The organism is Streptosporangium sp. H13245, assembly GCF_055690525.1.
In genome coordinates, this window is record NZ_JBSZKT010000003.1 from 173,015 (window position 1) to 287,658 (window position 114,644).

A 114,644-nucleotide genomic window follows, 5' to 3' on the forward strand; every position below is an offset into this window, starting at 1 on the left:
GAGCCGCCCGGCACGGCCGAACGGGTCGCCGTCGAGCGGCGACGCCCCGGTCAGCGACCGCTCGGCCGCGTGGGCCCGCACCGGCCGGTCGGCGGCGTTGGCGAGCCCGACGCGGGCCTCGGTGATCACCCCGTCGAGCACGGTCAGGGCCGCTACCACCGCGACCTGCGCGAAGCTGGCGTGCGTACGGCGGTGCTCGGCGAAGGCGACCCCGGTGCCGTCCCCGAGCAGGGGGAACCGTACGGCGGTGATCATCTCCTGTGGCAGGCGCGCGGTCCGGTGGGGACCGAGGAAGTAGTCCCCGGCCCCGACCACACGCGTACCGCCGGGTCCCCGCAGCTCGATGCCCGCGTCCAGGGCGACGGCGACGGCGCCCCACTCGGCGGCGGGGTGCGCCCAGGCCAGGCTGCCCGCCACGGTGCCGAGGGCGCGGATCGGCGGGTGCGCGATGTTGACGGCGACGAGCGGGAGCAACCTGCCGAGCGGTCCCGGCGCGGCCCGGGGCGACTCGAAGGCGTCGTGCCTGACCAGCGCCCCGGCTCGCAGGGCGCCGCCGTCCACCCACAGCCGGTCGAGGCCGCGGACGCCGTTGATGTCCACCACCAGGTCGGGGCGGGCGCGCCGATAGTGCATCTCCAGGATCAGGCTCTGGCCTCCGGCGAGTATCGCCGCCCGCTCCCCGGCACCGGCGAGGGCGGCCACCGCCTCGTCCACGGTGCCCGGCGCGAGGTAGTCGAACGCGGCGGGCTTCACCGATCCTCCGCCGCCGCCGAACCGGCCCCCGGACCAGAGCCCGAAGTCCCCGCCTCCAAGGCACCCCCCGAACCAGAGTCCGAAGTCCCCGCCTCCGAGACACCCCCCGAACCAAAGCCCAAGGTTCCCGCCTCCGAGACACCCCCCGGACCAGAGTCCGAAGTCCCCGTCTCCGGAACGTCCCCCGAGGTCGGGCCCGAGGCGCGGGCGGCCCGCCACACCACGTCCGGGGTGAGCGGCATCCGCAGCAGGTCCGGGTCGGTGACCCCCAGCGCGTCGGCCACCGCGTTCACAATGGCCGGAGGGGTGCCGATGCACCCCGACTCCCCGGCGCCCTTGGCGCCCAGCGCCGTCCACGGCGTCGGCGTGGTGGTCTCCCTCACCTCCACCGGTGGCATCTCCGTGAACGTCGGCAGCAGGTAGTCCAGCAGCCCGTACGGCAGCACCGGCACCCCGGCCTCGTCGTAGGGCACCCCCTCGTACAGCGCCTGGCCGATCCCCTGCGCGATCGACCCCCTGGCCTGCCCGGCGACCACCGCGGGATTGAGCATCACCCCGCAGTCGTCCACCGCGACCAGCCGCAGTATCCGTACGGTGCCCAGGTCCGGGTCGACCTCGACGACGGCGGCGTGGGTGCCGAACGGGAACGCCATGTCCGTCTCGAACCGGTCGTCCACGCGGAGCGGCCCGGTGGCCGCGACCAGCCCGCCGAGGTCCAGGGTGCGGGACCCGTCCCGGCGGAGGCTCAGCACGCCTTTCGACCAGACGACCTCGCCGACCGGCAGCCGCCACAGCCGCGCGGCGCGTTCCCTGGCCCGGTCGATCAGCGTGACGGCCGCGCGCCGCAGGACCGGACCGCCCACCTGCGCCGAGCGGCTGGCATACGAGCCCACGCCGTCGGCCAGCTCGTCGGTGTCCCCCTCCGCGAACCGGACCCGCGACTCGTCCAGGCCGAGGGTGGTGGCCACCAGCGAGGCGAAGGTCGTCTCGTGGCTCTGCCCGGTGGAGGCGGTGCCGCAGCGGGCGGTCACCGTGCCGTCCGGGCACACCTCGACGCTGCCGAACTCGTGGAGGGAGCCCTTCTCGCCCCCGGAGCGTTCCACGTAGCAGGACAGCCCGATGCCGAGGGGCGCGGCGGCCGGATCCGCCCGGCGCCGGGCCCGCTCGGCTCGCCACCCGTCGTACTCCAGGGTCTTCAGCGCCAGGTCGAGCGCCGCCGCGTAGTTCCCGCTGTCGTAGCGCCGCCCGGTGGGGGTCTCGTACGGGAAGCGTTCCGGCGGGATGAGGTTGCGGCGGCGCAGCTCCGCCGGGTCCATGCCCAGCCGCCCGGCCAGCACGTCCATCGACCTCTCCAGCGCGAACGTCGCCTCCGGCCGCCCGGCGCCACGGTAGGGGTAGGTCGGCATCGTGGTGGTCAGCACCGAGCGGAGGGTGGCGTGCACCAGGGGCGTGGTGTAGACGCCGGTGGCCATCCGGACGGTCTGCATCGGCAGCCCCGCCCCGATGTGCGGGTAGGCCCCCACGTCGGCGTCGATCCTCAGCTCGTACGCGAGCAGGTGTCCCTCGGCGTCGGCGGCGAGCCGGACCCGCTGGTCCTGTCCCCGGCCCCGGGTCGCGGCCAGCAGCGACTCGGCGCGGTCCTCGATCCACCGGATCGGCAGGCCCGTCGTCAGGGCGAGGAAGGCGACGGTGACGTACTCCGGGAAGGTCGCGCTCTTCGACCCGAACGCGCCGCCGCTGTCGGGGGTCACCACCCGGATCGCTCTCACCGGCCGGTCCAGCGCCTCGGCCAGTTCGCGGCGAAGCCGGTGCGGCGCCTGGTGGGAGCACCACACGGTCAGCCGGTCCCCCTCGGGGACGGCGAGGAACGCCCGGCACTCCATGGGCGAGGGCAGCAGCAGTTGCTGGCGGTAGCGCGCCTCGACGACCACCGTCGCGTCGCGCCAGACGGCCTCGTCGATCGGGGTCCCCGCCGACTCCTCCAGCGCCACGTTCCGCAGCCCGTCGAACAGGGAGACCGGGCCGTCCAGCGCCTCGGCGGCCGACACCATCGGCGGGAGCGGGTCTATCCGGGCGACGACCTCGGCGGCACCGTCCTCGGCGCGGTAGCGGTCGTCCCCGACGACGACGGCGACCGCCTCACCGGCGTAGCGGACCCGGTCGGCGACCAGGGACGGCCACTCGTGCCCGGCCACCGCGTCCCGCGCCGACAGCCCCGCCAGCACCGTGAAGGGAACCGGCGGCAGGCCCGGCAGGTCGGCGGCCGACCAGGCGCCCCGTACCCCGGGAACCCGGCGGGCGGGAGCGCAGTCCACCTCGCGCAGGCGGCCGTGCGCGACGGGGCTCCGGACGAACGCGGCGTCCAGGCAGCCCGGTACCACGATGTCGGCGACGTACCGGCCGTGCCCGGTGAGCAGCCGCGCGTCCTCCCGCCTCGCCCAGACCTGCGCCACGACGTCCCCCGAACCCTGGATTCAGCCTTCCCCTCTCCCTTCCCCGCTACTACGCATAGCACTCATATAGTCATAAATCGGATATTTCGTGATTTCGAGGCAGGCTGCCCACGCGACGGGACACCACCACCCGGAAGATCGGCGACAACGAACGCGCGCCGACCGGGCGGGAGACGGGTGGACGGGTGGAGCCCGGCATGGCCTCGGAGATCATCCTCCGGCAGTGAGGATGAGTCCCGGTATGGCCCCGGGGACCACCTCCTGGTCGTGGAAACGACTCCCGGCATGGCCTCGGAGGTCACTCCTGGTGGTGAAGGCGAGCCCCGGAGGTCACTCCCTGGCGGTGAAGACGATCTCCACTCGCCGGTTCTTCGCCCGGTTCTCCTCCAGTGGACGCCCCTCGACGACGTTGGGCACCCGGGGCCGCCTCTCGCCGAAGCCCTCGACCTGGAAGGTCACGCCCGCCAGCGCCCCCTGGAGGGCCTGCCGTACGGCCTGCGCCCGTCTGAGCGACAGCGCGGCGTTGTAGGCGTCGGCGCCCTGGTCGTCGGTGTGCCCTTCGATCCTGACCGTCCCGCCCGCGGAGTCCGCCCGGACCTTCGCGGCGACCCCTGCCAGCCGCTGCCGCGCCCGTGGCGTCAGCACGGCCTTGTCGAGCGCGAACAGCACGTCGCTGGTGAGCGCCACGGTGACCTGCTCGCCCTGCCGCGACTCGCTCTCGGCACCGTCGAGCGACTCCACCTCGGCGACGATGTCCTCGACGGGAGCGATGACGTCCTCCACCCGGGCCGTGACGTCGCCGCCCGGATCGGCCCACGCGGCCGTCGCGGGGCCCGCGACCAGCGCGAGCCCGAGTGTCAGGATCGCGAGGCGCTCAGGAGACCGGGACATCGCTGAACACACCCAGCACCCTGAGATCCACGTTGATCTTCGTGACGTCCGGCGGCGGGGCGGCGAACGTGGCGTGCAGGGACAGCACCTCACCGGGCTTGGTGAACACGTCGTACTTGGAACACAGGCACTCGGCGTCGGGATGCTTCCCGGTGCGCGCGACGACGTACCGCTTGCCGTTGACCGGGTCGATCAGGCTGACCCCGGCCACGGTCAGGCCGAGACCGCCCGGAGTGTCGCCCATGTCGCTGCTCATCTGCCAATTCTCGTCACTGTTGTTGGTGATCGTCCAGGTCAGCGTGGCCAGCCGGTCCTGGCGTCTGAGGCCGTTGATCTCCACGGTCAGGTCGGCGCCACTCGCCTTGACCTCCCTGCGGGCGATCACCCGCTCCCGCTCGGCGGGCACGTTCTCCGTGGACTCCGTGGGGTCCGCGGCCTCCGTCGCCCTCACGGTGGACACGGGGTCGGTCTCCTTCGCGGCGGCCTCGGGCTTCGCGGAATCCGCGGCCTCCAGCGTCACCCGCTCCTCCCCGCCGCCGCCCTGCTGCCCGGGAAGCATCCCGCAGCCGCTCAGCGTGGCCGCCAGCACCAGCGCGACCGCCCCCGGCGTGATCCCTCTTCGCATCGCTTCCCCCTTCACCCGTTATGGATCCTTCACCCGTCGTGGATCCTTCGCCCGTCGTGGACCGCGTTGGGCCCGACCGTAGGCGGGCCACCTTCAGAACCCGCATAGCGCGCTATACGCGCAGGCCACGGCGCCGCGACGCCTCATGGGCGAGTTCCTCGGCCTCGGCGAGACCGTGCCGGTCGCCGAGAACGTCAAACTCTCCCACAGCATCCGATAGAGCATCAACAGCCCCATCCACCTCATCAAGATCTAAAAGGGCTGCCGCCAGGGTCAGCAGCGCCCGCCCGGCACCCCGGCGGTCCGCGTACTCGCGGAACGTCCCCAGCGCCTCCTCGACGGCCCCGCGGGCGGTGTCCGGACGGCCCTCCGCCAGGGCCACCCTGGCCAGCAGCACCAGTCCCGCGGCCTCGGGGAGCCGGTCCCCCAGGCGCCTGACCAGGCCGAGACCGCGTTCGGCCCGCTCACGCGCCTCGGAGGGGCGCCGCAGTTCCAGGTAGAGCCCGGCGAGGTCGAGCGAGACGGCCGCCTCGCCGCGCGGATCGCCCAGCTCGCGGTAGGCCGCGAGGCTCCCGTGCAGCAGGTCCTCGGCCTGCCGCGACCCGCCGAGGGCACGCAGCGCGTCGGCCCTGCCGCGCCGGTCCCCCGCCGCCGAGAACGCGGCCAGGCAGGCCACGAAGCAGGCCTCCGCCTCCGGCCGCCGTCCCTGGGCGAGGCGCACCAGCCCGAGCCGGTGCCGGGTACGGGCCACCTCGTGCGCCTCGGTGAGCGGAAGCGCCCGCCCGAGGGCGTCGGCGGCCTCCTCCAGGCGGCCTTCCGTACGGCACAGGTCGGCCAGGGAGCGCAGCAGCAGCGCCTCACCGTGGCGGTGGCCCGCGCGCCGCGCGGCCCGCAGGCCGGACTCCACGACCGCGCGCCAGTCCTCGCGGTGCGCGCCCAGCTCGAAGAAGGGGGTCAGGTAGAAGGCCAGCAGCCAGGTCGCCTCGTCCAGACCGGCCCGCCGGAGGTCGGCGACGGTCGCGACCAGGAACCCCCGCTCGGCGGCCAGCCAGCGGGCCGAGTTCCTGAGCCGCGCGGTGTCCAGGTCCGCGACCTGCTCCGCCGTACGGGCCAGGGTCTGGCCGGAACCCGGCTCGGCGGGCAGGAGCAGCGCCCTGGCCCGCCGGGCGCGGTCGAGGATCTCCCCGGTGGCCGCGGCGAGGACCCGGGCGGGCGGCCCCTCCTCGGCGGCCAGGCGCTCGGCGGCGTAGAGCCTGGTCAGGTCGTGCCAGTCGTACCTCTCCTGGCCGCTCGCGTCGAGCCCGCGCGCCCGCAGCAGGCCCGCCTCGGCCAGCGCCTCCAGCAGCCGGTCGGCGGGCTCGCCGAGAACGGCGGTGGCCGCCCACGGGGCGACGTGGGGCGCGGACAGCGCGCCGAGACGGCGCAGCAGCAGGCGTTCGCGATCCGAGAGCGCGCGGTAGCCGAGCGCCAGGCTGCCGCGTACGGCCAGGTCTCCCGCGCTGAGCTCGTCGAGGCGGCCGCGCTCGTCCTCAAGGCGTCCCGCCAGGTGCTCCAGCGTCCAGCTCGGCCGCCGCGCGAGCCTGGACCCGGCGATCCTGAGCGCGAGCGGCAGCCCGCCGCACAGCACCGCGATCCGCGCGGCGGCCCTCGGCTCGGCCCGCACCCGCGACTCCCCCGCCACCCGCGCCAGCATCTCCACGGACTCGTCCGTGTCGAACACGCCCAGCTCGAAGGCGCGTGCCGCCTCCAGGCCCGACAGCGGCGAGCGGCTGGTCACCAGCGTCAGGCAGCCGGGCCCCGCGGGCAGCAGCGGGCGTACCTGGGCCTCGTCGGCCGCGTCGTCCAGCACCACCAGCAGCCGGCGCCCGCTCACCATGCTGCGGTAGAGACGCGTCCGCTCGGCCAGGTCGGCGGGCACCGCCCCCTCCGGGCAGCCGAGCGAGCGCAGCAGGTCCTCCAGCACCGCGCCCGGCGTCCTGGTACCGAGCGAGGCGTGCAGCCGCCCGCCGGGGAGGTCGAGCCCGCCCGCCGCGTGGACCGCCACCGCGGACTTGCCCGTCCCCGCCGGACCGTGCAGCACCAGGTGGACGGGCGCGGCCCCGGCGGCGGGCACGGAGCCGCGGATCCAGTCCAGTACGCCCTCGCGCCCGGTGAAGTCGGCGACGTCGGGCGGCGTCTCGTTCGGCACGGCCCGCGCGGGAGCCGTCTCGTCCGGCCCGACGGCCCGCGCGGGGGCGCCCCCCGCCAGCACCCGCTCGTGCGCCTCCCGCAGCTCGGGGCCGGGCTCAAGGCCGAGCTCGCCGACGAGCAGCCGCCGCGCCTCCCGGTAGGCGTCCAGCGCCTCCGACCTGCGCCCCGCCTGGCCGAGCGCCAGTACGAGCTGCGCCCACGCCCGCTCCCGCAGGGGGTGCGAGGCCACGAGCGCGCGCAGCTCCCCCGTCACCTCCGCGCCACGGCCGAGCGCCACGTCCAGCTCGACGCGCTCCTCAAGCGCGGTCAGCCGCAGCTCCTCCAGCGGCACGGCGTACGCCCGCCGCAGTTCGGCCGAGTCGACACCGTCCAGCGCGGGTCCCCGCCACAGCGCCAGGGCGGCGCGCAGCTCGTCGGCCGCCTCTGCGGTCCTGCCCGCGTCCCTGGCCCGGCGGCCCGCGGTCACCAGGCGCTCGAACCGGTGCGCGTCCACCCGGTCGGGATCGACGTCGAGAAGGTAGCCGCCGGGCACGGTACGGATCCCGTCGACCACCTTGCGCAGCGCGCTCACGTACACCCGCAGCACCGGTTCCGCCGAGGCGGGCGGCTCGTCGCCCCACACCTCGGCGATCAGCCGGTCGACGGTCAGCGTCCGTCCCGGCCTCAGCAGCAGGGCGGTCAGGAGCGCGCGATGCTTGGCGGGGCCTGGCGTCAGGTCACGCTCGCCGTCGACGACCCGCAGCGTCCCCAGCACACCGAACCGCACGGTCATCCCTCCGCCGGATGGGCCTCGAACGAGCGGAACCCGACCCGGACGGGCGTGGCCGCGTCCGGCGCCGCGTGGACGCCGACGGCCCCCGGGCCGTAGGGGTTGTCGGCGTCGGTGACCTCCCCCACCGGTTCCTCGTTGAGCCACATGCCGAGGACGACCCGCTCGCCCCGCTGCGCGCACCGGGCGACGACGCGGTTGTCGGCCGACTTCATCATCCGTACGGGCTCTCGCAGGAGGACGCCCCGCCCGTCGCGCCGCTTGGTGATCGAGGCCTCGCCCGAGGCGGTGACCGTGAACTCGTAGCGGTCGCCGGTGCCCGCGTCGCCACGGCACCACACGCCGAACTCCCCTGACCCCTTCTCCAGCCGCATCCTGGCGCTGACCACGACACCTCCGGCCGACCCCTCGGAGAAGGGCGCCGACTTCCACAGCCGCCATCCGGGATTGGCGGTCAGCAGGTAGGTCTCACCGTCCAGCTCGGTCCTGCCGCCGTTGGACGCGCCGACGGCCCAGGACTCGGCGAAGCCCGCTCGGTAGGACGACGCGGGCGCGCCGAGACCGCTGTAGAGGACCCACCCGCCCCCCAGGACCGCCGCGAGCACGACGAGCACGACGGCGCCCGCGATCCACGGCCTCCGCCGTTTGTTCGCGACCACCCCACCGGACGCGGGCACGACGGGCTTCCCGGACACGACCGGTCCACCGAGCACGGCGGGATCCACGGACGCGACGGGTCCCCCGGACACGACCGGTCCACCGAGCAGAGCGGGCCCGCCGGACATGACCGGTCCACCGGGCACAGCCCGTCCACCGGACATGGCCGCTCCACCGGACATGGCCCGTCCACCGGGCACAGCCGGTCCGCCGGACATGGCCGCTCCACCGGACGCGGCGGGCCCCCAGGTCGCAGCGGGGCCGTCGGACACGACCGGTTTCCCGGGCATGGCCGATCCTTCGAACACGGCCCGTTCCCCGGCCGCTCCCCCGGGCACCGTGGACTCCCCGGACACGGCCGCTCCGCCGAGCGGGACCGGTCCACCGACCGCGACGGGCCTCCCGGCCTCGGCGGGTCCTTCGAACGCGACCCGTTCCCCGGGCGCACCCCGTTCCCCGGACGTTCCCGGCCCTCCGTCACCGCCCGCCCAGGCGCGCTCGACGACCTGACTGGCCGTCGCCGGGGTCGGACGGCCGCCGACCAGCTCGTCCAGCAACCGCTGGGCGCTCGGCCGCCGCGCGGGATCCTTGGCCATGGCGCCCTCGACGACGGCGCGCACGCTCTCGTCGAGGCCCTCCAGGTTCGGCCCGTCGTTGACGATCCGGTAGAGAACCTCGGACGGCGAGCCGCCGCCGAACGGCAACCGCCCCGTGCCCGCGAACGCGATCACCCCGCCCCACGCGTAGACGTCGGCCGCGGGCGTCAGCGGCTCGCCGCGCACCTGCTCGGGGGCCATGAACGCGGGCGTGCCCAGGATCGCCTGGCTGGCCAGGCTCTGGGTGTCGACGAGCTGCGCGATGCCGAAGTCGATCACGCGTGGGCCGAGGGGCGACAGCAGCACGTTCGACGGTTTCAGGTCGCGGTGGATCACCCCCGCCCCGTGGATCGCGTGGAGCGCGGTGGCGATCCCGACCGCGAGCGCCTCCAGGTTGGCGCCGGTCAGCGGCCCCTGCTCGCGGACGGCCTGCGCCAGGTCGGGTCCCCTGACGTACTCGGTGACGAGGTAGGCGACGCCGTTCTCGACCCCGGCGTCCAGGACGGGGGCGGTGCAGAACCTGGCCACCCTGCGCGCCGCGGCCACCTCGCGGTCGAAGCGCCGCCGGAAGGCCGGGTCGCGGGCCAGCTGCGGATGGATCACCTTCACCGCGGCCAGGCCCCCCGTCGGGGTCGCGGCGAGGTGCACCACGCCCATGCCACCCCGGCCCAGCTCACGTCTGAGCGCGTAGCCGCCGATCATGTTCACCGGAGTCACCCTATGCCGTCAAACCCCCGCACACCGGCATCTTGTACACCAAAAAGCTCAGTCCCGGGCCGCTTCCGCCCGGCGACACGGGAGCGTCCGGCGAGACGCGGAGACGACGTCAGTGGGTGGCGGCGATGATCTCCTGGGTGGTCAGCAGCTGTACGCCGATGCGGGAGACCTCCCGCAGCCCCTGCTCGCTGCCCTGTGACAGGGCGTCGGTGGCCAGCGCGATCCGGTAGTCGCGTTCGCTGGCCTCGACGACGCTGGCTCGCGGGCAGTTGGGGAAGTTGCAACCGGCGAAGACGATCGTGTCGACGCCGAGCCGGTCGAGCAGTTCCTTGAGCGGGGTGCGGTAGAACGCTCCCCAGCGCGGCTTGAAGACGGCGTACTCCAGCGAACCGAGCTCCTGCGGTTTCCCCGCCAGCAACAGCGCGCTGTCCAGCTCCGGTGCCTGCTCGGGCGCCAGCCCGGGGGCCAGCAGGCTGCCGGGCGAGCCGGGGGCCACGATGCGCGCCCCGTCGGCGAGCAGGGTGCGCCGGACCAGGTCGGCGTCGGCGCCGCCCGGCTCGTACAGGCGCACGACGTGCACGATCGGCAGCCGGGCGGCGCGGAAGGCCCCGGTCAGGCGCCGCAGCGCGGGAAGGATCTCCGTGGTTCCGGCCACGCCGTGCGGGCTCTCCGACAGGAAGTCGCGCTGCACGTCGATGGTGACCAGCGCCGAGCTGTGCCAGCGCGGCACCAGATGCCGGTCGGTGCTCAATCGTTCTCCAGGGGGTGGCGTGCCGGGGTAGGGGGCAGGTGACACATGATGTCGATCGGGAGAGTGGTTGTCATGCGGTTGAGCGCGCGTAACAAGATTCCGGCGAGGGTCACCTCCGTGACCCACGGTGAGGCGACGGCGAACGTGGAACTGGACGCCGGTGGGGTACGGCTGGTGGCCTCGATCACCACCGAGGCCGCGCGGGAGCTGGACCTGTCGCCGGGCAGTGAGGTGATCGCGGTGATCAAGGCCTCCGACCTGATCCTGGCGGTACCGGACTGAAAAACCCGGGGACTGGAAGGCCGTCCGGCCCGGTGTTCAGCTGCGGTCGACGAGGGCGTCGACGTCGCCGACGTGCAGGTGGACGACGCCGCTGACGTACCGGCCGCCCTTGACGTCTCCGGGGACGACCAGCCGGGGCCCCTGGGAGTCCAGGGCGGCGCCGTCCTGGCTCACGGCAAGCAGCACCTTCTCACCGGAGAAGGCCGGGTCGAGCTCCGCGAAGGAGACGATCGCGCGGTAGCCGTCGGATCCGGTGGCGGCGACGAAGAAGCGCAACTGGTCGTTCTTGGTCCCGGCGTCAAGGCGGGGCCCGGTCAGGGCGAGCACGTCACCCAGCAGGGGCCCGGTGAAGGTGTGCCTCTCGGTGCCGCGCGAGCTCTGGTAGCGCACCCGTACCGTGTGCTGGGGCAGGGAGCGCAGCCGTGCCGGGGTGAACGAGCGCGGGTGGGCGACGTCCCCGCGGACCTTCACCGCGGGGGCGGCGCTCGGGGACCGGTGTGCCGTGGCGGCGCCGGTGTGGGTGTCGGCGGCCGCGGTGCCGGTCGCACCGGCGGTGAGCGGCACCGTCGTGGCCAGCAGCAGGGCGGCGACGAGACTCCGGTGCCGGTGCGTACGCGTGGACATGAACGCTCTCCCGTCTCTCAGGTGCGATGCGTAACGAGTAGATCATGCCGTGATTGCCAGGGAACCCGGCTCTTGATGCCGGAATATGCGACGGTATCGTGATGGTTCGTGACGACGTTTCGGATCAGCGAGGCCGCCGCGCTGCTGGGGGTGAGCCCCGACACCGCCCGCCGATGGGTGGACGCCGGACGGCTCCCGGCCCGGCGCGACGAGCACGGTCACCGGACGGTGGCCGGAGCGGACCTGGCGGCGTTCGCGCGCACCCAGGTCGCGGCCGAGCACGGCTTCGGATACTCCTCGGCGCGCAACCGCTTCCGCGGGATCGTGACCGCGGTGATCAAGGACGCGGTGATGGCCCAGGTGGAGATCGCCGCGGGGCCGTACCGGGTGGTGTCGCTGATGAGCCGCCAGGCAACCGATGAGCTGGGCCTGGAGGTGGGGGTGGTGGCGATCGCCGTGATCAAGTCCACCAGCGTCGTCGTGGAGATCGCCGATCCCGCTCGCGCAGCGAGCCAGTAAGGAGCCCCGTGTTGTTCAGGCGTATTTCCCGGTGGGCCGTCGCGCTCCCCCTCGCCCTCACCCTGGCCGGCCTGTCAGGCTGCGGCTCCAGCACCCCGGCCACCCCGGCGGCCTCCGCGCCCCCGGCCTCACCGGCGGCCTCGGACGCCGCCACGACGCTGACGGTGCTCGCCGCCGCGTCGCTGACCGGCACGTTCACCGAGCTGGGCAAGACCTTCGAGGCCGCGCACCCGGGCACGACGGTACGGTTCAGCTTCGGCTCCAGCGCCACCCTGGCCCAGCAGATCGTCCAGGGCGCCCCGGCCGACGTCTTCGCCGCCGCCAGCCCCGCCACCATGAAGACCGTCACCGACGCCTCCCTGGCCACGGCCCCGACCACGTTCGTGCGCAACACCCTGCAGATCGCCGTCCCTGCCGACAACCCCGCCAAGGTCGACGACCTCAAGGATCTGACCGACCCGAAGGTCAAGGTCGCCCTGTGCGCCGAGCAGGTGCCCTGCGGCGCCGCCGCGGTCAAGGCACTGGACGCCGCCGGGCTCAAGGTCACCCCCGTCACCCTGGAGCAGGACGTCAAGGCCACGCTGACCAAGGTCGAACTCGGCGAGGTCGACGCCGCCCTCGTCTACAAGACCGACGTCATCGCCTCCGCGGGCAAGGTCCAGGGCATCGACTTCCCCGAGGCGGAGAAGGCCATCAACGACTACCCCATCGCGGTCCTGTCCGGCGCCCCCGCCCCCGAGGCGGCCAAGCAGTTCGTCGACCTCGTGCTGTCACAGCAGGGCAAGGACGTGCTGACCAAGGCCGGCTTCCAGGCCCCCTGAGACGGCGATGACATCCGTCGTGCCGACGGGCCCGGGAGGCGCACAGCGCCCCCCGGGCCCGTCCCGCTGCCCGACCGGCGGCGTGGTCGGCCGTACGGTCAGTCGTGCGACCGGCAGCGTGGTTGGCCGTACGGTCAGCCGGGTGGCCAGCGGTGCGACCGGCGACGTGGTCAGCCGTGCGACCGGCGGTGTGAGCGACCGTACGGTCGGCGGCTCGGTCGGCGGTGCGACGGGCGGCCCGCCATGACCGCGAGTCCGCCGCGCAACGCCATCTGCCTGGGCGGTCCCTGCCACGGCATGCTCACCCACATCGACCAGGACATCGGCACCCTCACCGTGCCCGTCCCGCGCCGCTCGCCGGAAGAGCCCGAGACCGTCGCCCGCTACCGCATCACCCGCGAACGGGTGCACCACCCCTGCCGCGCCGAGCCGTTCATCGCCCTGCACTGGGCCGACCCCGCCGAGCCGCCCGGCCCGCCCTGCCCGTGCGGATGCTCCCGCTAGGCTCACCGGAGCGCGGGACCCCACAGGCGCGCGTCCGCGCAGATCCGGATCTCGACGACCTCGCTGATGTGCCGCCCCCCGCACCGGTCCCCGGGCACCACCAGGTGCGGCCCGCGCGCGTCGAGGTCGTCGTCGTCCATCCGGACGCCCACCAGCACCGGGACATCCCCGAACTCCGGGTCGATCTCCCCCCACGACAGCACCGCGTGGTGGCCGTCGCGCCCCAGCACCGACACCAGGAACCGCAGCCGGTCCTTGCGCTCGGAGGCGTCGAAGACCGGTCCGGCCGCGCGGGCCACGTCCAGGAGCAGGGGGCCGGTGAACCGGTGGTGCCGCGTCCCCGACGTGCGGCAGGCGAAGCCCACCTCCACCGTCCGCTGCGGCAGGGCCCGCAGGTCGGCCATGCTCAGCAGCCCCGGAACGGACAGGTCGCCCGACAGTCGCAGCCACCCACCGGCGAAGACACGATCGGGGACGTCGATCGACGTGGGCCGCATCAGCCCTCCCTCACCCGCGATCAGGCACCCGTGATCAGGTCATGGGCATGGATCTTTACCGCAGCATTCCCGTCCCATGTCTCGATCACACGCATATGCGAGGTTCAGGCAACACAACTGTGGCAGATACGAGAGCCGTCCAAGCCTTTCTCCCGCATCCGCGCCCGTACGAGGTCAGCGAACCGGATGCCCCGCCCCCCGCAGCGCCTCCTTGACATCACCGATCTTGAGCTGCCCGAAGTGGAACACCGACGCCGCCAGCACCGCGTCCGCCCCCGCCTCGACCGCGGGAGGGAAGTCCTCGACGGAACCGGCCCCGCCGCTGGCGATGACCGGAACCGACACCGCGGCCCGTACGGCCCGGATCATCTCCAGGTCGTAGCCGTCGCGGGTGCCGTCACCGTCCATGGAGTTGAGCAGGATCTCACCGACCCCGAGCTCCTCGCCCCGCCGGGCCCACTCCACCGCGTCGATGCCGGTACCCCGGCGACCGCCGTGCGTGGTCACCTCGAAACCGGACGGCGTCGGCGGGCCGTCGACGACCCGGCGGGCGTCCACCGACAGCACGATGCACTGCGCCCCGTAGCGCCGGGACGCCTCGGTCAGCAGCTCGGGCCGGGCGATCGCCGCCGTGTTCAGGCCCACCTTGTCGGCACCGGCCCGCAGCAGCCTGTCGACGTCCTCGACCGAGCGCACTCCCCCGCCCACGGTCAGCGGGATGAACACCTGCTCGGCCGTCCGGCTGACCACGTCGTACATCGTCGACCGGTCGGAGCTGGAGGCCGTGATGTCCAGGAACGTCAGCTCGTCGGCCCCCTCCGCGTCGTAGCGGCGGGCCAGCTCGACCGGGTCGCCCGCGTCACGGAGGTTCTCGAAGTTGACGCCCTTGACCACCCGCCCGGCGTCCACGTCCAGGCAGGGAATCACTCGTACCGCGACGGTCATCTGCGGCCCCCTCACGAGCTCACGGCGGCGAGGGCGTCTTCGAGGGTGAAGGCCTGCGCGTACAGCGCCTTGCCCACGATGGCCCCCTCGACGCCGATCGGGACCAGCGAGGCCAGGGCGCGCAGGTCGTCCAGGGACGACACGCCGCCGCTGGCGACCACCGGCTTGTCGGTACGGGAGCAGACCTCACGGAGCAGGTCGAGGTTGGGGCCGCGCAGCGTGCCGTCCTTGGTGACGTCGGTGACGACGTAGCGGGGACAGCCGTCGCCCTCCAGCCGGGCGAGCACCTCCCACAGGTCGCCGCCCTCCTGGGTCCAGCCACGGGCGGCCAGGGTCGTCCCCCGCACGTCCAGCCCGATCGCGATCCGGTCACCGTACTCAGCGATGATCTTGGAGCACCAGGCGGGGTTCTCCAGCGCCGCGGTGCCGATGTTCACCCGGCGGCAGCCGGTGGCCAGCGCGATCTCCAGGGAGGCGTCGTCGCGGATGCCGCCGGACATCTCCACCTTGACGTCGAGCGCGCCGACCACGGTGGCGAGCAGCTCGCGGTTGCTGCCCCGGCCGAAGGCCGCGTCGAGGTCGACCAGATGGATCCACTCGGCACCGGCCTCCTGCCAGGCGAGCGCCGCGGACAGGGGATCGCCGTACGACGTCTCGGTGCCGGCCGCGCCCTGGACCAGGCGGACCGCCTGACCGTCGGCGACGTCCACGGCGGGGAGCAGCTCAAGCGACATCTGTTCAGGACCTCCGGTCGAAGACAAGCGTGATGAAAAGCGGTACGAACAGCAGAGAGATGACAAGCGCCCCGAACCGCGCCGCCCACGAGGACCACAGCAGCCAGACGATCACCTGGACGATCAGGAACAGCACCACCGCGACACCGTTCTGCGCCCGGCGGCGGCGGGCCATGATGCCGCCCTGGGACACGATGCGCACGGGCCTGCCGGGCAGCAGCGCGACCATCCTGCCGACCCGCTCGCGCCGCCGCGCCAGCCGCGCCTCCCGCTCGGCGCGCAGCGCCGCCTGGCGGGCCTGCTCGGCCTCCCGCTCGGCCCTGCGCCTGGCCCGCTCCTTGCTCATCGAGGACTCACCGGGCACTCCCCGCGAATGCCGAAGGTCGCGAGATCACGTGACGGTCCCGAGCCAGTTCGTGAGCAGCTGCGCACCGGCGTCGCCCGACTTCTCCGGGTGGAACTGGGTGGCCGCCAGCGGGCCGTTCTCCACCGCCGCGACGAACGGCACACCGTGCTCGGCCCAGGTCACCAGCGGATCGGCGAACCCCGGCCCCGCCTGGAGCTCCCAGGAGCGCACACCGTACGAGTGCACGAAGTAGAAGCGCGTGGCGGCGTCGAGCCCGGCGAACAGCGCGGTCTCCGCGGGCGCCTTGACCGTGTTCCAGCCCATGTGGGGCAGGACCGGGGCCTCCAGGCGCTCCACCGTGCCCGGCCACTCCCCGCAGCCCTCGGTCGTGACGCCGTGCTCGACGCCCGTCTCGAAGAGGATCTGCATGCCGACGCAGATGCCGAGGACCGGCCGCCCCGCCGACAGGCGCCGCCCGATGATCCGCTCACCGCGCACGGCGCGCAGCCCCGCCATGCACGCGGCGAACGCCCCCACCCCCGGCACGACGAGGCCGTCGGCCTCCATCGCCGTCTCGTAGTCGGCCGTCACCGTGACGTCCGCGCCGACCCTGGCCAGCGCGCGCTCCGCGGAACGCAGGTTGCCCGAGCCGTAGTCGAGAACGGCCACCTTCTTCACCACCAGATCACCGCCACCGTGGTCGCCAGGGCAGCGAGGGCGGCGAGCAGCACCGCACCCATCTTCAGACCCTGTTTGAGGAACGAGACGATCCCGCCGACGAGGAAGAGGGCCACGAAGGCCATCGCGACGGCCGACCAGTTGTCACTCACCGGACGCCCTCCCCGCGCGGGAGACGGTCACAGCACGCCCTTCGTGCTGGGCACCCCGGTGGCGCGCGGGTCACGCTCGGAGGCCGCCCGCAGCGCCCTGGCCAGGGCCTTGAACTGCGCCTCCACGATGTGGTGGGCGTTGCGGCCGTACGGGACGCGCACGTGCAGGCAGATCGCGGCCTGGGCGACGAACGACTCCAGGATGTGCCTGGTCATCGTCGTGTCGTAGTCGGGCCCGATCATGGGGGCCATGCCCTCGGGCTCGCTGTGCACCAGGTAGGGGCGGCCCGACAGGTCGACCGTGACCTCCGCGAGCGACTCGTCCAGCGGGCAGGACGCGTTACCGAACCTCCGCAGGCCCGACTTGTCGCCCAAAGCCTCGCGGAACGCCGCGCCCAGCGCGAGCGAGGTGTCCTCGATCGTGTGGTGGGCGTCGATGTGCAGGTCACCCTCGGTCTTCACGGTCAGGTCGAACAGCCCGTGCTTGCCGAGCTGGTTCAGCATGTGGTCGAAGAACCCGACACCGGTGGCCACCTCGACGTTCCCGGTGCCGTCGAGGTCGACCTCGACCAGCACCGAGGTCTCCTTGGTGACGCGCTCGACGCGACCGCGACGCGGCACGTCCGCGATGCCGGTGCCGCCAGTGATGCTGCTCACAGGATCTCCTCCAGGGCGGCGCGGAACGCCGCCATCTCCTCGGACGTACCAATCGAAACTCTCAGCCACCCGGGCGGGCCCACCTCGCGGATCAGCACCCCGCGATCCAGCAGGCCCCGCCACACCGCGTGCCTGTCCTCGAAGAGCCCGAACAGCACGAAGTTGGCGTCCGAGTCGGCGACCGTCAGCCCCCGGCCGCGCAGCCACCCCACCGTGGCGTCCCGCTCGGCCCGCAGCGCGTCGACGGCACCGAGCAGCTCGGCGCCGTGGGCGAGCGCGACCCGCGCCGCCGTCTGGGTGAGCGTGGACAGGTGGTACGGCAGCCGGACCAGCAGCAACGCCTCGACCACCGCCGGGTGCGCGGCGAGGTAACCGAGCCGGGTCCCGGCCATGGCGAACGCCTTGGACATCGTCCGCGTGACGATCAGCCGGGGATTGTCCGGCAGCAGGGTCAGCGCCGACGGGGTGCCGGTGCGGGCGAACTCGAAGTAGGCCTCGTCCACCACCACCATGCCCGGCGCCGCCTCGACGATCGCGGCGATCACCTCCGGGGCCAGGGCGGTGCCGGTCGGGTTGTTGGGCGACGTCAGGAAGACGACGTCGGGCCGGTGCTCCTCGATCGCGGCGACGGCCTTGCCCGGGTCGATCCCGAAGTCGTCCTCACGCGCCCCGGAGATCCACTCGGTCGAGACGCCGGTGGTGATGATCGGATGCATCGAGTACGAGGGCTCGAAGCCCATCGCGACCCGGCCGTGCCCGCCGAAGGCCTGCAGGATCTGCTGGAGCACCTCGTTGGAGCCGTTGGCCGCCCAGACCTGCTCCACGGCCAGGCCGTGCCCCAGGTACGCGGCCAGCTCCCCGCGCAGGGCGAGCGCGTCGCGGTCGGGGTAGCGGTTCAGCTCGGCCGCGTGGGCGCGTACGGCCTCGGCCAGGTCGGCGACGAGCGACGCGGAGGGCCCGTAGGGGTTCTCGTTGGTGTTGAGCCTGACCGGGACGTCGATCTGGGGAGCACCGTACGGCGTGCGCCCCCGGAGGTCGTCACGGATCGGCAGATCTTCAAGCCTCACGCCGGGATCCCCCCGTCGAATCGAGCACGGACATCCCCGGTGAGCACGGGCGGGAAGGCCCTCATGATCGCCGCGCGCCCGGTGAGCACGGGCCGGGAGGTCCTCACGAGGGCACCTCCCAGTCGAAACGGGCGCGAATCGCCGCGCCGTGTGCCGGGAGGTCCTCGGTGTCGGCCAGCACGCACACGTGGGCGGCGGCACCGGCGAGGGCCTCTCGGCTGTAGTCGACGACGTGGATGCCGCGCAGGAACGTCTGCACCGACAGCCCCGAGGAGTGGCAGGCACAGCCGCCGGTGGGCAGCACGTGGTTGGAACCGGCCATGTAGTCGCCGAGCGAGACCGGCGCGTAGGAGCCGACGAAGATCGCTCCGGCGTTGCGCACCCGGGCGGCCAGCGCGTGCGCCCCGGCGGCGTGGATCTCCAGGTGCTCCGCGGCGTACGCGTCGACGACCCGCAGCCCGGACTCCATGTCGTCGACCAGCAGGACGCCCGACTGGCGCCCCGACAGGGCCTCGGTGATCCGCTCCGCGTGCTTGGTCGCGGCGACCTGGCGGGGCAGCTCCCGCTCGACGGCCTCCGCCAGCTCCACCGAGTCGGTGACGAGCACGGCGGCGGCGATCGTGTCGTGCTCGGCCTGGCTGATCAGGTCGGCGGCGACGTGCACCGGGTCGGCCGTGGAGTCGGCGAGGATCGCGATCTCGGTGGGACCGGCCTCGGAGTCGATGCCGATGCGCCCCTTGAGCAGGCGCTTGGCGGCGGCCACCCAGATGTTGCCGGGGCCGGTGACCATGGCGACCGGCGGGCACTCCTCGGTGCCGTACGCGAACATCGCCACCGCCTGGGCGCCGCCGACCGCGTAGACCTCGTCCACGCCGAGCAGCGCGCACGCCGCCAGGATGGCCGGGTGCGGCAGCCCGCCGAACTCGCGCTGCGCGGGCGAGGAGACCGCCAGGGAGGCCACCCCCGCCTCCTGGGCGGGAACGACGTTCATGACCACGCTGGAGGGATAGACGGCCCGGCCACCGGGGACGTACAGCCCCACGCGGTCGACGGGCACCCAGCGCTCGGTGACGGTGCCGCCGGGCACGACCTGGGTGGTGACGTCGGCGCGGCGCTGGTCGCGGTGGACGAGGCGGGCGCGGCGGATCGACTCCTCCAGCGCCGCCCTGACCTTCGGGTCGAGCCGCTCCAGCGCCCCGGTGATCGCCTCGGCGGGAACGCGGGTGGACCCCAGCTCGACACCGTCGAACCTGGCGGTCAGCTCGCGCACGGCGGCGACCCCGCGATGACGCACGTCCTCGCAGATGGGCCGCACCTTCTCCAGGGCGGCTTCGACGTCGAGGTCGGCGCGGGGCAGCACGTCGCGAAGGTCCTCGGGCAGGGACCCTCGCAGGTCGGTACGCGAAATCACCCGTTCAGTCTACGGAGGTCCGCCACCCGATATCGTCCCGTCCACTATCCGGACGGCTCCTTTACTATGTAGATTTTAATCAGCCGCTACGCTTCCCCCGTGAGCAAGAGCAAGAACAAGGGCGGCCAGGGAACCCCCGCGACGGTGGCCCTGACGCAGGCCAAGGTCGATTTCACCCTGCACCCCTACGAGCACGACGCGAACGCGAACGCCTACGGCGAGGAGGCCGCCGACGCCCTCGGGGTGCCGTACGGGCGGATCTTCAAAACGCTCGTGGCCGAGGTGGAGAGCGGGCTGGCCGTCGCGGTGGTGCCGGTGGCGGGCAAACTCGACCTGAAGGCGTTCGCGGCGGCGCTGGGGAGCAAGCGGGCGGCGATGGCCGACGCGGCCAAGGTCGAGCGGGTCACCGGCTACGTGGTCGGCGGCATCAGCCCCCTCGGGCAGCGCAAGCGCCTGCCGACCGTGGTCGACGCCTCCGCGCTCGGCTTCGCGACGGTCTACTTCTCCGCCGGGCGGCGCGGGCTGCAGATCGAGACCGACCCGTCGGAGCTGGTACGCCTCACCCAGGCCGTCACCGCCCCCATCGGCAAGGCCGACTGAGACCCCTACCGGGTGTCGTGGTCCTGTCGAAGATTGCCGACGCGGCGCGCGGCGGCGTTCGGCCAGACTCGACAGGAAAGACACCAGGGGATACCAGGGGACATCGGGGGCAAGATGCACTACCTGACCGCTACCGAGATGATCGAGCTGCTGCGGACCAGGCAGGTCAGCGCGGTGGAGCTGCTCGACGCGCACCTGCGGCGGATCGAGGAGGTCAACCCGGAGGTCAACGCGATCGTCACGCTGGTGGCCGAGCGTGCCAGGCGGGAGGCCGAGGAGGCCGACCGGGACCTGGCCCGGGGCCGGTGGCGGGGGCCGCTGCACGGGCTGCCGGTCGCGCACAAGGACCTGGCCGACACCGCGGGGATCCGCACCACGTACGGCTCGCCGATCTTCACCGACCACGTCCCCTTCGCCGACGCGCCGATCGTGCGGCGGATGCGCGAGGCCGGGGCGATCACGGTCGGCAAGACCAACACCCCGGAGTTCGGCACCGGCTCGCACACCGTGAACGAGATCTTCGGCGCCACCCGCAACCCCTACGACCTGTCGAGGTCGGCCGGGGGCAGCAGCGGCGGGGCCGCGGCGGCGCTGGCGACCGGCATGGTGGCGCTGGCCGACGGCTCCGACATGGGCGGCTCGCTGCGCAACCCCGCCTCCTTCTGCAACGTGGCCGGGCTGCGGCCCACCCCGGGGCGGATCCCCTCGCCGTCGCCCGTCGCGGCCTGGTTCACCCTCGGCGTCCCGGGGCCGATGGCCCGTACCGCCGAGGACCTGGCGCTGCTGATGAGCGCGGTGGCGGGGTTCGACGCCGCCTCCCCTCTGTCGATCACCGAGAGCGGCTCCGTCTTCGCCGGGCCGCTGGACCTCGACCTGACCGGGGTGCGCGTCGCCTGGAGCCCCGACCTGGGCGGGCTGCCGGTCGACGCGGAGACGGCCGTGGTCACCGCGGACGCCCCCGCCGCGCTCGCGAAGCTGGGCGCGCGGGTGGAACGGGTGGATCTGGACCTGTCCGCCGCCGAGGACGCCTTCCGGATCTACCGGGCGTGGTACTACGCGCTGTCCTTCGGCGACCTGCCGCAGGAGAGCCTGGGGGCGAACGTGCGCTGGAACGTCGAGCGGGGCCGCGAGGTGACGGGCGCCGACCTGGCCCGCGCGGAGCGGCTGCGCAGCGGCCTCTACCGGCGGATGAGCGCCTTCTTCGACACCTACGACTTCCTGGTCGCGCCGGTCAGCCAGGTGCCGCCGTTCCCGGTGGACGACCCGTACGTCTCGGAGATCAATGGGGAGGCGCTGCCCGACTATCTGGCGTGGATGCGCTCGGCGTACTGGGTGAGCGTGCTGCACGCCCCGGCGGCGTCGGTACCGTGCGGGTTCACCCCCGGCGGGCTGCCGGTGGGCGTGCAGATCGTCGGGCGCCCCTTCGCCGACCTGGCGGTGCTGCGGCTGGCCCACGCGTTCGAGCGCGCCACCGGCCACGGCTCGCGCAGACCGCCCCTCTGACCGCGCCCACCCCGGCCCACCCCGGCCCGTGCCCCGGTCACGACACCGCACGTCACCGAAAACGACGGCCCCCGGCCCGCGTTCACGACACCGCACGCCGCCGGGGTCGCGCGGATCAAGACCGCGCCGCGCTACCGGTCGCCGGTCCGGTCGCTGATGTCGTACGACGACAGCGGCCCGTAGGGATCGTTCCCGCCGAAAGGGTGGCGCAGCGGCGAGTCGCGGTAGCCCGCGATGCCCTCCAGGGCGAAGAAGAGACCGGCGGCCAGGGTCGGCCACGCGAACAGCACCCCCCTGGCGGTCAGCGCCAGCGGCCCCGCGGTCAGCGACGCGGACGTCCCCGACGCGGTGACGCTCACGGCGCCGAGGTTCACCGCCTCCCCCACCAGCAGCGCCAGGTACGCGCCGAGCAGGCCGCCCCCGGCCAGGCCCACCACCACCGGCAGCGGGCGGCCCCCGCGCGACACGCTGTAGCCGACGGCCCCGCAGGCGAGCCCGAGCGCGCCGGTGATCACGGCGAACCAGCCGTCGGCGGCGATCAGCGCCTGCGTGGAGGGATCGGCCAGCAGCGGCCCCCGGCCCGTCACGACGTACGGGGGACGCGGCGCGGCCAGCGACCACAGGATCCCGGCGATCACCCCGATCAGCGCGAGCACCAGCACGGTGATCACAAAATCACGTACGCCGCGCACCATGATTCCCTCACCCTCTGTGCAGATGTGCCCGATGTTACATACCCTGCGGCCCGGCGCCACCCGAGGCTTCGACCGAATCCCGTTACTCTGGCGGTGTGAACGAAGAGGTATGGCTGATCGAACCCTCCGGGCCGCTCCGCGGTGACGTCGAGGTCCGCGGCTCCAAGAACGGCGTCTCCAAGCACATGGTCGCCGCGATGCTGGGCACCGGTGAGAGCACGATCCAGAACGCCCCGGACGTGGGCGAGGTGGGGATCACCGCGCAGATGCTGAGGGCGCTCGGCATCGACGTGGAGATCAGCGCCGGGGAGATCTCCGTCGCCCCTGGCAAGCAGATCAACCCGCACGTCCCCGCGGCGTTCACCGGCCTCAACCGGATCCCGATCCTGATGCTGGGCCCGCTCCTGCACCTGGCGGGCGAGGCGTTCGTGCCGCTGGTCGGCGGCGACCCGATCGGCCGCAGGCCCGTCGACTTCCACGTCGAGGCGCTGCGCGCGATGGGCGCCGAGGTCGAGGTGAGCGACACGGGCGTGTACGCCAAGGCCAAGAGGCTGCGCGGCACCCGGATCGAGCTGCCCTACCCCAGCGTCGGGGCCACCGAGACGATCCTGATGTCCGCGGTGCTGGCCGAGGGCAAGACCGTGCTGAAGGGCGCGGCGATGGAGCCCGAGGTGGTGGAGCTCGCCCTCTTCCTGCAGCGCATGGGCGCGCGCATCGAGCTGAGCCCCGACCGGCGCATCGTGATCGAGGGCGTGGATCGCCTGCACGGCGCCTCCACCTGGCTCAACGGCGACCGCATCGAGGCGTTCTCCTACCTAGCGGCCGGCCTGATCACGGGCGGGCAGGTGCGGGTGCACGGCTGCCCGCAGGACCGGCTGGTGACCGCGATCACCACCCTGGCCAGGATGGGCGCCGAGGTCGACATCACCGACGACTACCTGTCGGCGTCCGCGCCGCACGGGCTGCGGGCCGCGGCGGTGCAGACCGACACCCACCCGGGGTTCATGACCGACTGGCAGACGCCCCTGATGGTGCTGTTCACGCAGGCCCAGGGCATGTCGGTGCTGCACGAGACGGTGTTCGAGAACCGCCTGGTCTACGTGCCCGCGCTGCAGAAGATGGGCTGCGAGATCGAGGTCTTCGACGTCTGCCTCGGCGGCCCCGCCTGCCGCTACCACGACACCAACGCCAAGCACTCGGCGGTCGTGCGCGGCGTGTCCAGGCTGAGCGGCGCCGACGTGACGCTGCCCGACATCCGGGCCGGGTTCTCGGCCGTGCTCGCCGCCGCCGCGGCCGAGGGCACCTCCACCCTGCGCGGGGTGCACCACATCGAACGGGGCTACCACCGGCCGTTCGAGCAGTTCGCCTCGCTCGGGCTGAAGATCAGTCGAGAAAAGGTGCAGGACGGATAAGAATTGGCAATCGGGTGTTTGTAGGTGATCATCCGGTCGCACGTTACTATGCGTGACATCGCGCCCAGAGGTGAGACGTGGTCCCGGCGCGTGCCTGGGCCGGCTGGTGGCCTGCGGGGTGTTCGGCGGGCTGCTGGCCGCCATGGCCGCGCTGCCGCTGGTCGGCACGGCCGGGCTCACCGTCAACAACGTCACGAGGACCCTCACCGACCTGCCCCCGAGCCCCCGGGAGAACCCGCTCCCCCAGCGCACCGTGCTGCTGGACAAGAACGGCAAGCGGTTCGCCCAGTTCTACACGGAGAACCGGACGGTCGTGACGCTCGCCCAGGTCGCCCCCGTCATGCGCGCCGCGATCGTGGCGATCGAGGACTCGCGCTTCTACGAGCACGCGGGCCTGGACATCAAGGGCACCCTGCGCGCCCTGGTCACCAACACCAAGGCGGGCGGGGTACGGCAGGGCGGGTCCTCGCTCACCCAGCAGCTCGTGAAGAACATCCTGGTCGAGAACTCCGAGAGCGACACCGAGCGCGCCCAGGCCCGCGCGCCCAGCATCCAGCGCAAGATCACCGAGCTGCGGTACGCGCTGGCGATGGAGAGGAAGTACACCAAGGCCGAGATCCTGGAGCGCTATCTCAACATCGCCTACTTCGGCGCGGGCGCCTTCGGGGTGGAGGCCGCCGCCCAGCGTTTCTTCTCGGTCCCGGCCTCCCGGCTCACCCTGCCCCAGGCCGCCGCGCTGGCCGGCGCGGTCCGCGCGCCGTACGCCACCGACCCGTCGCTGGACGCCGGGCGCAGGGAGCGGTTGCGCGAGCGCAGGGACATCGTCCTGGACCGGATGGCCCAGCTGTCGTACGTCACCCCGGTGCGGGCCGAGGCCGCCAAAAGGCGCCCGCTGGCCATCCGCCTCAAGCCCGAGCCGGGCGGCTGCGACGGGAGCGTCTACCCCTACTTCTGTCTCTACGTGCACCGGGAGCTGCTGACCAACACGGCCTTCGGCCACACCCGCGCCGAGCGGGAGCGCCGCCTGGCCAGGGGCGGTCTCGTGCTGCGTACCACTTTGGCGCCGAAGGCGCAGCGGGCCGCGGAACGCGCCATCGCCGCGCGGGTCGGCAGGAAGGACACCGAGGTCGCCGCCGAGGCGATGGTCCAGCCGGGCACCGGGCGGATCCGGGCCATGGCGGCGAGCAAGAAGTACGGCAGCAACACCGGTAGCGCCGCCAACGCCAAGAACGGCCCCAACACCACCTACAACCTGCCCGCCGACATCGCGCACGGCGGCGGCCAGGGCCTCCAGGCCGGTTCGACGTTCAAGGCGTTCACCCTGGCGACCGCGCTGGCCCAGGGCTGGCGGTTCGACCAGGGCTTCATGACGCCCGGCAGCTTCGTCCCCGACAGCGGTTTCGTCGACTGCAAGGGCCGCAAGGTCAACGACCCCGGCGCGGAGATCTTCAACGCGAGCGGCGAGGGCAAGGGCGGCCCGCAGAGCCTGTCCACCGGCACCTGGAAGTCGGTGAACATCTTCTACATGATGCTGGAGCAGCGGGTGGGCCTGTGCCCGGTCGTCACGACCGCAAGGTCCCTGGGCATCGCCCGCGCCGACGGCGCCCCGCTGCGGGAGGTGCCGACCTTCACCCTCGGCGTGAACGAGATGGACCCGGTGACCGTGGCGTCCGCGTTCGCCGCGTTCGGGGCGCGGGGCCGCTACTGCCGTCCGATGTCCATCGTCGAGATCGTCGAGCGGGACGGCAGGCGATTCAAGGTCCCGCCCAGCTGCTCGCGGGCGATCGAGCGCGACGTGGCCGACGCGGTCAACCACCTCCTGGCCGGGGTGTTCACCAAGGGGACCATGACCGGCCAGAGCATCGACCGTCCGGCCGCGGGCAAGACGGGCACCAACAACGGCTACACGTCGGCCTGGTTCGCCGGTTACACCCCCGACCTGGCCGCGGCGGTCAGCGTGGGCGACATCCGGGGCTCCTACCGCTATCCGCTGACCGATGTCGAGATCGGCGGCGAGTACTTCGGCTCCGTCCAGGGCGCCTCCCTGCCGGGGCCGATCTGGGTCGCGTCGATGTCGGCGGCCCTCGACGGCACGCGCGAGACCCGCTTCCACCGCCCCGACATGAGCCGTTTCGGCGGCGGGTTCACCCCCGGCCTGGAGGAGGCCCTGGCCAGGGAACGCGAGGAGGAGGGCATCGAGGACACCGAGGGCGCCGAGGGCACTGACGCCGAGGGCCGTCGCGGCGCCCGGGAGGACCGCGGACGCCGCTTCCGCGAGGAGTACCGGCAGCGGGACGGGCGCGGGTACCGGGAGGAGCGGCGCTACCGCGAGAACGGCGCGCACCGCCGCTACCGCGCCCCCCAGTGGCGGAACCGCCCCCGCTACCGCTGACCACCCACCCGGTGACCGGGTGACCGGTGGGTCAGCGCTTGACCAGCACCTGCTGGGTCGGGAGGAGCACCGGAGGCCGGGAGCTCTTCGCCGTCGCCGCGGACGGGCCGCACAGCGCCTGCATGAAGTAGCCTCCCATCGCGTAGTCGATCGCGTGCGGCTGCGGGTAGCCGTTCGCGTCGAGCTGCTGGTACTTCATGAGGTTGAACCCCAGGGAGAGCTGGCGGCGGCCGTCCTCGGCGGACAGGGAGATCGTGCCCATGCCGAACACGGCGCCGTCGTGGCCCCAGAACCGGCCGCAGGGCAGGTCCTGGGCGTAGATGCCGAGACCGTAGTTCATCACGACGTTGCCCTCGCCGTCGGTGACCGGCACCGTCGTCCGCATCTGGGCGAGCTGCGCAGGGGCGAGGAGCCCGCCGCCCAGCAGCTGCCGGTAGAACCGGTTGAGGTCCTCCATGGTCGAGACGACGGCGCCCGCCGTACCCGCCCACGACATGTCGTAGACGCTGTAGTCGCGCGGCGGGTCGATGTAGCCGTACAGCGCCTCGTACGCCTTGGAGTGCTGCCCGGGGATGACCGGCGTGCGCGGGAAGGACGTGTCGCGCAGCCCGGCCCGGCCGATCACGTGGCGGGTGATGTACGCCTCCGCGCCGGTGCCGGTCACCTTCTCCAGGAGCATCCCGGCGATCACGTAGTTGGTGTTGGAGTACGAGAACAGCTGCCCCGGTTCGCCGGTGCGCGGCGCCTCCAGCCCGAACCTCACCAGCTCCGACGGGCTGATCCTGCGGAACCGGTTGTCGTCGAGGCTCTGCGGGGAAGCCTGGACGAGGGAGGGGAAGGCGCCCGCGACGTAGTCGCCGATGCCGCTGGTGTGGTTGAGCAGCATCCTGACCGTGGTCCTCTGGCCGAGGTCGCCGGGCAGGAGGCCGGGGAGATAGCGGGCGACGGGCGCGTCCAGCTCGACGCGGCCACGCTCGACCTGCTGCAGGATCGCCACGGCCGTGAAGGTCTTGGTGATGCTGCCCACCCGGTGGACCATCCCCGAGTTGACGGGCCGCCGGGTCCGCACGTCGGCGACCCCCGCCGCGCCGAGCCATCTCGACCCGCCGTCCCGTACGGCGGAGTAGGTGCCGTACATGCCGGCCTCGTGGATCGCGGCGAGGCCGCGCCGGAGCGCCTCCCGGTCGAGCCCCGCCCCCTGCCCGGCTCCCTGCTCGGCCCCCTTCCCGGGCTCCTGTCCGGACGACGCCGCGGGCCCGGGGACCGGCTCGGCGGACGCGGGGGGCGCGACGGCCCAGGTCACGAGAATCGCGCTCAACCCGAGGCCGGCTATCGCCCGTCCACGGTGGGGAAGTCGCGCGAGAGTCATCGGCTGTCAGCTCCTCAGATCCGGAATGTTACGACACGACGATCATCGCAATTCCGGTCCGCCCCTCCCTCCTCTCCCGGGACGACCTGCTTCTCGTCCGCCAGGACGAAACCCGGGGGCGCACACCGATGCAAAATGTCATACGGGGCACCCCGGCTACCGGAGGCCCCGCTGCCCGGCCGCGCCTCTCACCCTCTGGGCCTGCGGTACCGGCCCGGAGCCTGGCCGTACTCGCGTTTGAAGGCCCTGGCGAAGGCGAACTCCGAGGTATAGCCGGTTCGTTCGGCGACGCCGCGCAGGGGCGCGTCGCCCTCGCGCAGGAGCCTGGCCGCGATCGTCATACGCCACCAGGTGAGATAGGCCAGGGGCGGGCGGCCCGCGAGGGCGGCGAACCGCTTGGCGAAGGTGGCCCGGGACATTCCGGCCAGGGTGGCGAGTTCCCCGACGGTCCAGGGCCGTTCGGGGTGGGTGTGGATGGCACGCAGCGCCGACATCATGGCGGGGTCGTTGAAGATCGCGGCCCATCCGGTGGGGGTGCGGCCCGCCTGCTCGTCGAGCCAGGCCCGCAGGACGAACAGCAGCAGCATGTCGACGAGCGAGGTCAGGATCGCGCTGGTCCCGGCCTGCGGGGTGGCCAGTTCGCGGCCGAGGAGCTCGACGGTGGCCCGAAGGGAGGTGTGCCGGCCCACCTCGGCCGGCAACCGGATGATCTCGGGCAGTTCGTCGAGCAGGGGATGGGTCCGGTCGCGGTCGAAGTAGTAGGCGGCGCACAGCAGCGTGGAGGTCGGGCCGGTGCCGTCGATGCGCACCTGGTCGAGCGGGTCGTCGGGGCGCGGCCGGAACTCCACCACCGGGCTGTCGGGATGGTCGGCCAGGGCGTAGCCGGTCACGCGCGGGAGGAAGACCACGTCCCCGACGTTCAGTGCCCGCGGCGTGCCGTCGGCCGGGATCAGCCAGCAGGAGCCCCGCAGGACCACGTGGCAGCCCGCCCCGTCCCCCGGTGGGAAGCGCACTCCCCAGGGGGCGCGGGCGCGGGTGCGCGCCGTGTGGGGCCGGCCGCCGCGCATCGCGGTGAGCACGTCACTGAGCATGTCCACAGAAGCACCCTAACGACATCTTCCTCAGACGTTCAGGCATAAATCACAGAGGATCGGCCATGGTTCGTCGCGGTGGCCGATCCTACGGTTGTCTTCCGGGGCGGCCGGCCGCCGTCCGTGACCGTCGCGAATCCCTGGAGACTCTTTTGTCGTCGTATGTCGTGGTGGGGGCCGGCCCCACCGGAAGTGCCGTGGCGCGCCTGCTGGCCGAATCGGGGGAACGGGTGCGCGTGCTGTCGCGGCGCGGCGCGGCGCCGGACCACCCGCGCATCGAACGGGTGGCGGCCGACGCCGGGACCGTCGAGACCCTGGTGGAGGCGGCGAAGGGCGCGACCGCGCTGTTCAACTGCGCGGCGCCGCCCTACGACCGCTGGCCCGCCGAGTGGCCGCCCCTGGCCGGGGCGTTGCTGTCGGCCGCGGAACGAACCGGCGCGGACTACATCATGCTGGGCAACACCTACGGCTACGGGGCTGTCGACGGCCCCATCACCGAAACCCTGCCGATGGCCGCCGACACCGTGAAGGGCCGGGTCCGCGCCCGGATGTGGACCGACGCGCTGGCCGCCCACCGGGCGGGCCGGGTCCGCGTCACCGAGGTGCGCGCCGGTGAGTACCTCGGCGCGGGTGCCGCCTCGCTCTACACCATGCTGGTCGTTCCCCCGGTGCTGGCCGGGCGGCCGGTGTCCTATCCCGGTGATCTCGACGTGCCGCACAGCTGGAGCCACATCGGGGACGTGGCGCGCACGCTGGTCGCCGCGAGCCGGTACGACGGCGCGTTCGGCCGCGCCTGGCACGTGCCGTCCACCTCCGGCCTGCCGGTCCGGCCGCTGACCGCGCGGCTCGCCGAGATCGCCGGTACGGCGGCACCGGCGCTGGGCGTCATGTCCCAGGAGGAGCTGCGACAGCTGGGCCGGACCGACCCGATCATGGCGGAGATCCCCGAGATGCGTTACCTCTACCAGCGGCCGCACGTCCTGGACTCCACCCGGACCGAACGCGAACTCGGCCTCAAGCCCACCCCGATCGACGACGTCCTGGCCGAGACCGTCGAGTCGGCCACCACGACGCGAAGGAGCACCCGATGACCGCCTTCCGGACCGGTGAGGTGACCAGGACGCTGGTCGAGGAGATCCCCGTGCTGTGGGTCGCGCCCGAGCCACGGCGTCCCCGCGCTCCGCTCGCACTGTGGCTGCCGCACCTGACCTCGACCAAGGAGGAGTACCTGCCTGTCCTGCGGCAGCTGGCCGAGGCGGGGTTCGTCGCCGTCGGCTTCGACCCCTGGCGGCACGGCGAGCGCGGCACCGAATCCCCGGAACAGATCTCCGAGCGCGTCATGGGGGACTTCCGCCGCCACATGTGGCCGCTGCTGGGCCACACGACGCTGGACTGCCTGCGCGTCGTCGACTGGGCGACGACCACCCTGGGGGCCGGGCCCGAGGTGGTCGCGGGCGGCGTGTCCATGGGCGGCGACAGCGCCGTGGCCCTGGCGGGCGTCGACCGGCGCGTCAGCCGGGTCGCGGCCGTCGTCGCCACCCCCGACTGGACGCGCCCCGGCATGCACGACCTGATGGACCCCACCCGGCTCCTCCCGCAGGGGAAGGCCGACCACTACGCCCAGTGGTTCTACGACCGGCTCGACCCGCTCACCCACCTCGACGCCTACGCCCACGGCCCGGCCATCACCTTCGAGTGCGGGGCCGACGACACCCACGTGCCGCCGGACGGGGCCGTCCGCTTCCGCGACGCCCTGAGCCGCGCCCACCCCCGGGCGGGGGAACGCGTGCGGGTCAACCCGCGTCCCGGCCTGGGACACATCGACGGAGCCCAGAACGCGAAGCTGATCCGCGACTGTCTCACCTGGCTGCAGCGGGCACCCGAGAGACCACTCGACCCCCACTGACCCAGCGCGTCCGGGTGAGCACGAGGAGGACGCGGCTGGCGGTGACGCGTCCGGCCGCCCCGTCCCGGGTGATCTCACATCCGGCGGGCCCGCTGAGAACATCCGACGGGCGCGCCGAGAAGAGCCCGGCCTCTCAGGCCCCGAGGCAGGCGGGGCCGAGGAGCTGCTTCAGGTCACCCATCAGGGCCGGGGACGGCGACACCCGCAGGCGGTCGTCGAGGCGCACGATGGTGGTCTTCGGACCGTTGTGAACCTGCAGGTGCACCTCGGTGGTGCCGGGGTGCGCGGTCAGCACCTCCTTGAGGCGGCCGACCACCGGCGGGGTGCAGCGGGCCAGGGCGAGGCTCACGGCCAGGGGGCCACCGGCCTCCCGGGTCAGGTCGGGGGCCGTCACCTCCATCGCGATGATCTTCCCGACGTCCTCGCGCTTGTCCAGGCGGCCCTTGACGAACACGATGGCGTCCTCGGCGAGCACCGTCGCGCAGAGCTGGTACGCCGAAGGGAAGATCATCACCTCGATGGCGCCCTCCAGGTCCTCCAGCTGGGTGAGCACCCAGGTGTCGCCCTTCTTGGTGACCTTGCGCTGCAGGCCGCTCAGGATGCCGCCGACGGTGACGACCTGGCCGTCGGGGCGGTGCTCGTCCTGCAGCGCGGCGACGGTGCAGTCCGCGCCGGAGGCGAGGATGTGCTCCACGCCGAAGAGCGGGTGGTCGGAGACGTACAGGCCGAGCATCTCCCGCTCGAACTGCAGCAGGGTGTTCTTGTCCCACTCGCCCAGCGGGATCTGCACGTCGAAGGTCTGGTCCTCGGCGCCCTCGATGGCGCCGAACAGGGAGTCCTGGCCCTGGGCCTCGTTCTTCTTGATCCCGATGATGCTGTCGACGGCCTGCTCGTGGACCATCACCAGGCCCTTGCGCACGTGCCCGAAGGAGTCGAAGGCACCGGCCTTGACCAGCGACTCGATGACCCGCTTGTTGCAGACCACCATGGGGACCTTGCGCAGGAAGTCCTTGAAGTCGGCGAAGCGGCTCTTCTCCCTGCGCGCGGCGATGATCCCATCGACGACGTTGCCGCCGACGTTGCGGATCGCCGACAGGCCGAAGCGGACGTCGGTGCCGCGCGGGGTGAAGTCGAAGTCGGAGTCGTTGACGTCCGGCGGCAGCACCTTGATGCCCATGCGGCGGCACTCGTTGAGGTAGAGGGCCGACTTGTCCTTGTCGTCCTTGACCGAGGTGAGCAGCCCGGCCATGTACTCGGCCGGGTAGTTGGCCTTGAGGTAGGCGGTCCAGTAGGAGACCAGGCCGTACGCGGCGCTGTGCGCCTTGTTGAAGGCGTAGTCGGAGAAGGGCAGCAGGATGTCCCAGAGCGTCTTGACCGCCGCGGCCGAGTAGCCGTTGTCCTTCATGCCCTGCTCGAACGACTCGAACTGCTTGTCCAGCTCCGACTTCTTCTTCTTGCCCATCGCGCGGCGCAGCAGGTCGGCCTTGCCGAGCGAGAACCCGGCGACCTTCTGCGCGATGGCCATGACCTGCTCCTGGTAGACGATCAGGCCGTACGTCGTGCCGAGGATCTCCTGGAGCGACTCCTCGAACTCCGGGTGGATCGGGACGATCTCCTGCTGGCCGTTCTTGCGCAGCGCGTAGTTGGTGTGGGAGTTGGCGCCCATCGGGCCGGGCCGGTACAGCGCGCCGACGGCGGAGATGTCCTCGAAGTTGTCGGGCTTCATCAGCCGCAGCAGCGACCGCATGCCGCCGCCGTCCAGCTGGAACACCCCCAGGGTGTCGCCCCGGCCGAGCAGCTCGTACGTCTTGCGGTCGTCCAGCGGCAGCTTGAGCAGGTCGATGGCCTCGCCGGTGTTGGCCTCGATCATCTTCAGGCAGTCGTCGATGATCGTGAGGTTGCGCAGGCCCAGGAAGTCCATCTTCAGCAGGCCGAGCGTCTCGCAGGTCGGGTAGTCGAACTGCGTGATGATCACACCGTCGGAGTCGCGGCGCATGATCGGGATGTAGTCGGTCAGCACCTCCGCCGACATGATGACCCCGGCCGCGTGCACGCCGGTCTGCCGGATCAGGCCCTCCAGGCCCCTGCCCAGGTCCATCGCCGACTTGACGTCGACGTCCTCCTCGTACAGCCTGCGCAGCTCACCGGCCTCGTTGTAGCGCGGGTGGTCCTTGTCGAAGATGCCCGACAGCGGGATGTCCTTGCCCATCACCGCGGGCGGGAACGCCTTGGAGACCTTGTCGCCCAGCGCGTACGGATGCCCCAGGACGCGAGCCGCGTCCTTGATGGCCGCTTTCGCCTTGATGGTGCCGAAGGTGGCGATCATGGCGACCTTGTCGGCGCCGTACTTCTCGGTCACGTAGCGGATCACGTCACCGCGCCTGCGCTCGTCGAAGTCGATGTCGACGTCGGGCATGGAGACGCGGTCGGGGTTGAGGAACCGCTCGAAGATCAGCCCGTGCGGCAGCGGGTCGAGGTCGGTGATGCCCAGCGCGTACGCGGCCAGCGAGCCCGCGGCCGAGCCTCGCCCGGGGCCGACGCGGATGCCGTTGTTCTTGGCCCACATGATGAAGTCGGCGACCACGAGGAAGTAGGAGGGGAACCCCATCTGCAGGATGACGCTCATCTCGAACTCGATCTGCGCGCGGTGCTCCTCGTCGACGCCCTCGGGGAAGCGCCGCTCCATGCCCGACCAGATCTCCTTGCGGAACCAGCTCTCCTCGGTCTCCCCGTCGGGCAGCGGGTAGGTGGGCATCAGGTTCTTGAAGCCGAACATGCCGCTCGGGTCGACCTTCTCGGCGACCAGCAGGGTGTTGCGGCAGCCCTCGGCCCACAGGTCGGAGGAGTCGACGGCGCGCATCTCGTCGGCGTTCTTGATGTAGTAGCCGCTGCCGTCGAAGCGGAAGCGGTCGGGGTCGGACAGCTGCTTGCCGGTCTGGATGCACAGCAGCGCGTCGTGCGAGGTCGCGTCCGACTCGTAGGTGTAGTGGGAGTCGTTGGTGACCAGCGGCGGGATGTTCAGCTCTTTGGAGATGCGGGTCAGGCCGTCGCGGACCCGGCGCTCGATGTCAAGCCCGTGGTCCATGACCTCCAGGTAGTAATTTTCCTTGCCGAACAGCTCCTGGAACCTGGCCGCCGCCGCGACCGCCTCGTCGTACTGGCCCAGGCGCAGCCGGGTCTGCACCTCGCCCGACGGGCAGCCGGTGGTGGCCATCAGGCCCTCGGAGTGCTCGGCGAGGATCTCGGCGTCCATCCGGGCCCACTTGCGGACGAAGCCCTCGGTGTACGCGCGCGAGGAGAGCTTCATCAGGTTGCCCAGGCCGGTGGCGTTCTTCGCCCAGATGGTCATGTGGGTGTAGTAGCCACCCGCGGAGACGTCGTCGCGCTTCTGGTGCGGCTCGCCCCACAGCACCGGCTTCTTCTGGTGCCGGGAGGCCGGGGCGACGTAGGCCTCGATACCGATGATCGGCTTGATCCCGGCCCCGGTCGCCTGCTTGTAGAAGTCGTAGGCGCCGTGCATGTTGCCGTGGTCGGTGATCGCGATGGCGGGCATGCCCAGGTCACCGACCTGTTTGAACATCTGCTTCAAACGGGCGGCCCCATCCAGCATGGAGTATTCCGTGTGAACGTGCAGATGCACAAACGAGTCTGACATGCGGCCCCGTCCTCCCCTAGTCGCACCGTCGGCGGGGAAAGCGTATCCAAATCTGGGTTTCGAAAGTGACTCATGCGCTTCGGGTCGCCTCCCCTTCGGGCTCCCCTCACTCTGTCCCCCTCAGTCCCGGCCTCGGTCCCGGTGCGCGGACCGGCGTTCCTCGGCGAGGTGGAGACCCGCCTCGATGACGGCGTTCATGATGGGGGCGAGCCTGGCCTCGCCCAGGGCGGGGGCGCGGCGGGCCATCTCGGCGACCAGGCGGCGCTCGCGGTCGGCGTCGCGACCGGCGAAGCCCCCGACGGGCTTGAGGCGCTGGATGGTCCCGGCCAGCTCGGCGCGGCGCTCCAGCAGGACGGCGAGAGCGGCGTCGACACGGTCGATGGCCTCGCGGGCGGCGGGCACCGAGTCGGGGGTCTCCCTGCGGGTGAGGGCACCGACGATCCGTACGGCCTCGCGCGCGGCCAGCGCGTCCCGCTCGCCGGAGGAGAGGTCCAGGAGCAGGCCGTCGGCACCGGCGGCGACCGCCGCGGCGGCCAGCGCGGGGTCGGCGCCGAGACCGGCCAGGACCGGGCGGCCCGACCTCTCGCGCGCCGCGCGCATCAGGGCCAGGTCGGGGGTGGTCGCGCCCAGGGAGCCCAGGGGGGTACGGCCGCCGCTCTCGCAGAGCACGACCCCGTCGTTGCCCTCCGCCTCGCAGTGACCGGCGACCTCCAGCCACTCCTCCAGCGTCGCGGAGGGGTCGCGCTGGACGAGCACCGGCAGGCCGAGCCTGGCGGCGGCGCGTACCAGCCCGGAGTCACGCATCCAGGCCGCGCCGACCACCGTGCCGTCGGCCCCCTCGGCGATCAGCGGCAGGTCCTCCACGGAGAGCGGCTCCACCAGGACCGGTCCCGCCCCCTGGGCGCGGGCCGCCGCCACGGAGTCGGCCGCGGAGACCCCTTCGCGGTGGTCTCGCAGGCTGATCCAGTGGGCGTCCGCGCCGGGCCCGCCGATCACCACGGCCGGACCGGCACCCACCGTGAGCGCGCCCAGCCGCACCGCCGCGCGTTCCGCGTGTACCGTGCACCGTGCGGTGGACGACATGAGGCTCCCCAGGTTCGGCCGGCACGCGTCCCGCGAGCCGGCGGCCGTTCGGAAAGGGACTTCGTGCAGAGAGATTCGTGAAGAGAGGTTCATGCGGAGGTACGTGGAAAGAGGTTCGTGAAGAGAAAAAGGCAGAGACTCCGTGTCTCCGCCTCGTGCCCGGCTCCGGCTGGTCGCTAGTTCACACTGTCACGACCGGCTCTCCCGAGCCGGCTCAATGAACGCGAAATGACAGGTCACAGGGTCAATCTTAAGTCATCTTCCCGACATCCGCCACGTACTGGACAGCGCGTCTCAGGATATGGACCCCCCTGCGGCGTGTGAGTCGATCACTTTACCGGGCTATGAGAGTATTCGGGGGTTCAGAAGGAGGTAAGCCGGTTGATGGCCGAAGCACAGCCCGAGGGGCGACGTATCGCCTCCCGCTACCACCTGCTCGAAGCCATCGGCCGGGGTGGCATGGGCATCGTGTGGCGGGCCCACGACGAGCTCCTCGACCGTGAGGTCGCGATCAAGGAGGTCCGCTACGCCGACATGCTCGGCGAGGACAACCAGGAAGACTTCAACCGCCGCACCAAGCGCGAGGCGCGTGCCGCCGGGCGCCTGACGCACCCGAACGTGGTGGTCGTCCACGACGTCGTCGAGGAGGACGGGCGTCCCTGGATCGTCATGCAGCTGGTGGAGTCGCGCTCCCTCGGCAAGGTGCTGCGCCAGGACGGGCCGCTGCCGCCTCGGCGGGTCGCGGAGATCGGCCTCAAGCTGCTGGAGGCGCTGCGCGCCGCCCACGCCCAGGGAGTGCTGCACCGCGACGTCAAGCCGGAGAACGTGCTGCTGGCCGACGACGGCCGGGTGGTGCTGACCGACTTCGGCATCGCGACGCTCGAAGCCGAGACCGCGCTGACCATGACCGGCATCGCGGGCACGCCCGCGTTCATCCCGCCGGAGCGCATCAAGGGCGGCAGCGCGCAGCGTGAGTCCGACCTGTGGTCGCTCGGCGCGACCCTGTACGCCGCCGTCGAGGGCAAGCCCCCGCACGACCGGGGCGGGGCGCTGCCGACCATGCACGCCATCCTGAACGACGAGCCCGAGCCCCCGGTCCACGCCGGGCCGCTCGCCCCCGTCCTCGAAGGGCTGCTCCGCAAGGATCCGGCGCTGCGTATGCCCTACAAGGAGGCTGAGCGGCTGCTGCGCAGGGTGGCCGAGGGCGGGAGCGCCCGGCCCGCCAGGACCGCCGTCATGCCCGCCGTGAGCCCGGGGGGCGAGACCGATCCCGGGATTCGCTTCCAGCCCGGCGCCGTCCCCGAGACGGGCGCGAAACTGGACTCCGTACCCTCGGACTCCCGCTCCCAGGACTCCAGGGACGCCCAGGATGCACGGGACTCCGGGAGCGAGGAGCCGGGGAAGGCCGCCGCCGTACGGCCGAAGCCCGCCCCCGCGGCGGCAGGTTCCGCGGAGAAGGTGGAGGCCGCACCGGAGAAGGCCGCGGCGAAGGACGGCCAGGCTCCCGACGCCGGAGCGGGTCCGCGGGCTCCCGAGGCCGGAGCGAGCTCGAAGGCGGGCCGTCCCGCCACCGACGCTCCCCCCGCGTCCTCCGCCGCCGAGGCCGCGCCACCGATCCTGCCCAGGTTCGCCCCGAAACCGAAGCCCGCCGCCGGGAAGAAGCCCGAGCCCAGGCCCGCCGCCGAGGCCGCGGCGCCCCCGGTCCCGTCCAGGGCCGAGGTCTCTGCGCCCCCGGTCCTGCCCCGGTTCGCTCCCAAGCCGAAACCCGCTCCCGAGCCCGCCCCGAAGCCCGGCCCCGCCCCGAAGCCCGAGCCCACCTCGAACGAGCCCGCCGCCGAGGCCGTGGCGCCGGTCCTGCCCAGGTTCGCCCCGAAACCGAGACCCGCCGCCGACGCGCAGCCCGAGCCCGCCGCCGCCGACGCGACGGTCCGCGCGACGAAGCCGGGCACGGCGCCCTCCGCGTCCGCGGGCCCCGCCACCGGGAAGAGGCCCGCCGCACCCGCGACGAGCCGCGAGGACGCCCCACCGGCCGTGAAACCGGGAGCGAAACCGGAGACGGGGCCGGGATCCGAGCGTCAGAGGCCCGCCTCCCGCCCCAACCCCTTCCCACCCGTGGGACGCGAGCCGGAGCCCGCCAGGGAACGGGAGCCCGCCTCCGCGTCCAGGGCCGAGCCCGCTCCCCCGGCCCCCGCCTACGGAGGCCACGAGGCCGACACCCTCGCCCCCCAGAGGTCGGGCACCTCCCCGGTGAGGCGGGGACTGCTGGTGCTCCTGCCCGCGCTGCTGATCGTCGGCGGGATCGCCGGCTGGCTCGGCCTGCGCAGTGGCGACGACACCGAGACCCCGCAGGCCAGGCCGGGCGAACCGGGCGCGTCCAGCGCGTCGAACGCCCCGAGCGGCGCCGCCGAGACGACCTCGGAGGGCTCGCCGGGCCCGGAGACGTCACCGTCCTCCCCCGCGTCCCCGTCGTCCTCGCCGGAGGAGCCCTCGGCCTCCCCATCGGCCAGCCCGAGTCCCACCAAGACGGAGGAGAAGTCCCCCCTCCCCTCCGGCTGGAGGATGCACAAGGACTCCAACGGCTTCTCGATCGGCCTGCCCAAGGGGTGGTCCGTGGAGAAGCGGCCCGGCCAGCAGGTGTGGTTCCGCGGGCCCGAACGGACGAGCTTCGTCTTCGTCGAGTACGTCGACAAGGCGGGTCCCGACCCGAAGAAGGACTGGGAGAACCAGGAGAAGGTCATGCGGGGCCAGTTCAAAGGCTACGAGCGGGTCCGGATCGCGAACGTCAAGTACATGGTGAAGGCCGCCGACTGGGAGTTCACCTGGAACACCAACTCGGGCAAGGCCCGCGTGATCAACAGAGGGTTCGTCACCAAGGGCGGCCGGGGGTATGCGATTTACTGGCATACCCTGTCCAAGGACTGGAAGAAGAACATGCACCTCTTCGAGGGGTTCACCGCGACCTTCTCCTCGAAAAAGTGAGCGGGAGCCCTACCGCCTGCGGTGGGTGACCTGGGAGGGCGGGGATGGCGGAGAGAAAGGTGGCGGGCCGCTACCGGCTGCTCGAACACATCGGCGAGGGCGGCATGGGCATCGTCTGGCGCGCCCACGACGAGCTTCTCGACCGGGTGGTGGCCGTCAAGGAGGTCCGCTACCGGGGGGTCGACGAGGCCGCCCGCACCGACCTGAACCGGCGCACCATCCGCGAGGCCAGGACCGCCGGGCGCCTCGACCACCCCTCCGTGGTCATCGTGCACGACGTGGTCGAGGAGGACGGGCGTCCCTGGATCGTCATGCAGCTCGTCCGGTCCCGGTCGCTGGGTGAGATCGTCCGCTCGGGCGGGCCGCTCCCTCCCGAGCGGGTCGCCTCGGTGGGGCTGCACGTGCTGGGCGCGCTGCGGGCCGCGCACGCCGAGGGGGTGCTGCACCGCGACGTCAAGCCGGAGAACGTGCTGCTGGCCGACGACGGCCGGGTGGTGCTGACCGACTTCGGCATCGCCTCCATGACGCAGGAGACCGGCATCACCCGTACGGGCGCGATGGTCGGCACCCCCGCGTTCCTGCCTCCCGAGCGGCTGCACGGGCTGCCCGCCACCCCCGAGTCGGACCTGTGGTCGCTCGGGGCGACGCTGTACGCGGCCCTGGAGGGTCGTCCGCCGTTCGAGCGGGCCACGGCCGCCGCCACCATGATGGCGGTCCTGCACGGCGAGCCGAGCCCCATGACCCACTCGGGTCCGCTGTCGATGGTGATCCTCGGGCTGATGGCCAGGGATCCCGCTGCCCGGATGGTCCCCGACCAGGCCGAGGCCCTGCTCGGCCGCGCCTCCTCCCCCGGGCCGGTCTCCGGGCGGGCCGCGCGGGCGTACGGCTCTCCCGGCTCCCTCAGCTCTCCCGGTTCCCCCGGCTCCCCTGGATTCCCGCCCGAGCCGCCGCGCGCCGACCCGCCCCCGCTCCGGGACACCGCGCAGAACCCAGCGCGGGACACGGCGTGGGAGACGGCGCAGAACGCGGCGCGAGACGCGTGGCAGCCCGCGTACGGTGACCCGCCGGGCGGTCCCGGGCAGCCCCGCCACCCGGCCGCGCACACCCACCCCGGGCAGTCCCCGTACGCGTCCGGGCACACGCACCCCGAGCGGTCCCACCCCCCGGCCGCGCGCACCCGGCCCGAGCAGCCTCCGTACCCGTCCTCCGCCCCGTACGCGCACCCTGGACAGTCCCCATACACACCCGCCGAGTCCTACCCGCACCCCGGGCAGCCTCCGTACACACCCTCCGAGCCGTACACGCACCCCGGGCAGCCGTACGCGCACCGTGAGCTGCCTCCGCACGCGCGTTCCGGGCAGCGGGCGTACGGCTCCGAGCCCTCGTCGCCCTCGTCGTCGCCCCTCTCGTCTCCCGGCTCGTGGCCGGGGCGGGAGCAGCCCACGGACACCGGGACCGAGCCCGCGCGGCGGGCGAGGGCGGGGCGGCTCGCGCTCCTGGCCGGGGTGCCCGCGCTCGCGGTGACGGTCGGGGTCGGCGCGTGGCTGCTCCTGCGGGATCCCGGCGCCCCGGCGGACACCGGTGACAACCGGGCCGACGTCACGGCCCCGATCACCGAACCCACCCCCTCCACGCCACCGGAGACGTCCGCCACCCCGGAGGCGACGCCGCGTCCGGCCAGGACCATCCCCACGGGCTGGCGGCTGCACCGCGACCCGATGGGCTTCTCCGTCGCGGTGCCCAGAAGCTGGCAGGTCAAGCGGTTCTCCGGCCGCGACAGGGTGGAGTTCCGCGCCCCCGGCGCGAGCGGTGTCCTGTGGATCGAGTCGACCGACGACCCGGAGAAGAACCCGGTCAGGCACTGGCAGAAGGTGGAGAAGGCCGGGAGGGCCGACAACGTCTGGCCCGGCTACCGGCGGATCGGCATCACCTCGCTGACGTACCGGGGGGTGCCGGCCGCCGACTGGGAGTTCCTCTACCTCAAGAACGGGGTCCGTACCCGCGTCCTGGACCGGGGCTTCCGCACCCTCGCCGACAAGCCGTACGCGATCTACTGGGAGAGCCCGGCCTCCGGGTGGGACCGCTCGTTCTTCGACACGTTCACCAGGACCTTCCGATCATGAGCGGCCTGGAGAGAGCGCGTTTCTGGCGTACCCCGGCCCTGCCGGGGGTGGAACTCCTCAAGGCCAGATACGTGACCCACCGGTTCCCGCCGCACGCGCACGACAGCTACGCGATCGCGATGGTCCTGTCCGGGCTGGAGGAGTTCGCCTACCGGGGCAGCGTCCACCGCGTGGGTCCGGGCAGCCTGGCCATGCTCAACCCCCATGAAGTCCACGACGGCCACGCGGGCGTCCCCGACGGGTGGTCCTACCGGGTGCTGTACCCCTCGGTCGAGTTCGTCTCCGGGATCGCCGCCGAGCTGATGGCCGGGCACGGCACCCCCAGCTTCCCCGAGACCGTCACCTACCACCGGCCCACCGTCGCGCTGCTGCGGGCCGCGCACGACGCCGCGGAGGGGAACGACGACCTCACCTCCTCGACGCTGGCCCGCACGGCCTTCGCCGCGCTGCTCACCCGCCACGCCTCCCGCCGTCCCGCGGACGCGCCACGCCGGGACAACGACCCGGCGGTACGGCGTGCCAGGGAGATCCTGCACGAACGGCTCGTCGACCCGCCCACGATCGAGGACCTGGCGCGGGCGGTGGACACGGGACCCTTCGCCCTGATCCGGGCCTTCAAGACGGCCACCGGGCTGCCTCCGCACGCCTACCTGAACACGCTGCGGATCATCCGGGCCCGGCGGCTGCTGCAGGCGGGAACACCTCCGGCGCAGGTCGCCGGGGACGTGGGATTCACCGACCAGGCCCATCTGAGCAGGCACTTCACCCGGACGGTCGGCGTGCCACCGGCCGCGTACCAGCGCGCAGGAACGTACAAGACCAGGGCTTAAAAGCGGACATAAGCTCACCTCCCATGGAAACAACCACTCGTTCCTCCGCGGTCAGGGACGGACTGGGCGTGGGGGTCGCCGTCGGGCTGTCGGGGGTGGCCTTCGGCGCCGCGGCGGTCACCGCGGGGCTCAGCGTCGCGCAGGCGTGCGTGCTGAGCCTGTTCGCCTTCACCGGCGCGTCGCAGTTCGCCCTGGTCGGCGTCGTCGCGGGCGGCGGCAACCTCGTCGCGGGCACGGCGGGCGCGATGCTGCTGGGCGCCCGCAACAGCCTGTACGGCCTCCGCCTGGCCGGGGTGCTCGACCTCCGGGGATGGCGCAGGCCGCTGACGGCCCACGGGGTGATCGACGAGACGACGGCGGTCGCCCTGGCCCAGCCGGACGAGGAGTCGACCAGGACGGCGTTCCTGGTCACCTTCGCCAGCCTCTACGTGACCTGGAACGCCACCACCCTGGTCGGCGCGCTGGGCACCTCCTGGGTGGCCGACCCCTCGGTGTTCGGCCTGGACGCGGTCGGCCCCGCGACGTTCCTCGCCATCCTGTGGCCCCGGCTCACCGGGGGCGGCGCCGAGGCCCGCGCGCTGCGCCTGATCGCGGGCGGCGGCGCGGCGGTCGCGCTGGCCGCGACCCCGTTCACCCCGCCGGGCGTGCCCGTGCTGCTCGCGTCCGTGGCCGTGCTCGCGGTGATCCTGAGGAAGCCCAGGTGACCGTGCTCGCGGTGATTTCGAGAGGACCCAAGTGACCGTGCTCGCGGTGATCCCGAGGAGACCCAAATGACCATCTGGTGGGCCGTCGTCGCCACCTGCGCCGCCTGTTACGCGCTGAAGCTCGCCGGGCTGTCGGCGCCGCGCCGCCTCCTCGACCACCCGGGGGTGCAGCGCTTCGCGACGCTGGTGCCGGTGGCCCTGCTGGCGGCGCTGATCGCGGTGCAGACCTTCGGCGCGGGGCAGGCGCTGCACCTCGACTGGCCGCGTACCGCGGGGATGGGTGCCGCCGTCGTGGCACTTCTGCTGCGCGCCCCGTTCCTGGTGGTCCTCGCGGCGGCGGCCGTCGCCACCGCCGCGCTGCGTCACGTCCTGAGCTGAGCCCACCGCGCCTCACGCGGCGGGCGTTCACTGCCCCGGTGTCCCTTGCCGAAAAGACCCAGCTGCCGGGAAAGCCCGTCCGTCGGGAAGGTCAGGCCGTCGGGAAGGCTCGTCTTTCGGGAAGGCCCGGCCGCCGGGGAGGTCCGGTGCGACATCGGCCGGGACCTTCGCGTACCGGGCCGGGGGTGTCAGTGCCGCGCCGCGCTCCGGGCCGGGCCGGGGTCGTCGCCTCGCGCCGCGTCCGCCGCCCGGCCGTGGTCGCCCGCGCCGCGCGGGAACCGTACGCGGAAGGTGGCCCCGGCGCCGGGGCGGGAGGTCACCGTGGCGTCGCCGCCGTGCGCGGCGGCGACGGCGGCGACGATGGACAGCCCGAGGCCCGCGCCCCCCTGGCGGGCGCCGTCGCGGGGGTGACCGGCCCGGTGGAAGCGCTCGAAGACCAGGGCGCCCTGCTCCTCGGTGAGGCCGGGCCCCTCGTCGGCCACCTCGACCACGGCGTGCTCGTCGTCCACCCGGATCCTGACGACCGCCGCGGTCCCCTCGGGGGTGTGGCTGAGCACGTTGGCCAGCAGGTTGCCGACGGTCTGGCGGATCCTGGCGGCGTCGCCGGGCACCTCGACGGGTCCGTCGCACTCCAGCGACAGCGGCCTGAGCGGCTCGATGGCGAGGGTGTCGGCCACCGCGTCGGCGGCGAGCGCGGTCAGCTCCACCGGGGCGCGCTCCAGGGGACGGCCCTGGTCGAGGCGGGCCAGCAGCAGCATCTCGTCGACCAGGGAGCCCATCCGGGTGGCCTCGGCCTCGATCCTGCGCATGGCCTTGGCCAGGTCCTCGGGCCGGGTGTCCGCGCCGCGCCGGAACAGCTCGGCGTAGCCTCGGATGGAGGCGATCGGAGTGCGCAGCTCGTGGGAGGCGTCGGCGACGAAGCGGCGCAGCCGGTCCTCCGACGCCCCCCTCTCGCGGAACGCCTCCTCGATCTGGGCGAGCATCTGGTTGAGCGCGTGGCCCAGACGGCCCACCTCCCCGGTGGCGGGCGCCGCCTCGATGCGGCGTTCCAGGTTGCCCTCGCCGATGGCCGCCGCGGTCTCGACGATGCGGTCCAGCGGGCGCAGCCCCCGGCGGATCAGGTGGGTGGCGAGCAGGGTCAGGCAGACGAGCGCGAACGCCGAGGAGCCGATCATGACCAGGGCGACGCGTTCGGTCAGCTCGTCGGAGGCGGCCACGAGTGCCTCGGGGGTGGTCAGGGCGAGCAGCCGGGCGCTGCCGTGGCCGCGCCAGTCCTGCAGCGCGCCGAACGTCGCCCCGGCCGCCGTCCCGAGCGCCAGGGCCACCAGGCCCACGACGGTCAGCACGAGGCGGGTCCGCAGCGACATCAGTCTTCCCTCGGCAGGCGCAGGACGTATCCCACCCTGGGCACGGTGTGGATGAGCGGCGGGTGTGACGCGTCGACCTTGCGGCGCAGGTAACTGATGTAGGTCTGCACGACCCCGTCGTTGCCGCCGAAGTCGTACTCCCACACGTAGTCGAGGATCTGCCGCTTGGAGACGACCTTGCCCGCGTTGGCCGCCAGGAAGCGCAGCAGCTTGAACTCCGTCGGGGTGAGGTCGACGCGCCGCCCGTTGCGCCACACCTCGTGGGCGTCCTCCTCGATGACCAGGTCGGCGAAGGTCACCCGGCCGCCCTCGGCGCCGGTCCGCCGGGTCCGGCGCAGCACGGCGCGGATCCTGGCGATGAGCTCCTCCAGGCTGAACGGCTTGGTGACGTAGTCGTCACCTCCCACGGTCAGCCCGCCGATCTTGTCCTCGGTGGCGTCGAGGGCGGTGAGGAAGACCACGGGCACCTCCGAGCCCGTGGACCTGATCCGGTGGCAGACCTCCGTGCCGAGCACGTCGGGCAGCATCACGTCCAGGACGATCAGGTCGGGACCGAAGGTCTCGGCCAGCGACACCGCCGCGGCCCCCGTCCCGGCGATCGCCGTCTCGAACCCCTCGTAGCGAAGTGCAGTTGCGACGAGATCGGCGAGATAGGGCTCGTCATCTACGACCAGTATGCGGCTCACCCGACAAGTCTCACCCGGAGGATCTTAAAAAGACCATAGAAAACTCTGTGAAGAGCGATTCACAGGCCGCTCTAAGGACGACCACACAACCATTGAAGATCGTTTTGTTGCACTGGAGGCCATGGAGAGAATCTCGGTTTTCGTACTGCGGCGCAAGGGGCTGATCGCCCTGCTCGCCGTCCTGGGATTCCTGGTGGGCATGGGCGCGACGCCGATCGCGATTCAGCGGCTCTCCGAGGAATACTCACATGCGGGAATGCCCGCTTTCGATGCTAATCGGGAAATCGTCAGAATCTACGGAAATGGCGGTTATCAACGGCCATTTGTCCCAGTTGTCGTGCTTCCTGAGGGAACGCGCGCCGAGGACAGCAAAGAGGTCATCGGCCGCGCCTTCGCCGCCGTCTCCGCCAAACTCCCCAAGGCCCGCGTGGTCTCCTACGCGAGCACCGGCGACCCCCGGCTGATCGGCACCGACGGCCGGACCACGTTCGGGCTGGTCTTCCCCGGCACCTACTCCGACGGCAGCCCGCCGGGCGGCGGCCTCGGGGAGACGCCGGACGAGAGCCCGGTCATCGCCGGGGCGATGACCCCGGTGCTGCCCGCGGGCACGAGCGTCCACGTGACGGGCCTGGACACCCTCGCGCCGAGCGTGGACGCGGGCGGCGTGGACGTGCCCGCCAAGATCGGTATCGGGGTGCTCGCCGCGGTGGCCGTCCTGCTGCTGGTGTTCCGCTCGGCGCTGGCCTTCGTACCGCTCCTCATCTCGGTCCTGTCCGTCTTCCTGTCGTTCATCGTGATCCTGCTGCTGACGCTGGTGACGACCGTGCACGACGTGGCCCTCACCACGATGCCCCTGCTGGGCCTGGGCATCGCGGTCGACTACTCGCTTCTGCTGGTGGCCCGCTGGCGGGAGGAACAGGCGGGCGGGCACCGCGGCGACGAGGCCGTGCACCGGGCCATGGCGGGCGCCGGGCGGGCGGTGCTGTTCAGCGGCGTGGCGGTCGCGGTCGGCCTGGTGACCATGGTGGTGCTGCCGGTGCCGTTCCTGCGCAGCCTCGGCCTCGCCGGGATGATCATCGCGGCGATGAGCGTGGCCACGACGCTGACCGTGCTGCCGGTGCTGCTCGCCCTGGCCGGGCAGCGGCTCGACCGCAGGCGCGCCCGCGCGGGCCGGGACGAGCTCCCCTTCCAGCGCGAGGCACGGGCCGGGCGGGCCTGGTCGGCGTGGGCACGCGGCGTGGTGCGGATGCGCGTGCTCGCCACCCTGCTCACCGGCGGGCTGCTGGTGGCGCTGACGGTGACCGCCCTGAACGTCAACCTCGGCCTGCCGGAGAGCAAGAACCTGCTGGCCACCGGCCCCGGCCACGAGGGGCTGTCCGCGCTGCGCCAGGCGGGCGTCCCCGAGGGCTCGATCACCCCGTTCGACGTCCTGGTGACCGGTGACCCAGGCCTGGCCGCCGAACGGCTGAGGGACGTGGAGGGCGTGTCCGCGGTGCTCGCCCCCGACGACCCGTCCTGGCGCCGCCAGGGCACCGCCGTCATCACCGTGCTTCCGACCTCGGAGAACGGCACCGAGGCCGGTGAGGCGACCATCACCCGGGTACGCGAGGCGGCACCGGCCACCGCGCGCGTCGGCGGCAACGCGGCGCAGAGCATGGACTTCCAGGAGAGCACCTACGGGGCGTTCCCCTGGATGCTCGGCCTGATCGCGCTGGTCACGTTCGTCATGCTGGCGCGGGCGTTCCGCTCGCTGCTGCTGCCGCTGAAGGCGATCGTCCTCAACCTGCTCTCGCTGGGCGCGGTGATCGGCGCGATGGTGCTGCTGTGGCAGTTCGGCTGGGGGACGAGGGAACTGCTGGACATCCAGCCGACCGGCTCGATCGGCGAGTTCGTGCCGCTCACCATCTTCGCCTTCCTGTACGGCCTGAGCATGGACTACGAGGTGTTCATCCTGGCCAGGATGCGTGAGGAGTACGACAGGTCGGGCAGCACGGAGCACGCGGTGATCGAGGGCGTGGGCCGCACCGGGCGGCTGGTCACCTCGGCGGCGCTGATCCTGTTCATCTCCTTCACCGCGCTGGCCATGACCCCCGAGCTGGACGTGAAGGTGTTCGCCAGCGGCCTGGCCCTGGGCATCTTCCTGGACGCCACCCTCATCCGCGGCGTCCTGGTCCCGGCCGTGGTCGCGATGATGGGCCGCTGGAACTGGTGGCTGCCCACCTGGGCCGCGCGGCTCCTGCGGGTGGAGCCCTCACCGCTGAGGAGGGAGAACCCCGAGCCCGCCCGGATCCCGGAGCCGGTCTGACTCCTCCCGGACCGGCCTTACCCGATGGAGACCTCGGCGATCCCGGAGCCGCCCCAGAACCCGCCGGACCCCGGACCACCATCCGGGGCCCGGGGTCCGGCGGACAGCGTGAACGGCCACCGCCCGCGACAGGCGGTGGCCGTTCACCCGTCCCCTCTCCGGGCGACCCGCCAGAGATGGCGGCACCGCGAAAAGCGACGCCCGGACAGCGGAACGGCACCACCACGAAAAGCCGCGCCCGGACAGTGGAGCGACACCATCGCGAAAGGCTCGCAGACAGCGGAACGGCATCATCGCGGAGAGCCACCCCCGGACTGTGGAAGGGGGCACCATCGCGAAGTGCCCCCCGGACAGCGGAACGACATCACCGCGAAAGGCCACCCCCGGACAGCGGAACAGCACCACCACGAAAAGCCCCCGGACAGCGGAACGGCCACCGCCCCGGGAAGGCGGTGGCCGTTCACGTTTTCCCTCTCCGGGCCGTCAGACGGCGGTGAGCACCGCTGCGGAGTTGAAGCCGCCGGAGCCTCGGGCCACGACCAGCGCGGCCGAGAGCCCCTCCACCCTCCTGGGCTCGGTGACCAGGTCCATGCCCTCGGGGGCGACGGTGCCGACGGTCGGCGGGATCACCCCTTCGGCGAGGGCCAGGGCCGCCCAGGCGAGGTCGAGGGCCGCGCCGCCGGAGCACAGGCGGCCGGTCATCGTCTTGGGCACCGTCACCGGCACGCGGCGGTCCCCGAACACCTCCCGCAGCGCCGCCGCCTCAAGGGAGTCCCTGACCACGTCCCCCGCCCCGTCCGCGAAGACCACGCCGACGTCGTCCGGGCCGAGCCCGGCACGGGCGATCGCCTCGCGCATGGCCCTGGCGTACTGACGGTGGTCGGGGGCCGGGTCGCTCACGTGGTGGGCGTCGTGGGTGGAGGCGGTCCCGGCGATCTCGGCGTAGACCGTCGGGGCACACCTGCCGAGGGCGCTGTGCCGGTCCTCCACGATGAGGATCGCGCCCCCCTCGCCGGGGACGTGGCCGGTCGCGTCGGGCGCGAAGGGCCGGTAGGCGCGGGCGGGGTCGGTCGCGCGGCTCACCGCCGCCTCACCGGCCTGGCAGGCCAGCGCGTACGGCGACAGCGGCGCCTCGGTGCCCCCGGTCACGACGACCTCGGTACCGGCACGGATCAGCCGTGCCGCCTCGGCCAGCGCGTCGATCGCCCCGGCCGCGTCCGCGACCAGCACCCCGCAGGCACCCTTGAGCTGGTGCTTGATGGACAGCTGGCCGCTGCTCGCGGCGTAGAACCAGCCGATGGACTGGTAGGCGCTCACCGCCCGCGGCCCCTCTCTCCACAGCGCCTGGATCTCGCGCTGGCCGAAGGCGTTCCCGCCCGAGGCGGCGGCGGTCACCACCGACAGGTCGAACGGGTCCTCCCTGGCGGGGTCGAGGGCGGCGTCGGCCAGGGCGAGCTGGGTGGCGGCGACGGCGAACCAGGTCCACCGGTCGGTCTGCACCAGCAGCTTGCTGTCGACGTACTCGCGCTCGTCGAAGCCGGTGACCTCCCCCGCCAGCCCGACCGGCGACCCGGTGGCGTCGAACGACGTCACCGGGCCGATCCGGCTCCGCCCGGACAGGGATCCCTCCCAGTGCCCGGCCACGCCGACGCCCGTCGGGGCGACCACACCGAGCCCGGTGACGACCGCCCTGCGGTCGCTCATCGGACCGCCTCCGGCTCGGAGAGGATCATCGCGGACTGGAACCCGCCGAAGCCGCTGCCCGCGGAGAGCGCGTGCCCGGCGGTCACCTCGCGTGCGACCAGGGGCGTGTAGTCCAGGTCGCACTCGGGGTCGGGGACGGTCAGGTTGGCCGTGGGCGGGACCACGCCCCGCTGCAGGACGAGGGCGCAGGCGGCCATCTCGATCGCGCCGATCGCGCCGAGCGAGTGGCCGATCACCGACTTGATCGAGCTGATCGGCACCCGCCGGGCGTGGTCGCCGAGGCTGCGCTTGTAGGCGGCCGTCTCGTGCCGGTCGTTCTGCTTGGTCCCCGACCCGTGGGCGTTGACGTAGCCGATGTCCTCGGGATTGAGCGCGGCCTGGTCGAGCGCGTGGACGATGGCCTCGCCCAGTTCCAGGCCGTCGGGCCGCAGCCCGGTCATGTGGAAGCCGTTGGCCCGCGCGGCGTAGCCGGTGATCTCGCAGTAGACGCGGGCGCCGCGCCGCCGGGCGTGCTCCAGCTCCTCCACCACCAGCACCGCCGCGCCCTCACCGAGCACGAAGCCCCTGCGCCCGGCGTCGAAGGGACGCGAGGCCGTCTCGGGCTCGGCGTTGCTCGGGCTGGTGGCGCGGATGGCGTCGAAGCACGCCACGGTGATCGGGGAGATCGGCGCGTCCGACGCCCCGGCGAGCATCATGTCCGCCTCGCCGTCCTGGATGAGCCGGTACGCCCGGCCGATGGCGTCGATGCCGGAGGTGCAGCCGGTCGAGACGACGGCGGCCGGGCCGTTCAGGCCGAACCGGACCGCCAGCTCGGCCGCCGCGCTGGAGGGCACCAGCGACTGGTAGAGGAACGGCTTGAGGTGACGGTGGTCCACCTCCCAGTCCGTGCCCCGGTCGCTGGCGACCACGTACTCCTCCTCAAGGGTGATGGTGGCCCCGACCGCCGAGCCGAGGCTGACCCCGGCCCGTTCCGGATCGGCCGCGCCGAGGTCGAGGCCGGAGTCGGCCAGCGCCTCGTCGGCGCCGGCGACGGCCAACTGGGTGAAGCGGTCCATGCGCCGGATCTCGCGCGGGGTGAGCCCGTGGGCGGCCGGGTCGAAGTCGATCTCGGCCGCGATCTGGGAGCGGAACGGGGACGGGTCGAAGGCGGTGACCCGGCGGATGGCCGGTTTGCCGTCCACGATCCGGTTCCAGAACTCCTCCCGGCCCACCCCGCCCGGGGCGATCACCCCGATGCCGGTGACGGCGACCCGTCTCACGGTCCCACCTTCTCGGGGTACGGCTCGGTGTCCACGTGCCCGAGTTCGGGGCTCGGGGCGAGCGGGCTGAGCTGGAAGACCACGAGCGCGTCGTCGTCGCCGACGTTGGTGAGGCGGTGCCTGACCTCGCGGGGGATCAGCAGCGCCTGCTCGGCGCCGACGGTGAGCGGCTCACCGTCGAGGTCCACCCTGAGCGTCCCGGTCGCGACGAACACGTACTCCTCGGAGTAGGGGTGGTAGTGCTCGGAGACGCCCTCCCCGGGCGCCAGGCGCACGGCCCCGCAGAAGCCCGACGAGGAACCGCAGGTCACCGGGGAGACCAGGGTGCGCAGGTCGCCGCCGCGCCGGGTGTTGGACGGCACGTCGTGGAACCCCACGACGCGGCGGCGGCTCCTCTCCACCTTCTCCTTGATCAGCGCCATCTGGATCGCGGAGTTGGCGTTGATCCGGTCGGTCATCCCCCGGGTGTCGACGGGCGCCCCGGGCCTCATGTGGAAGTCCTGCGTCCAGCGCATGCGGGTACGGTCGGGGCCGAGCTCCTCGTAGACCCAGGTGATGTTCATGAACTCGAACGGCCCGGTCTCCACCCGGCGTGCCCTGACCGTCCAGGTGTCGCGGTCCCAGGAGCGCTCCGACACCCAGGACCAGACGCGGTCCTGCTCGTCGGGATGCATGGTGAGCCGGAAGGTCACCGAGTCGTCCGACTCGGTGAGGACCTCCACCTTGGCGTACTCGGAGAACAGCTCGGGCCAGGCCCGGACGTCGTTCGTCCGGTCCCAGACGAATCCGATGGGCGCGTCGATCTCGATCGTGTTGTCGGTGTGTCCGATCATGGTGTGCGTTCGCCTCCTCAGGCGCCGGTCGCGGCCAGCCGCTCGGTCACGAGGTCCCTCATCAGGGACGGCGTGGCCTGGGCCGTCAGCTCTTCCTCCACGTCCACGCCGAACCGGTCCTGGATGCGGGTGGCGATCTCCACCCTGGCCAGGGAGTCGAGGTCCAGCTCGTCGAAGCTGAGCCCCAGGGCGTCGTCCCCGGCCGCGGGGTCCAGGCCCACGGAGAGCAGCAGCTCGCGCACGTTCTCGTCGGTGAATGGCATCGTCATCGGTTCCTGTCGTCGGTCGGTGTCCTGGAAGGCGCGGATCGGTGTGTCGGGAAACGCGGGGCGCGGTGTCCTGTGGGGCGCGGGGCGGTGTTCTGTGAGGCGCGAGTCGGTATGTCCTTGTGAGGCCGTAGGTCGGTGTGTTGGGAAGCGCCGGGTCGGTGGGCCGGGGAACGCGGATCCGGTTTCCCGGAGGAAGCGGCCCACGTCCCGGGAAGCGCGGGCCGGGTGTCTCGGAGGGACGGACCGACCCTTCCGAGGAACCGGACCGCGTCCCGGGAGGTCACGGACCGGTGTCCCACGGCGTCAGCCGTCGTCTCGCCGGGCGTCGACCAGCCAGATCCGGGCCTGGCCGACCGCGCGGGGGTCGGCCATCGCGGGGAGGGGACGGCCCAGCTCCCGGGCGAGGCCCGCCTGGTGGGTCACCGTGGCACGCCAGCCGTACCCGGCCAGCCAGGCCACCGGGTCCTCCACCGCCGACCGCCAGGCGGCCCGGGTGGAGGCGAGCCTGCCCATGGCGGGCCGCATCTGCGGCAGCTCGGCGTACGCCCTGTTGACGTGTTCGACGGCGAGCCTGCTGCCGGGGAGCGACAGTTCGGAGACGCGGCCGAGGACGCTCCCCGCGTCGTCCGGCGTGAGGTACATCAGCACGCCCTCGACGAGCCAGGCGATCGGCGCGTCCGGGTCGAGGCCCGCGGCCAGCAGCTCCGACGGCCAGTCCTCGCGCAGGTCGGCGGGGACGACCGTCCGGTCGCAGGCGGGCCGGGCGCCCTGACTGGCCAGTGCCCTCTCCTTGAAGGAGACCAGGTCCGGCAGGTCGACCTCGAACAGGCGGGTGCCCTCGGGCCAGCACAGCCGGAAGGCGCGGGTGTCCAGCCCTGCGGCGAGCAGCACCACCTGCCGCAGGCCCGCCCCCGCGGCCTCGCGCAGCCGGTCGTCGAAGAAGCGGGTACGCAGGACGAAGTGCTCGGCGGCGTGGCGGCCCGCCTCGCTGATCCCGGTGATCCGCCCGGCGGCCTCGACGAGCGGGCCCGCGAGCGGGTCGTCGAAGAGCCGGTCGGGCCGCGCGCTCTCCGCCTCCCTGGCCTGGGTGATCACCACCGCGGTGCGGCTCACGCCCGTGGGCGGCCCTGGCTCCCCCGTGGGTCCGGTCACGCCCCGCTCCTGTCTTCCGCGAGGTCCCCGTCACCGGCGGAACCTCTGTCCTCGGTGAAACCGGTAGAGCTGGTAAGGCCGCTGAGACCGGTGGAGCCGGTGAAGTCGACGGCCATGGTGAGCCGGTACGTCGCGCGGTACACCAGCCGGTCGAACGTGAGGCGCATGAACGCGTCCCGCGCCGCGCAGGCGACCGGGTGCCGCCAGCGGGTCAGCTCGCCGTTGGCCCGCGACCGCCGGACCATCCGGGTGGTGCGGTCCACCCGCCGGGCCTCGTAGGCGGCCAGTGCCGCCGGGACGTCGCCGCGGGCGAGTTCCTCGCCCAGCACGAGGGCGTCCTCGATCGCCTGCCCGGCCCCCTGGCCGAGGTTGAACGTCATCGGGTGGGCCGCGTCCCCCAGCAGCGTCACCGGGCCGTGGCTCCAGCGCCGCAGCGGGGGGCGGTCGAAGATGTGCACCGGGGTGACGTCGTCCGCCCCGGTGGCCGCGATCAGGCCGGGAATCGGCTCCGGCCAGCCGTCGAACTCCGCGGCCAGCAGGCCGAGGGGGCTCTCGCCGAGCCTCGGGGAGATCCGGTCGCCGAGCACCCCGTCCCAGTAGACGCGGTCGTCGGCGAGCCGGTAGCAGACGAACCACCGGCCCCGGCCCCACGTGCTGAGGAAGGTGTGCTCGGGCACCCCCGAGCCAGGCAGCCGGATCACCCCCTGGAAGGCGGTGAACCCGGCGTAGCGGGGCGGCGGGTCGCCGGGGAGCAGCGCGGCGCGTACGGCCGAGCGCAGCCCGTCGGCGCCGACGAGCAGGTCGGCCCGCTCCTCGCGGCCCCCGTCGAACCGGGCGACGACGCCGTCCCCGGTCGCGGTGTGGCCGGTGAAGCGGGAGCCGGTCACGAGGTCGTCCCCGACCCGGTCGGCGAGGAGGGCGTGCAGCCCGGGGCGGCCGACGGCGTGGACGGGGGCGTCGAAGTGTCCCGCCATGCGTGCCATCGACCATTCCGCGATCCTGCGGCCGCGCGCGTCCTGGAACAGGTGCCGGTGGAGCTCGTGACCGATCTTCCCGACCTCGGGCTCCAGGCCGAGCGCGCGCAGGGCCAGTACGGCGTTGTGCCAGAGCACCAGGCCGTGTCCCGCCCGTGCGGCGCGCGGGTCAGGGGCGCGTTCGTGCACGGTGACCTCGGCTCCCGCGGCCCGCAGCGCGAGCGCCGCGGTCAGCCCGCCGATGCCGCCCCCGACGACGATCACCTTCACGAGGGCTCCCGCGCGACGGCGGCGGCCACGGGGGACCCCGTCTCCTCGCGGACCAGGAAGCGCAGGGAGCGGGCCTCGGTCATGCACGCGCGCAGGGGCCCGACGAGCTCGCGGTGCTCCTCGGCCGCCTCCCAGGTGAGGAAGTCGGCCAGCTCGCGCCACTCGCTGGTGATCAGCCACTGCTCGGGGTCGGTGGCCGACTGGCAGACCTGGTCCCTCAGGTGCCCGGGGACGCCTCCGGACACCTGGTAGCGGATCTTCTCGTAGGCCGCCAGGAAGTCCTCCCGCCGTTCGGCGGGCACCCTGACGAGGAAGACGATCCTGGCTCTCATCGGGGGCCTCCCACCCCGGGCGGGGGGCCGCCGAGCTCGGAGGTGAACTCGAACCGGCCCAGCACCGGGACGCAGCTGCCGTACAGGCCGTCCGAGGCCTCGCCGGTGAGGAACTCCACGACCCTGGCGACCAGCTCGGGGGTGACGGTGTGGTCGAAGTTCATCCCGGGGCGTTCCCTGCGCTTGTCCGGTGTGTCCGCCATGGTCATGACGACCGTGTTGGCGTGGATGCCGCTCCGCTTCACCTCGTGCGCGATGGAACGGACCCAGGCGACCAGGGCCGCCTTCGCGGCGGTGTAGGCCGACAGCGCGGGCAGCGGCTCGTCGGCGAGCGGGGTGCTGAAGTAGACCAGCCGCGCCCCCTCGGTCAGGTGCGGCAGGACCGCCTGGGTGGCGGTCACCGCCGACAGGAAGTTGTCGCGCAGCATCCGCTCGTAGGTCCCGGCGTCCATCAGGAACAGCGGTCCCGCCCGGAAGCCGCCGACCAGGTGGACCAGGCCGTCGAGACGGCCGAAGCGCCCGATCGCCTCGTCGGCGGCGAGGCGGGCGCCCTCGGGGTCGGAGACGTCCGTGGCCAGCGTCTCGATCCGCCCGGCGACCCCGTAGCGCCGCCGCAGGCCGTCGAGACGGTCCTTGTCACGGCCGGTGAGCAGCAGCCGGTCGCCCCGGCCGCCGAGCCGCTCGATCACGGGCCCGGCGAGCTGCCCGGTGGCTCCGGTGATCAGGAAGACGGGGTCGCTCATCGGACCGGCTCCGCTCGGACCGGCTCCGCGACGCGGGTGGTCACGTGGTCCATCAGCGCCGACATGAAGAAGGCCCGCACGCCCCCGGGGTCGCCCATGTCGCGGGGGACCGCGAGGTGGGCGTCCAGCTCGCGTTCCAGTCTCTGGATGCCCGGCTGCCTGGCCAGGTGCGCCATCACGCTCGGCAGGTTGCCGTCGATCTCGATGACGCGGACGACCGTGGTGCCGTGCATGAAGATCGACGTACTGAGCAGGCGTGTCCCGTCGGGGGTCTCCGTGTCGGGGGGAGCGTAGCCCGACAGCAGTTCCCGCACCGCCGCCTCCGTGCCGGGCCTGATCTGGAAAGTGATCGCGTAGCGCCGCATCGCGGTCTCCCTTGGCCGGTGGCGGCCGTCCGCCGCCTTCGGGAACCAGCCTGTTCGCGGGGGGTCCGGCTGTCTTCCACCCCGTGACCGAACCCGCCGGTCCCCCCTCGGTGGGGTCGTCTCCGCCGCCGGTGGGAGCCCGCGCCCCCGCACCACGGGGTCGTACGGGGGCGCGGGGCGCCATTACGCCGGGCACATAACCCGCCCCACTTTTACTTCAAAACACCGTTGGAGCAATGCCGCACGCGATGATTCGCACCGCTTTACCCACATATCCAGCCATCGCGTATAAGACGGCCCGGCGGGTGGATCTTAAGAATTTCCAAGGCTTCTCTGTGAGAACTCACAGACCACTTGAATGACACGCGAGCCGGTGGTATCCGCTGGCGGGAGCCCATCGAATTGTCCCGGACGCCGCCCGGAGAACATTTCCCGGTATGTGATCTCCATCTCGCGTACCCGAAGAATAGAATCTTAATGAATTCTGTGACGCCCCATATGATTTGCTTGATATAGCCACCTTTTCTGACTACGCTCACCTTTCATGGGGGAACGACGGGGCAAAACAACCCTGAAATGCAAGCACCTCTCATGTTCATCGATCAGCCGATCTCAACGGACCCCAACGGGGTGGGTCCGGTGAGCGACTTCCTCGGCTATCTCGTCTCCGAGCTGAGCTGGACCGATCTGTTGTGCTCCACGGTGGCCGTGATCCTGGCCATCGTGTCGTCCACGATCGACGCCCGCCACGCCCGGACCACACCGGCCGGGAGCGAGAGCATCGCGATGCTCCTGCTCAGCGAGCGGCGCTGGATCGCCCGCAACCTGCACGACGGCGTGGGCCACGGCCTGACCGTCATCGCGCTCCAGGCCAGACGGCTGTCCGGCTCGTCGGTGACGGGGCACCACGTGGCCCAGATCATCGAGGAGACGGCCCAGGCGACCCTGGAGGACCTGCGGGAAACCCTGGCCGCCCTGCGGCAGGAGCCTCCGCCACGGGGACGGCACGGGCTCCCGCGTCAGCGGGACCCGCTGCACGGCCCCGCGTGGGAGGAACCTCCGCGCGGCCCATCGCGAAAGGAGCCGCCACGCGGCCTCTCCTGGGAAGAACCTCCGCGCGGCGACGACGGGGTGCCGCTGTCGACCAGGCTGACCGAGCTCGCCGGGCGCTTTCCCGTCCCCGACCTGGCCCTGCGGCTGCGCAACATCGCCGACGAGCGCCACGTGCCGCCCGAGGTCGCCAAGACCGCCTTCCGCGTCGCCCAGGAGGCCCTGACGAACGCGCTCAAGCACAACACAGGACCGATCCACCTGGACGTCTGCTTCGGTGACGAGCTGAGCGTCTCGGTGGTCAACGAGACGCGTCCCGGCGTGATGGCCGTGGCGGTTCCCGCGCTTCCTCCCGGCAGGCGGGTGCCCGGCAGGCAGGGCGGCACGGGGCTGCCCGGCCTGTCCGAGCGGGTCGCGGAGCAGGGAGGCCACCTGGAGTCGGGGCCACTGGCCGGGGGCGGGTTCGTCACCCGGGCCGTCATTCCCGTGACCCCCGCCATCTTCAGAGAGGACCAGCCATGCGGAAGATCCGTGTCCTGATCGCCGACGACCAGCCGCTGATCCGCAGCGGCCTGCACGCCGTCTTCGACGGGGTCCCCGACATCGTGGTGGTCGGGGAGGCACGGCACGGGATCCAGGCGGTGCAGTCGGTCAAGTCGCTCCGCCCGGACGTCGTGCTGATGGACATCAACATGCCGCGCATGGACGGCATCACCGCCACCAGGGAGATCTGCAAGCTGGGTGCCGACTATCCCGCGAAGGTCGTCATCCTGACCATCTACGACCAGGACGAGCACGTCTTCGAGGCGCTGCGCAGCGGGGCCAGCGGCTTCATCCTCAAGCACACGCCCACCGACCGGCTGGTCGACGCCGTGCGCGAGGCCGCCGAGGGCGACGCCCTGCTGTCGCCCTCGGTGACGAGAAAGCTCATCGACGAGTTCGCCAGGCGCCCGGTGCTCTCGGCCGCGCCGACCGCCGTGCTCGACCAGCTCACCGAACGGGAACGCGAGGTGTTCCGCCTGCTCGTACGGGGCTACGGCAACGACGAGATCGCCCGCACGCTCGTGCTCGGCGACAGCACGATCAAGTCGCACGTCCAGCACCTCTACCAGAAGCTCGGGGTCCGCGACCGGGTCCAGATAGTGATCTTCGCGTACGAGAACGGCCTGGTGGCGGCCACTCCCCGGGGCTGACACGGCTCCGGCGCGCGACGGCGGCCGTCTCCCTCCGGGGAGGCGGCCGTCTCGCGTCCGGCCCGTCTCCACGAACCCGCGACCCACGAACCCGCGAAAACACGAGCCACGAACCCGCAAGCCCGCGAGCCCGCAAGCCCGCGAGCCCGCGAGCCCGCGAAAACACGAGCCCGCCGACCGGCGTGCCCGGTGTGCCCGGCTGTCTCGCGCGCCCGTCCGGCCCGCGAGAAAACCGGAAAGGCACCGGGAGAGGTGCCGGGGAAAGGGACACGGCTCCCCTCGGGGAAGGAGGCGGTCCCCTCCCCGGAGGAGTCCCGGATTCACGCCGGCGGCGGGCGACAGCGGCCGGGGGCGGTTCCTACGGTGGGACGGACCCGATGGACCGGCCACCGAGGAGTGCCCGTGCCCGACCAGATCCTGATCGTCGCCCGCCTCACCCCCGGCCGTTCCGGCGAGGTCTCCCGCCTCTTCGGCGAGTCCGACGCCGGTGAGCTGCCCCGCGCGCTCGGGGTGACGCGCCGCGACCTGTTCCTCTACCGGGACCTCTACTTCCACCACGTCGAGTTCGAGGGCTCCGCCGCCGAGGCGATGGCCACGGCCCGCGGGCGCGAGGACTTCCTGCGGCTGAGCCGGGAGCTCGACCCGCACGTCAGGCCGTACGACCCGGACACCTGGCGCGGCCCCGCCGACGCGATGGCGCGGCGGTTCTACCACTGGACCCCCGAGGAGCGCGCCCTGTGACGATCTCTCCCGCCGCCCCGGCCACCGCGACCGGCCTGTGGTCGCACTGCCCCGGTTGCGCGTCCATCGTGTACGTCCCCCGCCTGGCCCGTACGCGGGGCGTCTGCCCCGAGTGCGGCCACCACCGGCGGCTGGGCGCCGCCGAGCGGCTGCGCACGCTGGTGGACGACGGCTCCTTCCAGCCCGCCCCCCAGGTGCGCGGCGGCGACCCGCTGGGCTTCACCGACTCCCTGCCCTACACCGAACGCCTGGCGCGGGCGCGCGAGCGCACCGGCCTGCGGGACGCCGTCCTCCACGGCACCGCGACGATCGGCGGCCACCGCGTGGTCGTCGCCGCGATGGACTTCTCCTTCCTCGGCGGCAGCATGGGCTCGGCGGTCGGCGAGGCCGTCACCCGCGCCTGCGAGCGGGCGCTGGGCGAGCGCGTGCCGCTGGTCCTGGCCGTCGCCTCGGGGGGCGCCCGCATGCAGGAGGGCTGCCTGTCGCTGATGCAGATGGGCAAGACCGCCCAGGCGATGCGGCGCCTGCGGCGGGCGGGCGTGCTCAGTGTCTGCGTGCTGACCGATCCCACCTTCGGCGGGGTGACCGCCTCCTTCGCCACCCTGGGAGACGTGCTGATCGCCGAGCGCGGCGCGCTCGTCGGCTTCGCGGGGCCGCGCGTCATCGCCTCGGCCACCCGCGAGACGCCTCCCCCGGGGTTCCAGAGCGCCGAGTACCTCGCCGGGCGCGGCATGCTCGACCGGGTCGAACCCCGCGAGGGCCTGCGTCCCCTGCTCGCCCGGCTCCTGTCCACGACCGCCCGTACCGGGGACGAACAGGCCGGGACCGCTCGGCGAACGCCGCTCCCCCCGGGGCCCGCGACGGTGATCCGCGACCCGGACGAGCTGTCCGGCGCGGCGACGGCCGGGGAGACCCTGCGGCTGGCCCGCGACACCCGGCGCCCGACGGCCCTCGACTACATCTGGCACCTGTGCTCGGACTTCGTGGAGCTCCACGGGGACCGCACGCACGGCGACGACCCGGCGATCGTCGGCGGCACCGGCCTCCTCGACGGGACACCCGTGATGATCATCGGTCATCAGAAGGGACACGACACCGGGGAGCTCGTCGCCAGGAACTTCGGTCTCGCCCATCCCGAGGGCTACCGCAAGGCACTGCGGCTGATGCGGCTCGCCGACCGGCTCGGCCTGCCGGTGGTGACCCTCGTCGACACCCAGGGCGCGGCTCCGGGGGTCGGAGCCGAGGACCGCGGGCAGTCCTGGGCGATCGCCGAGTGCCTCGCCGGGATGTCGGAGCTGTCCGTGCCGGTGGTCGCCACCGTGGTCGGCGAGGGCGGCAGCGGCGGGGCGCTGGCCCTGGCGGTGGCCAACCGGGTCCTGATGCTGCGCCACGCCGTCTACTCGGTGATCAGCCCGGAGAGCTGCTCGGCGATCCTGTACGGCGACCCCTCGCACGCTTCCGAGCTGGCCGGTTCCCTGCGGATCACCGCGCCGGAGCTGCTGCGGCTCGGCGTCGTCGACGGGGTCGTGCCGGAGCCCCGGGGCGGCGCCCAGGAGGATCCGCGGGCGGCGATGGACGCGCTCAGGGCGGCCGTACTGGAATCGCTGCGCGAGCTGTCCGGGCTCGACGGCGACGAGCTGCGCAAGCACCGCTACGAGAGGTTCCGCGTGCTGGGGGTGGTCGAGGATGAGTGAGCCGACCACCGGGAGGCCCACCGGGAGGCAGGCTCCCGAGGAGGACGCGCACGCGGCGATGCGGCTGCTGCGCGAGGAGGTCGGCAACCTGGTCAAGACCGTCCCGGGGCCGGTGGCGGGCATCTCCCTGCGGCTGGGCGAGTGCGCCCTGGAGGTGACCTGGGCCTTCCCCCACCCGCCTGCCCAGCCCGCCGCACCCGCCGCCGAGCGGCCCGCCGGGGCGCCCGAGCCGGAGCAGCCCGCGTCGTACGCGGTGACCGCTCCCCTGGTGGGCACCTTCTACGTCGCCGCCGAGCCGGGGGCCCCGCCGTTCGTACGGCCGGGCGACCGGGTGGACGCGGGGCAGACGGTCGGCCTCGTCGAGGCCATGAAGCTCATGAACCCGGTGGCCGCCGGGCACGCGGGCGAGGTCGTCGAGGTGGTCGCGGAGAACGGCGAGCCGGTGGAGTACGGGCAGGTCCTGGTGCGGCTGCGGACGGACGACACGTGAGCTTCGCGAGGATACTCATCGCCAACCGGGGCGAGATCGCGTTGCGCGTGGCCAGGACCTGCCGCGAGATGGGCATCGAGACCGTCGCCGTCTACTCCACGGCCGACCGCGACGCCCGGTTCGTGGCCTACGCCGACAGGGCCGTCCACATCGGCCCGGCCCCGTCGCGGCGCAGCTACCTGTCCGTGCCCGCCGTCATCGAGGCGGCTTTGCAGACCGGGGCGGAGGCGATCCACCCCGGCTACGGCTTCCTGTCGGAGGACGCCGACTTCGCGAGGATCTGCGCGGACAGCGGGATCACCTTCATCGGCCCCGCCCCGGAGGTCATGGAGCGCGTCGGCGACAAGGCGCGGGCGCGCTCCCTGATGGCCGAGGCCGGGCTGCCCGTCCTGCCCGGCAGCGACGGCGCCGTACCCTCCGCGGCCGAGGCCGAGCGGATCGGCTCCGAGATCGGCTACCCGGTCATCGTGAAGGCCGCCGCGGGCGGCGGCGGGCGGGGCATCGAGGTGGCGCGCGACCGGGCGGAGCTGCGCGACGCCTACCGGCGCACCACCGCGCTCGCCCGGCGGATGTTCGGCGACGGCGACGTCTACCTGGAGCGGTTCGTGCCCGTGGCCCGCCACGTGGAGGTGCAGCTGCTGGGAGACTCCGCCGGGAACGTCGTGCACCTGGGAGAGCGCGACTGCTCGCTGCAGCGGCGCAACCAGAAGCTCGTCGAGGAGGCGCCCTCGCCCGCCCTGCCCGAGGAGGTGCGCGGGCGGCTCGGCGAGTACGCCGTGGCCGGGGCGCGGCACGTCGGCTACACCGGGGCGGGGACGATGGAGTTCCTGGTCGGCCCGGGCGGGGAGGCGACCTTCATGGAGATCAACGCCCGCATCCAGGTCGAGCACCCGGTGACCGAGATGCTCACCGGCGTCGACCTGGTCAGGGAGCAGATCCGGGTGGCCGCGGGCGAACCCCTGTCGTTCACCCAGGAGCGGGTCCGTCCCACCGGCGCGGCCATCGAGTGCCGGGTGAACGCCGAGGACCCCGGCGCGGGGTTCCGTCCCGCTCCCGGCCGCCTCACGGTCTTCCGGCCGCCCGGCGGGCCCGGCGTGCGGGTCGACTCCGGGTTCGCCCAGGGCGACGCGATACCGCCCGACTACGACTCGATGATCGCGAAACTGGTCGTCTGGGCGCCCACCCGGGAGGAGGCCGTCGCCAGGGCCGACCGCGCGCTCGCCGAGTTCGCCGTGGAGGGGCCTGGGGTGGTCACCACCATCCCGCTGCTGCGCGCCCTGCTCGCGCAGCCGTCGTTCGCGGCGGGTGAGCACAGCACCGGTTTTGTGGACGCGTTCATGAGTGAGCAGGGACATATACGCTGGTCTGCGTAAACTTTTCTGAATGCCAGCGTAAATCCGGGGTACTCGCCACCACATGACCGATTCTCAGGGAATCATCGGAGCCCGCTACCGCCTGCTCGAACGCATCGGCCGAGGAGGCATGGGAACGGTCTGGCGCGCGCGGGACGAGGTCCTGGGCCGCGAGGTGGCGATCAAGGAGGTCATCCCCTCCCCCGACCTCACCGACCCCGAGCGCGAGGTCTTCACCGTACGGACCCTCAGGGAGGCCCGCGCCGCCGGGCGGATCGGCCACCCCGGGGTGGCGACGGTCTACGACGTGATCGAGGAGCAGGGGCGTCCCTGGATCGTCATGCAGCTCGTCGACTCCCGCACGCTCGGCGCGGTGGTCAGGGAGGACGGGCCGCTGCCGCCGATGCGGGTGGCGCGGATCGGGCTGGAGGTGCTGGGCGCGCTGCTCGCCGCCCACCAGGCGGGCGTCCTGCACCGCGACGTGAAGCCGGACAACGTGCTGCTCGCCAGGGACGGGCGGGCCGTGCTCACCGACTTCGGCATCGCCGTCCTGGAGGGTGACTCGTCGATCACCAGGACCGGCTCGCTCATCGGCACCCCGGCGTTCATCGCGCCGGAGCGGGCGAGCGGCGGACCGGCCGAGTTCGCCTCCGACCTGTGGTCGCTCGGCGTGACGCTCCACGTGGCGGTCGAGGGACGCTCCCCCTTCGAGCGGGCCCACCCGCTGGCGACGCTCAGCGCCGTCATGCACCAGGAGCCGTCACCGATGCGGTTCGCCGGGCCGCTCGCCCCGGTGATCTTCGGCCTGCTGCACAAGGATCCCGCGCGGCGCATGTCCGCCCGCGAGGTGCAGATCCACCTGACCTCGCTGGTGAACGGCACCGCCCCGCAGCCGACCATGCCCATCGAGCTGCCCGTGGGGGTGCCGGGCGAGACGCAGGCCGGGCCGTCCACGGCGGTTCCCGTGGTGGCCGGGGTGCCGGGCCCGGAGGGCGCCCCCACCACCCCGGCCGGGGCCATGCCTCCCCTGCCCCCCGTGTTCCCCGAGCCGGTCCCGGAGCCCGCCCCCCGGGGGCGGCGGCGCCCGGCGATGGCGGCCCTGGTCGCGGCGGCCATCGCCATCGCCGCGACCGCGGGAGGGATGGCGTGGGTCGCCCTCAACTCCCCGCCCCAGGTGCCCCAGGATCCGCCGACCTCTTCGAGCGTGGCGCCCAAGGAGAGGAAGCCCTCGGGCGAGCCCGAGCAGGCGAAGGTACCCGCGCGGAACGACCCCACCGGGAACGGGGGCGGAAACTCCGGCCGCCCGGCCCCCGAGAGGTCGGGGAACGGCGACCCCACCCCGCGGGAGAGGCCGACGGGCGAACCGACCGCCGAACCGTCGGAGAAGCCCTCGGGTAAGCCGTCCCAGGCCCCCTCCGAGGAGCCCGAGGAGAACCCCGCCGACCCGGGACCGGACGAGGGGCAGGGCGAGGGCGACGGGGCCGAGGAGGGCTCGGGCCAGGACAACGCCCCGGGCGAGGGCCAGCAGGGCGACTCACCCGACCAGGTCGACCCCAACGCCGGGACGGCCGCGCTCGGCGACTCCTGAGAAAAACCGGAAGGACCGGAAGGACCTGAGGCCAGGAAGCCCCGAGAAGCCCCCCGAGGACCCCCGGGGAACCGGGCGACCGCGCCGGTGCTAGGACTCGGCGGCGACGATCTCCAGGGCGCGGGCCAGGTCGTCGGGGTAGGCGGTGCTGAAGGAGACCCACTCGCCGCTGGAGGGGTGCTCGAAGGCCAGGGAGACCGCGTGCAGCCACTGCCGGCTCACCCCCAGGCGCGCGGCCAGGGTGGGGTCGGCCCCGTACAGCATGTCGCCGACGCACGGGTGGCGCAGTGCCGACATGTGGACCCGGATCTGGTGGGTCCGGCCCGTCTCCAGCTTGATGTCCAGCAGTGACGCCGCCCGGAACGCCTCGATCGTGTCGTAGTGGGTGATCGAGTCCTTGCCCCCGGACACGACCGCCCAGCGGCCGTCCCCGACGGGGTGGCGGTCGATCGGCGCGTCCACGGTGCCTCGGTGCGGGTCGGGGTGGCCCTGGACCAGCGCGTGGTAGCGCTTGTCGACCGTACGCTCCTTGAAGGCCCGCTTCAGGTGGGAGTAGGCGTGCTCGCTCTTGGCGACGACCATCGCGCCGGTGGTGTTGGCGTCCAGCCTGTGCACGATGCCCTGGCGCTCGGCCGCGCCGCTGGTGGACACCCGGTGGCCGGTGCCCAGCAGGCCGCCGATCACGGTGGGACCGGTCCAGCCGGTGGTCGGGTGGGCGGCCACGCCGATGGGCTTGTTGACGACGACGATGTCGTCGTCCTCGTACACGATGTTCATGCCGGGCACGGGCTCGGCCACCGGCATCGGCGTGGTGGGCGGCGGCGGGAGGGTGACCTCCAGCCACGCGCCGCCGTGGACCCGGTCGGACTTGATCGCGGTCGAGCCGTCCACCAGCACGTCGCCGGAGACGATCAGCTCGGCCGCGCGCGTCCGGGAGAGGCCGAACAGGCGTGACAGGGCGGCGTCGAGGCGCTCGCCCTCCAGCCCGTCGGGGACGGGGAGGCTTCGCCGGTCAGCCATTGTTGTTCTCCTTCGTTTCCTTCGTGTCCTTCGTGGCTCCCGTGTCGCGCGTGCCGTCGATCTGGTAGCCCCGCCAGGCGAGGAGAACCGCCAGGATGCCTCCGCAGACGATCGCCGAGTCGGCGACGTTCCAGACCGGGAAGTGGCCCGGGAAGGTCTCGATGAAGTCGACCACGTGCCCCTGGAACGGCGAGGGCCTGCCGGGGCCGAAGCCCGAGGGCCAGCGGAAGATCCGGTCGGTGAGGTTGCCGAGCGCCCCGCCGAGCAGCAGGCTCAGCGTGACCGCCCAGGGCAGGCTGCGCAGGTTGCGCGCGGTACGCAGGATCGCCACCACGACGACGGCCGCCACGCAGGTGAAGACGATCGTCATCCCGGCGCCGAGATTGAAGGCGGCCCCCGAGTTGAAGATTACCCGGAACTGGAGGAGGTCCGGGATGATCACGAGCGGGTCCCTGCCCTCCAGGGTCCTCAGCACGAGGGTCTTCGTGGCCAGGTCGAGGGCGTAGACGATGGGGACGATCGTCGCGAGGACGGCGATCCGCCGCCGCCTCGGGAGCGGGGCGGCCGGAGCCGCCCCCTCCTCGGTGGTGTCGCCGGTCAGCGGCGCTCCTCCCGCTGCTTGCAGGCCACGCACAGCGTCGCCCTCGGAAACGCCTGAAGGCGCTCCTTTCCGATCGGCTGATGGCACGATTCGCACACTCCGTAGGTCCCCGCGTCGATCCGGGCGATCGCTCGCTCGTTCTGCGCGACCAGGTCGCGCGAGTTCAGGGTAAGGGCGATTTCGCGCTCGCGTTCATACGTCCGGGCTCCGGCGTCGGCCTGGTCGTCGCCCGCCCCGTCGGTGACGTCGCTCGACGCGATCTCCGTCTCGGCTTTGGCGATCTCCTCGGTGAGCTCGCGGATCTCCGTGGCCAGTTTCCCGCGGACCTCCTTGAGCTCCTCGGCCGACCAGGTGACGACGGTGCCGTCCTGGGACGGCGCCACCGCGCTGTTGTCTGCGCGCACGGTCGCGGCCATGGCGGCCTCCTTGCTCGATGGACCGTCTCCAATGTGGTAAACGGTGCGGGCAGCTTAGGTCTCCCATAACAGAACGGCAAACGACCCGCCGCAATGTTTACCACTCCCGTAACATCCGGTCGCTTCCCCCTGATTCCGCCCAGCGGACCTCAATACGGGGAAGCTTCCGGGAGGCGGGTGCGTTATCGTTTGAGCCTGCACGGCGTTGATGGGGACAGCAACCTCCGCACCCCCTCGCACGAGCGACCCGGGGACGGTGCGAGCCCGGGGCGAGACGCGGAGGCACGATCACCCCGGAGCCGCCGGAAGAACGGCCGCGACGACCCGACACAGGCCCGCGGCGGCCCAGTAGACCCGGCAGCAGACCGAAGGAAGAGGGCCTTCCGCGTTCTCGCGAAGGCCAAGGAGGGTGGTACCGCGGGGCCCGATGGCCTCGTCCCTCCACGCCACAGCCGTTTCCAGCGTGGAGGTCCAACCCATTATGTCCGCCTATTTCCGTTCTCTTCCCGCGCAGGTCGATCTTCCCGCGCTTGAGCACGAGGTGCTCGACCGCTGGCGGGACGGCAAGATCTTCGAGCGCTCGGTCGAGCAGAACGCCGGCGGTCCCAACTGGGTCTTCTACGAGGGTCCGCCCACCGCCAACGGCATGCCCGGCGTCCACCACGTCGAGGCCCGCGTCTTCAAGGACCTCTTCCCCCGCTACAAGTCGATGCGGGGCTTCAACGTCCCCCGCAAGGCGGGCTGGGACTGCCACGGCCTGCCCGTCGAGGTCGCCGTCGAGAAGGAGCTCGGCCTCTCCGGCAAGAAGGAGATCGAGGCGTACGGCATCGCCGAGTTCAACGACCGGTGCCGCGAGTCCGTGCTGAAGCACGTGGACGCCTTCGAGGAGATGACCGAGCGGATGGGCTACTGGATCGACCTGTCCCAGGCCTACCGCACGATGGACCCGGCCTACGTGGAGTCCGTCTGGTGGTCGCTCAAGGTCATCTTCGACAAGGATCTCCTGACCCGTGACTTCCGCATCACCCCGTACTGCCCCCGCTGCGGCACCGGCCTGTCCGACCACGAGCTGGGCCAGCCGGGCGGCTACGAGACCGTCACCAGCCCGTCGGTCTACGTCCGCATGCCCGCGACCTCGGGACCGCTGGCCGACCTCGGCGCCTCGCTGCTGATCTGGACCACCACGCCGTGGACGCTGGTCTCCAACACCGCCGTGGCCGTGCACCCGGACGTGACCTACGTCGCGGCGCGCCCCGCCGGGTCCGACGAGGTCCTGGTGGTGGCCGAGCCGCTGCTGGCCTCCGCGCTGGGCGAGGACGCCGAGGTGCTGGCCGCCTTCCAGGGCGCCGACCTGGAGCACACCACCTACACGCGCCCGTTCGACCTGGTCGACATCCCCGGCGCGCACTACGTGGTGCTCGGCTACTACGTCACCACCGAGGACGGCACCGGCCTGGTCCACCAGGCGCCCGCCTTCGGCGCCGACGACATGACGACCTGCAAGCGGTACGGGCTGCCCGTGGTCAACCCGATCGGCCCCGACGGCCGGTTCCTCGACAGCGTGCCCCAGGTCGGCGGCCGGTTCTTCAAGGACGCCGACGAGGGGCTCACGGCCGACCTGCGCGAGCGCGGCCTGCTCTACCGGGGCAGCCACTTCGAGCACAGCTACCCGCACTGCTGGCGCTGCCACACCGCGCTGCTCTACTACGCCCTCCCCGCCTGGTACATCCGCACCACCGCGATCAAGGACCAGCTCCTCGCCGAGAACGAGAAGACCAGCTGGTACCCCGAGACGATCAAGTGGGGCCGGTTCGGCGAGTGGCTGCGCAACAACGTCGACTGGTCGCTGTCGCGCTCGCGCTACTGGGGCACCCCGCTGCCCCTGTGGGTCTGCACGGCCGACGAGTCGCACGTCACCTGCGTCGGCTCGCTGGACGAGCTGGGCCGCCTGTCCGGGCAGGACGTCTCCGCCCTCGACCCGCACCGCCCCTACGTCGACGACGTCACGCTGCCCTGCCCCACCTGCGGCGAGGAGGCGCGCCGGGTGCCCGACGTGATCGACGCCTGGTACGACTCCGGCTCGATGCCGTTCGCCCAGTGGGGCGCCCCGTACCTCAACGAGGAGATGCTGGAGAAGGCCTACCCCGCGCAGTTCATCTGCGAGGCCACCGACCAGACCCGCGGCTGGTTCTACTCGCTGATGGCCGTCGGCACGCTCGTCTTCGGCAGGTCCTCGTACGAGAACGTGCTCTGCCTGGGCCTGATCCTGGCCGAGGACGGCCGCAAGATGAGCAAGCACCTGGGCAACGTGCTCAAGCCGATGCCGCTGATGGACCAGCACGGCGCCGACGCGCTGCGCTGGTACATGGCCTGCTCCGGCTCGCCCTGGGCGGCCCGCAGGGTGGGACACGGCGCCCTGGAGGAGATCGTCCGCAAGGTCCTGCTCACGTACTGGAACACCACGTCGTTCTTCACCCTGTACGCCAACACCGAGTCCTGGTCGCCGTCCCGGCTCTCCGAGGCGCCCGCCTACGACGAGCGCCCGCTGATCGACCGCTGGGCCCTCGCCGAGCTGCACCGGACCGTGGCCGAGGTCACCGCGTCGCTGGACGTCTTCGACACCGCCCGCGTCGGACGGCGCCTCGCCGAGTTCCTCGACGACCTGTCCAACTGGTACGTGCGCCGCTCCCGCCGCCGCTTCTGGACCGGCGACCCCGCGGCGTTCGCCACGCTGTACGAGTGCCTGGAGACCGTCACCCGGCTGATGGCGCCGGTGGTGCCGTTCACCACCGACTACGTCTGGGACGTGCTCCGCGACAGCGGCGCCCCCTCCTCGGTCCACCTGGCCACCTGGCCCGAGGCCAACGGCGAGCTGCTGGACCCGGAGCTGTCCGAGCGGATGGCCCTGGTCCGCCGCCTGGTGGAGCTGGGCCGCTCGGCCCGCGCCTCCAGCGGGGTCAAGACCCGCCAGCCGCTCGGCCGCGCCCTGGTCGGCGCCCCCGGCTGGGCCGCGCTCTCCCCGGAGCTGCGCGAACTGATCGCCGACGAGCTCAACGTGAAGGACCTGGAGGACCTGTCCGGGATCGGGGCCGACCTGGTGTCCTTCACCGTGAAGCCCAACTTCCGGGCGCTGGGCAAGCGGTTCGGCTCCCAGACCAAGCTGGTCGCCTCGGCCGTCACCGCCGCCGACCCCGCCGAGCTCGCCCGCGCGCTCCGTACCGGCTCGCCGGTCCCGGTGGAGGCGGGCGAGCTGGGCACCGTGGAGCTCGGCGCCGACGACGTGATCGTCACCGAGCAGCCGAGGTCCGGCTGGGCGGTGGAGGCCGGAGCCGGTGAGACGATCGCCCTCGACCTGACCATCACCGACGAGCTGCGCCGCTCGGGCCTGATCCGCGACGTCATCCGCCTGCTCCAGGACACCCGCAAGTCCACCGGCCTGGCGATCACCGACCGGATCGACGTGTGGTGGTCCACCGGCGACGCCGACCTGGCCGAGGCCCTGCGGACCCAGGGCCGGACGGTGGCCGACGAGGTCCTCGCCGTCTCCCTCACCGAGGGCGGCGCCGACGACGTCCCCGCCCACAGCGACGCGGAGCTTAGCCTGACCTTCCAGCTCCGCCGCACGACGACGGTCTGACCGGACTCCGACCGGACCGAGAAGACCGGCCGGGGCCCCGGGGAGAATCTCCCCGGGGCCCCGGCCGTTTTCACCACGACGACAAGCGCGGCACGCAAAGGTCCGGAAGGACCGGCCCCTCGGTCAGCTCACGTACGGCGGTCCTGACGGCTTCACCACGAGGACAAGCCCGGCCGGTCAGCCCACGTCTGGCGATCCTGACGGCTTCACCACGATAGCGAGCGCGGCGCGCGAAGACCCGGAAGGACCGGCCCCTCGGTCAGCTCACGTACGGCGGTCCTGGCGGCAGATCGGGCAGTTGCTCAGGCCCGCCTTCTCGGCCTCGGCCCGGGGCATGGTCTCGATGCCGCTGCCGCCCACGCTGGCGCCCTTGACGAGAGGGCAGTCGGAATCGTGGAAACGGCGGGTGCCGACGATGACCGTGACCGTCTCGCCGCCCGCCTCGCGCTCCTGGGTCGCGGGACGCGGCCCGTCCTTGACGACGGGGATGCCACGCGGAGAGGTGTCGTCACCGCGGTCATCGGAGCCACCGGGGGCGTCACGGTCATCACGTGAGGAGCCGGTGGCGGCCCCCTCGGACACGACGGCCTCGGACGTCACACTGGTCGAGGCCGTCTCGGGTTTCGCGGAGGTGGAGTCGGCCGCTACCTGCCGCCCGGCGCGCCCGGGTGCGGTCTCGACCGGCTCCACCGGTTCGGGGGTACCGCTCGTGGCGGGGGTCTCTCGCCCGGAGGAACCCGAAGGCCCCGGGGAGGCGTCGTCCCGCCCGGCGGTCGTGGTCTCCGCTTCCGCGGAGGAGCCCTTGCCGCCGGAGACGGCGTCGGTCTTCCCTCCGGCTGGCTCTGCCTTCGCGGACCCGGCCTCGGCAGATCCGCTCCCGGCTGGCTCTGCCTTCGCGGGCCTCGCGGGCTTGGTCGTGGCGGGCCTGGTGGGCTCGGCCTCGGCGCGCTCGGGCCCGGTGGCCCCGGGCTTCGCGGACGCGACCACGGTGGTGTCCGGCTCGGCGGGCTCGGGCGCCTCGGCCCGGCTCGCGGAAGCGGCCGTGGCGGACGTCCCGGCGGAGGCGGGGGCGCCTGAGGCGGCCTGCCCGGTCTCGGCGTCCTTGGCAGGCTTGGCGGGCTTGGCCTTGGGTTCGGCCTTCGCGGGATCGGGCTTGGCGGAGGTGTCCGCGGACCCCGCGGAGGTCTCCGGGCTCTCCTGCGCGACCACGTCGCGGCTGAACCAGCTGGTGGCCTCGGACGCGGCGTGCGGGATCTCGGGGATCTTCGGCAGCTGGATCGCCGGACGGGTCGGCTGCTCCGCCGGGCGGGCCGGGGGGCTCGCGGGCTCCTGGGGCCGGGCCTGCGGCTCGGGAGAGTGGACGTAGGGCCGGGCGACCGGGACGACGGGCTCCTGCGGGGAGCGCCGGGTCTCCTGCTGGGACGCGGCCTCCTGGCGGGACGCGGTGCTCTCGCGCCTCGTCGCGGAGGTTTCCGGCCTGGCGGACGCGGCGTCGCGCCCGGCGGCCGAGGACACCGGGGACGTCGGGGACGCAGGAGACTCAGCCCTGGTCTGCGAAGCCTCGGCCCCGGACCGCGAGGATTCGGATCGCGAAGATTCGGGCCGAGAGGATTCGGGCCGCTGAGACTCAGGTCGCCGGGCCTCGGACCTCTGGGATTCAGACCTCTGGGATTCGGACCGTGAGGATCCGGGCTGAGGTTCGGGCCGCTGGGACTCGTCGGGCCGCTGGGACTCGGGCCGTGCCCCGGGGGCCTGCTGCCCGCCGGACGGGGCCGTGGGCCGCGCGGGCTGGTACGGGGAGGTGAAGCGGGCGGTGGCCTCGTGCGGGCCCGGCTCGCGGGCACCGGTGGGAGAGCCGGACTCCCGGGATACGGTCAGCGACTCGTCGGGACCGCGTACCCCGGGCGGTGTCTCCCGCGACTGGGGCACGGAGGCGGAGTCGGCGGGCAGGCACGTGGTGCAGGGCGTGAAGCCCTCCTCCAGCGCCTCCTCGTGGGTGAGCTCCTCATGCTCCCTGTTGGCCAGCTGGCGGCATCCCGCGACGTGATAGCGCTTGCGGCCGGGGATGACCAGCACGATCGCCTCGGGGGCCAGGGCACCCCGCCTCGCCACCGCGGCGGCGGTGGCCGGGACGGCCACCGGGCCACGTCGCGGCTGGGCCGGGGCGGCGGGCGCCTGTTGCATCCCGTGCCGCACCATCATCTGCTGTGGCGCGGGAGGCTGGTTCGGCATGCCGTGCGGCGCGGGCAGCGGCCCGGCCGGCATCGGCCCCTTCGCCGGCATGGGTCCCTTCGGGGGAAGGGGCTGAGAGGCCCCGGCGTCCCCGCCGGGGAACAACTCGTGGCGGCGCAACAACGCCCCGATCACCAGGAAGACTGCGGACAGCACGCTGACCGCGATCGACCACATGACCAGGAATGGCTTGGCCAGCACGAACCCCGCGATGAGCAGGACGATGGCCGTGAGTACCAAACCGGCGCTGATAAGGATCACAGAGAGACTCCCGGATGCGGGTCAAGGGGATGACCCGACACCTTAGCGGCGGTCGTTGTGAGGACCGTCAACGCCCTGGAAGGCGCCTGAATGCTGCGAGGGATCGCCGCCGAACGGGTTGGGCGCGCTCTGGAGGGTCGGCTGACCGCCCTGGGCCACCGCGTGGGACATGGCCGGAGGCCCGCTCACGATCGGGAACCCACCGCTGCCTTCGGCGGCCACGTTCAGCTCGGCGAGCTGGTTCTCCAGATACAGCTTCAGACGGCTGCGATACTCGCGCTCGAAGCTGCGCAGCTCCTCGACCTTGCGCTCAAGCTCGTCGCGGGTCTGCACCAGGGAGCCCATGGCCTGACGGTGCCGCTCCTGCGCGTCGCGCTCCAGCGTCTCCGCCCGTGCGCGCGCGTCACCGATGACCTGCTCGGCCTGGCGGCGTGCCTTGCCGAGAATGTCGTCGGCCTCGCGACGTGCCCGGGTCACCGTCTCGTCCGCCTCCCGGCGGGCGTCGGCGATGGCCTGGTCGGCGGTCTGCTGCGCGAGGGCGAGGACGCGGGCCGCGGTGTCCATGTTGTCCTCGGCCGGAGGCATTCCCATCCCGACGGGAACGGGCTGCTGATGCTGCACCGGCTCGGGAGCGCGCATGGGCTCCGGCTGCTGCATCATCATCTCGGGCTTGGGCTCGGCGATGGGGGCGGGCGCCATGGCCATGCCCATACCACCGGGGACCTTGCCCCGCAGGCACTCCGCGAGCTTGGCGCGGAGCTCCTCGTTCTCCTGAATGAGACGGTCCAACTCGGACTCGACCTCATCGAGGAAGGCGTCTACCTCTTCCTCGTCGTAACCCGGCCTGAGTCGGGTCGTACTGAATTGCTTGTTCCGCACATCGGCGGGTGTCAGCGGCATTTCGGTCTCCTTGGCGCGCTTGGAGTCTGTCCGTGGGGACGGTACCCGATCAACGAAGCGCGGACACGAGTTGGATCAAGACCAAGACCACAATGAACAGCACTGTGAAGCTTAGGTCAAAGGCCACCGTACCCAACCGGAGTGGTGGAATGAAACGGCGGAGGAACTTGAGAGGTGGGTCGGTCACCGTGTATACGGCTTCCGCCAGCACCAGGACGATGCCGGTGGGGCGCCACTGACGTGCGAACGCCTGCACCGTCTCGAAGATCATTCTGCCGATCAGCAGGACGAGATAGATGGACAGGACGAAGACCAAGATCCCGCTAACGATCCCCACGGTCCGTGCCCGCCTCCACTCCGCTCTGCCGTCCTCTGTCCCGTCGGGAACTGTCGGGCCGGTCACTGTTCATGGTGGAACTCTAGCTCTGGTTGAAGAATCCGCGTTCCGCGATTCGGGCCTTGTCCTCGGCGGTCACCTCGACATTGGCTGGGGACAACAGGAACACCTTGTTGGTAACACGTTCGATGCTGCCGTGTAGGCCAAAGACCAGACCTGCCGCGAAATCGACCAGCCGCTTGGCGTCACTGTCAACCATCTCGGTCAGGTTCATGATGACCGGGGTCCCGTCGCGGAAGTGCTCACCGATGGTCCGCGCCTCGTTGTACGTACGAGGGTGAAGGGTGGTGATGCGCGCCAGATCGGTCGTACGGCGCTCCAGAAGGGCCGTCGCGGGCCTCGGAGCGGGGACGCCTGGGTCGGTGTCGTCCTGGAGGTCGTGGACCGTGCCAGGGCGTTCGTCGCCCTCCCGGCGCGCGTCGTCGAACTCCTCGTACTCGTCGTCGGGGTAGCTGTCGTATCTCTCGTAGCGGTCGTCCTCAACAAGACCGAGGTAGACCGCCATCTTGCGCATCGCGCCGGCCATCGCTACTTCTTCCTCCGTCTTACTTCAGATGTGCCCCAGGGGCCAGCCCGACCGCCCTGAGCTCACCACCGTTCGACCGCTGTCCGGGTACGCGGACGCCAAGGTCCACTTGAAGGGACATTACCTGACGAAGGGCTTCCTGCGACCGAGCAACGCCGTACCGACACGCAGGTGTGTCGCGCCGTTGGCGATCGCCTGGGATATGTCCCCGCTCATCCCCGCCGAGATGACACCGGCGCCCGGGTGCGCCTTCCGGACGGACCCCGCGATCTCCCGCAACCTCGCGAACGCCCTGCCCGGCTCCTCCCCCAGCGGCGCGACCGCCATCACCCCGCCCAGCTCAAGCCCCTCGGCTCCGGCGACCGCGTCGGCCAGGGCCTCCACCTCCCCGGGCCGCGCGCCGCCCCGCGCGGGGTCGCCGTCGAGCGCGACCTGCACCAGGCAGGTGATCGGGCGTCCCGCTTCGAGCGCCGCCCGGCTGAGCGCGGTGACCAGGCGCGGGCGGTCGACCGAGTGGACGACGTCCGCGTACCCGACCACCGAGCGGGCCTTGTTGGTCTGCAGCTGGCCGACGAAGTGCCAGCGGAGGTAGAGACCGGCGCACTCGCGCGCCTTGGCCGAGGCCTCCTGGTCGCGGTTCTCCCCGACGTCGGTGATCCCGAGCCCGGCCAGGATCCGCACGTCGGAGGCGGGGTAGGTCTTGCTCACCGCGATGAGCGTCAGCTCCTCGCGGTGACGGCCGGCGGCCCGGCAGGCCTGGGCGATCTCCGCCTCGACCCGGGCCAGCCCGGCCGCTATCTCATCACGTCGTGTTGTTTCCGTCACATCTCCGCCGCTCGGACACTGGCAAACCGGCGGGCCCATTCTTCCCGGCACGGCCGGGCGGTCCGTCGCCGCCCCCACCGTGAGAGATGTCACTTCAGGAAGTCGGGGACGTCCAGCTCCTCTTCCTGCTCCTCGAAGATCACCGGTCGGCGCCGGGCCGGGTCGGCGGCCCTGGCGGAGATCGGCGTCGGCTGCGAGGGCTCGGGAGCCGGACGCGGGATCGACAACGGCGGGGAGTGCTGCTCCTCCACCCGGTGCGGCTCGGCGTGCTCCGCCGGGGACTGCGCCTGGTGGACCGGGTAGATCTGCTGCGGCTGGGGCGCGGGCTCCGCCTGCGCGGGCTGCGGGGTGGCGACCGGCCGCATCGGCGGGGGCGGCGCGTGCTCCACCCTGGGCTCGGGGCGGGGCTCGGCCTTGACCGTGGGCGCCAGCGGGCGGACCGGGGCCGCCGCCGAGGGCGCGGCCGGGCGCGAGACGGGCTGCGTGCGCGCGGCCGGCTGCGGGAGCGGCTTGGGCTCGGGAGCGGGCTCGTCGAACCCGGCCGCGATCACGGTGACGCGCACCTCGTCGCCGAGGGCGTCGTCGATGACCGTACCGAAGATGATGTTGGCGTCCGGCGCGGCGGCGGTGGAGACGAGCTGGGCCGCCTCGTTGATCTCGAACAGGCCGAGGTCGGAGCCGCCCGCGATCGACAGCAGCACGCCGTGCGCGCCGTCGATGCTGGCCTCCAGCAGCGGGCTGGAGACGGCCATCTCGGCCGCCGCGACCGAGCGGTCGTCGCCGCGGGCATGGCCGATGCCCATCAGGGCGGAGCCCGCCCCGGACATGACCGACTTCACGTCGGCGAAGTCGAGGTTGATCAGGCCGGGCGTGGTGATCAGGTCGGTGATGCCCTGGACACCGGAGAGCAGCACCTGGTCGGCCGCCTTGAAGGCGTCCAGCACGCTCACCTGCCGGTCGGAGATCGACAGCAGCCGGTCGTTCGGGATCACGATGAGGGTGTCGACCTCCTCGCGGAGGGTCTCGATGCCGGCGTCGGCCTGCATCGCCCTGCGCCGTCCCTCGAAGCTGAAGGGCCGGGTCACGACACCGATGGTCAGCGCGCCCAGCGTACGGGCGATGTTGGCCACCACCGGGGCGCCGCCGGTGCCCGTGCCACCGCCCTCACCCGCCGTGACGAAAACCATGTCGGCCCCCTTGAGGACCTCCTCGATCTCCTCGCGGTGGTCCTCGGCCGCCTTGCGCCCGACTTCGGGGTTGGCTCCCGCGCCGAGGCCGCGGGTGAGTTCGCGCCCGACGTCGAGCTTGACGTCGGCGTCACTCATCAGCAGCGCCTGGGCGTCGGTATTGATGGCGATGAACTCGACGCCCTTGAGTCCCTCCTCGATCATCCGGTTGACGGCGTTGACTCCGCCTCCGCCGATTCCTACAACCTTGATGACCGCGAGGTAGTTCTGCGGTGCTGCCACGACGAGGGGCCTTTCCGCTCGTTGACTTGCAATTTCATGCGGCACGGGGCCCGTGCCGTCGTTTCCAAAACCCTCACCCTCAAGTTGAGATTTAGCTTTATGTCAACCTGAGGAGTGATACGGACAGTAGGAGTTGCGCTCCTGGCGGGTCAACTAACCGCGCCGCAAGCGTGTCCAGCGTGTCGCGGGCCGTCCTTTTCCGGGAACGCCCGCCATCCGATGAGATCACTTAACCGTCACGACGTCAGGCGAACTGACGTCATAGGTGTCGGCCGGACGCTTGAGCAGCGTAACAAGGATCCGCGCCTTGTCGGCGGGGCGGTCACCGCCGCCCCACACGACCGCGCGGCCGTCCTTGAGGCGCAGCGAGACCGTCTCCGCCGACGGCGCGAGCACCTCCGCGACCCGGCGGGCGAGATTCTGCGGCAGCGCGGTGATGACGTTGAGCGCCGCCGCGGTCGCCGGATCCGCCGGGCCGGGACGGGACACCCGCAGCACGGGCAGCGCCGGGGGCGCGACGTTCCTCAGCTCGGTGACCATCCCGTGGCGGTCCATCAGCGCGGACCTGTCGCCGACCGGCACCACCGCCACCGGCTCGCGCTCCACGACCTCGACGCGCAGGGTGCCCGGCCAGGCGCGGCTGACCGTCACGGACTCGACCTGCGGGATCTTGCCGATCCTGCCCTCGACCTCGGTCACGTCGACGGTGGCGAGGGGCTTGCCCGCGGCCACCTCCGCCGCCCGCCGGATCTGCTCGGCGGACAGGCCCGCGTTGCCCGCCACCTGGATCTCCCGCACCCCGAGCACCGGGGAGAAGAACACCAGCCACGCGGCGATGCCCACCACCCCCACGGTGAGCAGGGCCAGGAAGGCCGACCGCCACACCCCGTTCATCGCCACTCCCCCTCCGGCGACCCGCGCCCGCCGACGTGGGTCACCGCGCGGCCAGCTCCGCCACGATCCTGGGGCCCAGCTCCGTCACGTCGCCCGCGCCCATGGTCAGGACGATGTCACCGGGTCTGGCCCGGCCCGCCACCAGGGCGGGCACGCTGTCGCGGTGGGGGGCGTAGGCCACCCGCTCCGCGGGCAGCGGCACCTTTCCCGCCACCAGCGCCCCCGACACGCCGGGCTCGGGGTCCTCGCGGGCTCCGTAGACGTCCAGGACGATGGCCTCGTCGGCCAGCCCGAGCGCGGTGCCGAACTCGTCGGCGAAGAACCTCGTGCGTGAGTACAGGTGCGGCTGGAAGACCGCGATGACCCTGCCGTCGCCCGAGAAGGACGCCACCACGTCGCGCGCGGCGCGCAGGTCGGCGGCGAGCTCGGTCGGGTGGTGGGCGTAGCTGTCGAAGACCGCCACCCCGCCCGCCTCGCCCTTGGCCTCGAAGCGGCGCTTGGCGCCGGTGAAGGCCGCCAGGCCGTCGCGGATCTCGTCGAAGGAGACGCCCAGCTCCTCCGCCACGGCGATGGCGGAGGCGGCGTTGAGCGCGTTGTGGCGGCCCGGCACCGCGAGCCTGACCTCCCCGCGCCCCGCGATCGTGAAGGTGATGCCCAGCCCCTCGGGGACGATCCCGCTCACCCGCAGGTCGGCGCCCTCCACCTCACCGTACGTGATCACCTTCAGGCCGCGGGCGCGGGCGATCGGGATCAGCGCGGCGGAGCCGGGGTCGTCGGCGCAGACGACCATGGTGGCGGTGACGCGCTCGACGAACCGGGCGAAACTGTCGTGGACCGCCCGCGGGTCGCCGTAGTTGTCCAGGTGGTCGGGCTCGACGTTGGTCACCACGGCGATGTCGGGGGCCAGCATCAGGAAGGAGCCGTCGCTCTCGTCGGCCTCGGCGACGAACACCCCGCCCGAGCCCTCGTCGGCGCCCAGGCCCGTCGTCACCAGCTGCCCGCCCACGCAGTATGACGGGTCGGCGCCGCACTTCTGCAGCGCCACGGTGAGCATCGAGGTCGTGGTGGTCTTGCCGTGGGTGCCGGCCAGCGCGACGCCGGTCTTGCCCGCCATGACGGAGGCGAGCGCCGCGGCCCTGGGGATGACCCGCAGGCCCTGGCGGAGCGCCTCGCCCAGCTCGGGGTTGGAGTCGCGGATCGCGGTGGAGACCACGACGGTGTCGACGTGCTTGACGTGTGAGGCGGCGTGGCCGATGTTGACCCTGGCCCCCAGGTCCCGCAGCTCCGTCACCATGTCCGAGCCCCGCGCGTCGCTGCCGGAGACCGGCACTCCCCGCTTGAGCAGGATGCGCGCGATCCCGGACATCCCGGAACCGCCGATCCCGATGAAGTGGACCCGCCCCAGGTCTCCGGCCGCGACCGGATCCACCAGCTTGACCAGGCTCATCGGCCGCTCACCCCTCCTCGTTGTCCGCCGTGCGGGCGCGTCCGCGCCGCGTCCGGCCGTCGTCCGTCTCCCGGGGCCCCGGATCCCCCCGGCGCTCGTTCCGCGCTCATTCAGCCCCTCCCCTGCGCCGCGATCCCCAGCACCCTGCGCGCCAGCGTCACGTCGGCGTCCTTCCTGCCCATCCTGGAGGCGGCCTCGGACATGCTGACCACGCGCTCGGGGTCGGACAGGATGGGCAGCACGCTGTGGATGATCCACTCCGCCGTCAGCTCCGCGTCGTCGACCATCAGGCCGCCGCCGCCCTGCACGATCGGGGTGGCGTTGAGCCGCTGCTCGCCGTTGCCGTGCGGCAGCGGGATGTACGCGGCGGGCAGGCCCACGGCCGTCAGCTCGGCGCAGGTCATCGCGCCGCTGCGGCACAGGGCGAAGTCGGCCGCCGCGTAGGCCAGGTCCATCCGGTCGACGTACTGCAGCACGACGTACTGCGGGTCGCCCGGCGGCGGCTCCTCCTCCAGGGTGTTCTTCGGGCCGATGACGTGCAGCACCTGCACCCCGGCCCTGCGCAGCGCGGGGGCGGCGGCCAGGGCCGCCCGGTTGAGCGAGCGGGCCCCCTGGGAGCCGCCGGTGACCAGCAGCGTGGGCAGGTCGGCCTCCAGGCCGAACCAGGACCTGGCCTTGTCGCCCATGGACAGCCGATCCAGGTTGACGATCTCGCGGCGGAGGGGGATCCCGATGTGCTCGGCGCGGTTCAGCGGGGTGTCGGGGTGGCCGGTGAACACGTGCTCGGTGAGGCGCGCGCCCAGCCGGTTGGCCAGGCCGGGTCGCGGGTTGGCCTCGTGGATCACGATCGGCACGTTGCGCCGTCGCGCCGCCAGGTAGGCGGGGGTGGCCACGTAGCCGCCGAAGCCGACCAGGACGTCGGCCTGGACCCGGTCCATGATGCCGGCCGCCGCGTTGATGGCGCCCGCCAGGCGGCCGGGCACGCTCAGGAGCTGGGGCGTCAGCGCCCGGGGCAGCGGCACCGCGGGCACCAGCTGCAGCTCGTATCCCCGGGCGGGCACCAGCCTGGTCTCCAGGCCGCGTTCCGTACCGAGGCAGGTGATCCCGATGTTCGGGTCGAGTTGGCGCAACGCGTCGGCCAGAGCGAGCGCCGGTTCGATATGACCGGCCGTCCCGCCGCCGGCGAGGACCACCCTCATGTCGGTCCTTTCGCTTATCGTCTTCCGCGGCCCGGCCGTCGTCTACCGGCCGGACCACCCAGGCCAAGCCAGCTTAGGCCCCGCGCCACCGGTCCGGGGCCATGGGCCGCGAGAGCCTCGCGGGCGCCGGGTTCGTGCTTGGCGAACGACAGGAGCATGCCGAGGGCGGCGAGGGTGGGCAGCAGGGCCGATCCGCCGTAGGAGACCAGCGGCAACGGGATGCCGGTGATGGGCAGCACGCCGATGACCGCGCCGATGTTGACGATCGCCTGGCCCGCGATCCAGGCGATCGCGGCGGCGGAGGCGAGCCGGACGAACGGGTCCTTGACCCGGGTGGCCACCCGCAGCCCCGCGTAGCCCAGCAGCCCGAACAGGGCCACCACGACGAGCGTGCCCATCAGGCCGAGCTCCTCGCCGAGGATGGAGAAGATGAAGTCGCTCTCGGCGTGCGGGATCCAGCTCCACTTCTGCCTGCTGGAGCCCAGGCCCAGCCCGAACCAGCCGCCGCTGCCGATGGCGATCTGTCCCTGTACGGCCTGGAAGCCCGATCCCTGGGCGTTGCCCCACGGGTCGAGCCATCCCGCGATCCGCGCCGAGCGGTATCCCTCCGTGCTGATCATGACGATGGTCGCGAGCACCGCCACCGCGAGGATCCCGCCGAACAGCTTCAGCGGCGCCCCCACCACCCACAGCAGCGACAGGAAGATCAGCATCAGCACCAGCGTGGTACCGAGGTCGCTGCCCAGCATGACCATGACGGCCAGGATGGCGGTACCCGGCATCAGCGGGATGAACAGGCTGCGCCACTCGATCATGCCGTTGCGCGCCTTGCGGGCCAGCAGGTCGGCGCCCCAGAGCATCAGCCCGAGCTTGGCGGGCTCGGACGGCTGCAGGTAGATGGGGCCGAGGTCGATCCAGCGCTGGGCGCCGAGCTGGGAGGTGCCGACGAACAGCACGACCACCAGGCCGAGGATCGACAGCGCCATCAGCGGCAGGCCGGCGAGCCTGAAGAACCTCGGCGGCAGCTGCGCGCAGATCCACATCAGCGGCAGGCCCAGCGCGGCCGAGATCGACTGCTTGAAGAACCAGTAGAAGGGGTCGCCCATCTCCTGCAGCGCCTCGATGCTGGAGGCCGACAGCACCATCATCAGGCCGAGGGTGAGCAGCAGCGCGCTACACCCCAGGATCAGGTAGTACGAGGTCAGCGGCCGGTTGAGCAGCTCGCGGAAGGCAAGCAGGTGCTCGCGGAACCCGCCCGGGCGCGCGGGCGCCCCCTCCCGGACGGGCGCGCCCTTGTGGGTGGTCGCGCTCACGCCGCTCCCCCGTCGTGCCCCTCGGCGAGACGGTGTACGGCTCGGGCGAACGCCTCCCCTCGGGCGGGGTAACCGGCGAACATGTCCAGAGAGGCGCCGGCCGGGGCCAGCAGCACGGTGTCTCCGGGGGCGGCGAGCCTGGCGGCTTCGGTGACGACGCGGTCCATGACCCCAGTGTCTTGCCCCGCCACCTCCACCACCGGAACATTCCCGGCGTGTCGCGCCAGAGCCTCGCGAATTCGCCCGCGGTCGGCGCCCAGGAGCACCGCGCCGCGCAGCCGGGGCGCGGCGCGGCGGACCAGCTCGCCGACGTCGGCGCCCTTGAGCTGTCCCCCGGCGACCCAGACGATCGACGGGTAGGCGGCCAGCGAGGCGGCGGCGGCGTGCGGGTTGGTGGCCTTGGAGTCGTCCACGTAGTCGACCTCGGCGACCCTGGCCACGTGCGCGATCCGGTGGGGGTCGGGCACGAAGGCCAGCAGTCCCTCGCGGACGGCGGCGGCGGGCACCCCGTAGGCCCTGGCCAGGGCCGCGGCGGCGAGCGCGTTGGCCACGTTGTGCGGCGCGAACGGGCGGATGTCGGCGAACGCGGCGAGCTCCTCGGCGTTGCCCACCGGATCGGCCACGAACGCCCGGTCCACCAGCAGGTCCTCGACCACGCCGATCTGGCCGGGCCTGGGCACCTTGAGGGTGAAGCCCACGCTCCGCACCGCGCCGCCGCGCCCGGCCGCGCTCTCGTACAGCGCGGCGAGGCGGGCCGCCCACTCGTCGTCGGCGTTGTGCACGACGGTCCCGGCCCTGGCGAAGATCTCCCCCTTGACGCGGGCGTACTCCTCCATGGAGCCGTGCCAGTCGAGGTGGTCGGGCGCCACGTTGAGCACCGCGGCCGCGTACGGGGCGATGCTGGGCGAGCGGTGCAGCTGGAAGCTGGACAGCTCCACCGCGAGCACGTCCGCGGGCCCGGTGACGGCCTCCACCACCGGGGTGCCGACGTTGCCGACGGCGAGCGCCCGGTGGCCCGCGGCCGAGAGCATCGCGGTGAGCATGCGCACCGCGGTGGTCTTGCCGTTGGTGCCGGTGAGCGCCAGCCAGGGGGCGGCCCCCTCGGGGCGGAGCCGCCAGGCCAGCTCGACCTCGCCGATCACCTCGATCCCGGCCGCCGCAGCGGCGGCGAGCAGCGGGTGGTGCGGCGGCCAGCCGGTGGTGACGATCAGGGAGGTGCCCGGGGGAGGCTCGGCGGGCTCGCCGAAGCGGACCTCGACGCCGAGGGCGGCCAGCTCCCCGGCGACCGCCCTGGCCCGCTCGTCGTCCCTGCCCTCCAGGACGACCACCTTCTCGCCGCGCCCGGCCATCGCGCGGGCGACGGCCGTGCCCGAGACGCCCAGGCCCGCGACGCAGATCACGCGCCCTCCCCGGCCGCGCTCGTCCGTACGCTCACAGCCTGGGCATCCATTCCACGTAGAAGATCCCCAGCCCGGCGGCGGCGCACAGGGCGGCGATCAGCCAGAAGCGGACCACGATGGTCGTCTCCGCCCAGCCCTTCAGCTCGAAGTGGTGCTGGAGCGGGGCCATCCTGAAGACCCGTTTCCCGGTCATCTTGAAGAAGCCGACCTGGATGATCACCGACATGGTGATGAGCACGCACATCCCGGCGAGGATGATCAGCAGGAGCTGGGTCCTGGTGGTGATGGCCAGCCCGGCGAGCACGCCGCCCAGGGCGAGCGAGCCGGTGTCGCCCATGAAGATCTTCGCGGGCGGGGCGTTCCACCACAGGAACCCGACGAGCGCGCCGAGCACCGCGGCGGCGACCACGGCCAGGTCCAGCGGGTCGCGGACCCAGTAGCAGTTGGGCCCGAGCTGGGTGGCGCAGCTGTTGCGCAGCTGCCAGTTGCCGATCAGCACGTACGAGGCCAGCACCACGCCGGTGGCGCCGCTGGCCAGGCCGTCGAGGCCGTCGGTGAGGTTCACCGCGTTGGAGAAGCCGACGATCATGATCAGCACCCAGATGGTGAACCCGATGAGGCCGATGGATGGGCCGAAGTCCCTCAGGAACGACAGGCGCGTCTCGGCCGGGGTGACCAGGTAGCCGTCGGGGAAACGGGTCACCAGGACCGCGAAGACCGCGCCGACGATGAGCTGGCCCAGCGCCTTGGCGCCGCTGCGCAGGCCGAGGCTGCGCTGCTTGTAGATCTTGATGAAGTCGTCGAGGAAGCCGACCGCGCCCAGTCCCGTCATCAGGAACAGCACCAGGACGGCGGAGACCGTGGGGGGCGTGAAGCTGTACAGGTGGGCGCAGGCGAAGCCGACCAGCGCGGCGATCACGATCACGGTGCCGCCCATGGTGGGGGTGCCGCGCTTGTCGTGGTGGCCGGAGGGTCCCTCCTCCCGGATGCTCTGCCCGTAGCCGCGCCGGGAGAACAGGCGGATCGCCAGCGGCGTGCCCAGCATGGACAGCAGCAGGCTGACCACCGCCGCGACGAGGATCTCCCTCATCGGCGGTCACCCCCGAGCAGCGCCGCGGCCACGCGCTCCAGGCCCGCGGCGCGCGGTCCCTTGATCAGTACGACGTCGCCGGGGGCGAGCAGCGCCGACAGCTCCGCGCCCGCCTGGGCCGCGTCGGCGGCGTGCGAGATCCGGGTGGCGACCGGCACCCCGCCGTCCGCCCCTGAGGTCTCCCCGAACGCGGCGACGGGCGAGAGGCGGGCGCCCCCGCCGGTGCCGGGCGGCCCGCCGGGCGGTCCCCCCTCCCCGCGCGCCGCTCCGGCGGGCGCCCCCACCGGTACGCGGCTCGCGGCCCGTACGGCGGCTCCGGCCCCGGCCAGGACCGGGTCCGCGTCGGGGCCGACGACGAACAGGCCCGTGAGGCCCGCGCCCCCGGCCAGGCGTCCCAGCCCCTCGTTGAGCGCGGCGCTCTCGTCGCCCAGCTCGCGCAGGGCGGCGATGACCGCGAAGCGGCGGCGCTCGCCCGCGAGCGCGTCCAGGGCGCCGAAGGCGGCCCGCATCGAGTCGGGGTTGGCGTTGTAGGCGTCGTTGATGACGGTCACGCCGTCCGCGCGGTCGGTGACCTCCATCCGCCAGCGGCTGCGGGGCTCGGCCTCCGACAGCTCCTCGGCGATGGTGGCGACCGGCAGGCCGAGCTCGTAGGCGGCCGCGGCGGCGGCCAGCGCGTTCTCCACCGCGTGCTCGCCGTACAGGCGGAGCACGACCGGGGCGGCGCCCGAGGGGGTGCGCAGCGTGAAGGAGGCGCGTCCCCGCTCGTCGACGGTCACGTTCTCGGCCCGCACGGTCGCGCCCTCGCCCCGGCCGTACCAGGTGACGCGGGCGCCGGTGCGCCCGGCCATCGCGGCCACCAGCGGGTCGTCGGCGTTGAGCACGGCCACGCCTTCGGCGGGCAGCGCCTCGACCAGCTCGCCCTTGGCCCTGGCGATCTCCTCCTTGCCGCCGAAGACGCCCAGGTGGGCGGTGCCGACGTTGAGGACCACGCCGATCCTCGGCGGGGCGACGCGGGCCAGGTGGGCGATGTGCCCCGCGTTCCTCGCGCCGAGTTCCAGCACCAGGTAGCGGGTGTCCTCGCCGGACTTCAGCACGGTCAGCGGGTGGCCGATCTCGTTGTTGAACGAACCGGCCGTGGCGACCGTCGGGCCGATCCTGGCGGTGAGCCTGGCCAGCAGGTCCTTGGTGGTGGTCTTGCCCGCGGAACCGGTGACGCCGATGACCGTGGTCGCCGGCAGGGCCGCGCAGACGGCGGCGGCCAGGCCCGTCATGGCGGCCACAGTGTCACCGACGATGACCGCGGGGGCGTCGACGGGCCGGGAGGCCAGCACGGCGACCGCCCCGGCCGCGACGGCCTGGGCCGCGAAGTCGTGCCCGTCGACCCGTTCGCCCTTGATCGCGACGAACAGCGACCCCGGTTCGACGGCGCGGGAGTCGGTGACGACCGGGCCGCGCACCACCGCGCGTGGGTCGGCCATGCCCGCGAGGGCACCCGAGGTGATCTCGGCGATCCTGGCCAGCGGCAACGGGATCATGATGCGTCTTCCCTACTCTCCATACGTGCTTCGGCGCCCGGTGCGGTTCCTGCGCCTGACGATCGCGTCGGCCACGACCTGCCTGTCGTCGAAAGGAAGCACCTGGTCGCCGACGTACTGACCCTGCTCGTGGCCCTTGCCGGCCACGACGACGACGTCACCGAGACCCGCCCGGCCGATGGCCAGGTCGATGGCCGCGGCGCGGTCCGGCTCAATGATCACATGTGCGCGCCCGTCCTGGGACACGCCGAGAACTCCGTCCATCATCTCCGCGAGGATCCGCAGGGGGTCCTCAGAGCGGGGGTTGTCGCTGGTGAGAATAGCCACATCTGCCAGCCTTGCGGCGGCTTCTCCCATCATTGGGCGTTTACCACGATCACGGTCACCTCCACAGCCGAGCACGACGACGAGCCTGCCCGCGGTGACCTCGCGCAGCGAGCGCAGGACCGACTCGATCGCGCCGGGCTTGTGCGAGTAGTCGACGATGGCCTGGAAGTCCTCGCCGCCGGGAACCCGCTCCATCCGGCCGGGAACCCCCGCCAGCGTACCGACGCCCGCCACCGCGGCCCGCAGCGGCACGCCCGCCTCCACCAGCGCGACGATCGCGCCCAGGGCGTTGGCCACGTTGAAGGGCCCCGGCAGGGCGACCGACGCGGGCTCCTCGACGCCCCCGGGCCCCACGACCGTGAAAGCGCTGCCCTCGGGGCCCAGCCGTACGTCCACGGCCCGCCAGTCGGCCTCGGGGGCGCCCTCGGCGGAGAAGGTGGTCATCGGGATCTTCGCGATGACGGCGAGCTCCCGCCCGTGGGCGTCGTCGAGGTTGACGACCCCCACGCGGCTCATCTCGGGGGTGAACAGCCGGGCCTTCGTCGCGAAGTAGTCGTCGAGGTCGCGGTGGAAGTCGAGGTGGTCCTGCGACAGGTTGGTGAACAGCGCCACGTCGTAGAACACCCCGTCGACCCGGCCGAGCGCCAGCGCGTGGCTGGAGACCTCCATCGCCGCGGCGGTGACGCCCCGCTCGCGCATCAGGGCGAACAGGCCCTGCAGGTCGCTGGCCTCGGGCGTGGTGAGCTTCGGCGCGAAGCTCAGCTCACCGGCGTGGATCTCCACGCCCCCGATGAGCCCGGGACTGTGCCCGGCGGCCCGCAGCCCGGCCTCCAGCATGAAGGTGACGGTGGACTTGCCGCTGGTGCCGGTGACCCCGACGACCATGACGTCCGCCACGGGGTTGCCGTACACCCAGGCGGAGACCTGCCCGAGCAGGCCGCGCGGATTGGGCACGACGAGGACCGGGAGGCCGGTCGCGACCGCGGCCCGCCTGCCCGCCTCGTCGGTCAGGATCGCGCTGGCGCCCGCGGCGAGGGCCTGGGCGGAGAAGTCGGCGCCGTGGGCCCTGGCCCCGGGCAGCGCGACGTAGAGATCTCCCCGGCACACCTGGCGCGAGTCGATGGTGATCCCGGACACCGCGGCAAGCGGGGCTCGCGACGTGCCCGAGGGCGCGCCGATGAGGCTCGCCAGCCCCGAGAGCGGACGGGGTGAACTGGTTGAGGGTCGCATTGACGACGGGGGACGCACGGCGAGAGCGTACCTTCACTCGTCACTCTCCGGCGCGTATCCGCACCGGGGAGGGCCGGGTTCCGGTCGGCGGGATCTTCCCGCTCTTCAACGCGAACGTCATCACCTTCTTGAAGACCGGGGCGGCGATCTCCCCACCGTAGTGGCCCTCCTGGGGGTCCTGGAGGACCGCCAGGACGACCAGGCGGGGCTTGTCCGCAGGAGCGAAACCAACAAATGTCGCGGTGTATCCGCAGTAGCCCTGACATCTGGTGTCGTAGCGCATCGCGGTACCCGTCTTGCCCGCCACCCGGTAGCCGTCGATCGCGGCGAGGTTGCCGGTGCCCTCCTCGCTCACCGCGGCCTCCAGCATGGTGGCGACCTCCCGCGCCGTGCGCTCGCCGACCACCCGGGTCTGCTTGCCCGGCCGGGACGGTGTGAACGCGCCGTTCTCCCCGGTGGTGCCTGCCACGATCTGCGGGGTGACGCGCACCCCGCCGTTGGCGATGGTCTGGTACACGCTGGCGGTCTGGAGCGCCGTCACCGAGACCCCCTGCCCGTACGCGATCGTGCAGCGCTGGCTGCCCGACCAGCTCTTCCAGTCGGGCAGCAGCCCGGCCTCCTCCCCCGGCAGCCCGGTGCCGGGCTTCGCGCCGAACCCGAAGCGCTGCAGCATCGAGTGGAGCTTCTCGTCGCCGATCTTCTGGGTGGCGAGGATCGTGCCCACGTTGCTGGAGGTCGCCACGATGCCGGAGAAGGTCAGGCGCTCGGTGGGGTGGGGATGGGAGTCCTTCAGCACCCGGTCGGCGCACCTGATCTCGTCGGCGACCGTGAACAGGCTCTCCGGCCGCACGGCCCCCGACTCCAGGGCCGCCGCGGCGGTGATGACCTTGTTGGTGCTGCCCGGCTCGAACACGTCCGTGACCGACCGGTTGACCCGGTCGGCGCCGGGGGAGTTCATCCAGTTCTTCAGGTCGAGCTCGGGCGCGTTGGCCATCGCGACCACCCGGCCGGTCCGCACGTCCATCACGATGGCGCTGCCGGTGCGCGCCCCGGTCGCCCTGACCTGCTCGCTGATCGCCTTCTGCGCCGCCCACTGGACGTCGCGGTCGATGGTGAGCCGCACGTCCCTGCCCTCGACGGGCGCCCGGACGGTGCTGCGGGTCATCGGGATGCGCTGCCCCCTGGCGCCCGTCTCGATGACCTGCTCGCCGTCGCGGCCCGCGAGCAGCTTGTCGTAGGTGCTCTCCAGCCCGGCCAGTCCCGTGCCGTCGGTGCCGACGAACCCCAGCAGCGTGCCCGCCAGGTCACCGCCGGGGTAGTCGCGCCGGTAGCGGTGCTTGCTGCCGACGCCCTTGAGGTCGTACGCCATGATCCGCTGGGCGAGCGCCGGGTCGACGGCGGCGGCGAGCTGCTGGTAGTGGCTGGTGCCCTGGGCGAGCTTGGCGGCGATCGGCTCCTTGGGCGTGCCCAGCTCCTTGGCCAGGATCGTGGCCACCCGGTCGCGCTGGGCGGCGGAGACCTCGGACGGGTCCACGAAGATCTCGCGGGCCTCCAGGGTCAGCGCGAGCTCGTGACCGTTGACGTCGGTGATCGACCCCCGCCTGGCGGGCAGCTTCTCACCCTGTATGCGCTGCTTGGCCGCCTCCGCCGTGTAGACCTTCGAGTCGAGGCCCTGGAGCTGGATGAGCCGCCCCGCGAAGATGGACAGCACGAAGGTCATCGCCATCAGGCCGATGCCGATGCGCCTGCGCGGGTTGCCCAGGCGCAGCACCGCGGACGGGCGCGCCGGGGGCCTCGGCGGCCTGCCGCCACCGCCGCCGCGCGGCGTCATGCGGGTGTGCTCGTGGTCTGCGGGCCGCTCGCCCCCGCGCCTCGACACGGACCGCACCCAGCCCAGCGGGTCAGGCGGCCCCTCCGCCCGCGAGGACCGCACCGGCCCGCGCGGCGCCTCGGGACCCGGGGACCTGCGCGGCGCCTCGGGGCGGCCGGACCTGCCGGACGGGCCGGGGCCGCCGGGGGCGGCGCTCCCTGGCCGTCCCTGCCTGCCTGGCCCGTCGGGGGCGGGCGGTCGCGCGCCGGAACCGGGCCTGCCGGTGGGACCCGGCCTGCCGGACGGGCCGGTGGCCGACGGCCTCGCCGGGGAGCCCGGCCTACCAGCCTTAGGCGATTTGTCGTATTTGTCAGATTTGTCGGGCCTGTTGGAGCCCTCCGGGGCCGATGGCCTGCCGGACGAGCCCGCCCTCCCGGAACCACCGGGAACGGACGTTCTCCCGGAGCCACCGGGAGCGGCTCCCCTGCCGGAACCGCCCGCAGCGGGCGGCCTCGCGGCGGAACCCGGCCTGCCCGGCCGCCCGGCCCCCTGCCCCTTACCGGGACCGTCGGCGGACGACGGCCGCCCCTTGGAAGACCCGGGCCTGCCCTCCGCGCCCTGCCCCGCGACGGGAGAACCACCCCTGCCGGACGAGCCCGCGCGGCCGGAACCGGACGGCCTGCCCGGCGAGCCGGACCTGCCCGTCCCGTCGGTGTCCCGTGCCCCGCCGGAGGAACCAGCGCGGCCGGAACCCGGCTTGCCCGGGGTCGGGGGCCTGCGCGGGAAGGCAGGCCCCTGGGGGCCGTCGGGCACGCCGGGAGCGCCGGAGGGCCCGGCGTCGCCGGACCCCGGCCTGCGCGGCTTTCCGGGAACGTCCGGGGAGGGGGAACCACCCGGCCTGGCCGTACGGCCGGGGCCACCGGGAGAGCGGCGGCCCGAGCCTCCGGCCGGTCCGCCCGAGGAACCGCCCCGGCCCTGGCCCGGCCCCGGGCCCCCGGTCTCCCTCACCGGCCCGTGCCCGGCACTCGCTCCTGCCCCGCGGGCGTCTGGACGTCACCGGCGACCCCAACGGCGGGCTTGTCGGGGTCGATGACACGCGCGGTGTCCCAGTCGGGCCCCAGCCCCTGGAGCTCGTTGTTCCTGGCGAGCGACCCGGGCATCTCCTGCCGCATGATGGCGCTCTCCTTGCCCTCCTTCGCGATGCGCAGGTCGCCGATCTCCTTGCGCAGCCCGTTGGCCCTGAAGGAGTCCTGGGCGAGCACGGCGTTCAGCAGCAGCAGGCTGACCAGGCCGCCGCAGAGCAGGCCGACCACGAGCAGCAGGAAGGGAGCCCTCGGCGGCCGGGCGCGGCGGGGCGCGGCGGGCGCCTTGACCTGCGCGGCCGGAGCGGCGGCGGGCACGGGCCTGGCCGGCTTGGTCCCGTATCCCTGCGGCACCGCGCGGGGGACGCGCACAGGGCGCGCGCCGCGGCTGGGCGCGGCGCGTCGGACGTCTGTCTCACTCCTCGTCAACTGCCTCACGGATCCTCTCTGCCGCCCGACACCGGGCGGAGGCCGCCCGCGGGTTGCGGGCCACCTCCTCTTCGCTCGGAAGCTCGGCTCCCCTGGTCAGGAGCGCGAACCGCGGCTGGTGAGCCGGCAGCGGGACGGGGAGTCCGGGAGGTCCGGTGTCCCTGGTCCGCGCGGTGATGACCTGCTTCGTCAGCCGGTCCTCAAGGGAGTGGTACGCGAGCACGACGACGCGCCCGCCCAGCGTCAATGCGTCGAGCGCGGCTGGGAGCGCGCGTTCCAGCGCCGTCAACTCCGCGTTCACCTCGATCCGCAACGCCTGAAAAGTCCTTTTGGCGGGGTTGCCCCCGGTCCTGCGCGTAGCGGCCGGGATCGCCGTCCTGACGATCTCCGCAAGCCGCTTGGTAGACGTTATGGCCTCTCTGGCCCTTTCCTTGAGGATTAAGTGCGCGACACGCGGGGCGAATCGTTCTTCTCCGTAATCCCGCAGGATCCGGATCAGCTCGGCGGCCGGGTAGGTGTTGACCACGACCTCGGCCGTCAGCTCCTCGTCGCGGTCCATCCGCATGTCCAGCGGCGCGTCGTAGGAGTAGGCGAAACCGCGCTCCGCCTCGTCCAGCTGCGGGGAGGAGACGCCCAGGTCGAACAGCGCGGCGTCGACGCGGGGACGGCCCAACTCGGCCAGCACCCCGGGAAGCTCGTCGGAGACCGCGCGGACCAGCGTGATCCGGTCGGCGTACGGGGCGAGCCTGGCGGTGGAGCGTTCGATGGCGGTGGGGTCGCGGTCGATCCCGATCAGGTGGAGCGCGGGATGCGCGGCCAGCAGGGCCTCGGCGTGGCCGCCGAGGCCGAGGTTGGCGTCGACGAGCACGGGAGCGGGGCGGGCCAGCGCCGGAGCGAGCAACTCCAGCACCCGGTCGAGCATGACGGGGACGTGACCCCCAGGTGCCTGGAGATCATGGTTGTGGTTCTCGGCGCGCATGAAGCGCAACCCCCCTCTTTCCCGCCTCGTCCCGTGGACGTGCGGCGGACGCTCACCGGTGTCTTGAAAACTGGCCCCCACCCCCGGGGCCGTCCGGCCAGGTCCCCATCCGCACCCGCGTGTCCACCCGTCACCTGACACCGGGGAAGGTGCATCAGCTGACGGGCAGGTGGTTGCGGGTGGAGACCTCGCCGAACGACGTGTTACCGATGAGTCGACCGTGGAGTCACAGAATCCCTGGCAGCACCTCCTCCGACAGATCGGCAAAAGCCTGCTCTTGGTCGGCCAGATAGGCGCTCCAGGCGTCCGCGGCCCAGATCTCCAGCCGGGTGTTGGCCCCGATGACCACGCAGTCGCGGCGTAGGCTGGCGTACTCGCGCAGAGCCTGTGGCACGGTGATCCGGCCCTGCTTGTCGGCGACCTCGTCGGATGCGCTGGCGAAGAGGACACGGCTGTAGTCACGGACCGCCTTGGCGGTCACCGGCGCGGTGCGCAGAGCCTCGGTTATGCGCTGGAACTCCTCTACGGGAAAGACGTAGAGGCAGCGCTCCTGGCCTTTGGTGATCACCAGACCCTCCGCCAGCTCCTCGCGGTACTTCGCCGGCAGGAACAGCCGTCCCTTGTCATCGAGACGCGGATGGTGAGTGCCGAGGAACACCGGCCTCACCTCCCGTGCCCAGCGGAGCGCCAGGCGTCGCAGCCCTGCCCTCCACTGCGCACCACCATACTCCACTTCTCTCCACCGTCAACTGATTCCACGCCTCTTCACGACGGGTTTCGACGACATTTCCCCAGTTCAAATGGGGTGGTGCGGAGTGGAGGGGGTAAGCGGCCCCTCATACGCCCTGGGCGTGTCGGGTAAGGCCGCCGAATAGACTAAAGATCATGAAATAAACCGGAGGGCGGTGAAGAATGCGGGAAGGTGGGGAACCCGCATCGTCACAGGATCGGCACGCCACTCGTACAGGATCGCGACGGCCACGACGCACACTATGGCTGTTTACCCGGAATCAGCCCTGATGACCGCATAAAGTCGCCGTGGGAACGCATGGCGCCGTAGTGTCGGTAAGCAGAATGAGTTACGGGATCGCAAAGATTCCGCAACGGCAACCCCCCGGCGCGCAACCGCCGCACCCTCATGGAGGCCTGGTGGCAGTAACCCATGACGTCTCACCACAGCTCGATGATCTTGTTGCCACCGCGCACCGGATCCGCCAGTCGATCGAATCGGTGATCGAGGGCAAGAGCGACGTCGTCCGCCTGACCTTGACCGTACTACTCGCCGAGGGGCATCTCCTCATCGAGGACGTACCCGGAGTCGGCAAGACTATGCTCGCCAAGGCGCTGGCGCGGTCCATCGACTGCCCGGTGCGCCGCGTGCAGTTCACTCCCGACCTGCTGCCGAGCGACATCACCGGAGTGAGCGCCTACAACCAGCAGAGCAGGGAGTTCGAGTTCAAGCCCGGCCCGGTCTTCGCCAACATCGTGGTGGGTGACGAGATCAACCGGGCGTCGCCGAAGACCCAGTCGGCGCTGCTGGAGTGCATGGAGGAGCACCAGGTCACCGTCGACGGCGCGACCTACCGGCTGGACTCCCCCTTCATGGTGATCGCGACCCAGAACCCGATCGAGATGGAGGGCACCTACCCCCTCCCCGAGGCGCAGCGCGACCGGTTCACCGCCAGGATCGCGATGGGGTATCCCGCCCCCTCCGCGGAGCTGGAGATGCTCGACGTGCACGGCGCCGCCTCCCCGCTGGACAAGCTGGAGCCGGTGGCCACCACCGAGGAGGTGAAGGCGCTGATCGAGGCGGTGCGCGGGGTCTACGTCTCCCAGCCGATCAAGAAGTACGCGATCGACCTGGTGACCGCCACCCGGCAGTCCCCCGACCTGCGGCTGGGCGCCTCCCCCCGTTCGACCCTGCAGCTGGTCAGGGCCGCGCGGGCGCACGCCGCGCTCGCGGGCCGCGACTACGTCATCCCCGACGACCTGCAGGAGCTGTGCGTCCCCGTCCTGGCGCACCGGCTGCTGCCCAGCATCGAGGCCCAGGGGCAGCGCCGCCCGCCCGAGCAGGTGATCGCCGACCTGGTCCGCCGGGTACCCGTACCCGAGGCACAGGCCCGGTGACCTCCGGCCTCAAGGCGCTCACCGCCCGCGGCCGGTCCTTCCTCGCGTCCGGCGTCGCGGCGCTGCTGTGCGCCTTCATCCTCGGCGAGCACGACCTGCTCAGGATCGGCGTGCTGGTCATCTCGCTGCCGCTGCTGGCGGCCATGGTGGTCGCCCGCACCCGTTACCGGCTGAGCTGCGCCCGGCGCCTGGACCCGCCCAGGGCCGAGGTGGGCAGCGAGGCCACCGTGACGCTGCGGCTGGAGAACGTCACCCGGCTGCCGACCGGCCTGCTGATGATCGAGGACACCGTTCCCTACGCCCTCGGCGCCCGGCCCCGGTTCGTCCTGGACCGGGTGGAGGCGCAGGGCATCCGGGAGATCGACTACCGGGTCCGCTCCGACCTGCGCGGACGCTTCGCCATCGGGCCGCTCTCCATCCGGATCAGCGACCCTTTCGGCCTGGTCGAGCTGACCAGGTCGTTCACCATCAGCGACACGCTGATGGTGACGCCCCAGGTGGTGGCGCTGCCGCACGTCCGGCTGGCCGGTGAGTGGACGGGCGGGGGCGACAGCCGTACGAGAAGCGTGGCGGCGGCGGGGGACGACGACGTCGCGCCGCGCGAGTACCGGCAGGGCGACGACCTGCGGCGGGTGCACTGGCGCTCGACCGCCAGGCACGGCGAGCTGATGGTGCGGCGCGAGGAGCAGCAGTGGCAGAGCAGGGGGGCTCTGCTGCTGGACACCCGGCGCTACGCCCACCGGGGCGAGGGCCCGCGCTCGTCGTTCGAGGCGGCGGTCTCGGCCGCGGCCTCCATCGGCGTGCACCTCGCCCACGAGGGCCTCGGCCTGCGCCTGGTCACCGACCAGGGGGCCGAGCACCTCACCGACAGCGGGCTGAGCCTGTCGCTGCTGGACACCCTGGCCGTCGTACGGGCCAGCACGGCGCGGTCGCTGGAGTACGGCGTCGGCGCGCTGCGGCAGGGCGGCGGCGACGGCCTGATCGTGGCCGTGCTCGGCAAGATGGACCTCGACCAGGCCCAGGAGCTGGCCAGGGCCAGGCACGGCAATGTGACCGGCGTGGCCGTGATGCTGGACGTGGCCGGTTGGGAGAATCCCGAGCTGGACGAGGACGAGGAGTTCCAGGCGGCGCGATCGGTGTTCACCGGGACGGGCTGGCGCGTCGTGCGGCTGCCCGCCGGCGGCTCCGTCGCGAACGTGTGGCAGGAGGCCGCGGAGCGCGGACGGTTCGCGGCGAGCAGGGGTGGCTCATGAGACTTCCCATCGCGTCGGGCGTGGCCACGGGAGCGGTCGCGATCGCGCTCTATCCGCTCTTCCAGGGCGGCACCTGGTTCTGGTCGAGCCTGGGCGCCATCCTGATCGTGACCGGGATCGGCATGCTGGCCGGTCACTACACGCTGCCCGGCTGGCTGGCGTCGCCCGCGCAGGTGCTCGCGGTGTTCCTCTACCTGACGGCGGCGTTCGCCGGGGACGAGGCGTGGGCGAGGGTGTTCCCCACCTGGGACTCGCTCGCCAGGCTGGACAGGCTGCTGGTGACGGGCTTCGCCGACATCCAGCGGTTCGCCGCCCCCGTGCCCGACAGCACCGGCATCGTCCTGCTCACCTGCGGCGGCGTCGGCCTGATCGCCGTCCTCGTGGACCTGCTGGCCGCGCGGCTGCGTAAGGCGGCGCTCGCCGGGCTGCCGCTGCTGGCGCTGTTCACGGTCCCGGCGGCGGTGGTGGCCGAGCCGATCAGCTGGCCGGCGTTCATCATCGGGGCCCTGGGCTACCTGGGGATCCTCGTTGCCGACGGGCGGGAGCGGGTCAGCCACTGGGGCCGCGCGGTGCTGGTGCGCCGCACCTCGTCCTTCACGGTCACCCGGCCCACCCCCTCCGACAGCGGGGCGCTGCGGCTCTCCGGCAAGCGCATCGGCTTCACCGCGATCGCGCTGGCCGTCCTGCTGCCCGCGTTGCTGCCCACCCTGGAGCCCGACCCGCTGTTCGGGTTCGGCGTGGGCAACGGCAGGGGCGGCGGCAACTCGATCAGCATCCCGAACCCCATGGTGAACCTGCGCGGCCAGCTGTCGCTGCCGGAGAACTCCACCGTCCTGACCTACAAGGCCAGCGACAGCACCGCGCGCTACCTGAGGATGTACTCGCTCGACATCTTCGACGGCGAGCAGTGGACGATGTCGGAGCCCAGGGGCCGTCCTGAGGACCGGACCTCCGACGCGCCGATGCCACCGCCGCCCGGCCAGGCCACGAGCGTGCCCGTCACCCCCGCGAACGTCACCGTCACGGTGAGCGACCAGGTCAGGAGGCTGAGCTTCCTGCCCCTGCCCTACCCGGTGTCCAAGGTCACGGTGACGGGCGACTGGCGGCCCGACCGCGACACGCTCATGGTCTTCTCCACGCGGAACACCGCCGGGGGCCTGACGTACCAGGCCGTCACCGCCGAGCCCGAGCCCACGGCGGACAGGCTCAAGGCGGCGCCCCCGCCCGTCACGGCGATCAGGGAACGCTACCTGGCGCTGCCGGACAACCTGCCGGACGAGATCAGGAAGCTCGCCCTCGACGAGACCGAGCGGGGGGCGAGCGCGTACGAGCAGGCGATCCAGCTGCAGGAGTTCTTCACCAAGAGCGGCGGGTTCGCCTACAGCCTGGCCACCCAGGGGCACGACGGCCCGGCGCTGACGGACTTCCTGATCCGCAACAGGACCGGCTACTGCGAGCAGTTCGCCGCCTCCATGGCGGTGCTGGCGCGCGTCCTGGGCATCCCGTCCCGGGTCGCGATCGGCTACACCGGGGGCAGCGTCACCTCCGACGGGTGGCAGGTGCGCACCCACGACTCGCACGCCTGGCCCGAGCTGTACTTCGAGGGCACCGGGTGGCTCCGCTTCGAGCCCACCCCGGCGGGCGGGGCGGGCCAGGGCAGCGCGACGGTGCCGTCCTACACCCGCCCCGAGGCGGCACCGGCCACCCCCGACGAGCCGAGCGCGGCACCGTCGTCGGACCCCACCGGCTCCGACTCGCCCACCGGGGCGGCGAACGACCGCCGCAACGAGATGCTCGACAGGGAGTTCGGCGGCGTGCTGACCCCGGTGGACGAGGGAATGCCGCTGGCCGCGCAGATCGGCATCGGGGTCGCGATCGCGCTGCTGGTCGCGCTCATCCCCGGGCTGGTCCGCTGGCAGCTGCGGGTCCGCCGGGGCAGGTCCTACTCCCGGCCGGCCGGGGACCCGGCGGGCGAGAGACGGGCAGGCACCACCTCCCCCACGGCGGTCAGGGGGATCCGCTGGGAGCCCGCGGTGACCGCCGCGTGGGCCGAGCTCGACGACGCCCTGTGCGACTACGGGATGTCACGGCAGGCGAGCGAGAGCCCGCGCGCGCTGGCCAAACGGCTGGCGGAGCAGTACGTGTTCGAGCCGGAGGCCGCCGCCGCGCTGGCCCGGATCGCCTCGGCGGTGGAGCGGATGCTCTACGCCAGGACCACCGGCGAGATCGGCACCCTGCGCGAGGACATGCGGAGCGTACGGCGGGCGCTGGCGGCCACCGTGACCCGCGGCAGGCGGATCAGGGCGGTGCTGCTGCCGCCCTCCACGCTCCTGCGGATGCGGGCGATGGGCGGGCGGGTGCTGGACGGTTTCGACCGGCTGGAGAACATCCGGCTCCGCAGGCCGGTCAGGAAGGGCGCCTGAGCGCCCCCGGTGATCGGGACGCGCGACAACGCGTCCCGATCACCGGGGAACGGGACACTTCCGGGCCGTCGCGCATCTGGTCACCGTAGGACGGGGCACTACCGGGCCGGTCGCGCATCTGGTCACCGTAGGACGGGACATTTCCGTACCGTCGCGCGTCCGATCACCGTAGGACGGGGCACTACCGGGCCAGTCGCGCGTTCGATCATCGTAGGACGGGGCGTTTCCGGACCGTCGCGCGTCCGGTCGCCGAGGGAGGTGACGCCTCCGGGCCCTCCGGCTCTTCCGGCCTTTGGGGGGCGCGGAGCGGCGAACCTCGATCATCGGCGGGGCACGCGAGGGACGGACCCGGTGAATGACGCGGATGACGGGGCCGCTCCCACAGCGGGAGTGACCCTCGTCGTCATGGGGGGATCGTCAGGGAGATCCGCCGTGGACGGCGGCGGACCCCTGCCGGGCTAGCGCTCGTCGTGGCGACGGCGCCAGCGCTCCTCCATGCGTTCCATGAAGCTCTGGCGGGAGCCGGAACGGCGCCCCGCCTTGCCTCGCGGCTGATCGGACGGCGCGGCCGCGTTGGCCTCACCGAACCCGTTCATCCGCTTCCAGCTGGACAGACCCCACAGACACGCGGCGAGCATGACCACGAAACCGCCGACGCCGAGCGGGATGTTGATGATCACGACGCCGACCATCAGCAGGACGACACCCAGGATGAAGCCGATGGAGGCCTTCACCAGGCGGCGCCTGTAGTGGCTGCGGGGATCACTGATCCTGACGGTATTGGCCCACTTCGGGTCCTCGGCGTAGAGGGCCTGCTCGATCTGGTCGAGCAAGCGCTGCTCGTGCTCAGAGAGCGGCACGGCGCCTCCCAAGGACAGCCCCAGGACGGGGAAGACGGTGACGGACGACACGGGGTGTCCGAACCTCGCGGTCGGTTATCCCCAGAATACGAGGCTGTAGACGTAGACGAAAGAAAACGTCCAACGTAGTCCAAACCGGAGGCGGCGTCATGGATCTATTCCATCAAACGGAGGGCGAACCAGGGAGGCCGGAAGGACCGCATCCTGACCGAATCTCCGGGCCGCCCTGTCCATCGCCCGCTCGGCCTCCCGCCAGCCCGTCTCGCGCTCCCCGAGGCCGAGCTGCCGGGTCGCCCCGGCCGCCGGGCTGAGGTTCTCCACTCGTACGCCGACCAGCCTCAGGTGCTCGTTCTCCAGGCCGGAGGCGGTGTAGAGGGCGCAGGAGACGTCGTACAGGATCTTGGCGACGTCGGTGGGCTCGCGCAGGCTCCGGGACCGGGAGAGGGTGGTGAAGTCGGCGCGGCGGAGCTTGACGCTGACCGTACGGCCGACGCTGCCCCCGCGCCTGAGCCTGGCGGCGACCCGCTCCGAGAGCCGGAGCAGCTCCCTGCGGATCTCCACGGGGTCGGCGACGTCTGTGGCGAAAGTCTCTTCGGCGCCGATGCTCTTGTCGGGGACGTCCGGGGTCACCGGGCGTTCGTCGCGCCCCCAGGCGAGGGCCGCCAGGTGCGTGCCCGCCGCCTGGCCCAGATCGCGCTGGAGGGTGTCCAGCGGGACCCTGGCGAGGTCGCCGACGGTCCTGACGCCCAGGCGGGCCAGTGACCGCTCGGTGCGCTCCCCGACGCCCCACAGGGCCGCCACGGGCAGCGGGTGCAGGAAGTCGACCACCCGGTCGGCGGGCACCACGAACAGGCCGTCGGGCTTGCAGTGCTGGGAGGCGAGCTTCGCCACGAACTTGCTGTTGGCGACCCCGACGGAGCAGGTGACGCCCTGCTCGCGCACGACCTGCTCGCGGATCATCCGGGCGATCGCCGCCGGGGGGCCGAGACGCTTGCGCGCCCCGCCGACGTCGAGGAACGCCTCGTCGGAGGCGATCGGCTCGACCTCGGGGGTGAAGGTCTGGAAGATCTCCATGACGCGCCGGGAGACCTCCGCGTACTTGCCCCGGCTCGGCGGGATGATCACAGCCTGGGGGCAGAGCCTTCGGGCCCGGGTCATGGGCATGGCCGAGTGCACCCCGAATCTCCGGGCCTCGTAGGTGGCGCTGAGCACCACCCCGCGCGCCCCGGGCGCGCCGATGATGACGGGGCGGCCCCGGAGGTCGGGACGGTCGCGCAGCTCGACGCCCGCGTAGAAGGCGTCCATGTCGACGTGGAGGATCGGGCAGCCGGTGTCGTCCGTCCCCAGTTCGGAACCCGGGCGCGGTATCTGCTGCTTTCTCGACACGCCGCCATCCTACGGGAACACGCGTTCGACGCGGCGCTCACCGGTGGCCAAGGACGTGCAGTTGGGTCGCGATGTCGCGGAGCACCGGGTGCGCCGCCGCGGCCTGCTCCAGGGCGACCAGCGCGCGGGCGGCTCCGGGCTCGCCGTCGAGCAGCCTGCTGGGCACCAGGTCGGCGAAGACCCGCACGCCGTGCACCTCACCGGGCGCGAAGCCCGTCACGCTGAGAAGCCGCTCCAGGGCCTCGCGGGTGAAACGCCTGGGCGTGGGGTCGCGGTCGCCCCAGCGGCCCTCGGGGTCGTCCAGGACCTGGAGGGCCTCGTCGAACCTGCCGGCGATGGAGCGGTGCAGCGCTGCGGCGAGCGGGTTGGCGGCGAGCACACTGATCACGCCGCCCTCGCGCAGCAGGCCCGCCATGGCCTTCACCGCACCGGCCGGGTCCTCCACGTACTCCAGCACGCTGTGGCAGAGCACCAGGTCGGCGCCTCCGGTGGGGAGCAGCTCCCCCAGGTCCGCGGCGTCGCCCTGCAGGGCGCGCACCTCCACCCCCGCCTCCGCCGCGCGGCGCTCCAGCGCGGCGAGCGAGTCGGGGCTGGGGTCGACGACCGTCACGGCGTGCCCCAGACCGGCCAGGGGGACGGCGAAACCGCCCGTCCCTCCCCCGGCGTCGACGATGTCGAGCCGCTCACGGCCTGTCGCGGCCACCCGCTCGGCCAGCACGGCACTCAGGACGTCCCACACGACCGCTGTGCGGACCGCGGGGGTGCCGGGCTGCCGTGAGATGCCTACGGCGTGCAACTTCAGATCGCCTCCTCAAACGGTGACGAGCCCAGCCTACGCCGCGTGTCCCCCGGCGCGGTCCAAGGACTATTCATACTCCCGCTTGATCGAGTCTTTTTCCGGACGCGGATGGGCCCCCCGGGCAAGCCCGGAGGAAAGGGGACGCCCCGGGCGGAGACGCGCCGGGCCCCTCGCACCGTACGCCGGGCGGGGAGACCGGAGATCCGGGCTCCCCGTGGGGACGGCTAGAGCGCCAGGGACGGCTTGAGCTGCTTGAAACGGGCCATCAGGCCGTTGACGAACTGCGGCGACTCGTCGGTCGACAGCTCCGAGGCCAGGCTGACCCACTCGCTGATGACGACGCCCTCGGGGACGTCGGGCATCCACAGCAGCTCGTAGGTGCCGCCGCGCAGGAGGTTGCGGTCGACGGCGGGCATGCGGTCGAGCGTCCAGCCCTCCGAGTAGGTGGTGATCAGCTCGTCGATGCGCGACCGGTGCCTGCACACGCCCTCGACGATCGTGGTGGTGTACTCGTTCACGGGCGGCTCGGCCCGCTCAAGGCGCTCGGCGAGGACGCTGAGCGGGTCCTCGCCGCGTGCCTCGGCCTCGAAGAGGATGTCCAGCGCGCGCCTGCGCGCCTTACCCCGTGCCGACATCAGGCGCGGCCGAGATAATCGCCGGTGCGGGTGTCGACCTTGACCTTCTCGCCGGTGGTGATGAAGAGCGGCACCTTGATCTCGGCACCGGTCTCCAGCTTGGCGGGCTTGGTGCCGCCGGTGGAGCGGTCGCCCTGGAGGCCGGGCTCGGTCTCGGCGACGAGCAGCTCGACGGCCGCGGGCAGGTCGACGTAGAGGACGTTGCCCTCGTTGATCGCCACGGTGGCCAGCATGTTCTCCAGCAGGTAGTTGGCCGAGTCGCCGACCGCCACCCTGGTGACGTGGAGCATGTCGTAGTTCTCGGTGTCCATGAAGACGTAGTCGTCACCGTCCATGTAGGAGAACTGCATCTCGCGCTTGTCGACGTTGGCCACCTCGACCTTGACGCCCGCGTTGAAGGTCTTGTCGACGACCTTGCCCGATAGCACGTTCTTGAGCTTGGTGCGGACGAACGCGCCGCCCTTGCCGGGCTTGACGTGCTGGAACTCCACGACCGCCCAGAGCTCACCGCCGTCGAGCTTGAGCACCAGGCCGTTCTTGAGGTCGTTCGTCGTCGCCACTAGTTTCTCCTGCGTACGGCCGCTCTTAGAGGACGAGCAGCTCTTTGGTCGTCCGTGTGAGAAGTTCCGGCCCGCCATCGCGCGCCACGAGCGTGTCCTCGATGCGGACGCCGCCCCTGCCGGGAAGGTAAACCCCGGGTTCGACGGTCACCGGAACTCGATCCTCAAGTCTAGCGTGCCCATGGTCGCGCTCCGGCTTTCGTGAAGATCGTTCCAGCTTCGGGGAGTCTTCCCGGTCCTCCGGGGACTCCCCGGGTTCTTCCCGGGAGCCCTCCGGCTTTCTCGGGGACAGGAACGGCACCTCGTGGATCTGCAGCCCGACGCCGTGGCCGAGGCCGTGCTTGAAGAACTCCCCGTACCCCGCCTCCCCGATCAGGTCGCGGGCGGCGGCGTCCACCTCGTGGAGCGCCGCGCCGACCCGCGCGGCCAGGCTGCCCGCGCGCTGGGCGGCGCGGACCAGGTCGTACAGCTCGCGCTGCCACCCGGCGGGCTCGCCGATCGCCACGGTCCTGGTCATGTCGGCGTGGTAGCCCCGGTACAGCGCCCCGAAGTCCATGGTGACCAGGTCCCCGCGCTCCAGCGGCCGGTCCGAGGGCGAGTGGTGCGGGATCGCGCCGTTGGGCCCGCTCGCGACGATCGAGTCGAAGGCGAGCCCGTCCGCGCCCAGTTCGATCATGTGGCGTTCCAGCGCCCTGGCGACCTCCTTCTCGGTCAGGCCGGGGCGCAGCTCGGGCAGGACCTCGGCGAAGGCCCGGTCGGTGAGCTCGCACGCGGTACGGACGAGGTCGATCTCGGCGTCGTCCTTGACCATGCGTACCGCCTCCACCACCCCGGACAGGCGCAGGGGGCTCCCGTCCAGCCGGAAGTATCCGGCGACGGACATGTGGTCGGCCTCGATGCCCGTCCGGCCGGTCCCGGGCAGCAGGGCCCCGGCGACGTCGGACTCCTCGATCACCTCGACGCCGTCGCAGACGCGCCGGGCGGCCCCGATGTAGCGGGAGTCGGTGGCCAGCGTGGCGGAGCCGTCCGCCCTGACCAGGACGGCCGCGTTGGAGCTGGCCAGGCCGGTCAGGTAGCGCACGTTCACACCGTTGGTGACCAGGATCGCGTCCGCCTCGTGAGCGGGCAGCAGGGCCGCGAGGTTCGCGCGGCGCCAGGCGTGGGTGATGGTCATGTACGCATGCTATTGACCGGTTTGACCGATGTCTCCACCGTGGCCGTACCCGCCCGCCGACGGAAGCCGACGGGAACGGCCCCGGTCGCGAGGCCGCTTCAGCTCGCCGGGAAGGTCAGGAGGCGAGTTCCCTGACCTTCTCGATGAGCCGGACGCGCTCCTCGTGGGTGCCGGCCAGCGGGGCGACGTTGATCGTCGTGACGCCCGACTCGCGCATGGCCCGCAAGCGCTCGCGGACGTGTCCCTCGGGGCCGATCAGGGACATCTTCTCCAGCAGCTCGTACGGCACGAGCGCGGCGGCCTCGTCCTTCTTGCCGTCCAGGTAGAGGTTCTGGATCTGCTCGGCCTCCTTCTCGTAGCCGTACCTGCGGGCGAGGTCGTTGTAGAAGTTCTTGCCCTTGGCGCCCATCCCGCCGATGTAGAGGGCCGCTATCGGGCGGCCCAGCTCCAGCCAGCCGGAGACGTCGTCGCCGATGGCGAGCGAGGCCTGGGCGATCACGTCCAGCTCGCCCAGCGCCGGGTCCCGCTTCGCCCTGCCCGCCGCCAGGGAGGCGCCCCACACGTCGGCGGCCTTCTCCGGCACGTAGAAGATCGGCTCCCAGCCCTCGGCCAGCTCGGCGGCGAGCTCGACGTTCTTGGGACCGATGGCGGCGACCACGACGGGGATGCGGTCGCGGACCGGGTGGTTGATGAGCTTGAGCGGCTTGCCCAGGCCGGTCCCCTGGCCCGCGGGGAGCGGGACGGTGTAGTGCCTGCCCTCGTAGGTGAGGCGCTCGCGCCTCCAGACCTGGCGGCAGATCTCGATGACCTCGCGGGTGCGGCCGAGCGGGGCGGTGTACGGGACGCCGTGGAAGCCCTCGATCACCTGGGGGCCCGAGGCGCCCAGGCCGAGGGTGAAGCGGCCGTCGGAGACGTAGTCCAGGCCCGCGGCGGTCATGGCCAGCAGGGCGGGGGTGCGGGAGTAGACGGGCAGGATGCCGGAGGCGATCTGCAGCCTCTCGGTCCTGGCGGCGATGTAGCCCAGCTGGCTGACCGCGTCGAAGCTGTAGGCCTCGGCGACGAAGACGATGTCGAGACCGGCCTTCTCGTAGTCGGCCAGCTCGGCCACCGTCTCCTTGAAGCCCCCCGAGTAGTTCAGGGCCATACCGATGCGCATCGTGAGATCGTCCTTCCGCGGTGCCGACCGAACCGAATGTTGTTCCGTTGCCTCGGCGACAAAGGTTATCGACTCACCGCCGAAGCACCAAGCCCCGCGCCGCCGCCACCGGGCCGGTAGCCTACGCATTCCGGGGTAGGGGACTCCCGGCAGGGCGTTCCGGGGGGCAGGTGACCGCCGGGAGGGAACGTTCCGGAGGCGGTGGACGAGGAGCGGTGTGCTGAGGCAGTCGATCATCGTGGCGGCGGGAGCGCTGGCCCTGACGCTCGGGGGGCACCGGCTCCTGCCCGAGCTGGGCGGTCTCACCCCCGTGCTGGAGAGCCTGCTCCCGTGGCTCGGGGTCGTCGTACCGGTCCTGCTGGTCTGCGCGCTGGCCACCCGCTCGTGGCAGGTGATCCTCGCGGCGCTGGTCCCGGCGACCGTGTGGGGCCTCATGTTCGGCCCGACGCTGCTGCGCAGCCCGCCGGGCGGGCCCAGCGACCTGTCGGTCGCCACGCTCAACGTCGGCGCGACCAACGCCGACTCGGCCGACGCCATCCGGTCCGTCTCGAAGGACCGCGACCTGGTCGCGGTGCAGGAGCTGACCCCCGGCGGCCCGGCGGCGAAGGTCCTCAACGACCGCTTCCCTTACCGCTACCGGATCGCCACGGTCGGCCTGTGGAGCCGGTTCCCGATCGCCGAGGCCCGCAAGGCCGACATCGGCCTCGACTGGGCGCGGGCGCTGCGCGCGGTGGTCGTCACCCCCAAGGGCAGGCTGACCGTGTACGTCATGCACCTCGCCTCCGCCCGCCCCGGCCAGACCGCCCAGCGCGACGAGACCCTCGCCTACGCCCGCAAGATGGTCGACAGGGACGACAGCGAGCACCTGCTGCTGCTCGGCGACCTCAACACCGCCACCACCGACCGCAAGCGCTCCGGCCTGGTGCCGCCGCTGTCGGACGCCCAGCAGGAGGCCGGTACGGGGTTCGGCTTCACCTGGCCCGCGTCCTTCCCCGTCACCCGCCCCGACCACATCCTCTACCGGGGCATGGTCGCCACCAGGGCGGGCGTCGAGCGGGCCGAGGGCAGCGACCACCGCGCCGCCGTCGCCTCACTACGTCTCGCCGCCTAAAATCCCTGGCCGCCTAGAACCCCCTGGCCGCCTAGAACCTTTGGCCGTTCAGGACCCCTGGCCGTTCAGGACCGGGCCCCGGGAGCCGGGGCGGCTCAGGGGGCGAGGTCCGGGCGGGCCCGGAGCGCGGACAGGTCGGCCGGGGTGTCGATGTCGGCGGGGTCGGCGACGTCGTCGCAGGGGACCGCGACGACCAGTTCGGGACGGGCTTTCAGGAAGGGGCGGGCACCGGCGTCGCCGGTCGCGAGCCGGGCGACCTCCTCGAAGTGTTCCCTGGCGATCAGCACCGGGTTCCGCCGCGCGCCGCCGTAGGTGGCGACGGCGACCGAGGCGCCCCGCCCCGCGGCCTCGACGAGCCGCTCCACCGCCCTCGGGCCGACGAACGGCTGGTCGACCAGGGCGATCACCACGTACCCGGCGGTGGCCGGGATCGCGTCCAGACCGGCCCTGAGCGAGGAGCCCATCCCCGAGCTCCACTCCGGGTTGTGGACGGTCACCGCTCCCCGCACCCGTACGGTGGCCGCGCCGAGCACCACGACCACGGGACGGCAGCCGCCGTCGCGCAGCGCCCTGACCCCCCGGTCCACCAGCCGCTCGCCACGGAACTCCACCAGCGCCTTGGGAGTGCCGAGCCGCGAGCCGGATCCGGCGGCCAGCAGCAGCCCGGCGATCGCCGGACGCCTCTTCACGGTGTCCCCCTCGGCGTCCCCGGCCGGGGCCTCCTCGCTCACGCGCCGGGCCCGTCGCCGTGGATCCTGCCGGAGCCGTCGGTCAGCGGCCGGCCCGAGCCGCCCCAGCGCAGCTGGATCAGCTCGGCGACGATGGAGATCGCCGTCTCCTCCGGCGTACGCGCGCCCAGGTCCAGCCCGATCGGCGAGCGGAGCCTCTTCAGCTCGGCCTCGCCCAGCCCGGCCCGCGCCAGCCGGGCCAGCCGGTCCTCGTGCGTGCGGCGCGAGCCCATCGCGCCGACGTAGCCCGCCGGGGTGCGCAGGGCGACCTCAAGCAGGGGTACGTCGAACTTGGGGTCGTGGGTGAGCACGCAGATCGCGGTCCGCTCGTCCACGACGGTCGAGGTGAGATAGTCGTGCGGCCACTTGACGATCACCTCGTCGGCGTCGGGGAAGCGCTTGGCCGTGGTGAAGACCGGCCGGGCGTCGCACACGACCACGTGGTAGCCGAGGAACTTGCCGGCCTTGGCGACCGCGGCGGCGAAGTCGATCGCGCCGAAGACCAGCATCCGGGGCGGCGGCGCGAAGGACTGGACGAAGACCTCCAGCTCGTCGAGCCGACGCTGTCCCCGGGCCCCGTACCTGCGGACGCCCGTCAGTCCCTGCGCGAGCATGCCCCGGACGTCGTCGTCCACCGCGTCGTCCAGCCGGGTCACGCCCAGGGAACCGGAGGAGCGGTCCGGCCAGACGACCCGGCGGGTGCCGACCGCGCCCGGCCCCGACAGGACGGTCGCCACCGCCACCGGCTCGCGCCGCAGCACCGAGGCGGCGACCGCCCCCAGCTCGGGGAAAGTCTCCTTGGAGACGGGCTCGACGAAGACGTCCAGGATGCCGCCGCAGGTCAGGCCGACGGAGAAGGCGTCGTCGTCGCTCACCCCGTACCGCTGCAGGACGGGCGCGCCCGAGGAGACCACCTCCCTGGCCAGCTCGTAGACGGCGCCCTCGACGCAGCCGCCGGAGACGCTGCCCTCGGCCTCGTCGCCGAGCACCGCCATGGACGCCCCCGGCGGGCGGGGCGCGCTGCGGAAGGTGTTGACCACGGTGGCCAGGCCGAACGTCTCCCCCGTCTCCCACCACCGCAGGATCTGCGACAACACGTCACGCATGAGTGCCTCCCAGCAGCGTCGCCAGTTCCTCGAAGGCGGCCAGGCTGTGCCCGGCCACGAAGTCGTCGATGTGGGGAAGGGCGGCCCGCATCCCGGCGGTGAGCGGGCGGTAGCCCTCCCTGCCCTTGTGCGGGTTCATCCAGATCACCCGGTGGGCCGTCCGGGACAGCCGGGCCATCTCCGCGCCCAGCAGCGAGACGTCACCGCGCTCCCACCCGTCGGAGGCGATCACCACCACCGCTCCGGCCGCGTCGTTCAGCGCCAGGAGCCGCCGGAGCTCCTCGCCCAGGCGGGTGCCGCCGCTCCAGTCGGGAATGGCGCGGGAGACGGCGTTCATCGCGGTCGCCGGATCGCGGTGGCGCAGCTCGGCGGTGAGCCGGGTCAGCTGGGTGCCCGCGCTGAACACCTCCGTGGCCCCCGGCTCGGACCTGACCAGCGCGTGGGCGAGCCGGAGCAGCGTGTCCGCGTACGGGGTCATGGAGCCGCTGACGTCGATCAGCAGCACGACCCTGCGGGGCCTGGTCCGGTGCGCGCGGTAGCGGAGCCCGGCGATCTCCCCGCCCCTGCGCAGGGTCTCGCGGACGGTCGCCCTGCCGTCCAGCCGCCCCCGGCGCGAGGGCCGGAAACGCCGCGACGCGCGCCGTTCCCTGCCCGCCCGCAGCAGGGCGAGCAGCCGGTGCGTCTCGGCGAGCTCCGCCGCCGTCATCGCGGCCACGTCCCGGGTGCGCAGCACCTCCGTCGCGCTCGCGGTCGCCGCGAGGGCGGGGGGATCGCCGCCCTCCTCCCGGTCGGCGCGCGCCCCGGGCCGCGCCGCGGCGTGCCGGGTGACGGTGACCTCGGCCGCTCTCGCGCGGCCCGCGCGCAGCCCCCCGAAGTAGGCCCGGAAGACCCGGTCGTAGCGGGGCAGGTCGTCGGCCGAGGAGCACAGCGTGACCCGGCCCGCCCAGTAGACGTCACCGGGCCTGGAGGCGTCCAGGTGGGACAGGGCGCGCAGCAGGCCCTGGGTCCGCTCGTGGTCGGCGGGCACCCCCGCGGCGCGCAGGGTCCTGGCGAAACCGGTCATGACCGCGACCAGGTCCTCCCCGGCACCGGCCAGGTCCTCCCCGGCACCGATCGGAACCGCCGTCGCCGGGGGAGTCCCGGTGGGGGAAACCCCGGCCGGAGGAGTTCCGGCGGGGGGAATCCTCGCGGAGGGGACACCGGTGGGGGGACCGCCGGTGGAGGGAACCCCGGTGGAGGGGACGTCAGTGGAAAGACCGCCGGTGGAGGGAACTCCGATGGAGGGGACGTCGGCGGAAGGACCGTCAGTGGAAGGACCGTCGGTAGGGGGGACGCCGGTGGGGGGAACGCCGTCAGCGCCGGGACGCACCGAAGAATCCGTTCCCGAGCACCGTCTCGTGGTCCTCCCTGTGCTTGAGCAGGGCGCCCAGCGAGGCCGCCGCCAGGTCGGGGTCGAGCTCGCGGGCGCCGAGGGCGAGGAGCGCCTCGGTCCAGTCGAGGGTCTCGGCGATCCCCGGCGGCTTGATCAGGTCGGCCGCGCGGAGCCGTCCCGTCGCCGTGGCGACCTGCTCGGCCAGGATCCCCGAGCACTCGGGGAGCCGCCTGCGCAGGATCGCCACCTCCCTGTCGAAGGAGGGGTGTTCCAGCCAGTGGTAGAGGCAGCGCCGCTTCAGCGCGTCGTGCACCTCGCGGGTCCGGTTGGAGGTGAGCACGACCACCGGCGGCCGGGCGGCGCGGATCGTGCCGAGCTCGGGGACGGAGATCGCGAAGTCCGAGAGCACCTCCAGCAGGATCGCCTCGAACTCCACGTCGGCCCGGTCGACCTCGTCGATGAGCAGCACCGCGGGCTGGGTCTCGATCGCCCGCAGCAGCGGCCTGGCGATCAGGAACCTCCGGTCGTAGACCTCGCCCTCCAGCCGGGCGGCGTCGGTGACACCGCCCGCCTCCGCCGCCTTCAGGTGCAGGAGCTGGCGGGCGAAGTCCCAGTCGTAGAGCGCCTGGGAGGCGTCGAGCCCCTCGTAGCACTGCAGGCGGATCAGCGGCGCCCCGAGCACCTCCGCGAGGGTCCTGGCCAGCTCGGTCTTGCCGACCCCCGCCTCGCCTTCGAGCAGCAGCGGGCGGCCCATCCGCAGCGCGAGGAAGGCCGCCGTGACGAGCCCCTCACCGGCCAGGTACGACCGCTCGTCGAGCAGCTCCGCCAGCCGCGCGGGCGACTCCACACTGGATGCCTCGATTGTCCGCCTCACCACCACCTCAGGTTACGCCCGGCGGCAGGTCCTCGCGTGATCACATCGTGCTCCTCACGCCCCGGACGTCCTGAGCGCCCCCGGCCGGGGACCTCCGGGACCGGCGGGCATACTGCCGCGCTCCGCGAAGAAGTATTGTCACCCCCTGTGAAGAACCTGCTCGACCGGATCAACACCCCGTCCAGGGTCGTCGTGGTGGCGTTCCTGGCGGTGGTCCTCACCGGTACGGGGCTGCTCTCGCTGCCGATCGCGGTCGAGGGGGGCCGGAGTGCCTCGTGGACGTCGGCCCTGTTCACCGCCACCTCCGCGGTGTGCGTGACCGGGCTCGCCGTGCACGACACCGCGGCGCACTGGTCGTTCTTCGGCGAGATCGTGCTCCTGGTGCTGATGCAGATCGGCGGCTTCGGGATCATGACGCTCTCCTCGATCCTCGCGGTGGTCGTCTCGGGCAAACTCGGCCTGCGCGCCCGTCTCAACACCCAGGCCGAGACCAAGACCCTCGGTCCCGGCGACGTACGACGGGTGATCGTGGGGGTCGCCAAGGTCACGCTGGTCGCCGAGGCGCTGACCGCCGCGGTGCTCGCCGCCCGCTTCATGATCGGGTACGGGGAACCGTTCGGCCGCGCCGCCTATTACGGGATTTTTCATGCGATCTCGGCATTCACCAACGCCGGGTTCGCCCTCTGGCCGGACAGCATGATGCGGTTCGTCACCGACCCGTGGATCTGCCTCCCGCTCGTCCTGGCGGTGGTCACCGGAGGTCTCGGCTTCCCCGTCTACGCCGTACTGCGGCAGAACTGGCGCCGCCCGGCACGCTGGACGCTGCACGCCAAGATCACGCTGGGGATGACCGCCGTCCTGCTGTTCGGCGGGGCGATCGCCGTCACCGTCACCGAATGGAACAACCCCGGCACGATGGGCGGCCTCTCCCCCGGGCTTCGGATCATGGCCGGGTTCTTCCACAGCGCGATGACCCGCAGCGGCGGCCTGAACTCCGTGGACACCTCACAGATGAGCGAGAGCTCCTGGCTGATCAGCGACGTGCTGATGTTCATCGGGGCGGGCAGCGCGAGTACCGGGGGCGGCATCAAGGTGACGACGTTCGCGCTGCTCGGGTTCGTGATCATCGCCGAGCTGCGCGGCGAGCCCGACGTCTCGGCGGGCCGCCGCCGCATTCCCGAGCAGCTGCAGCGGCAGGCGCTGACGATCGCCCTGCTGAGTGTGGCGTCGGTCGCCGTGGGCACGTTCGCGCTGATGACGGTGACCCCGTTCAAACTGGACCGCGTACTGTTCGAGGTGATCTCCGCCTTCGGCACGGTCGGCCTGTCGACGGGGATCACCGCCGACGTCGGCACCGCGGGGCACCTGATCCTGACCCTCCTGATGTTCATCGGGCGGCTCGGCCCGGTGACCCTGGGCGCCGCGCTGGCGCTGCACGTCCAGACCCGTCGGTTCCGATACCCGGAGGAGCGTCCCCTCGTTGGTTGACAAGAAGAATCGCGGCGACGCGGTCGTGGTGATCGGCCTCGGCCGGTTCGGCGGCGCGCTGGCGGCGGAACTGGCGGGCCGCGACGTCGAGGTGCTCGGCGTCGACAACGACCCCAAGAACGTGCAGCACTTCTCCGGGCGGCTCACCCACGTGGTGTGCGCCGACTCCACCGACCCCGACGCCCTCGACCAGCTGGGCATCGGCGAGTTCGGCCGGGCCGTGGTCGGCATCGGCACCGACATCGAGGCGAGCATCCTGACCACCTCGATCCTGGCCGACCTGGGGGTGGCCGACATCTGGGCCAAGTCGATCAGCCTGCAGCACAGCCGGATCCTGCAGCGGGTCGGCGCGCACCACGTGGTGCAGCCGGAGCACGACATGGGCGAGCGGGTCGCGCACCTGGTCACCGGGCGGATGCTCGACTACGTCGAGGTCGACGAGGACTACGCCATGATCAAGACCATGGCGCCCCGGTGGGCGGACGGCAAGAGCCTGGGCAGCCTGGGCGTCCGCAGCAAGTACGGGGTCACCGTGGTCGGGATCAAGAAACCCGACGGCAGGTTCACGTACGCCACCTCTGAGACGGTGATCCATAGCGGCGACACCCTGCTCGTGGCGGGCGAGACCGACAAGGTCGAGCGGTTCGCCGAGGAGACCTGAGCGCGGGACCCGAACCCCGCGGACCGGGCTCCCGAACCCGGCCCGGTGGCGCACAGCGGACCGGGAGCCCCGCGCACCGGTAGCCCGGCCCCGAGCCTCGCGTACAGCGGACCGGAGGCCCGGTCCCGGCTCCCGTACGACGTCACGGCTCCCGGCCGGGCAGGACCCGAAGCCCCTTACGACGGCTCGGCCCCCGGCCGGGCAGCCCCGGAGGCCCGATGCGACGGCTCGGCTCCCGGTGCGAGACCGGAAGCCCCCGTGCGACGGCTCGGCCCCCGACGGACCGGGTCGCGGCCGGTCCGGTGAACCCGGGCTCCCGCGCGGTGGGTCAGCGGGTCTCGGACGCCTCGCCGCGCTCCCTGATGAGGGCGGCGAGCTCGCGGACCTGGCGGACGGTGCGCTCCTTCTCCGACCCCTGCAGGCCCATGGCCCCGACCGTGGCCCCGTCGGTGAAGTCGATCTTCGCCCAGGGCTCGTGGTCGACCAGGGTGACCCCGAGCACCTCGGGCCACTCGTAGCGGTGCACCCGCAGCGGGTTGACGAGGGTGATCCCCTGCTCGTCGGCCTCCACGCGGACCCGTCCCAGCAGGTGCAGGACCCCGGCGACCAGGCCGCCCAGCGCGACCATCGCGATCCTGTCGGCCAGGGTGAACGGCTCGGCCAGGAAGATCGCCATCAGCACCGCGCCGAGCATGATCAGGCCCGCGAAGCCGTAGGCCGCGATCCTTCCCTTCCTGGGCCGCCACACGACGGGCAACGAGGGCGGGGAGACGCTCTCCGGGCTCACTCTCAGATCACGATCCTTCGGAAAACCACCGGCCGGAACGGCTGTGACAGCTGGTCACGACGCCGATGGAAACCTACCGCACGGCCCCGCCGCCCCGATCACGCGGCACGGCGAAGCGGACCGTACGGCGCCACCCCAAAACCCCGGACCGCGCCCCGGGACCCCGTACGGCGCCACCCCAAAACCCCGGACCGCGCCCCGAGACCCCGGACGGTTCCCGGGAACCCCGGGCCGCGCCCCTGGGGACCGTGAGGCGCCCTAGGAGCGGAGTTCCCTCAGCAGCAGCGCCGTCTCCAGGGCGGCGACGGTGGCCTCGTAGCCCTTGTCCTCGTGGCTGCCCGGCAGCCCCGACCTGTCGAGGGCCTGGTCGAGGGACTCGCAGGTCAGCACACCGTTGCCGACCGGGACCTCCTCGTCGAGGGAGACCCGGGTCAGGCCCGCGGTGACGGAGTCGCAGACGTAGTCGAAGTGGGGGGTCTCCCCGCGGATCACGACCCCGAGGGCGACGACCGCGTCGTACTTCCTGGCCAGGACCTGCGCCACGACCGGGATCTCCAGCGACCCGGCCACCCGCACCACGGTCGTCGCCGCGCCGCTGTCCCGCCCGGCCTGCTCGGCCCGCGCCACGAGCTGATCGGTGATCTTCTCGTGCCACCGGGCGGCGACGACGCCGACGGTCAGTCCCTTCGCCTCGACGGCCCCGGCCGCCGGTCGCCCGGCCCCGCTCACGCGATCACCTCGCGCCCGCCCGTACGGCCGTCCCGCGCCGTCTGTCCCGCTCGCTCACTCATGCGCCATCCCTGGGAATCTCGTGGCCGAGGCGGTCGCGCTTGGCCGACAGGTATTTCTCGTTGTGCGGGTTCATCGCCACCGGCATGGGCTCGCGGCCGAGCACCTTGATGCCGTAGCCGTCCATGCCGCGCAGCTTGGCCGGGTTGTTGGTCAGCAGCCGGATCGACTTCACGCCCAGGTCGGCGAGCATCTGCCCGGCGTTGGAGAACTCCCGGGCGTCCACCGGCAGCCCGAGCTCCAGGTTGGCGTCGACGGTGTCGCTGCCGCCGTCCTGGAGGCTGTACGCCCTGAGCTTGGCGAGCAGCCCGATGCCGCGTCCCTCGTGCCCGCGCAGGTAGACGACCACGCCCCGGCCCTCGGCGGCGATCCGCGCCATGGCGTGGTCGAGCTGCACCCCGCAGTCGCACCGCAGCGACCCGAGCACGTCGCCGGTCAGGCACTCGGAGTGCGCCCTGACCATGACGTTCTCGCCGTCCTCGATGTCGCCGAGGACGAGGGCCAGGTGCTCGCCGCCGTCCAGCGAGCTCGCGAAGCCGTAGGCCCGCCACTCGCCGTACCTGTTCGGCAGCCGCGTCTCGGCGACCCTGGTCACCATCCGCTCTGTCCGGCGCCTGAACTCCACCAGCTGCTCGATCGAGACGAGCGCCAGGTCGTGCTCGTCGCAGAAGTCGCGCAGCTCCGGCAGCCGCATCATGGTGCCGTCGTCGTTGACGACCTCGGCGAGCACGCCCGCCTCGCTCAGCCCGGCGAGCCTGGCCAGGTCCACGGACGCCTCGGTGTGGCCGCGCCTGGCCAGGACGCCGCCCTCCCGGTAGCGGAGCGGGAAGACGTGTCCCGGTCGTACCAGCTCGGACGGCTCGGTCGCCGAGTCGGCCAGGGTACGGATCGTGCGGGCCCGGTCGGCGGCGGAGATGCCGGTGCTCACGCCGTCCCTGGCGTCCACGCTGATCGTGTACGCGGTGCGCAGGCGCTCCTTGTTGTCGTACACCATCAGCGGCAGGCCGAGCCTGTCGAGGTGCTCGCCGCGCATCGGCACGCAGACCACGCCGCTGCTGTGCCGGATGGTGAAGGCGAGGAGCTCCGGGGTGGCCCTGGACGCGGCGAAGATGATGTCGCCCTCGTTCTCGCGGTTCTCGTCGTCGACGACCACGACGGCCCTGCCCTCGCGGATGTCGGCGATCGCGCGCTCGATCGGGTCCAGCTTGATCACAAGGCCTCCTCGGGGACGGGCACGGTCATCGACCGGTGCTCCTTGAGCCGGTTGGCGAAGAGCCGGTCGGCGAAAAGCCGGTTGGCGGGTCCGGACGGCATGACCGGGGCTCCGCGGGGGATCCGGGTCCCGGAGGCCCCGGATCCGGTTTCGAGGTGGTTCACGGCCTTCCCACCCGATCCGTCGCCTGGTCCGCCGGGGCGTACGCACCGAGGAGCTTCTCCACGTGCTTGGCGATCACGTCGACCTCAAGGTTCACCGGGTCTCCCGGCCGCTTCGCGCCGAGGGTGGTGAGGCTCAGGGTGGTGGGGATCAGGCTGACGGCGAAGCCGCCCGAGCCGACGTCCATCACGGTCAGGCTGATGCCGTCGACGGCGATCGAGCCCTTCTCGACCACGTAGCGGTCGAGCTCGGGCGGGAGGGAGATCCGGACGACCTCCCAGTGCTCGGCGGGCTCCCGCGACAGCAGGACGCCCGTCCCGTCCACGTGGCCCTGCACGATGTGGCCGCCCAGCCGCTGGTCGGCGCGGACCGCGCGCTCCAGGTTGACCGGGGAGCCGGATCTCAGCGCGCCGAGGGAGCTGCGGTCGAGGGTCTCCTTCATCACGTCGGCGGTGAAGACGTCGTCCGCGACGTCCACCACGGTCAGGCAGACGCCGTTGACGGCGATCGAGTCACCGTGCCCGGCGTCCGCGGTGACGGTCTTGCCGCGGATCGACAGCCGGGCCGCGTCGGCCAGCGGCTCGATCCCGGCGATCTCTCCCAGTTCTTCGACGATTCCGGTGAACATTCACAGCTCCTTCTGGGGGACCGCCCGGACGGCCGGGCGCGGGTCGTGGCCGGTGCGGCGCGGCGTCCTCGGACTCCGGGAGGCCCCCGCCCGGCGTCGCCCGCCGGACCGGCGGCGGGGCTCTCCGTCAGAGCGGGGCTCTCCGTCAGAGGTGAACCCCGGGGAGCCGGGAAGCCTTCCTGCGGGCCCCGGGAAAGTCGTCCGGGGGCCGGGATACGAAAAAGGGGACGCTCCGGCGCACCCGGGCCGGGAACGGCCGGGCGGGAAAGAGTGGTGGGGGCCGACGGCGCCGTGCCCGTGAGGGGCGCGCCAGGCGGCCGGGCGCGTCCGCGCCGGATCAGTCACCCGAGGTCTCCTACTCGCCAGTAGCTTTTTGCCACGGCGGGCCCCGGGGGATCAACGGGTGCGTACACCCGATCAGCGGAGGGTGCCCGAAGACACTCTCCGCTCGCGCGCTTCCTCCCATCCGGACTCTAACCGTCGGTCCTGGAGTTTCACCAGGTCAACCGGTCGATGGCTTCGACCGGGTCGCGGACTGTAACCGCCGGCTCGGAATTTCACCGACCCCGGAGCACGCTGCTCTGCTTCTCTCGTTCTCGCGGAGGGCGTGCCGCGGACGGCTCACCCTCCTCCACCAGTGTGCCATGTCCGGAAAACCGGACGGCACACTCTTCCACCATGTGGAACAAGTGAGCACTTGGTCCGGTCACACCACGCGCCCGGCGACCGCCCGATGAGCTCTCCGCGCGTCCGGGGAGTAGCGCATCTGCGCGGGCACCAGGCCGATCCCGGTCTGCAGGGCCCGCAGGGAGGCCGTCGCCCACAGGTCGCCCAGCGGGGTGGCGGGCAGGCCGTACAGCCTGCGGGCCCAGCGCGGCAGGGTCGCGAAGGCGAGCGCGGTGAGCATGGGGAACATCGGCTTGAGCGGGGTCAGGCGGGCCGGGAGCGGCGCGTTGAGCGACCGCAGGAGCGGGTGGGCCACCTCGGGGACGAAGTAGAGGCCGGGGCGGCGGGCCCGGATGTAGTCGTCCATCTCGCCGACCGAGCCGGGCACGTCCTCGGGGCGCAGGCCGACCACCTCGGCCGCGCGGCGCCACTCGGCGACGAACCTGTCGGCCTCCTCGTCCGTGAGGCGCACCCCCGCGCGCCGGGCGACCGTCAGGTAGGAGTCGACCTCGCCGACGTGGACCCAGAGCAGCGCGTCGGGATCGTCGAGGCGGAACCGCTCGCCGGTGTCGAGGTCGAGGGCGGTGAGACTGGCGTGGATCCTCCGGACCCTGGCCCCGGCGCGGGCGACCTCGGCGGTCGTCCCGTAGACGCGGACCCGGACGAACTCGGTGGTGCGCACGAAGCGTGGCCACGCCTCGGCCGGGTCCATGAGCGCGGAGTTCTGCGCGACCCCGCGCATCGCCCGGGGGTGCAGGCCCTGGAGGAGCAGTGCGCGGAAGCCCGCGACGAGCAGGATCCGCTCGCCCATCACCTTCCAGGTCACCGACTCCGGTCCGAACAGGCCGTGGTCCATGCTCCACCTCCCGGCACGTGGAGGGGTTACCCGCGGAGCGGCCGGGCACACCTTTGTCCCGGACCTGTGACACTGTACGGAGTTG

101 protein-coding genes, 1 pseudogene and 1 riboswitch (1 of these 103 cut by a window edge) are annotated in these 114,644 nt (G+C 72.6%); of the genes and pseudogenes, 31 read left to right on the forward strand and 71 right to left on the reverse strand.

Features of this window, described 5'->3' with window-relative positions; all coding sequences use genetic code 11:
• The 7 genes from ACW9TB_RS07655 to ACW9TB_RS07685 form a co-directional block, all read right to left on the reverse strand.
• A protein-coding gene (locus tag ACW9TB_RS07655; protein ID WP_472747228.1) for an FAD binding domain-containing protein crosses the window boundary here: on the reverse strand, positions 1-753 show its 5' portion. 132 nt of this gene lie to the left of the window's left edge; 753 of the gene's 885 nt are visible here — the first part of the coding sequence; its start codon is at positions 751-753; the stop codon falls past the left edge of the window.
• Positions 750-3,206, reverse strand: coding sequence for a xanthine dehydrogenase family protein molybdopterin-binding subunit (locus ACW9TB_RS07660; protein ID WP_472747229.1), 2,457 nt, complete (start codon positions 3,204-3,206; stop codon positions 750-752). Before ACW9TB_RS07660 ends, ACW9TB_RS07655 begins: the two co-directional genes overlap by 4 nt.
• A 330-nt stretch (positions 3,207-3,536) precedes the next feature.
• Positions 3,537-4,097 (reverse strand): OmpA family protein, encoded by a 561-nt coding sequence (locus ACW9TB_RS07665; protein ID WP_472747230.1) that lies wholly within the window; start codon positions 4,095-4,097, stop codon positions 3,537-3,539.
• Positions 4,081-4,722 (reverse strand): hypothetical protein, encoded by a 642-nt coding sequence (locus ACW9TB_RS07670; RefSeq protein WP_472747231.1) that lies wholly within the window; start codon positions 4,720-4,722, stop codon positions 4,081-4,083. Before ACW9TB_RS07670 ends, ACW9TB_RS07665 begins: the two co-directional genes overlap by 17 nt.
• Positions 4,723-4,834: 112 nt before the next feature.
• Complete coding sequence (locus ACW9TB_RS07675; RefSeq protein ID WP_472747232.1) at positions 4,835-7,684, reverse strand: AfsR/SARP family transcriptional regulator; 2,850 nt, start codon at positions 7,682-7,684, stop codon at positions 4,835-4,837.
• The gene (locus ACW9TB_RS07680) at positions 7,681-9,636 is read right to left on the reverse strand and encodes a serine/threonine-protein kinase (protein WP_472747579.1); all 1,956 of its coding nucleotides are present in this window, start codon (positions 9,634-9,636) and stop codon (positions 7,681-7,683) included. Before ACW9TB_RS07680 ends, ACW9TB_RS07675 begins: the two co-directional genes overlap by 4 nt.
• 124 nt (positions 9,637-9,760) lie before the next feature.
• On the reverse strand, positions 9,761-10,402 hold the full coding sequence (locus tag ACW9TB_RS07685) for a cysteine hydrolase family protein (protein WP_472747233.1): 642 nt from the start codon (positions 10,400-10,402) through the stop codon (positions 9,761-9,763).
• 72 nt (positions 10,403-10,474) lie between these two features.
• On the opposite strand from ACW9TB_RS07685, the gene ACW9TB_RS07690 reads away from it, so the two are divergent.
• Positions 10,475-10,684, forward strand: coding sequence for a TOBE domain-containing protein (locus ACW9TB_RS07690; protein WP_472747234.1), 210 nt, complete (start codon positions 10,475-10,477; stop codon positions 10,682-10,684).
• Between the two features lie 36 nt (positions 10,685-10,720).
• Here ACW9TB_RS07690 and ACW9TB_RS07695 read toward each other — a convergent pair whose 3' ends face one another.
• The gene (locus ACW9TB_RS07695) at positions 10,721-11,308 is read right to left on the reverse strand and encodes a molybdopterin-dependent oxidoreductase (protein WP_472747235.1); all 588 of its coding nucleotides are present in this window, start codon (positions 11,306-11,308) and stop codon (positions 10,721-10,723) included.
• 108 nt (positions 11,309-11,416) lie between these two features.
• Here ACW9TB_RS07695 and ACW9TB_RS07700 point away from each other — a divergent pair, with 108 nt between their 5' ends.
• The 4 genes from ACW9TB_RS07700 to ACW9TB_RS07715 are packed head-to-tail and all read left to right on the forward strand — an operon-like array spanning position 11,417 to position 13,152.
• Positions 11,417-11,827, forward strand: coding sequence for a TOBE domain-containing protein (locus tag ACW9TB_RS07700; protein ID WP_472747236.1), 411 nt, complete (start codon positions 11,417-11,419; stop codon positions 11,825-11,827).
• 11 nt (positions 11,828-11,838) lie between these two features.
• On the forward strand, positions 11,839-12,648 hold the full coding sequence (modA, locus tag ACW9TB_RS07705) for a molybdate ABC transporter substrate-binding protein (protein WP_472747237.1): 810 nt from the start codon (positions 11,839-11,841) through the stop codon (positions 12,646-12,648).
• Positions 12,649-12,655: 7 nt separating this feature from the next.
• Positions 12,656-12,895 carry a hypothetical protein gene (locus tag ACW9TB_RS07710; RefSeq protein ID WP_472747238.1) on the forward strand — a complete coding sequence of 80 codons (240 nt, stop codon included), beginning with the start codon at positions 12,656-12,658 and terminating at the stop codon, positions 12,893-12,895.
• Entirely contained in the window at positions 12,892-13,152 is a 261-nt protein-coding gene (locus ACW9TB_RS07715) for a hypothetical protein (protein WP_472747239.1), read from the forward strand. The genes ACW9TB_RS07710 and ACW9TB_RS07715 overlap by 4 nt, the downstream gene beginning before the upstream one ends.
• A 2-nt stretch (positions 13,153-13,154) precedes the next feature.
• Here ACW9TB_RS07715 and ACW9TB_RS07720 read toward each other — a convergent pair whose 3' ends face one another.
• The 9 genes from ACW9TB_RS07720 to hisD form a co-directional block, all read right to left on the reverse strand.
• Positions 13,155-13,649: a molybdopterin-binding protein gene (locus ACW9TB_RS07720; RefSeq protein WP_472747240.1), complete on the reverse strand. Its 495-nt coding sequence runs from the start codon at positions 13,647-13,649 to the stop codon at positions 13,155-13,157.
• Between the two features lie 174 nt (positions 13,650-13,823).
• Positions 13,824-14,594: an imidazole glycerol phosphate synthase subunit HisF gene (gene hisF / locus ACW9TB_RS07725; protein ID WP_472747241.1), complete on the reverse strand. Its 771-nt coding sequence runs from the start codon at positions 14,592-14,594 to the stop codon at positions 13,824-13,826.
• 11 nt (positions 14,595-14,605) lie between these two features.
• Complete coding sequence (priA, locus tag ACW9TB_RS07730) at positions 14,606-15,328, reverse strand: bifunctional 1-(5-phosphoribosyl)-5-((5-phosphoribosylamino)methylideneamino)imidazole-4-carboxamide isomerase/phosphoribosylanthranilate isomerase PriA (RefSeq protein WP_472747242.1); 723 nt, start codon at positions 15,326-15,328, stop codon at positions 14,606-14,608.
• A gap of 4 nt (positions 15,329-15,332) precedes the next feature.
• Positions 15,333-15,674, reverse strand: a complete 342-nt coding sequence (locus tag ACW9TB_RS07735; RefSeq protein ID WP_472747243.1) for a hypothetical protein — start codon at positions 15,672-15,674, stop codon at positions 15,333-15,335.
• Between the two features lie 45 nt (positions 15,675-15,719).
• Positions 15,720-16,355 carry an imidazole glycerol phosphate synthase subunit HisH gene (gene hisH / locus ACW9TB_RS07740; protein ID WP_472747244.1) on the reverse strand — a complete coding sequence of 212 codons (636 nt, stop codon included), beginning with the start codon at positions 16,353-16,355 and terminating at the stop codon, positions 15,720-15,722.
• Positions 16,349-16,504, reverse strand: a complete 156-nt coding sequence (locus ACW9TB_RS07745) for a hypothetical protein (RefSeq protein WP_472747245.1) — start codon at positions 16,502-16,504, stop codon at positions 16,349-16,351. Before ACW9TB_RS07745 ends, hisH begins: the two co-directional genes overlap by 7 nt.
• Before the next feature lie 27 nt (positions 16,505-16,531).
• On the reverse strand, positions 16,532-17,125 hold the full coding sequence (hisB, locus tag ACW9TB_RS07750) for an imidazoleglycerol-phosphate dehydratase HisB (protein WP_472747580.1): 594 nt from the start codon (positions 17,123-17,125) through the stop codon (positions 16,532-16,534).
• A 32-nt stretch (positions 17,126-17,157) separates the two neighbouring features.
• Complete coding sequence (locus ACW9TB_RS07755) at positions 17,158-18,228, reverse strand: histidinol-phosphate transaminase (RefSeq protein ID WP_472747246.1); 1,071 nt, start codon at positions 18,226-18,228, stop codon at positions 17,158-17,160.
• A gap of 103 nt (positions 18,229-18,331) precedes the next feature.
• Entirely contained in the window at positions 18,332-19,639 is a 1,308-nt protein-coding gene (gene hisD, locus ACW9TB_RS07760) for a histidinol dehydrogenase (RefSeq protein WP_472747247.1), read from the reverse strand.
• A 99-nt stretch (positions 19,640-19,738) separates the two neighbouring features.
• Here hisD and ybaK point away from each other — a divergent pair, with 99 nt between their 5' ends.
• Positions 19,739-20,239: a Cys-tRNA(Pro) deacylase gene (gene ybaK, locus ACW9TB_RS07765; protein WP_472747248.1), complete on the forward strand. Its 501-nt coding sequence runs from the start codon at positions 19,739-19,741 to the stop codon at positions 20,237-20,239.
• Between the two features lie 114 nt (positions 20,240-20,353).
• Positions 20,354-21,742, forward strand: a complete 1,389-nt coding sequence (locus tag ACW9TB_RS07770; RefSeq protein ID WP_472747249.1) for an amidase — start codon at positions 20,354-20,356, stop codon at positions 21,740-21,742.
• A 131-nt stretch (positions 21,743-21,873) separates the two neighbouring features.
• Here the strand turns inward: ACW9TB_RS07770 and ACW9TB_RS07775 are convergent, their stop codons facing one another.
• Positions 21,874-22,437, reverse strand: coding sequence for a hypothetical protein (locus tag ACW9TB_RS07775; RefSeq protein ID WP_472747250.1), 564 nt, complete (start codon positions 22,435-22,437; stop codon positions 21,874-21,876).
• A gap of 95 nt (positions 22,438-22,532) precedes the next feature.
• On the opposite strand from ACW9TB_RS07775, the gene murA reads away from it, so the two are divergent.
• On the forward strand, positions 22,533-23,849 hold the full coding sequence (gene murA, locus ACW9TB_RS07780; RefSeq protein WP_472747251.1) for a UDP-N-acetylglucosamine 1-carboxyvinyltransferase: 1,317 nt from the start codon (positions 22,533-22,535) through the stop codon (positions 23,847-23,849).
• A 52-nt stretch (positions 23,850-23,901) separates the two neighbouring features.
• Positions 23,902-26,241 (forward strand): transglycosylase domain-containing protein, encoded by a 2,340-nt coding sequence (locus tag ACW9TB_RS07785; RefSeq protein ID WP_472747252.1) that lies wholly within the window; start codon positions 23,902-23,904, stop codon positions 26,239-26,241.
• 31 nt (positions 26,242-26,272) lie between these two features.
• Here the strand turns inward: ACW9TB_RS07785 and ACW9TB_RS07790 are convergent, their stop codons facing one another.
• Both ACW9TB_RS07790 and ACW9TB_RS07795 read right to left on the reverse strand, forming a co-directional pair.
• Positions 26,273-27,559 carry a serine hydrolase domain-containing protein gene (locus ACW9TB_RS07790; protein ID WP_472747253.1) on the reverse strand — a complete coding sequence of 429 codons (1,287 nt, stop codon included), beginning with the start codon at positions 27,557-27,559 and terminating at the stop codon, positions 26,273-26,275.
• Between the two features lie 239 nt (positions 27,560-27,798).
• Positions 27,799-28,701 (reverse strand): AraC family transcriptional regulator, encoded by a 903-nt coding sequence (locus ACW9TB_RS07795; protein WP_472747581.1) that lies wholly within the window; start codon positions 28,699-28,701, stop codon positions 27,799-27,801.
• Positions 28,702-28,871: 170 nt separating this feature from the next.
• Between ACW9TB_RS07795 and ACW9TB_RS07800 the strand changes: the two genes are divergently transcribed.
• A complete protein-coding gene (locus ACW9TB_RS07800) occupies positions 28,872-29,792 on the forward strand; it encodes an NAD-dependent epimerase/dehydratase family protein (RefSeq protein WP_472747582.1) in 921 nt (306 codons plus the stop codon).
• A complete protein-coding gene (locus ACW9TB_RS07805; protein ID WP_472747254.1) occupies positions 29,789-30,607 on the forward strand; it encodes an alpha/beta hydrolase family protein in 819 nt (272 codons plus the stop codon). Before ACW9TB_RS07800 ends, ACW9TB_RS07805 begins: the two co-directional genes overlap by 4 nt.
• Before the next feature lie 133 nt (positions 30,608-30,740).
• Here ACW9TB_RS07805 and dnaE read toward each other — a convergent pair whose 3' ends face one another.
• The 3 genes and pseudogenes from dnaE to ACW9TB_RS07820 all read right to left on the reverse strand — a co-directional run.
• Complete coding sequence (gene dnaE / locus ACW9TB_RS07810; protein WP_472747255.1) at positions 30,741-34,262, reverse strand: DNA polymerase III subunit alpha; 3,522 nt, start codon at positions 34,260-34,262, stop codon at positions 30,741-30,743.
• Between the two features lie 120 nt (positions 34,263-34,382).
• A complete protein-coding gene (locus tag ACW9TB_RS07815) occupies positions 34,383-34,703 on the reverse strand; it encodes a chorismate mutase (RefSeq protein WP_472747583.1) in 321 nt (106 codons plus the stop codon).
• A gap of 135 nt (positions 34,704-34,838) precedes the next feature.
• A pseudogene (locus ACW9TB_RS07820) lies at positions 34,839-35,438 on the reverse strand (hypothetical protein); the annotation flags it as partial.
• A gap of 291 nt (positions 35,439-35,729) precedes the next feature.
• Here ACW9TB_RS07820 and ACW9TB_RS07825 point away from each other — a divergent pair.
• From ACW9TB_RS07825 to ACW9TB_RS07845, 5 genes are all read left to right on the forward strand, one after another.
• Positions 35,730-38,324: a serine/threonine-protein kinase gene (locus ACW9TB_RS07825; protein ID WP_472747256.1), complete on the forward strand. Its 2,595-nt coding sequence runs from the start codon at positions 35,730-35,732 to the stop codon at positions 38,322-38,324.
• A gap of 44 nt (positions 38,325-38,368) precedes the next feature.
• Positions 38,369-40,447, forward strand: a complete 2,079-nt coding sequence (locus tag ACW9TB_RS07830; RefSeq protein ID WP_472747257.1) for a serine/threonine-protein kinase — start codon at positions 38,369-38,371, stop codon at positions 40,445-40,447.
• A complete protein-coding gene (locus tag ACW9TB_RS07835; protein WP_472747258.1) occupies positions 40,444-41,277 on the forward strand; it encodes an AraC family transcriptional regulator in 834 nt (277 codons plus the stop codon). Before ACW9TB_RS07830 ends, ACW9TB_RS07835 begins: the two co-directional genes overlap by 4 nt.
• 23 nt (positions 41,278-41,300) lie before the next feature.
• Positions 41,301-41,981 (forward strand): AzlC family ABC transporter permease, encoded by a 681-nt coding sequence (locus tag ACW9TB_RS07840; RefSeq protein WP_472747259.1) that lies wholly within the window; start codon positions 41,301-41,303, stop codon positions 41,979-41,981.
• A 66-nt stretch (positions 41,982-42,047) separates the two neighbouring features.
• Positions 42,048-42,359: an AzlD domain-containing protein gene (locus ACW9TB_RS07845; RefSeq protein ID WP_472747260.1), complete on the forward strand. Its 312-nt coding sequence runs from the start codon at positions 42,048-42,050 to the stop codon at positions 42,357-42,359.
• A gap of 188 nt (positions 42,360-42,547) precedes the next feature.
• Here ACW9TB_RS07845 and ACW9TB_RS07850 read toward each other — a convergent pair whose 3' ends face one another.
• Together ACW9TB_RS07850 and ACW9TB_RS07855 are read right to left on the reverse strand one after the other, a co-directional pair.
• Entirely contained in the window at positions 42,548-43,726 is a 1,179-nt protein-coding gene (locus ACW9TB_RS07850) for a sensor histidine kinase (RefSeq protein WP_472747261.1), read from the reverse strand.
• Positions 43,726-44,412, reverse strand: coding sequence for a response regulator transcription factor (locus ACW9TB_RS07855; RefSeq protein WP_329093144.1), 687 nt, complete (start codon positions 44,410-44,412; stop codon positions 43,726-43,728). The genes ACW9TB_RS07850 and ACW9TB_RS07855 overlap by 1 nt, the downstream gene beginning before the upstream one ends.
• 337 nt (positions 44,413-44,749) lie before the next feature.
• Between ACW9TB_RS07855 and ACW9TB_RS07860 the strand changes: the two genes are divergently transcribed.
• Positions 44,750-46,717: an MMPL family transporter gene (locus ACW9TB_RS07860; RefSeq protein WP_472747262.1), complete on the forward strand. Its 1,968-nt coding sequence runs from the start codon at positions 44,750-44,752 to the stop codon at positions 46,715-46,717.
• Between the two features lie 483 nt (positions 46,718-47,200).
• Here the strand turns inward: ACW9TB_RS07860 and ACW9TB_RS07865 are convergent, their stop codons facing one another.
• From ACW9TB_RS07865 to ACW9TB_RS07905, 9 genes are all read right to left on the reverse strand, one after another.
• A complete protein-coding gene (locus ACW9TB_RS07865) occupies positions 47,201-48,421 on the reverse strand; it encodes a beta-ketoacyl synthase N-terminal-like domain-containing protein (RefSeq protein WP_472747263.1) in 1,221 nt (406 codons plus the stop codon).
• Positions 48,418-49,680: a beta-ketoacyl-[acyl-carrier-protein] synthase family protein gene (locus ACW9TB_RS07870; protein ID WP_472747264.1), complete on the reverse strand. Its 1,263-nt coding sequence runs from the start codon at positions 49,678-49,680 to the stop codon at positions 48,418-48,420. The genes ACW9TB_RS07865 and ACW9TB_RS07870 overlap by 4 nt, the downstream gene beginning before the upstream one ends.
• Positions 49,677-50,513: a cupin domain-containing protein gene (locus tag ACW9TB_RS07875; RefSeq protein WP_472747265.1), complete on the reverse strand. Its 837-nt coding sequence runs from the start codon at positions 50,511-50,513 to the stop codon at positions 49,677-49,679. The genes ACW9TB_RS07870 and ACW9TB_RS07875 overlap by 4 nt, the downstream gene beginning before the upstream one ends.
• Before the next feature lie 17 nt (positions 50,514-50,530).
• Complete coding sequence (locus ACW9TB_RS07880) at positions 50,531-50,776, reverse strand: phosphopantetheine-binding protein (RefSeq protein WP_472747266.1); 246 nt, start codon at positions 50,774-50,776, stop codon at positions 50,531-50,533.
• Positions 50,777-51,085: 309 nt separating this feature from the next.
• Positions 51,086-51,934, reverse strand: a complete 849-nt coding sequence (locus ACW9TB_RS07885; protein ID WP_472747267.1) for an SAM-dependent methyltransferase — start codon at positions 51,932-51,934, stop codon at positions 51,086-51,088.
• A complete protein-coding gene (locus ACW9TB_RS07890; RefSeq protein ID WP_472747268.1) occupies positions 51,931-53,178 on the reverse strand; it encodes an FAD-dependent oxidoreductase in 1,248 nt (415 codons plus the stop codon). Before ACW9TB_RS07890 ends, ACW9TB_RS07885 begins: the two co-directional genes overlap by 4 nt.
• Positions 53,175-53,510 (reverse strand): antibiotic biosynthesis monooxygenase family protein, encoded by a 336-nt coding sequence (locus ACW9TB_RS07895; RefSeq protein WP_472747269.1) that lies wholly within the window; start codon positions 53,508-53,510, stop codon positions 53,175-53,177. Before ACW9TB_RS07895 ends, ACW9TB_RS07890 begins: the two co-directional genes overlap by 4 nt.
• Complete coding sequence (locus ACW9TB_RS07900; protein ID WP_472747270.1) at positions 53,507-54,253, reverse strand: SDR family NAD(P)-dependent oxidoreductase; 747 nt, start codon at positions 54,251-54,253, stop codon at positions 53,507-53,509. The genes ACW9TB_RS07895 and ACW9TB_RS07900 overlap by 4 nt, the downstream gene beginning before the upstream one ends.
• Positions 54,250-54,618, reverse strand: coding sequence for a SchA/CurD-like domain-containing protein (locus ACW9TB_RS07905; RefSeq protein ID WP_472747271.1), 369 nt, complete (start codon positions 54,616-54,618; stop codon positions 54,250-54,252). Before ACW9TB_RS07905 ends, ACW9TB_RS07900 begins: the two co-directional genes overlap by 4 nt.
• A gap of 639 nt (positions 54,619-55,257) precedes the next feature.
• Between ACW9TB_RS07905 and ACW9TB_RS07910 the strand changes: the two genes are divergently transcribed.
• From ACW9TB_RS07910 to ACW9TB_RS07940, 7 genes are all read left to right on the forward strand, one after another.
• Positions 55,258-56,208: a sensor histidine kinase gene (locus ACW9TB_RS07910; protein ID WP_472747272.1), complete on the forward strand. Its 951-nt coding sequence runs from the start codon at positions 55,258-55,260 to the stop codon at positions 56,206-56,208.
• Positions 56,187-56,861 carry a response regulator gene (locus ACW9TB_RS07915; RefSeq protein WP_472747273.1) on the forward strand — a complete coding sequence of 225 codons (675 nt, stop codon included), beginning with the start codon at positions 56,187-56,189 and terminating at the stop codon, positions 56,859-56,861. Before ACW9TB_RS07910 ends, ACW9TB_RS07915 begins: the two co-directional genes overlap by 22 nt.
• Positions 56,862-57,263: 402 nt before the next feature.
• Positions 57,264-57,602 carry a TcmI family type II polyketide cyclase gene (locus tag ACW9TB_RS07920; RefSeq protein WP_472747274.1) on the forward strand — a complete coding sequence of 113 codons (339 nt, stop codon included), beginning with the start codon at positions 57,264-57,266 and terminating at the stop codon, positions 57,600-57,602.
• Positions 57,599-59,296, forward strand: a complete 1,698-nt coding sequence (locus ACW9TB_RS07925) for an acetyl-CoA carboxylase carboxyltransferase subunit alpha (RefSeq protein WP_472747275.1) — start codon at positions 57,599-57,601, stop codon at positions 59,294-59,296. The genes ACW9TB_RS07920 and ACW9TB_RS07925 overlap by 4 nt, the downstream gene beginning before the upstream one ends.
• On the forward strand, positions 59,289-59,786 hold the full coding sequence (locus ACW9TB_RS07930) for an acetyl-CoA carboxylase biotin carboxyl carrier protein (protein ID WP_472747276.1): 498 nt from the start codon (positions 59,289-59,291) through the stop codon (positions 59,784-59,786). The genes ACW9TB_RS07925 and ACW9TB_RS07930 overlap by 8 nt, the downstream gene beginning before the upstream one ends.
• On the forward strand, positions 59,783-61,159 hold the full coding sequence (locus tag ACW9TB_RS07935; protein WP_472747277.1) for an acetyl-CoA carboxylase biotin carboxylase subunit: 1,377 nt from the start codon (positions 59,783-59,785) through the stop codon (positions 61,157-61,159). Before ACW9TB_RS07930 ends, ACW9TB_RS07935 begins: the two co-directional genes overlap by 4 nt.
• 43 nt (positions 61,160-61,202) lie before the next feature.
• Positions 61,203-62,726 carry a serine/threonine-protein kinase gene (locus ACW9TB_RS07940; RefSeq protein ID WP_472747278.1) on the forward strand — a complete coding sequence of 508 codons (1,524 nt, stop codon included), beginning with the start codon at positions 61,203-61,205 and terminating at the stop codon, positions 62,724-62,726.
• Between the two features lie 90 nt (positions 62,727-62,816).
• Here ACW9TB_RS07940 and ACW9TB_RS07945 read toward each other — a convergent pair whose 3' ends face one another.
• From ACW9TB_RS07945 to ACW9TB_RS07955, 3 genes are read right to left on the reverse strand one after another with little or no spacing between them, the layout of a single operon-like run.
• Positions 62,817-63,746, reverse strand: a complete 930-nt coding sequence (locus ACW9TB_RS07945) for an RluA family pseudouridine synthase (protein WP_472747279.1) — start codon at positions 63,744-63,746, stop codon at positions 62,817-62,819.
• Positions 63,739-64,380 carry a signal peptidase II gene (locus tag ACW9TB_RS07950; protein WP_472747280.1) on the reverse strand — a complete coding sequence of 214 codons (642 nt, stop codon included), beginning with the start codon at positions 64,378-64,380 and terminating at the stop codon, positions 63,739-63,741. Before ACW9TB_RS07950 ends, ACW9TB_RS07945 begins: the two co-directional genes overlap by 8 nt.
• Positions 64,344-64,763 (reverse strand): TraR/DksA family transcriptional regulator, encoded by a 420-nt coding sequence (locus ACW9TB_RS07955; protein WP_472747281.1) that lies wholly within the window; start codon positions 64,761-64,763, stop codon positions 64,344-64,346. Before ACW9TB_RS07955 ends, ACW9TB_RS07950 begins: the two co-directional genes overlap by 37 nt.
• A 481-nt stretch (positions 64,764-65,244) precedes the next feature.
• On the opposite strand from ACW9TB_RS07955, the gene ileS reads away from it, so the two are divergent.
• Entirely contained in the window at positions 65,245-68,400 is a 3,156-nt protein-coding gene (gene ileS, locus ACW9TB_RS07960; protein ID WP_472747282.1) for an isoleucine--tRNA ligase, read from the forward strand.
• Positions 68,401-68,664: 264 nt separating this feature from the next.
• Here ileS and ACW9TB_RS07965 read toward each other — a convergent pair whose 3' ends face one another.
• The 18 genes from ACW9TB_RS07965 to mraZ all read right to left on the reverse strand — a co-directional run bounded on the left by ACW9TB_RS07965 (position 68,665) and on the right by mraZ (position 90,403).
• On the reverse strand, positions 68,665-70,893 hold the full coding sequence (locus tag ACW9TB_RS07965) for a DNA polymerase III subunit gamma/tau domain-containing protein (protein WP_472747283.1): 2,229 nt from the start codon (positions 70,891-70,893) through the stop codon (positions 68,665-68,667).
• 42 nt (positions 70,894-70,935) lie between these two features.
• Positions 70,936-71,793, reverse strand: a complete 858-nt coding sequence (locus ACW9TB_RS07970; RefSeq protein WP_350973933.1) for a DivIVA domain-containing protein — start codon at positions 71,791-71,793, stop codon at positions 70,936-70,938.
• A gap of 49 nt (positions 71,794-71,842) precedes the next feature.
• On the reverse strand, positions 71,843-72,130 hold the full coding sequence (locus tag ACW9TB_RS07975) for a YggT family protein (protein WP_030909817.1): 288 nt from the start codon (positions 72,128-72,130) through the stop codon (positions 71,843-71,845).
• Positions 72,131-72,212: 82 nt separating this feature from the next.
• Positions 72,213-72,716 (reverse strand): cell division protein SepF, encoded by a 504-nt coding sequence (locus ACW9TB_RS07980; protein WP_329093101.1) that lies wholly within the window; start codon positions 72,714-72,716, stop codon positions 72,213-72,215.
• A 120-nt stretch (positions 72,717-72,836) separates the two neighbouring features.
• Positions 72,837-73,541, reverse strand: a complete 705-nt coding sequence (locus tag ACW9TB_RS07985; protein ID WP_472747284.1) for a YggS family pyridoxal phosphate-dependent enzyme — start codon at positions 73,539-73,541, stop codon at positions 72,837-72,839.
• An 89-nt stretch (positions 73,542-73,630) separates the two neighbouring features.
• Entirely contained in the window at positions 73,631-75,010 is a 1,380-nt protein-coding gene (ftsZ, locus tag ACW9TB_RS07990; RefSeq protein WP_472747285.1) for a cell division protein FtsZ, read from the reverse strand.
• Between the two features lie 225 nt (positions 75,011-75,235).
• Positions 75,236-75,904, reverse strand: a complete 669-nt coding sequence (locus tag ACW9TB_RS07995) for a cell division protein FtsQ/DivIB (protein WP_472747286.1) — start codon at positions 75,902-75,904, stop codon at positions 75,236-75,238.
• Between the two features lie 40 nt (positions 75,905-75,944).
• Positions 75,945-77,351, reverse strand: coding sequence for a UDP-N-acetylmuramate--L-alanine ligase (gene murC / locus ACW9TB_RS08000; protein WP_472747287.1), 1,407 nt, complete (start codon positions 77,349-77,351; stop codon positions 75,945-75,947).
• Between the two features lie 110 nt (positions 77,352-77,461).
• Positions 77,462-78,550 (reverse strand): undecaprenyldiphospho-muramoylpentapeptide beta-N-acetylglucosaminyltransferase, encoded by a 1,089-nt coding sequence (gene murG / locus ACW9TB_RS08005; RefSeq protein ID WP_472747288.1) that lies wholly within the window; start codon positions 78,548-78,550, stop codon positions 77,462-77,464.
• A gap of 14 nt (positions 78,551-78,564) precedes the next feature.
• Positions 78,565-79,863: a putative lipid II flippase FtsW gene (gene ftsW, locus ACW9TB_RS08010; protein ID WP_472747289.1), complete on the reverse strand. Its 1,299-nt coding sequence runs from the start codon at positions 79,861-79,863 to the stop codon at positions 78,565-78,567.
• Complete coding sequence (gene murD / locus ACW9TB_RS08015; RefSeq protein WP_472747290.1) at positions 79,860-81,263, reverse strand: UDP-N-acetylmuramoyl-L-alanine--D-glutamate ligase; 1,404 nt, start codon at positions 81,261-81,263, stop codon at positions 79,860-79,862. The genes ftsW and murD overlap by 4 nt, the downstream gene beginning before the upstream one ends.
• A gap of 31 nt (positions 81,264-81,294) precedes the next feature.
• Positions 81,295-82,353, reverse strand: coding sequence for a phospho-N-acetylmuramoyl-pentapeptide-transferase (gene mraY / locus ACW9TB_RS08020; protein WP_472747291.1), 1,059 nt, complete (start codon positions 82,351-82,353; stop codon positions 81,295-81,297).
• Entirely contained in the window at positions 82,350-83,888 is a 1,539-nt protein-coding gene (locus tag ACW9TB_RS08025; protein WP_472747292.1) for a UDP-N-acetylmuramoyl-tripeptide--D-alanyl-D-alanine ligase, read from the reverse strand. Before ACW9TB_RS08025 ends, mraY begins: the two co-directional genes overlap by 4 nt.
• Before the next feature lie 12 nt (positions 83,889-83,900).
• Positions 83,901-85,445, reverse strand: coding sequence for a UDP-N-acetylmuramoyl-L-alanyl-D-glutamate--2,6-diaminopimelate ligase (locus tag ACW9TB_RS08030; RefSeq protein WP_472747293.1), 1,545 nt, complete (start codon positions 85,443-85,445; stop codon positions 83,901-83,903).
• Between the two features lie 40 nt (positions 85,446-85,485).
• Positions 85,486-87,216, reverse strand: coding sequence for a peptidoglycan D,D-transpeptidase FtsI family protein (locus tag ACW9TB_RS08035; RefSeq protein WP_472747584.1), 1,731 nt, complete (start codon positions 87,214-87,216; stop codon positions 85,486-85,488).
• Positions 87,217-88,259: 1,043 nt separating this feature from the next.
• Entirely contained in the window at positions 88,260-88,709 is a 450-nt protein-coding gene (locus ACW9TB_RS08040; protein WP_472747294.1) for a hypothetical protein, read from the reverse strand.
• Between the two features lie 43 nt (positions 88,710-88,752).
• Positions 88,753-89,745, reverse strand: a complete 993-nt coding sequence (gene rsmH / locus ACW9TB_RS08045) for a 16S rRNA (cytosine(1402)-N(4))-methyltransferase RsmH (protein WP_472747295.1) — start codon at positions 89,743-89,745, stop codon at positions 88,753-88,755.
• Between the two features lie 226 nt (positions 89,746-89,971).
• Positions 89,972-90,403, reverse strand: a complete 432-nt coding sequence (gene mraZ / locus ACW9TB_RS08050) for a division/cell wall cluster transcriptional repressor MraZ (protein ID WP_344747384.1) — start codon at positions 90,401-90,403, stop codon at positions 89,972-89,974.
• A 491-nt stretch (positions 90,404-90,894) separates the two neighbouring features.
• Here mraZ and ACW9TB_RS08055 point away from each other — a divergent pair, with 491 nt between their 5' ends.
• Genes ACW9TB_RS08055 through ACW9TB_RS08065 form a run of 3 tightly spaced genes read left to right on the forward strand, consistent with a single transcriptional unit; the run spans position 90,895 to position 95,548 of the window.
• A complete protein-coding gene (locus ACW9TB_RS08055) occupies positions 90,895-91,872 on the forward strand; it encodes an AAA family ATPase (RefSeq protein WP_472747296.1) in 978 nt (325 codons plus the stop codon).
• Positions 91,869-93,125, forward strand: coding sequence for a DUF58 domain-containing protein (locus ACW9TB_RS08060; RefSeq protein WP_472747297.1), 1,257 nt, complete (start codon positions 91,869-91,871; stop codon positions 93,123-93,125). The genes ACW9TB_RS08055 and ACW9TB_RS08060 overlap by 4 nt, the downstream gene beginning before the upstream one ends.
• The gene (locus ACW9TB_RS08065; protein ID WP_472747298.1) at positions 93,122-95,548 is read left to right on the forward strand and encodes a transglutaminase TgpA family protein; all 2,427 of its coding nucleotides are present in this window, start codon (positions 93,122-93,124) and stop codon (positions 95,546-95,548) included. The genes ACW9TB_RS08060 and ACW9TB_RS08065 overlap by 4 nt, the downstream gene beginning before the upstream one ends.
• 458 nt (positions 95,549-96,006) lie before the next feature.
• Here ACW9TB_RS08065 and ACW9TB_RS08070 read toward each other — a convergent pair whose 3' ends face one another.
• The 7 genes from ACW9TB_RS08070 to ACW9TB_RS08100 all read right to left on the reverse strand — a co-directional run bounded on the left by ACW9TB_RS08070 (position 96,007) and on the right by ACW9TB_RS08100 (position 102,118).
• Entirely contained in the window at positions 96,007-96,408 is a 402-nt protein-coding gene (locus tag ACW9TB_RS08070; RefSeq protein ID WP_472747585.1) for a DUF3040 domain-containing protein, read from the reverse strand.
• Positions 96,409-96,555: 147 nt separating this feature from the next.
• Positions 96,556-97,794 (reverse strand): DNA polymerase IV, encoded by a 1,239-nt coding sequence (locus ACW9TB_RS08075; protein WP_472747299.1) that lies wholly within the window; start codon positions 97,792-97,794, stop codon positions 96,556-96,558.
• A gap of 37 nt (positions 97,795-97,831) precedes the next feature.
• The gene (locus ACW9TB_RS08080; protein ID WP_472747300.1) at positions 97,832-98,590 is read right to left on the reverse strand and encodes a class I SAM-dependent methyltransferase; all 759 of its coding nucleotides are present in this window, start codon (positions 98,588-98,590) and stop codon (positions 97,832-97,834) included.
• Between the two features lie 227 nt (positions 98,591-98,817).
• Positions 98,818-99,228, reverse strand: coding sequence for a transcription antitermination factor NusB (gene nusB, locus ACW9TB_RS08085; protein WP_344916277.1), 411 nt, complete (start codon positions 99,226-99,228; stop codon positions 98,818-98,820).
• A complete protein-coding gene (gene efp, locus ACW9TB_RS08090) occupies positions 99,228-99,788 on the reverse strand; it encodes an elongation factor P (protein ID WP_472747301.1) in 561 nt (186 codons plus the stop codon). The genes nusB and efp overlap by 1 nt, the downstream gene beginning before the upstream one ends.
• A gap of 25 nt (positions 99,789-99,813) precedes the next feature.
• Entirely contained in the window at positions 99,814-100,962 is a 1,149-nt protein-coding gene (locus ACW9TB_RS08095; RefSeq protein WP_472747302.1) for a M24 family metallopeptidase, read from the reverse strand.
• A 115-nt stretch (positions 100,963-101,077) separates the two neighbouring features.
• The gene (locus ACW9TB_RS08100; protein WP_472747303.1) at positions 101,078-102,118 is read right to left on the reverse strand and encodes an LLM class F420-dependent oxidoreductase; all 1,041 of its coding nucleotides are present in this window, start codon (positions 102,116-102,118) and stop codon (positions 101,078-101,080) included.
• A gap of 217 nt (positions 102,119-102,335) precedes the next feature.
• On the opposite strand from ACW9TB_RS08100, the gene ACW9TB_RS08105 reads away from it, so the two are divergent.
• Positions 102,336-103,229 carry an endonuclease/exonuclease/phosphatase family protein gene (locus ACW9TB_RS08105; RefSeq protein WP_472747304.1) on the forward strand — a complete coding sequence of 298 codons (894 nt, stop codon included), beginning with the start codon at positions 102,336-102,338 and terminating at the stop codon, positions 103,227-103,229.
• 95 nt (positions 103,230-103,324) lie between these two features.
• On the opposite strand, the gene ACW9TB_RS08110 is transcribed toward ACW9TB_RS08105, so the two are convergent.
• From ACW9TB_RS08110 to ACW9TB_RS08125, 4 genes are all read right to left on the reverse strand, one after another.
• Positions 103,325-103,900: a nucleotidyltransferase family protein gene (locus ACW9TB_RS08110; RefSeq protein WP_472747586.1), complete on the reverse strand. Its 576-nt coding sequence runs from the start codon at positions 103,898-103,900 to the stop codon at positions 103,325-103,327.
• Positions 103,901-103,956: 56 nt separating this feature from the next.
• Entirely contained in the window at positions 103,957-105,063 is a 1,107-nt protein-coding gene (locus tag ACW9TB_RS08115) for an XdhC family protein (protein ID WP_472747305.1), read from the reverse strand.
• Positions 105,056-106,126, reverse strand: a complete 1,071-nt coding sequence (locus tag ACW9TB_RS08120; protein ID WP_472747306.1) for a vWA domain-containing protein — start codon at positions 106,124-106,126, stop codon at positions 105,056-105,058. The genes ACW9TB_RS08115 and ACW9TB_RS08120 overlap by 8 nt, the downstream gene beginning before the upstream one ends.
• A 289-nt stretch (positions 106,127-106,415) precedes the next feature.
• Positions 106,416-107,312, reverse strand: coding sequence for an AAA family ATPase (locus ACW9TB_RS08125; RefSeq protein WP_472747307.1), 897 nt, complete (start codon positions 107,310-107,312; stop codon positions 106,416-106,418).
• 144 nt (positions 107,313-107,456) lie between these two features.
• Here ACW9TB_RS08125 and ACW9TB_RS08130 point away from each other — a divergent pair, with 144 nt between their 5' ends.
• Positions 107,457-108,797 carry a TrkH family potassium uptake protein gene (locus tag ACW9TB_RS08130; RefSeq protein ID WP_472747308.1) on the forward strand — a complete coding sequence of 447 codons (1,341 nt, stop codon included), beginning with the start codon at positions 107,457-107,459 and terminating at the stop codon, positions 108,795-108,797.
• Positions 108,790-109,458, forward strand: coding sequence for a potassium channel family protein (locus ACW9TB_RS08135; RefSeq protein ID WP_472747309.1), 669 nt, complete (start codon positions 108,790-108,792; stop codon positions 109,456-109,458). The genes ACW9TB_RS08130 and ACW9TB_RS08135 overlap by 8 nt, the downstream gene beginning before the upstream one ends.
• A 328-nt stretch (positions 109,459-109,786) precedes the next feature.
• Here ACW9TB_RS08135 and ACW9TB_RS08140 read toward each other — a convergent pair whose 3' ends face one another.
• The 5 genes from ACW9TB_RS08140 to ACW9TB_RS08160 all read right to left on the reverse strand — a co-directional run bounded on the left by ACW9TB_RS08140 (position 109,787) and on the right by ACW9TB_RS08160 (position 114,559).
• Entirely contained in the window at positions 109,787-110,245 is a 459-nt protein-coding gene (locus ACW9TB_RS08140; RefSeq protein WP_472747310.1) for a PH domain-containing protein, read from the reverse strand.
• A 258-nt stretch (positions 110,246-110,503) separates the two neighbouring features.
• Positions 110,504-110,974, reverse strand: coding sequence for a 6,7-dimethyl-8-ribityllumazine synthase (gene ribH / locus ACW9TB_RS08145; protein ID WP_472747311.1), 471 nt, complete (start codon positions 110,972-110,974; stop codon positions 110,504-110,506).
• A 58-nt stretch (positions 110,975-111,032) separates the two neighbouring features.
• On the reverse strand, positions 111,033-112,247 hold the full coding sequence (locus ACW9TB_RS08150; protein WP_472747312.1) for a bifunctional 3,4-dihydroxy-2-butanone-4-phosphate synthase/GTP cyclohydrolase II: 1,215 nt from the start codon (positions 112,245-112,247) through the stop codon (positions 111,033-111,035).
• A 160-nt stretch (positions 112,248-112,407) separates the two neighbouring features.
• Complete coding sequence (locus ACW9TB_RS08155; protein WP_472747313.1) at positions 112,408-113,037, reverse strand: riboflavin synthase; 630 nt, start codon at positions 113,035-113,037, stop codon at positions 112,408-112,410.
• Between the two features lie 448 nt (positions 113,038-113,485).
• Positions 113,486-113,616: riboswitch (FMN riboswitch) on the reverse strand.
• 127 nt (positions 113,617-113,743) lie between these two features.
• Positions 113,744-114,559: an oxygenase MpaB family protein gene (locus ACW9TB_RS08160; protein ID WP_472747314.1), complete on the reverse strand. Its 816-nt coding sequence runs from the start codon at positions 114,557-114,559 to the stop codon at positions 113,744-113,746.
• Positions 114,560-114,644: the final 85 nt, after the last annotated feature.

Excerpts from the sequence above, each read along its gene's own strand:
- ACW9TB_RS07850 (WP_472747261.1), bottom strand. The coding sequence starts at position 43,726 with ATGTCGCTGCGGACCCGCCTCGTGCTGACCGTCGTGGGCCTGGTGGCC.
- ACW9TB_RS07805 (WP_472747254.1), top strand. The coding sequence starts at position 29,789 with ATGACCGCCTTCCGGACCGGTGAGGTGACCAGGACGCTGGTCGAGGAG.
- ileS (WP_472747282.1), top strand. The coding sequence starts at position 65,245 with ATGTCCGCCTATTTCCGTTCTCTTCCCGCGCAGGTCGATCTTCCCGCG.
- ACW9TB_RS07865 (WP_472747263.1), bottom strand. The coding sequence starts at position 48,421 with ATGAGCGACCGCAGGGCGGTCGTCACCGGGCTCGGTGTGGTCGCCCCG.
- priA (WP_472747242.1), bottom strand. The coding sequence starts at position 15,328 with ATGTCGCTTGAGCTGCTCCCCGCCGTGGACGTCGCCGACGGTCAGGCG.
- ACW9TB_RS07955 (WP_472747281.1), bottom strand. The coding sequence starts at position 64,763 with ATGGCCGCGACCGTGCGCGCAGACAACAGCGCGGTGGCGCCGTCCCAG.
- ACW9TB_RS07840 (WP_472747259.1), top strand. The coding sequence starts at position 41,301 with ATGGAAACAACCACTCGTTCCTCCGCGGTCAGGGACGGACTGGGCGTG.
- ACW9TB_RS07680 (WP_472747579.1), bottom strand. The coding sequence starts at position 9,636 with ATGATCGGCGGCTACGCGCTCAGACGTGAGCTGGGCCGGGGTGGCATG.
- nusB (WP_344916277.1), bottom strand. The coding sequence starts at position 99,228 with ATGTCGGCACGGGGTAAGGCGCGCAGGCGCGCGCTGGACATCCTCTTC.
- dnaE (WP_472747255.1), bottom strand. The coding sequence starts at position 34,262 with ATGTCAGACTCGTTTGTGCATCTGCACGTTCACACGGAATACTCCATG.
- ACW9TB_RS07715 (WP_472747239.1), top strand. The coding sequence starts at position 12,892 with ATGACCGCGAGTCCGCCGCGCAACGCCATCTGCCTGGGCGGTCCCTGC.
- ACW9TB_RS07895 (WP_472747269.1), bottom strand. The coding sequence starts at position 53,510 with ATGAGAGCCAGGATCGTCTTCCTCGTCAGGGTGCCCGCCGAACGGCGG.
- ACW9TB_RS08160 (WP_472747314.1), bottom strand. The coding sequence starts at position 114,559 with ATGGACCACGGCCTGTTCGGACCGGAGTCGGTGACCTGGAAGGTGATG.
- ACW9TB_RS08095 (WP_472747302.1), bottom strand. The coding sequence starts at position 100,962 with ATGACCATCACCCACGCCTGGCGCCGCGCGAACCTCGCGGCCCTGCTG.
- ACW9TB_RS07880 (WP_472747266.1), bottom strand. The coding sequence starts at position 50,776 with ATGCCATTCACCGACGAGAACGTGCGCGAGCTGCTGCTCTCCGTGGGC.
- ACW9TB_RS07915 (WP_472747273.1), top strand. The coding sequence starts at position 56,187 with ATGCGGAAGATCCGTGTCCTGATCGCCGACGACCAGCCGCTGATCCGC.
- ACW9TB_RS07905 (WP_472747271.1), bottom strand. The coding sequence starts at position 54,618 with ATGCGGCGCTACGCGATCACTTTCCAGATCAGGCCCGGCACGGAGGCG.
- mraY (WP_472747291.1), bottom strand. The coding sequence starts at position 82,353 with ATGAGGGAGATCCTCGTCGCGGCGGTGGTCAGCCTGCTGCTGTCCATG.
- ACW9TB_RS07900 (WP_472747270.1), bottom strand. The coding sequence starts at position 54,253 with ATGAGCGACCCCGTCTTCCTGATCACCGGAGCCACCGGGCAGCTCGCC.
- murG (WP_472747288.1), bottom strand. The coding sequence starts at position 78,550 with ATGAGGGTGGTCCTCGCCGGCGGCGGGACGGCCGGTCATATCGAACCG.
- ACW9TB_RS07930 (WP_472747276.1), top strand. The coding sequence starts at position 59,289 with ATGAGTGAGCCGACCACCGGGAGGCCCACCGGGAGGCAGGCTCCCGAG.
- ACW9TB_RS07665 (WP_472747230.1), bottom strand. The coding sequence starts at position 4,097 with ATGTCCCGGTCTCCTGAGCGCCTCGCGATCCTGACACTCGGGCTCGCG.
- ACW9TB_RS08100 (WP_472747303.1), bottom strand. The coding sequence starts at position 102,118 with ATGCGCATCGGTATGGCCCTGAACTACTCGGGGGGCTTCAAGGAGACG.
- ACW9TB_RS07675 (WP_472747232.1), bottom strand. The coding sequence starts at position 7,684 with ATGACCGTGCGGTTCGGTGTGCTGGGGACGCTGCGGGTCGTCGACGGC.
- hisF (WP_472747241.1), bottom strand. The coding sequence starts at position 14,594 with ATGACCGTCGCGGTACGAGTGATTCCCTGCCTGGACGTGGACGCCGGG.
- murC (WP_472747287.1), bottom strand. The coding sequence starts at position 77,351 with ATGAGCCTGGTCAAGCTGGTGGATCCGGTCGCGGCCGGAGACCTGGGG.
- ACW9TB_RS08030 (WP_472747293.1), bottom strand. The coding sequence starts at position 85,445 with ATGCGACCCTCAACCAGTTCACCCCGTCCGCTCTCGGGGCTGGCGAGC.
- ACW9TB_RS07845 (WP_472747260.1), top strand. The coding sequence starts at position 42,048 with ATGACCATCTGGTGGGCCGTCGTCGCCACCTGCGCCGCCTGTTACGCG.
- ACW9TB_RS08120 (WP_472747306.1), bottom strand. The coding sequence starts at position 106,126 with ATGACCGGTTTCGCCAGGACCCTGCGCGCCGCGGGGGTGCCCGCCGAC.
- ACW9TB_RS08065 (WP_472747298.1), top strand. The coding sequence starts at position 93,122 with ATGAGACTTCCCATCGCGTCGGGCGTGGCCACGGGAGCGGTCGCGATC.
- ACW9TB_RS07875 (WP_472747265.1), bottom strand. The coding sequence starts at position 50,513 with ATGATCGGACACACCGACAACACGATCGAGATCGACGCGCCCATCGGA.
- ACW9TB_RS08115 (WP_472747305.1), bottom strand. The coding sequence starts at position 105,063 with ATGCGTGACGTGTTGTCGCAGATCCTGCGGTGGTGGGAGACGGGGGAG.
- ACW9TB_RS07775 (WP_472747250.1), bottom strand. The coding sequence starts at position 22,437 with ATGGTGCGCGGCGTACGTGATTTTGTGATCACCGTGCTGGTGCTCGCG.
- ACW9TB_RS07980 (WP_329093101.1), bottom strand. The coding sequence starts at position 72,716 with ATGGCCGGCGCGATGCGCAAGATGGCGGTCTACCTCGGTCTTGTTGAG.
- ACW9TB_RS07795 (WP_472747581.1), bottom strand. The coding sequence starts at position 28,701 with ATGCTCAGTGACGTGCTCACCGCGATGCGCGGCGGCCGGCCCCACACG.
- ACW9TB_RS07940 (WP_472747278.1), top strand. The coding sequence starts at position 61,203 with ATGACCGATTCTCAGGGAATCATCGGAGCCCGCTACCGCCTGCTCGAA.
- ACW9TB_RS07830 (WP_472747257.1), top strand. The coding sequence starts at position 38,369 with ATGGCGGAGAGAAAGGTGGCGGGCCGCTACCGGCTGCTCGAACACATC.
- rsmH (WP_472747295.1), bottom strand. The coding sequence starts at position 89,745 with ATGCGCGCCGAGAACCACAACCATGATCTCCAGGCACCTGGGGGTCAC.
- ACW9TB_RS08155 (WP_472747313.1), bottom strand. The coding sequence starts at position 113,037 with ATGTTCACCGGAATCGTCGAAGAACTGGGAGAGATCGCCGGGATCGAG.
- ACW9TB_RS07695 (WP_472747235.1), bottom strand. The coding sequence starts at position 11,308 with ATGTCCACGCGTACGCACCGGCACCGGAGTCTCGTCGCCGCCCTGCTG.
- ACW9TB_RS07735 (WP_472747243.1), bottom strand. The coding sequence starts at position 15,674 with ATGAGCAAGGAGCGGGCCAGGCGCAGGGCCGAGCGGGAGGCCGAGCAG.
- ACW9TB_RS07690 (WP_472747234.1), top strand. The coding sequence starts at position 10,475 with ATGCGGTTGAGCGCGCGTAACAAGATTCCGGCGAGGGTCACCTCCGTG.
- ACW9TB_RS07970 (WP_350973933.1), bottom strand. The coding sequence starts at position 71,793 with ATGCCGCTGACACCCGCCGATGTGCGGAACAAGCAATTCAGTACGACC.
- ACW9TB_RS07995 (WP_472747286.1), bottom strand. The coding sequence starts at position 75,904 with ATGAACGGGGTGTGGCGGTCGGCCTTCCTGGCCCTGCTCACCGTGGGG.
- ACW9TB_RS07825 (WP_472747256.1), top strand. The coding sequence starts at position 35,730 with ATGGCCGAAGCACAGCCCGAGGGGCGACGTATCGCCTCCCGCTACCAC.
- ACW9TB_RS07835 (WP_472747258.1), top strand. The coding sequence starts at position 40,444 with ATGAGCGGCCTGGAGAGAGCGCGTTTCTGGCGTACCCCGGCCCTGCCG.
- ACW9TB_RS08025 (WP_472747292.1), bottom strand. The coding sequence starts at position 83,888 with ATGATCCCGTTGCCGCTGGCCAGGATCGCCGAGATCACCTCGGGTGCC.
- ACW9TB_RS07945 (WP_472747279.1), bottom strand. The coding sequence starts at position 63,746 with ATGGCTGACCGGCGAAGCCTCCCCGTCCCCGACGGGCTGGAGGGCGAG.
- ACW9TB_RS07770 (WP_472747249.1), top strand. The coding sequence starts at position 20,354 with ATGCACTACCTGACCGCTACCGAGATGATCGAGCTGCTGCGGACCAGG.
- ACW9TB_RS07710 (WP_472747238.1), top strand. The coding sequence starts at position 12,656 with ATGACATCCGTCGTGCCGACGGGCCCGGGAGGCGCACAGCGCCCCCCG.
- ACW9TB_RS07670 (WP_472747231.1), bottom strand. The coding sequence starts at position 4,722 with ATGCGAAGAGGGATCACGCCGGGGGCGGTCGCGCTGGTGCTGGCGGCC.
- ACW9TB_RS07720 (WP_472747240.1), bottom strand. The coding sequence starts at position 13,649 with ATGCGGCCCACGTCGATCGACGTCCCCGATCGTGTCTTCGCCGGTGGG.